Below are 87907 nucleotides of genomic sequence, written 5' to 3' on the forward strand. Positions count from 1 at the left end.
ATTGCCGGAGATGCCGGCATCCTCAGTGACCGCGGCAACCGCCGCAGCGGCAACCGGGGTGTCGTTGGTGCCGGTGACGGTCAACGACACCGTCGCAAGACTGCTCGCCGCAATGCCGTCGGTCGTCACATATTGGAAGCTGTCTGAGCCAGTTTGGCCATTGGCGAGACTGTTGAACACCCCGTTCTGCATATAGCTGAAAGTGCCGGTCTCAGTATCGAGCGTCGCCGTTCCACCCGCCGTGGTGGTGAACTTGATCGAGCCATTCATGACTCCATCCAGATCACCTACTCCGCCGTCGGTGATCGTGTTCGCACCTACTTTGACGGCCGCAACGTCCAGATCCCCGCCATCGAAATCCGTGTCGTTGCCAAGCACGCTAGCTAGAGAGGCTGTAACGTCCTCAGTCGCAGCACGGCTATCTGCGTTTGCGATCGACACATGGTTGGTTGTCAGGTCAACGCTAACCGGAGCGATCTTCTCGATCGCACTAACCTTCAGGTTGATGCTCTTGAACGCATAGATGGTCTGATCCGCCTGCCCCGTCTGATTGTTTTTGTGAGCCGGATACCACACGGTATTGAAGTAATTGATTTCGTCGTTAAGCGCCTGCATGAACGCGGCGTCGTTCTGTTGTTGAACGCTGACAGAAATCTTGAGAGTGTCGATCTCTGCGGTTCCGCCCGCCACCGTACCGTTGCCACCGTCGTAATTGTCGAATCCCTGAAATGTGATTCCGCTCTGCAACACCCCATTGTCATAAAGCGCGCCGCCTGTGAGAGTACCGGGCAGCGCACCTGACCCTGCAACGTATGTGCCGCCGAGCCTGTACTCATTCTGGTATGCTTTGAAGATAAGCGTATCCGCGCCCGATCCACCGAGGACGTTGTCAAAACCACTGCCTCCATCGAGCGTATCGCTCCCGGAACCGCCGTTGAGCCGATCATCTCCAGCGCCTCCGGAGAGATTGTCGTTGCCTGACCCGCCGACGTAATTGTCGTTGCCGCTGGTGCCTGTGAGGGTGGTGGTGCCGCTGGCGCTTGCCATCAAAAATACTCCAATACTTTGTTGGTACAATTCGCGCGCAACTACCGTGTCGCCTGCCTGTTCGATGAATCGGACATCGCGATCGCCGCCTGGAATCTTGCAATGATTTCCGGGGGAGGTGGGAGCGAGACGACGCCCCTGCCCGGTGCGATCAATGGCGGATCATTCGCGACAGTCGCAGACGACACGATTGGGAGGACTGAAGAAGACGATGAAGCTGAAATGTCCTTGAGGGGCGCCACAATACGGAGCCAGTCGACCCGCTCGGCACTCTTCGTAAATAAAAAGCGTTTCAATGCTCACTCCCCAACTCTGCTGACGCAGAGCAGGCGTGACTGCACCCGAAAATCAGTTCACATGAATTCAACGCTCGTCTAAACGATCGCGCTGGCGTTCGACCGAGAACGACACCGTCGCTGACGTGTTCTTCGGCTGAAGTGAAACGATTCCGACCACTGCAATGCTAACCCTGCCCGTTTTCTGCCGTTCCGCCCAAATTTCTTTGAGAATCTTGACCGCGCGCCCCCCGGGGTGATGACCAGTTCAAACGCAGCATCGATCCTGATTACGCACATTACGCACAACCTGACGAAAATTCCCGCGAACGTCCACGCGGCGGAGGAGGTACCCCGAAATAGAGAGGGAGAACTCAGCTGGCAATCGCCCCGAACGAAGTGTCCGTAATGCGTACCGGAGCCGACAGCAGACTCGAGGAGAGCCGTTTGATCCACCCACATATCTTCTTTACGTTCCCATCTTGAAGGCGTGAGAGCTCTTTTCCCATAAGGATCTGCTTAGCGAATACAGACACGCCGCGTAAAGCAAAGCGCCTCCTCCATAGACACACACATAGGCGACGATGAACGTGTCGATGCTCCAATGAAACAGAAACATAAGAGCGCTGATCAGCACCATCCCCGCAAGGGTAATGCTGGCGCGACGGGCGAGTGCCTCAAATTTTCCCGCGCCGACCAGCACAAATGCGCACGTTGTTTGTATCAGCATGAACACGAGCATTGCACAAAGTGCCGTGCGCATAGTCGGCGAGACTATTCCGCTATGGTTCAAAATAGTACCAAATATCCTTTCTCCGAACATGGAGACCGCGACAATGCCCAGGGTCATCGGCAACAAACCCAACAGGAATCCGGCCGCAGTTGCTCTACCCAATCCGAACGCATTTGCGTTATGTAGCGCGCGCGTTTGATGAGGGAGGGCCGTCTCTGCGCCAATCAGGTAGGTCACCATCGCGAAGCGCGTCACCTTATAGAACATATCGAACGCGACAATTGCCGATCCATCCCCTGTCGCGGACAGCAAGTAATACGGAAAAATGCTGATCACAAACTCGGCCGATGACAACACGACCGTCGCGCGCGCTTTCCGGAACTTGCGTCTCAGAAAAAGCAGACCCTTGAGAAACACTCCACTCCGCAATGCAAAGCCGTGTGGGCGGGCGAGCCAGACCAGAGCTGCAATCGACGTCCCCCATATGAACAAGCTCAGCGCGCCATATGCGACAAACGAAAGGCCAAAAAGCATCGCGATCGTCACCGCCAGGATCGCAACACGTCTCACCAGATCAACGCCCTCCGTCCAAACAAAGCCATCCCTGGCGTTGATGGCCGCGCGAAGCGGCATACGCGGCAAAGGACAGACAGCTCCGGCGAAAATCAGGAAGTATGCGATGCCATGATGTGCGACAGGAACAATGCCGGCAATCAACGCCACACCCAGAATTGCGACGGCGATGGCGGCAATCGCGGTGTAGATCGTCACGGTTGCTCGCACCAGGTCGTGGTCGCCCTGGTTCGCCTTACGTCTGTAAGCCTCACTCAGGTAGTGAGACCGCAGTTCAGAAAATGTCAGAACGGTAATTCCGAGATCGCATTGCACCACAAGAGCAGCGACCGCCAACAAGCCCGCAATAAATGCATACGACTCGAGGCCAACTGTTCGAATCAGCACATACGCCAGGACAAAATTCGATACCGCCGTAAGTGCGGCATTGAGCCCCTTCAGCACAAGAAGAGTTGGCCAGCTATGCATGCCGCGGCCCAGGCCCGCTAGTATTGCGCTTCTCAGGCCTCGCTTGCGAATTGCCAGTGGCGGGTGAAACCGGAATAGAGACATAGCTATCATCCGCGCCCATCGGAGCCTGGCCGGCCGCACGTTAGCGAACAAGGCGGGCGACGCCTGTTACATGACGAGCAACGCCTGCCTGTGACCATTTTCGTAGGTAAGGCCATGCGCCTTCCAGAGCTCTATCGCCTGCCCGATACGCTGCCAACGGATACAGAACTCCATAGGTAGAATTCACCTACCCATCCGAGGTACTCATCATTGCCAATTGTCCAATCAGTGGGGACGGGGGTGTAATCTTTGCCACTGGGGATTGCAGTGGCTTGGTGTAGCGGCGGCACACAGCGGTCCATTTTTGTGGTCACGGAGGCTTGTGTGACGAATTTGCTCCTGGAGAACGCGAACTCGGCTCGCGTGATCTGGTCCGAGGGAGCCTCGTCCGTCCGCGACGGCGCAGAGCCCGACGTCCAATGCACGCTGGGCCAGGTCATCGGTCGGACTGCCAGCCGGTTCCCAGACCAGCCTGCGATCGTCTCCACCAGGTTTGCGCCGCTGACGTACCGCGATCTTCAGGGCCAGTTGGACGGCATCCGCCGGCAGCTTCGTTTGGCTGGGTTCGATTGCAAGGCCCGGATCGGGGTACTCATGCCGAACGGCGCGGAGGCGGTTCTCGCCATCGTGGCAGTGGCCTGCTGCAGCATCGCGGTTCCTCTCGATCCGCGACTGTCCGAGGCGGAATTCGATCAACGTCTCGACATGCTGCGCCTGGACGCGCTTCTCGTGCCGCAAGGCCGAGGCTTTGAAGCGCGTCAGGCCGCTGAGCAGAGAAGGATTGCCGTGATCGAAGCCGCTCCGATCGGACACGGTCAGCTTGGACTGAATATCGCCGTGCAGGTCTCCAACTCCCCTGCGATCGACGCCGAGCCTGATCCGGGCTCGCCTGCCTTCATCCTGCAGACGTCGGGCACGACCGCGCAGCCAAAGCTCATTCCGTTCAGTCATAGCAATATGCTGGCGGCGGCCGCACGGCTTCAGGCCTGGTTCGGCCTCACGCCTGAGGACCGCTGCCTGAGCGTGTCGTCCCCTCACTACTCCCATGGGCTCAAAGTAACGGTCTTCACACCACTGCTGACGGGCGGCAGCATTGCTGTCCCGGCGAACTTTGCCATCGTGGCGCTCGATGAATGGCTCGATGTCCTGCGGCCGACCTGGTACTCGGCGGGTCCCACGCTCCACACTGCCGTGCTGGACAAGGCGAAAAGCCTTGAGGATGCGCAGGCGGTGCACACTCTGCGGTTCGTTGTATCGGGCGGCGCGCCACTGCCGAAGGAGGTGCAGCACGACCTGCAGCGCATCTTGGGCGTGCCGGTGCTGGAACATTATGGCTCCAGCGAAGCCGCGCAAATCGCCACCAACCAGCCGCCGCCTGGTCCAAACAGGCCGGGGACTTGCGGGCATCCTTGGCCCGATACCGTGGCCATTGTTGGTGAGGATGGACATCCCTTACCGGCTGGCGAGCGGGGTGAGGTCTGGGTTCGCGGCCCCACCGTGATATCTGGCTATCTCGATGCGCCGGAACTCAATCAAGCTGCTTTCAAAGAGGGGTGGTTTCGCACTGGCGATATCGGCAGCCTCGACAAAGACGGCTTCCTGTCGCTGCACGGGCGCCTGAGCGAACTGATCAACCGCGGCGGTGAGAAAGTCGCCCCTGCTGAGGTCGAATCCGCGCTACTGCGCCATCCCGCCATAGCCGAGGCCGCTGCTTTCGCAATCCCCCATCCACGCCTTGGCGAGGACGTCGCAGCCGCCATCGTTCCCCATCCTGGTGCGCAGGCGACACCTGCGGAGCTTCGCCAGTTCCTGCAACACGCGTTGGCCTCGTTCAAGATTCCGCGGCGCATTCTGATCCTCGACCAACTGCCAAAGGGGGCGACGGGAAAGGTTCAGCGGCGACGGCTGCGCGAGTCGCTCGACGGGCTGTCGGGTGATCAGGGCGCGATGCCCGTGCCTTTTGTGAACAAAGGGCCATTGGATCTGGAAGCTGAATTGCTGGCCCTGTGGCGGAGGCTGCTCAAGTCCGAGGCTGTGACGGTCGACGATGATTTTTTCGCCAGCGGTGGTGACTCCCTTCTAGCGATGGAAATGCTCATCGAAGTCGAGCGGCTCATCGGCCACCGCTTACCGGAAACGATTCTGTACGGGGCAGAAACCATCCGCCAACTTGCCCCAAAAATCGCCATGCAGACAGGCACCCCGGCGACGCCGTTCTTCCAGTTCGGTGCCAGTGGCGATCGGGCTCCCCTGTTCTTCTTCAATGGGAACCTCGTCAGCGGCCACTCGGGTATGCGGCGGATGGTCGAGCTTTTCGGGCCCGATTACCCGATCATTTCCATCGATCCCCATGGTCTTCGTGGGGAGCGAATTCCGCCGTCGATCGAGCAGATGGCCGCCGACCGCCTGCCGCTTGTTCTGGAGAGACAGAGCAGCGGTCCTTTCCTCCTGGGCGGCAAATGCAACGGCGCCATGGTGGCGTTTGAAACAGCCCGCCTGCTGATGGCAGCCGGCCACAAGGTTGATATGGTTGCGATGGTCGACCCGCCGACCATCAGTGCCCGTCCGGTGCCGCGGGCGATCATCGGGCTGATGAAGCCCCTGCTTCCGCTTTACCTTCTGCGCCGGGCATATGAAAAAATGGCGGAGCTGGAGCGTTACTCCAAGGCGTCGACGAGCGCGCCGATTACGACCGCCGAGCTCGAGATTCCGCCGGCGTTGTGGCACGCTTATTCAGCCGCGATGGCGCAATATCTTCCGGCACCGCTTGAGGTCCCTGTGACTTTTTACGCGGCCGAACACGACGGCCGGGCGTGGCGGCATCTCTGTTCTCAACTCGACGTGGTCGAGGTGCCATGGGGACATCATGGCTGCCTGACTGTCGGCGCTCAACAGCTGGTTGATCATCTGCGGCAAAGAATTGACGTTCTGGTTGACGGCGCGCCCTCTGCCATTGAACCGCACACGTCACCGATCGGCACTCACGGGGCGCAAATCGGTGGCCGCTTACTGGGCATCGAAACCTGAGGATCGGCAGTCGCGATCGCACCCCAAGCCGCGGTGGCATCGCCTCAAAGATCAGCGGCAGGGAGGCCATCGCGGCGCTCCCCTGTCCAGGAGGGCCGTGCTCTACTATCGCGTGCGATGTTCAGCCAACCGGTCCGGGGATCCAATAGTCGCCGGAAAGCGGCCTGACGCTTACACCATGAATTACCCCGAGCTGCAGGCTTGGATCGAAATGGCGCATCGTCCGCTCATTGAGGTCAATGATGCGGCCAGGCGTCAGTGGCCCCACGTCATTTATCTTGACGATCACCTTCTTGCCTACAGCCTCAACGAGGGCAAATTTCGGCCTCGCGCCATATCGGACCCCACCAAATTTCTGGCGCAAACTCGTTTTGATGGCAGCCGCCCAGACAGAAGGCTCATAGCGCTCGCCGGAGGCTGTGTTCGGGCCGCCCTCCCGCCATCCGGGCCGGAACGGATTGTACGTGGATGCTGCGCCAACGATCGCATCCCCAGAAGCTGCAATGACGACGGCGCTTGAATGAACTGCAGCCATTTCACTTCGAGCAACGGTAATAGAAATGGCAAGCACCACTACGACGCCGCAAATTGCGGCGCTCGAGCGAAACAACATCGTAACTCCTCGATTGATTTTCTGGATCGTTCGGTTCCCGATCCCGCAAAAAATGGTCAAGTGAACGCGGATGCGTTGACGAGCTTGCGCCGATTTCTTGCGGATTCGTGCCGACACTGGCGACGGAACCGTTGTGGGACCAGGGTGGTCCTCACAGGTGTCTTTCCCACCGACTAAGAAAGAAATTGCGTCAGCAGCATGACTGAATAGAGGCGCTTGGTGAGGGCGTGAGCAGGAGCGCGCGCCTGGCCGATGTGGCTCGGATCACAAGCAGACGTTCAAGCTGATCTATGAGCAATTCTGCTTCGGCCTCACCAGCGGACATGAGAGGCGACGGCGACACGTGATCAGGTAAGCGTCTAATCCGGATGTGAGTCAGAGAAGTTTGCCTCGGTCCATTGAGAAACGGTGAGGATGGATTGAGAGGCATCAAATAATCGGGGAATACTTCGGCCAGATTCCACTGCCGGCCCACCGCTCAGTGCGATCGAAATTTGTCTCCGTTGAAAGTCTCCTCACAACGGGCGTTTCCGCGGTTAGCTGAGTGGAGCATTCCTGTGGTCCTTGGCTGCCCTCGTATGCCAACGTCTGCCTTGCATCGTGGGCGGGCAAGCCAATTATCAGTCGCATGGGTGTCACTTCCAGAAGCGTACAGGTTGCTGCAAACTGCATATGTAATCCGCGATTCGTAGATGTCTTGAGGACCCATGAACGAGACTTTGATATCCGCCTGCATGATGTTTCTCGTTCCAGCAACGCTCTTGTTTGGCGCTTTAGGCGTCGCCAACTCGTCCTTTCTCAAGATGCTGGTCTGCTTGCTTGGCGTCGCCACGACAGGATTATGGCTTTACCGGATATGGTGGTGGACAAACCTGTCTTTGATTGATCGCAGAACGGCACTCGGTCTCGCGGGCATGTTTGCGTGCGCATGGCTAGTGACATTCCTGGTGCAGTTGAAGAATGTGTTCTCGTCGCGCTGACTGGCTTCGTTCGGTGGGGTGCATCGGCTGACAGCACCTTGGCTCACGACGTCGTCGGCGAAGACGTAACCGTCTCGGTCGACAACATCCGTTATCGCGCATCGATCCGAGCCACCGCTGCCTTGCCGAATTGCGGCTCGCTATTGGTGCCCGGCAAGGATTTGCGCGGCAGCACCGATGCCTTGCCGGAAGGCCTCGTCGAACGTGACAGCTGCAAGCTGCCATTGCTGCGACCTGCCCTGCCAATCGAGCTGCCAGTCCGAGTTCCACCGCAGCTCCTGATCGTCCCAGACGAGGCGCACGATCAGCACAACCTCTCCGCCCCGCCCGGCCACGGCTTCAGCGATCTTCGCGGGCGCGATGCCCGCAAGCGCAAGCTCATTGGCGCCGACGCCGGCCAGCGCTGCGGCATCGGGCAGCACGATGGGCATTCCCCGCTTGGCCGCGGCCGCCAGGAGGGCAGCCCGCTGCAGATCCGTCTCTTTCGAGTCGCCTGCAACCACGTATCGTCGCGCGCCCGGCTGCATCTCCACGAAGACGCCAAGCACTGGGCGGCGGGTAAGCCATGGCTTGACGCCCAGCTCGGCAAGCATGCCGTTGATGACGGCCTCGTCGAACTCGGCCGTCAGAATGAAGGAGCGGTCGCGGGTGCCCTGCTCGTCGTTCTTCGGCTTGCCGCCCTTTTCATCGCGGTAGGAAAAGTCCCAAACCAGTTTCGCAGCATCGGCCTTGTATGGGTCGAGACGCGGGTCGCCCGCGAGCCGCAGCATGCCGCTTACCTTGATGAGAACGTCTTCCAGGCACGATGCGAAGCCGAGGATACGGTTTGCCTCGCCCTGCCCCGTCACGATGGTCTGCGCGCGATAGAGTTCTGCCGGTGGAATAGCGTTTGCCGCGTTGGCGAGCCCCGGTTGCTGTGGCGTGTCGGCGGCGACGGCGGGGAGCGCAAGCAGCACTACCGCCGCGATTGCCGCCAGAAAGCAGGGAATGGAGCGTGTCGTCGCTGGATGCGTCCTCAAGGCCGAAAGCCCTCACTTGATGCTGGCAGGCGACGCAGTGCCGATCGCAGCCGTCTCCAGGCAAATTCTCCTGACAGGGTATTTTACAGGAAAACGGAAGATATTGGAGGCCGGCGACAGCTGCCTTGCAATTTCCGATTAGAGCACGAACGTGACCAGTTGATACAGCGCATAGGCCAGCTGCACGCCCAACACGGCCAAGGCTACGATCATCAAAAAGGAGCTGAAATGCATGAGGGTTGAACCAAAATGCCCTCTTGAACTGATTGTTCTCGCAAGAAGACTTCGAACAAGGATCAGTACGTCCATGCTGCCCTACAAACGTTTGGCAGTTCGAGAAGGAGGCTTCCGCCGCCGCGGAAGTAATGTCATTGCCGCGAACCTCTTCTTGGCCGGAGGTCGCTTGTTGGACGGAAGTTCACGCCTACGTGCCGTAGAAAATCTTCATCCCCCACACCACGACGACAACGGCCGACACCAGCGTGGCCGCCGTCAAGATACTTTCTAAGGAAGCGACTCTCATACTACTACTCCGCTTCCCAGCCCCGTTTGCGGTCTAGTTGATTCGTTCGGTCCGCCGCAATCGCGGGGGCGACTGTGTTGAGCGCTCGCACGGCAATTGTGGTTTGCGGGCCACATCATTCCCGTAGAATTGCGGGCGTAGCGCGTGGGATTCGAACGCCTGCTACGGTCGGGCGGCAGTCGTCATCAAGCCAGTCTCCGCCGATCGTCTCCGCAAAACGGGAACATCCGGCGACAACGCCAGAGACGATCGGCGATTTCCACCCCGGGAACGGCGAACTGGGAGTCTGGAGACGAAATCGAATGCGCGAAAAGCCGCGATGCCCGGCTCTATCTCGCGTTTCTTGGGAAGCCTCGCCGAACGCCAGAATCGCTGGCTGGGGCGGGAGGGCAGCTAGGTCGCCCGGGTCACCAAGCCGTTGAAAATACTGGATTAAATCGTTGCGACGAGCTCTCGCGTAGCAGATGTGTGTCGCATGGCGCAAGGTCGGAATAAGCTCAGCCGTGAGCGGGATATCAATCGCCTGTCGATTGGAATTCGGCTGCCCTATCGCACGCCAAATTACACCTTGCGCATCCTGTGACGCCGGTAGCCCGTACCGCGGCTGTCAAAGGCATGCGCAGTGTGGGCGCTCGTCGTGCTTACGGAATAGCTGAACGTCTCGCCGTGTGACGCAGGATATCATTTCCAGCGGTACCTCGGGCCGCATCTCGTACTATTTCATTGTCGGCATGACAAATTCCGGGCCTTGCGCGATGCTTGTCGGCCAACGGCTGGTGATCGTCTTGAGCCGCGTGTAGAAGCGAATTCCTTCCGGACCGTGCATGGAGTGATCGCCAAATAGCGAAGCCTTCCAGCCGCCGAACGAATGGAACGCCACCGGCACTGGAATCGGCACGTTGATTCCGACCATGCCGACGCGGATGCGATGCGCGAACTCCCGGGCAACGTCGCCATTCTGAGTGAAGATCGCCGTGCCGTTGCCGTACTCATTATCGTTGATCATGCGGGCTGCGGTGGCATAGTCGGGTGCCCGTACCACGGCGAGCACAGGCCCGAAGATCTCTTCCTTGTAGATCTTCATTCCTGTCGTGACGTAATCAAACAAGCTACCGCCTATGAAGTAGCCACCCTCGTTCGAACGAAAATCGCGGCCATCGACGACGAGTTTCGCCCCTTCCTCAACACCTGAATCCACGTAACCTCGGACCTTTTCGAGATGCTGTCGGGTAACCAGTGGGCCCATTTCGGATTCAACATTGAAGCCAGAGCCGACCTTGAGAGCGCGTATCTTCGGCTCCAGTTTCGAAACCAGCGCCTCGGCTGTCTTTTCGCCAATCGGAACCGCCACGGATATGGCCATGCAACGTTCGCCGGCCGAGCCGTAAGCAGCGCCCATCAGGGCATCGACCGCCTGGTCGATGTCGGCGTCCGGCATCACGACCATATGGTTCTTGGCGCCGCCAAGCGCCTGACAGCGCTTCCCGGTGCTGGTCGCCGTCGAATAGATGTAGCGGGCAATCGGTGTCGAACCGACGAAGCTGACCGCCTCCACGTCCGGGTGCAACAGCAACGCATCGACGGCTTCCTTGTCGCCGTGGACGACGTTGAACACCCCCGCCGGCAAGCCGGCCTCGGCAAGCCATTGCGCGATCAGCAGGGATGCTGAGGGATCCCGCTCCGAGGGTTTCAGCACGAAGGTATTGCCGCAGGCCAGCGCCACCGGAAACATCCACATCGGGACCATGACCGGGAAATTGAACGGCGTGATGCCGACCACGACGCCGAGCGGCTGGCGCACACCGTAGCTGTCAACCCGTGTCCCGACATTCTCGCTGACTTCGCCCTTCAGGAGCTGCGGTGCCCCGACAGCGAATTCGACAACCTCCAGTCCGCGCTGGATCTCGCCCTTGGCATCCGACAGCGTCTTTCCGTGCTCGGACGTGATCACCGCCGCCAGTTCATCGATGCGATCTTCGACGATCCGCAGGAACCGGTTGAGGATGCGGGCCCGCCGCAACGACGGTGTATCGCTCCAGTTTTCAGCCGCCGTACGCGCCGCCGCGACCGCCGCATTCACCTCCGCCGCGGTGGCGAGAGCAACTTCGCCGGTTTGCTCGCCGGTCGCCGGATTGAAAACAGGCGCGGTCCGCTCGCTACGGCCCGCAACCAGCTTGCCGTCGATATAGTGCTTGATCTGCGAAGCCATCGAATTCTCCTCACGTGCTCCGACGCTCTTTGCGCGCCTGCTGCAGACCGGGCAACGCCAAGTATTGCGGCTTCGATGTGCAGCAAATAGAGTCGCCCGATGGATTGGGACAAAGTTCGGATTTTCCTCGAAGTCGCCCGCACCGGCCAGATTCTTGGGGCCGCCAAACGCCTGAATCTCAACCACGCGACGGTTGCCCGCCAGCTCACGGCGCTTGAAAAAGACCTGAAGACGAAGTTGCTGAACCGCCAGACGACGGGCTCTTCCCTGACCCCTTCCGGGGTCGCACTTCTCGCTGCGGCGGAACGAGCGGAATCCGAGCTCCTGCGCGTGAGTGCGCAGCTCACATCCGCGGCGGACAAGCTGGCCGGCACCGTCAGAATCGGTGCGCCCGAGGGGCTCGGAAATTACTTTCTGGCGGACCGGCTTGGCGCCTTCGCTACGGCCAACCCCGATCTCGTGGTTCAGCTCGTGGCGTTGCCACGCACGTTCTCACTTGCCAAGCGCGAGGCCGATATCGTCGTCACCCTGGAGCGCCCCGAGGAAGGCCGGCTGATCTCCACCAAGCTCATCGACTATACGTTGAGCGTCTATGGGTCCGCGGACTATCTGGCGCGCAGCAAGCCGATCCGCGAGCCCGGCGATCTCGCCGATCACCTGCTGATCACCTATATCTACGATATCATCTACAGCCGCGCGCTGGATTACGCCTCGACCTTCAGCGGCTTGATCACGCGCCGCTTCGAATGCGGCAGCGTTGTCGGACAGCTCGAGGCTGTCCGCGCCGGGCATGGCGTCGGCATCCTTCACGACTACGCCGCGCAAAAATACCCCGAGCTGACGCGCATTCTGCCCGCCAGCCGCTTCACGAGAACCTACTGGCTCGTCTCTCATCCCGACACCCACGACACTAGGCCGGTTCGGGAAGTCCGCCGTTATATCGTCGGCAAGGTACGTGAAGCACGTCAGCAATTCATCGTGAAGTAATCAGCCTGCTTTTTGTGCGGGCAGGCATTGGCGCCAAGGCATGCTACGTGTCACGAAGCGGAGACGACCGCCCCAAATTTCGTGAAGAATTCTCCGGCCAGCTTCTTTGCCGTCGAATCGATCAACCGCCCGCCAAGTTGCGCCAATTTACCGCCGATCTGCGAATCGACCTCATAGTGCAGGATCGTTTCGTTAACGCCGACGGCCTCCAGCCTGATCGCAGCTCCTCCCTTGGCAAAACCCGCAACACCTCCCGAACCTTCGCCGGTGATCCGGTAACTGTTCGGGGGGTCGAGATCGCTCAGCGTGACCTTTCCCCCGAACGTAGCCTTCACGGGTCCGACCTTGATGACAACCGTCGCCGTCATAGCGGTCGGCGACGTCATCTCGAGGCTCTGACAACCAGGAATGCACTGCCTTAGAACATCCGGATCATTGAGCGCTGACCAGACCTTATCGCGCGAGGCCGGCACGCTCCGGCTGTCGTTCATCTGCATGGGATCACCTGTTTACAAGGATGCGCATCAAACCGCGCAATAACGTTCCTGGATCGCCTTGTCGGCGAGCAGCGCAGCGGAGCTGCTTTCATAGACGACCTCGCCCTGATCCATGATGATCGCGCGATCGGCGAGACGAAGCGCCCATTCCACATTCTGCTCGACCAGCAGCAGCGTGACACCCTGGTCGCGCAACCGGCGGAACAGTACGCCCATCTCCTCGACCAGCACCGGCATGATGCCTTCCGACGGCTCATCGAGCAGGATCATCTTGGGCTTGGCGATCGTGGCGCGGGCGATCGCGAGCATCTGCTGCTCACCGCCCGACATGGTTACACCCTCCTGGTCGAGGCGCTCCTTGAGGCGCGGGAAGCTTTCCGCAATTTCCTCGATCGCCTCGCGCTCGTCGATATGGTCGCGTGCGGCCACGAGGCCCAGTTGAAGATTCTCGCGCACCGTAAGCCCCGGAATGATCCGGCGTTCTTCCGGGACATAGGCAAGGCCCAATCGGAAGCGATCATGCGCGCGCAGCGACACAAGGTCCGCACCGGCGAAGCCGATGCTGCCCGTGGTCTTCGGCATCAACCCCATGATGGAGCGGATCGTGGTGGTCTTCCCGGCGCCGTTGCGACCGACCAGAGCCACGACCTCGCCCTGTTCCACCGCGAGTGAGACGCCGTGAAGCGTATGGCTCGCGCCATACCAAGCGTGCAGGTCCTTGGTTTCAAGCATAGCCATCGTTCTGTCCCAGATATACGCGACGGACTTCCGGATCCGTCTGGATGTCACGCGGCGAGCCGTCGGCGATCAGCCGCCCATGGTGCAGCACCAGGATTCGGTCGCTGAGGCCAAGGATCATCTTCATCTTGTGCTCGACCAGCAGGACCGTTCGCGCCGCAGCGAGCCTTTCCAGCAGCGCGACCATCTCCTTGGTTTCTTCCGGTCCCATGCCCGCCGTCGGCTCGTCCAGCAACAGCACCTCGGGGTCGGAGATCAGCGCGATTGCGATTTCGAGGGCGCGTTGCTGACCATGTGCCAGAAACTTGGCAATCTCGTCGCGCTTGGCGACCAGACCAACGGATTCGAGCGCCGCATCGGCTCGGACGTCCAGCTCGGAGAATCGTTTCCGATTGGTCCAGATGTTGTAGCGGGAACGGCTTGCCTGGGCCGCAACCCGTACATTTTCGTGCACGGAGAGGTCGGGAAAGATGTTGGTAATCTGATACGAGCGCGCGATACCCCGGTGCACGAATTCGTGCTGCCGCGTTCCCTTCAGGTCCTGGCCCTTGAAGCGGATCGTTCCGCTCGACGGCGTCAGCACGCCGGACAACACATTGAATAACGTGCTCTTGCCGGCACCGTTCGGGCCGATGATCGACGTCACCCGTCCCGGATGAAATGCAGTCGTGACGCCCTGAAGCGCCACGAAGCCGCCAAACCTCACTCCGATATCGTCGACGGCGAGAAGCGGCGCGTTCATCGCATCACCCTTGCCAGAAAAGTGCCCCAGATGCCCTTGGGCAGGAACAGGACGAACAGCACGAAGATCGACCCTACGATGATCTGCCAGTGCGACGTCCACAACGAGAACACGTCCTCCATCACCAGGAAGACCAGGGCGCCGACAAAGGGCCCGAAGAAGCTGCTGGCGCCGCCCAGCAGCGTCATCATCACGATCATGCCGGAAGCATGGTAGTGCAGTGAATCCAGCGGCACGAAGGCCAGATGGAGCGCCGACATCGTGCCGCCGAGCGCGCATATCGTCCCCGACAGGGTGAAGGACAGCAGCTTGGTCCGTTCGACATTGTAGCCGCAGGTCCTGGCACGTCGCTCGTTTTCGCGGATTGCCTCGATCGCCGCGCCGAATGGCGAGTTGAGAATGCGTGAGACGATCCAGAGCGCCAACGCGGCAAACGCCATCAGCACGTAGTACTTGTTCACCGGATCCAGGAAGTTGACGTCGTAGCCGAGCAGATTGATCTTGTTCACGGTAAAGCCACGCAGCCCGTTTTCGCCACCTGTCCAGGACGACGCCTGTAGCGCGACGTAATAGACGAGCTGCGCCAAAGCGAGCGTGACCATGGAAAAGTAGATCCCGCGCGTTCGCGTCGACAGGGCACCAATCGCGAACGCCAGCAGCCCGCCACCCATGACGCCGAGCAGGACCGCCGCGTACCAGGGCACGCCGAACTGACCGATGGCGATACCGGTGATGTAGGCACCAGCGCCGACGAACGCCGCATGCCCGAACGACAGCAGGCCTGTATAGCCAAACAGAAGGTTATAACCGACGGCGACGACGCCATAGACCAGGACGTTGACGGCCAGCGCCTTCGACGGCAGCAGCCATGGCAAAAGGCAAAGCGCGATGATCGACAATGGAACGCGATAGGTCGTCACCAGCGATTTCAAGCGGGCGGGCTTTCGTACGCTTGACGACATAGGTGCGGCGAACGCCGGGGATGTCATGGTCGGTTCCCTCACGCGAGTTTTCCGAACAGGCCTTGTGGCCGGATCAAAAGGACCAACGCCATCAGCGCGAACATCACGATGGTGGCCATTTCCGGCGCGAACAGCGCGGTCATGCTGATCACGATTCCGACCACCAGACCGGCGATGATCGACCCCAGCAGCGAGCCAAGCCCGCCGATCACGGTCACGACGAAGGCTTCCGCGAGCACCAGCGCCCCCATTTCCGGATTGACGCTGCGCATCGGCCCCGACAGGACCCCGCCCAGCGAAGCCAACCCGACGCCGAGACCGAACACCAGCAACCACACCTTGCTGATATCGACGCCCAGCACCCGCATCATCGTCGGGTCGCGGGCGCCGGCACGCACGATCAGCCCGAACCTGGTCTTCTCGAGGCCCAGCCACAGCAGCAGCACCACGACAAGGACGACGCCGACGACGAAGATCCGATAGATCGGGAAGAAGCCGACGCCAAGATCGAGCACGCCGGTGAGCGACGGCGGCGTCGGGAATGGGATGCCGTCGCTGCCGAACACGATCCGCACGCCCTCCACGAGCACGTAACTGAGCCCGAAGGTGAGCAGAAGCGGGTCGTCGATCGAGCGGCCATACAGCGGGCGCACCAGGAAATACTCGATCAACATCCCGAACAGGCCGATCATGACCGGGGCGACCAGCAGCCCCCACCAGAAGCTGCCGGTCAGTGACGCAACCCACAGTCCCGCATAGGCGCCGACCATGAACAGCGCGCCGTGCGCGAAGTTCACCACGCCCAGCATGCCGAAGATGATCGACAGGCCGAGCGCGGTGAGCACGAGGATCGCGCCGAGGGCAACTCCCGAGAAGAGCTGCATCAGGATGAGTTCGGTATCCATTGGAGAGTGAGTGCTTTCGTTAGGCGGGGAAGCCAAGTTCGGTACAGCCGCGCAGCGCTTTCTCGGAGGCAGGCTCGTTGGCGACGACCTTGAACAGGTCGGCGTCGCTCTTCATGTCGGCCTTCTTCTGCGACTCGAGCACGAGGACCGACTGCACCGACTGGTGATCGCATTTCCGGTAGCTTTGCGGCCCCTTGGCCACGTCGTACTTCAGAGCCTCGAGCGCAGCGATCACCTTGTCGGTGTCGGTGCCGCCGACCACCTGCATGGCCATCAGCAACGACGACAGGCCTGTATAGCCATAGGCGCCATAGTCGGTCGGAATCGCGCCACCATTGGCGGCCCGATAGGCATCGTTGAATGCCTTTGCGCTCGGGAGCTGGCTCTCGAGGCCCCAGTAATAGTTCGCGCCACCGACGACACCCTCGAAAACCTCGGGGCCGACCGCCAGCCGCTGGTTGTGCAGGATGACCGGCACGACAATCCTCGCCTGCTGCTTCAAGCCGAAATCGACGGCCTGCTTGATCGAATTCGCCTGGTCACGACCGAAATTGCTGATGCACAGGAAGTCGGGACGCATCGAACGTAAACGCGGCATGAACGTGGAATAATCGGCCGCGCCGAACGGATGCAGGATCTCGCCAACCGTTTCGGCCCCCATCTCCGCCTGCGCCCGCTTGAAGCCACGCAGCATTTCATGGCCGTAAGCATAATCGGCGACGAGATGCGCGACCTTGGTGCCCTTCTTGAAGCTGTGCCGCGCTACTGCGCCCGCCGTCATATGCGGGTTGAGCGCCTCATGAAACGTATACTTGCTGAAATCCTTGACCTCATTGATGGTGTCGGACTGGCTGATCGAGACGTAGATGACGCCACGTGCCCGCGTCACTTCGTTGACGGCAAGTTGCACCGCGCTCGACAATGATCCAACGACCGCATGCACCTTGTCCTTCTCGATCAGCTCCAGCGTGCGGGTCGCCGCCTCGCCGCCATTGAGCTTGTCGTCACGAACCAGCAGTTCGATCTTGCGGCCGTTGATGCCGCCTTTGTCGTTGAACTGCTTGACGGCCAGTTCGGCACTCTTGACCTGATCCTTGGCCTCGGCCGCGAACGGTCCGGTAAGCGGCGTTGGAAATCCGATGCGGATGGCGTCGTCCGCCGCACGTGCGATCCACGGCATGGCGACGAGGCTGGCGCCCGCGCCCAGTCCAGCCAAGGCACGGCGCCGCGAGATACTCGTCCGCGTGATATTTCGAATGCTATCGGTCATGGTGTCCTCCAATCGAATATTTTCTTTGTTGCGTTGAGTTCGTTCTGTTTTTCCAGCTAGATGTGTCCAAGCGCCTTCAGAATTCGTGCAGGGGTCATTGGCAACTGCGCGATCGAACCGCCGAATGGTGCCATCGCGTCATTCACCGCGTTGAGTGCTGCCGCCGACGCGGCGGCGGTACCGGCCTCACCGACGCCTTTCGCGCCGAGCTGGGTGTCGAGTGTCGGTGTCTCCACATGCCCGATCTCGATGTCAGGCATCTCGACGGCCATCGGAACGAGGTAATCGGCGAGCGAGCCATTGGTGAGCTGGCCATTGTCGCCGTACGCGCATTCCTCAAAGAACGCGGCGCCGAGCCCCTGAACGACGCCTCCGCGAATCTGCTCGTCAACCAGCAGCGGATTAATGATGCGCCCGCAATCTTCCACGACCCACACTTTCAGGATGTTGACGAGGCCGGTTTCGACGTCGACCTCGAGATGGCACCCCTGCACGCCATTGGTGAAGGCAAAGGGATAGCCCTGCGGCGCGTAGTGATGGGCTACTGAAAGCTGGGCCTGGGTACCGGGCGGCAACGTGTCTGACCGGAAGTAGACGATGCGCGCGATTTCGGACAGTTCGACGCGCTGGCGCAGCGTTGCCGTTTCGACGATCCAGCCGTTCTGGAGGTCGAGATTTCCCGGCGCCTCCTGCAGAATGGCGCCCGCGACCGAAAGCACATTCGCTTTCAGCTTCCTGGCCGCCTGCAATGCGGTTTCCCCGCCTATGCCGGCTCCGCGGCATGCGTAGGTGGCACCCCCATGCGGCGTCGTTTCGGTGTCGCCGGTGATGACCTTGATGCGATTGCGGTCGACACCGAGATGTTCGGCCACGATCTGCCCGATAATCGTTTCGGTGCCCTGCCCGAGTTCCGTCACCGAAATCAAGCAGCGAACATCGCCGGACGGCGTGATCTTGATGATGGCACCGTCCTGCGAGGAAATCCGCGCACCGCCGACGCCGTAGAATGCCGGGCCGGGATTGGTGATTTCGACGAAGGTTGCGATACCGATGCCGCGATGAATGCCCTTGGTCCGAAGCTTCGCCTGCTCGGCGCGCAACCGGTCGTAATCCATCAGCTGCCGCAGCTTGGCGAGGCATGCATGGTGCGAAAGCGCTTCGAACTGGTAGCCCGTCGGCGACGTACAGGGATAGGCATCGTCGGGTATCAGGTTGCCGCTGCGAATCTCGAAAACGTCGCGCGCCGTTTTCGCGGCGATCATGTCGACGAGCCGTTCTGTGACCGTGCAGGCGATCGGATGCCCGACGGCGCGGTACTGACTCATCTGCACCTTGTTCTGGAATACCACCTGCAGATCGGCGCGGTAATTCCTGAACGTGTAAGGCGCGCCCATCAACCGGTAAACCTGATTGCCCTCGACGACGCTGGTGCGCGGATAGGCGGAGAAGGCGCCGATGGCCGTCACATCTTCCACATCCATTGCGAGAATTTTGCCGTCGGCATCAGCCGCCATGCGAGCCAGGACACGATGGTCCCTCGCATGGATGTCCGAGACAAAAGATTCGATGCGGTCCGCTACGTACTTCACCGGACGCCCCAGCATGATGCTGAGGCCGACCACGGCCATGTCCTCGTGGTACATGTGAAGCTTCATGCCGAACGAACCGCCGATATCGGGCGCAATCACCCGCACACGGGATTCTGGAATGCCGTAATGGCGCGAATAGATGTCCTGGAACTGATAGGGCGTCTGGGTGGCATGATGCACCGTCAGCTGCGGCTCGCTGGCGTCATAATCCGCGATGATCGCGCGCGGCTCCATGGTCACGGCGGTATGACGCCCGAAGTGAAATTCCTCCTCGACGATATGCGCCGCGTTGGCGAAGACGTCGTCCACCCCTCCGGTGTCGATCTTGCCGTGGAAGCAAAGATTGCTGCCCAGTTCAGGAGAGATGACAGGCGAACCAGGCGCGCGGGCGGCGTCGATATCGACGACAGCTGGAAGTTCCTCGAATTCGACATGGACCGCCTCGGCGGCATCCTCGGCCAACGCCCTTGTATCCGCTACGACGGCGACCACCGCCTGCCCCGACCACACCACCTTGTCGACCGGCAACGGCAGCTGCGGCGGCGATTTCATGCCCTTGAAATGCTCCATGGTCCCGACCCACGGCGTGCAGAGGCGTGCGAGATCTTTCCCCGTCGCGACCAACTTTACCCCGGGCATCTCGCGCGCGGCTTGCGCGTCGATCGAGACGATCCGCGCATGGGCGTAAGGGCTGCGCACATAGGCAACATGCAGCATGCGCGGCAGCACGATGTCGGTGACGTAACGGCCGCGGCCCGCCAGCAGCCGCTTGGCGTTGGGCCGCGGGACCGAGCGGCCGATGTAGGAGTTCGGACGATCGAGTGAGGTAAGTGCGTTCATGCGCTGGCTCCCTCACGCGTCTGCGCAATGGAGGCCGCGTCGCGGTCACGGGCGACGTTCTCGATCGCATCCACGATCGCTTCGTACCCGGTACAACGGCAATAATTGCCCGACAGCGCATCTCGGATCTCGTCGCGCGTGGGAATGCCGGGCTGCGACAGCAGGCTGTAAGCCGTCATCAGCATCCCCGGCGTGCAGAAACCGCATTGCAAGGCATTGCGCAGATGAAACGCATCCTGAAGATCGGCAATCGCGGCGCGTTCGGTCAGGCCTTCCACGGTCTCGATCACCGAGCCACCCGCCTGCACCGCGAACATCAAGCATGAATGCACGACCCGTCCATCGACGACGACCAGGCAAGCCCCACAAACGCCCATTTCACAGCCCGTATGGGTCCCGGTAAGCTCAAGCGTCTGGCGCAGGAAATCTGCCAGAGTGTTGCGCGGCTCAACACCGCAAGACACTCTGTTTCCATTGACCGTCATGCTGACATTGATCGGTTCGCTCACGAGTCGTGCCTCATGATCTGGCCGAGCAATCGCCCCAAAAGAACGCGTGCGAGGTGACGCTTCATCGCGGGTGGCACATGCTCATCTTCGGACGGGTCGAGGTCGCCGCCGACCAACGCCTGTGCTGCGGCCACCGCGGCCTCGTCCAATCGCTTGCCGATCAAACATTGCTCGGCCTGTCGTGCACGCAGCGGCGTGTTTCCAACGGAGAAGAACACGATGCGGGCCTGCTCGACTAGATCGCCCGCGACCTCGACCAGAATTCCGCAGCCGACAAGCGCATAGTCCCCGCGCCGACGGGCGAATTCACGAAAGGCCCATCGATGTCCCGGCCGGATCACTGGCACGTGGATGGCGACGAGCAGCTCACCGGGTTCGATGGCGGTCTGAAACAGATCGATGAAGAAGTCATCAGCGGCGACGCGGCGCGTTCCCGTGCGGCTGACGAGTTCCAGTTCGGCGCCCATCGCCAGTGTCATCGCCGGAAACTCCGACGCAGGATCGGAATGAGAGATGCTGCCGCCGATCGTGCCTCTGTTCCGGATCGCCGGATGCGCGACGTGCGGCGCCGCCGCGTGATAAAGCGGCGCGTGACGAGCGATCAACGGATCAGTCAGCACTTCGCAATGCCGGGTGAGCGCGCCGATGCGCAGCCAGTCCCCCTGCAGCTCAACGCCGCGAAGCGCCTCGATATGGGCAATGTCGATCAGCAGTTGCGGTGCTTGCAAACGCAAGGCGAGCGCCGGAACCAGACTCTGGCCACCAGCAATGTAGCTCGCATCTTCGCCCGAATCCGCGAACGCCTCGAGCGCCTCCATCACGGTGGAGGGCCGTGCGTAGCTGAATGCCCGCGCCTTCAAAGGGGAAACTCCCGGCTGTTTCATCCATCCCAAATTTGTGACCATTTGGTCTGAAATCTACATCACGCCGGTTTTTCGAAGTCAACTAAAAACGACCATTTGGTCACTATTGAGAAATAGAGTATCGATAGCGACCTCAAGGCGAACTGGAAATGGCAAAAAAAGAAGTTAAATCAACGAAGAAGCGACCACGCCGAAATATGCGGGCCGCGGATCGAGAGCGTTTCATCGTCGATGAGGCCGTGCGATTTTTTGCCGAGCAGGGATTTGGCGGACAAACGCGCGAGTTTGCCAAGCGCATGGGCATCACCCACTCCGCGATCTACCGCCACTTCCCGAGCAAAGAGGCTCTGATCGAACGGGTCTATGAAGAGATTTATCTCAGCCGATGGTCGCCATCATGGAGCGACCTCATCCGCGACCGGAGTCTGCCACTGCAGACGAGGCTGACGAGGTTCTATCTGGAGTATGTCGAGCGCGTGTTCGAATACAACTGGGTCAGGATATTCGTCTTCTCTGGAATGAAGTCTTTTGACATCACCAAACGCTATCTCGAGATCATTCGAAAAGAAATTATCGAGCCCGCCTGCTGCGAGATGCGGCACGACCTCAAACTTCCCCCGATCGATGAAGTAAAACTCTCGGAACGCGAGGTGGAAATGTTCTGGGGCTTGCATGGCCGCATCTTCTACATAGCCATCCGGCGTTTCGTCTATCAGACTCCGACACCGACGCAGCTGGATGACGTCGTCGTTGACGCCGTCAGGCTATTTCTCGAAGGCTCAAAGGCCCTGATGCCTGAGCTTGTCGCATCCAAAAGCAAACCCTGATCACGATGCGCGATTCGTTGGCGCAAGATTCCGGAAGTTGGATTCCATCGACCGGCGGAACACCGCGGATGGCCGCCGGCACCGCAGCGCGAACAGTTCAGTCTGCTGACGTTGGTCGCCGCTAGATTTTCTTGATCGCTCGGTGCACACATCGTGTACACGCCGCCTTCTATCATGGGCTAGTTTGAGCTATGTCCAGCATCCCTGGTCCAATGAAATCATGTTCACTCGGCGCTGAGAATGTCGCGGTACCTGAACGGCAAACCGCGACATGATCTCTCGCCCCTTATGATTGGAGATGAAGCCGCCCCGACGGCCGCGTCATTGCTCTTCCACTTCCTTGAAGGCCTCCCGCGCGTTTCGGAAGGCATCGATTCCCGAAGGGATGCCGCAATAGACGGCGACCTGAAGCAGGATCTCCTTGATCTCGTCTTTTGTGAGCCCATTCACGAGGGCCCCTTTTACGTGCAGCTTCAGTTCGTGGGGACGGCCCAGCGCACCGAGCATGGCCAGATTGACGATGCTGCGGGTGCGGCGGTCCAGACCCGGCCGCGTCCACAATGCACCCCAGCAGAACTCGGTCGACCATTCCGCCATCGTCCGGGTGAATTCGTCGGCGCCTGCGATGGATTTGTTGACGTAGTCCTCGCCCAGCACTTCCTTGCGAACCTTCAGGCCCTTGTCGAACAACTCAGTCATCGTTGGTTCCTTCCATTGTTTGAGAACTGTTTTTCGAGGCGGCGCGGCTCAGCCGTGCGCCCTCATCAGGCTTGAGGCGTCCGCAAGCTCGTCGAGACGCCAGACACCATCGATGATGCGATCTATGTCCCAATCAGTCCTGCCCAGCCGCGCACAATCGCGCAGTTTCGCTTCGATATCCCGATCCGATAACGGGGCGGCAAGACTGCCCTTCGCTGCCATCACGATCTCGCTGAGCGTCTCTCCCGACGTCAGGCGGATAATGACACGCGCGGCACCATCCGGAAGCGAAGCGTCAAGCTCCGCTCCCACCTTCTGGCGCAGCGACACGATTTCAGGCCGAAATACGGTCGCGTCCGCGAACTCGGTGACGCCGGCCGCCCCCAGCAGCAGCGCGCAGGCGGCGCAGTGATGAATGCTGACCCGTGCGTCGCGTTCGTTGCGAACCTGCCGGTCACCGCGCGCGAGCAGGAGCGCCGAGCCTTGCACCGTAATGGAGGCGATATCATCGATGCGCCCGTCCAGCTTCGCCCGCAAATTGAAGCAGGCGTCGATCACGGCATGAAACACGATGCCCGCAGGATAAGGCTTGTAGGTATTCTTCGCGATCTCCCAGGTCGTTCCGAGGCTGCCCGTCAATCGCCCAAGATCAGGTTCGTCTCCCATGGCGCGGGCCCACCCGAGTGGTCCTTCAATGGCCCGAGGCGATGCGGAATAGCCTTCGGCCGCAAGCAATGCTGCGAACAGACCGTTACGCGCCGCGCTGCCGACGCTGACATTCTTGGCGGCGCTCGGGAGATTCTCGATGATCCCGGCCGACTGGCTGGCGGCAATTCCGATCGCATTTGAAATCTGGTCCGCCGGAAGCCCAAGCAGCTTCGCGCAGGCTGCGGCCGCACCGAATACCCCACAGGTCGAGGTGATGTGCCAGCCGCGCGCGTAATGCCCGGGAGACACCGCGTTGCCGATGCGGCATTCGACCTCCACGCCAAGAATGAATGCCGTGAGAACGGCCCGCCCCGAAAATCCCCGCGCCTGCGCCAATGCCAGGACCGGAGCTGCGACGGGCGCCGCCGGATGAATGATGGTGTCCAGATGGGTATCATCAAAGTCGAGCAGATTGGCCGAAACCGCGTTGACGAACGACGCAGCCAGCGCATCGAGCCGCTCCGGACGGCCGATGACCGCGGATGTCGCGGCGCCGCTGAACGGCAACAACGTGCGCAACGCGGCAGTGACGGCAGGGTCATTTGCCGACCCGAGCGCGGTCGCGAAGAAGTTCAGGATCGAGCGTTTAGCCTCGTGATTTTGCGCGGCGACATCCGCCCACACCGTGTCGGCAACGAAATCGGCGAATGTCGTGCCGGCGCCTTGCGCTTCATCTTGCCGCACTGAGCAAATTCCTCGGTCCTTGTTTTTCCGACCCTATTCCGACGCAACATCGCCTGTCGACAAAAATCTTATGCTTGACAGATTGACTGACAATCTGGAAATTTGGCGAAACGCGACCGGGGAACCCTGGCGCGGCAAGAACAAGAATGCGCCCGTGCTTGCGGCGCGACAGGGAGCGAACCATGGCAGCGGAAACAATCGGCTTTGTCGGAACGGGCCGCATGGGCGGACCGATGGCCGGGCGCCTGCGCGACGCCGGCTATTCGCTGTGCGTCTACGATTCGCAGAGCGAGGCGACCACGGCGCTGCTTGCGCGCGGCGCACGGCTTGCGAAATCGCCTGCCGAAGTCGCATCGAGCGCCGATATCGTGCTGTGCAGTCTGCCTACCCCCGACATCGTCAAGGCGGTTGCGCTGGGGCCCGATGGAATCGTTGCCGGAAACCGCGCCACGGTGCTGATCGACCTGTCCACCACCGGACCCGGCGCCGCCAAATTGATTGCGAAGGGATTCGAGCCGAGGAACCTGACATTGGTCGATGCGCCGGTCAGCGGCGGCATCAAGGGCGCGGTGAACGGCACGCTCGCGGTGATGGTATCCTGCCCGAAGGCGACCTATGACCGGGTTGAGCCGATCCTGAAGCATTTCGGAAAGCTGTTTTACACCGGCGACAAGCCGGGCACGGCGCAGACGGCAAAACTCGCCAACAATCTGATGGCCGCGGCAGCATTGGTGATCACCTCCGAAGCGGTGGCGATGGGCGTCAAGGGCGGCGTCAACGCCAAGGTGCTGATCGACATCATCAACGCCAGCAGCGGCCGCAACAGCGCCTCCGAGGACAAATTCCCCCGCGCCGTGCTTCCCGGCACCTTCGATTTCGGATTTACCACCGGCCTCTCCTACAAGGACGTGCGGCTCTGCGTCGATGAAGCCGAAGCCATGGGCGTCCCGATGGTCTGCGGCTCGGTGGTCCGGCAGATGCTCGCGATTACCAACGCCAAGTATGGCGCGTCATCCGACTTCACCTCGATCGCCAAAGTGCTTGAGGAATGGGCCGGGGTCGAAATGCGCGGCTAGACCGAAGCCACCGGCGCGAGAGGCGATTGCCATGACGATCGGATCGACCGGCCCAAGCGAGGTTTCGTTGGCGCGAGCGCTGACGCGCACCGCGCTTGCCGTCGACCCCGGCCGTTTCGACACTGAAGTCATCGCCAAGGCAAAAATCTGCCTGCTGGATTTTCTCTCCTGCGCCTTCGAGGCGCGCAATCACCCGTGGAGCCGCCAGGCGATCGCCATAGCGCGCGAGGTCGGAGACGGCGCAACCGTCATCGGCACCCGAACCCTCGCCTCGCCGGGCGACGCGGCCTTCGCCAACGCCACCATGGGCCACGGGCTGGTGCGCGAAGACATGCACGCCGCCAGCATCTGCCATCATGGCGTGGTGATCTGGCCGATCCTGCTCGCATTGTCGGAACGAACGCCGCTATCAGGCGCGACATTCCTTACCGCAGCAATCATCGGCTATGAGACAGGCGCGCAGATCGGCCGCGCGCTCTTTACCGCCGACCTCGCCCGCCTCTTCCGGCCGACCGGCCTTGTTGCGCCGCTCGGCGCAGCGTTAGCTGGAAGCTATGCTCTTGGCCTTACCGAAGATGCCGCAACCAGCGCGATTGCCATTGCCGCCAACACATCGTCCGGCCTGAACGAATGGCCGCGCGCGGGCGGCTCGGAGATGTACTTCCATCCCGGTTTTGCGGCACGCAACGCGATTGCGGCGATCGAATTGGCGGAGGCCGGCGCCGTCGCTTCGGAAACGATCCTTGAGGGCGAAGCCGGATTGTTCGCCGCCTTCCGCCGCCAGCCTGCTCCGTCCGAGATACGGCTGTTCGCCGGCGCAGAGCCGGAAATCATGGCCGTCTACAACAAGCCGGCTCCCGCCTGCAATTTTGCGCAAGCCGCAGCCCAGGTTGCCCTGCGCGCGGCGCGCGAACTCGGATCGTCGGACGACATCGCGACCGTTGCCATTCGCGTCCCGGAAGCCGCGGTCCGTTACCCCGGCTGCGATTCGAAGGGGCCCTTTCACAACGCGCTGCAGGCCAAGATGAGTATTCCCTTCAGCGTCGCCGCCGTGCTGGCGCGCGGCGCGCTCGAAGAGGAAAATTACGCTGACATCGACGATCCCAGGATACTCCGCCTCGTCGAGCGGACCGAGCTGCAAATCGCGCCTGATCTCACCGCCGCATTCCCGGCCAACCAGGGCGCCGAGGTCCTTGTTGGCCTTCGCAAGGCAAAGACTATCCACCACCGCCTCGACAACGTGATCGCGGCCACACTGGACGAAATCCGCAGCCGCTTTCGGCGTGCTGCTTCCGACGTCATCGGCGACAAGCCCGCGCTGCATCTGGAAGAACTAGTGAACAATTGCACATCGCTTCCGGACAGCCGCGTCATCGCCGCCCGGTGTCGGCTTGAACCGTCCGAGCAGCAACTGCGACCGGCATCATGATCGATAACGACAAACTGAAACTGGGGAGCAAAATGTTCAAACCGGAAATGGCCGAAACAGCCACACCGACAGCTGGAGAGAAACACCGGTCCTCCCTTCCCGCGCGAGGTTCCCAGTGACCCAGGCACTGGAAGGCTTCCTGCAAGCGTTGTCCGCCGGACTCTTGATCGGCGCGGTCTACGGCTTGATGTGCGTCGGGCTCGGGCTGATCTTCGGCGTCATGCGAGTGATCAATTTCGCCCAGGGCGATTTCATGATGCTCGGCATGTATGCCGCGTTCTATTTCTTTACCGCGCTCGGCGTGCAGGCCACGTTCGGCAACACCTTCGGACCGTTTGTCGCGATCCTGCTGGCCGGCCCGGTGCTGGCCGTCTTCGGTTACTTCGTCCATCTTACCCTGATCTCGCGCGTATCAGGCATGCGCACCTCCTCGCTCGAGGGCGAAGGTCACTATGCCCAGCTCATCCTGACGCTCGGAATCGCACTGATCCTGCAGAATGGCGGCCTGCTCGTGTTCGGCTCGGTACTGGCCTCGATCCGGACACCGCTGTCGAGCTCGGCGTGGGAGCTTGGACCGATGCTTTATGACGTCAGCGTCTTCATCAACAAGGCGCGCGGGATAGACGCCGTCGTTTCGCTGGTGACGATGCTGCTGCTGACGCTAATGATCACGCGGTCGCGGATCGGAAAATCGCTGCGCGCCGCGGCCGATAACCCTACGGCGGCAACCTATATGGGGATCGACGTCGACCGCGCGCACCGCATTGCCTTTGCGCTCGGCACCGGCATCACCGCGATTGCCGGCGGTCTGCTCGCCACCAACTATCCCTTCCATCCCTTTGTCGGTGTCGAATACGTCATCGTCATGTATGCCGGCGTCGTGCTCGGCGGGATGGGCAGCCTCATCGGCGCCTTCTGGGGCGGCATGACGATCGGCCTGGTCCAGCAGATGTCGACGCTGATCCTGCCGACCCAATTGCAGAACGCCGCGATCTTCGTCGTGTTTCTCCTGATCATTTTCTTCCGTCCGCAAGGCTTCTTCGGACGCATGGTCGAGAGGACATGACCATGCGCGGATGGCGTTCGCTGCTGCCTATCCTTGTCTTCACCGCGCTCTATGCCGCGGTGTCGCTGAGCGTGACCAATTCCTATTACCAGCTGGTGATGACGCTGGTTCCGGTCTGGGCGATCTTCGGCCTGTCGTGGAACCTGCTGAGCGGATACACCGGGCTGATCTCGTTCGGTCATGCCGCCTTCTTCGGCGTCGGCGCCTATACCGTCGTGCTCTGCCAGATCCATTTCGATCTGTCGCCGTGGGTGACGATCCCCATCGCGGCTGTTCTCGGCGGTATCGCCGGATTGCTGATCGGCTTTCCAACCTTTCGCCTGCAGGGGCACTATTTTGCTCTGGCGATGCTGGCCTACCCGCTCGCCATTCTCTACGTGTTCGAATGGCTCGGCCTGCAGGAAGTCACGCTGCCTATCAAGCGCGATAATCCGATCGCCTATATGCAATTCGCCGATCACCGTCTCTACACGCTGCTGGCGCTGGCGATGATGCTCGGCACCATCCTGCTGACACGGGCGATCGAACGGTCGCGCTTCGGTATGGCCTTGCTGGCGATCAAGCAAAATGAGGCGGCCGCGGAAGCCGCGGGGATCAACACGCTGGCCTGGAAACTCCGTGCCGTCACGCTCAGCGGCGCCATCGCCGGAGCGGTTGGCGGGTTCTACGCCGTCGTGTTGCTGGTGGTGACCCCGCAATCCGTGTTCGGTATGCTTGTATCGGCACAGGCACTGACGGTCGCCATGTTCGGCGGTGTTGGAACGGTCTGGGGTCCGGTGATCGGATCGGTGATCCTGATCCCGTTGGCTGAAACCCTCAATGCCGAAGCGGGCTCACGCTTTCCCGGCATTCAGGGGGTCATATACGGCCTCGCGATCATATGCGTCATCCTGCTCGCGCCTGAGGGCCTGTTCTGGAAGGTGCGTGACTTCCTGCGAAAGCGCTCGGCGCTACCGGCTGCGCCGAAACCGAGCGCGCCGGATGCCCCGGTTGCGGCTGCCGTCCCCGCCGCACCGCTGCCGGTGCGTGCCAAACGATCCACTGGGACAGGCGACGTCGTCCTCGAAGTCCGTAACCTGTCGCGTTCCTTCGGCGGGCTAAAGGCCGTGCAGGATGTCAGCTTCAAGCTACGACAAAACGAGATCCTCGGAATCATCGGTCCCAACGGCGCCGGCAAGACTACGCTGTTCAACCTGCTGAACGGATTCCTGCGGCCGGGTACGGGCGAGATTCTGCTCGACGGACGCGAGATGTCCGGCCGCAAGCCGCACGAACTCTGCGAGGCCGGCATCGGCCGCACCTTCCAGATCATGCGTCCGTTCCTGCGGATGTCGATCTCGGACAATGTCGTGGTTGGAGCCTATGTGCGCGCCAGGACCGATGCCGAGGCACGAAAACTGGCGGCCGATGCGATTGCCCGCGTCGGACTGTCCGGGATCGCCGAACGCATCGCGGGCGAACTCACGACCAAGGAATTGCGGTTGATGGAACTCGCCCGCGCGCTCGCCGGACAGCCGCGCATCCTGCTGCTCGACGAGACGCTCGCAGGCCTCGGACATGACGAAGCCAACGAGGTCGTGGCTGTCATCCAGCGGCTTGCCCGCGACGGCATGACGATCGCGATCATCGAGCACACGATGCAAGCGATGGTTCGCCTGGTCGACAGTTTCCTGGTGCTCGACCACGGCGCCGTGATCGTCGAGGGCGAACCCGAAGCGGTCACCCGCGACAGCCGCGTCATCGAGGCTTATCTCGGCAAAAAATGGGTGGCCCATGCTCCGCATTGAAGGGCTGACCGCCGGCTATTCCGCGATTCCCGTGTTGAACGGCGTCTCGATCAAGGTTGACGAAGGCCAGTTCGTCGCGATCGTCGGACCGAACGGCGCCGGCAAGACCACGCTGTTCAAGACGATTTCCGGCATCGTGCAACCGAGCGCGGGAACGATCACATTCGAGGGTCATGACCTGCTCGCGATCCGGCCCGCGCAACGCGCGCATCTCGGCATCGCTCACGTCCCGGAAGGCCGTCAGGTGTTTCCTTCGCTCACGGTGATGGAAAACCTCGAAATGGGCGCGATGACCGAGGCCGGGCAGCGCGACTGGAAACACAACATCGGGCGCATCTTCGAATGGCTGCCCATCCTGGCCGAGCGCCGCGGCCAGTTCGCGGGCACGCTCTCGGGCGGGCAGCAGCAGATGCTGGCGATCGGCCGCGGGCTCGCAGGCTCGCCCAAACTCCTGATGCTGGATGAACCTTCGATGGGCCTTGCGCCCACCATCGCGGATTTCATCTTCGAACGGCTGATCGAAATCCGCCGGCAATCGAACCTGACAATCCTGCTGGTCGAACAGCGTGTGGCGGAGGCTCTCGAATCCGCCGACCACGGCTACGTGCTCGAGGCCGGCCGCGTCGCGCTCGAAGGCAACAACCAAACCTTGCGAGCGGACGACCGCATCCGCAAGGCCTATCTCGGCATGTAACCAACAACAACAACACCATTGGGAGGACGAAAATGGGCCAGGACAAGATTGCGGACAACGTTGCCGACAATATCTCGAAGACATCGCTGACACGGCGAACCGTGCTGTCAGGCGCAGCCGCGATCGGCCTGTCGACGATGGCGCGCGCGCAGCAGCCGGCCGAGGTCAAGGTCGGCCTGATCGTGCCGTTGTCTGGCATCTATACCCGTCCGGGCCAGGTGATGCGCATGGGCGCCGAGATGGGCATCGAGCATATCAACGCGCAAGGCGGCATCAAATCGCTCGGCGGTGCAAAGATGAAGCTCGTCGTGATCGATTGCGGCGATACTACCGAAAAGGCCAAGAACGCGGCGCAGCGCATGGTGGCGCAGGAGCCCGATCTGGTTGCTGCGACCGGCTCCTATCTGAGCTCCTTCACGCTGGCGGTAACCGAGGTCACCGAGCGCGCCGAACTGCCGGTCCTGACGCTGTCCTATTCGGACCTACTGACCGATCGCGGTTTCAAGTTCATTTTCCAGACCGCAGCGCCCGCCAGTGTGCAGTCGCAACTCGGCCTGCCCGAGCTGATGAAGCTTGCAGAAAAAGCCGCCGGAAAGCGGCCGAAGACGGTAGCGATGCTGATGGACAATACGGCGACCTCGGTCGCGACCGCCAAGGCGCTGAAAGAGAAACTTGTCGCGCAGGAAGGCCTTCAGCTGGTGGTCGAGGAAGTATGGACACCACCGCTTTCCGACGCCACGCCGCTGATCCAGAAGGTCAGGTCAGCCAGGCCGGACCTGCTGCTATTCATGCCCAATGCCGTGTCCGACGCCAAACTTGGCCTCGAGAAGATCAACGAGTTCGGCCTAGGTCAGGGCAAGATTCCGACGGTGTCCTTCAGTATCACCATTGCCGAGCCGGACATGCTGCAAAGCGTCACCCCGGAAGTCGTCCAGGGCATTATGACGATCGTCGCTAACTGGGGCTGTAAAGGACACGAGGACATCATCGCCGAGCTCAAGGCCAAGTACAAAGAACCCTGGGCGACGCAAAACGTCATCTCGACCTACGGCGACATGTGGCTGATGAAGGCCGCGCTTGAAAAAGCCGGGAAAGCCAACCGCCTCGCCGTCGCCGATGCTTTCCGCACCATGGATGGCGGGCCCGCGAAATACTATCCCGGCGGCCAGTTGAAGTTCGACGAAAAGGGCCGCCGTGTCGGTGCCGGCGTCGTCATCGTGCAGTGGCAGAACGGCGTACCCGTCACCGTGTTCCCTTCCGACCTCGCTCAAGCATCCCCGTTCTGGCCGAAGAAAACTTGACTAAGACGCATCTCAAATATTTCAGGGAGGAATAGTCATGACAAAAATTACCCGGGCCGCTTTGACGCGGCGCAGCCTGCTCGCCGGCGCATCCGCCGGTCTGATCTCGTCTCGCGTGTGGGCGCAACAACCGTCCGAAGTGAAGGTCGGATTGCTGGTGCCGATCTCGGGCCTCTATGCGCGCCCAGGAGCCGTGATGCGCCACGGCGCCGAGATGGGGGTGGAGCACATCAATGCGCAGGGTGGCATCAAATCGCTCGGCGGCGCCAAGCTCAAGCTGGTGGTGCTCGATTCCGGCGATACCACGGAGAAAGCCAAGAACGCGGCGCAGCGCATGGTCGCGCAGGAGCCCGACCTGGTAGCAGCGAGCGGTTCCTACTTGAGTTCGTTCACGCTTGCGGTCACGGAGGTCACCGAGCGGGCCAATCTTCCGGTCCTCACCCTCTCCTACTCCGACCTGATTACCGATCGCGGCTTCAAATATGTGTTCCAGACTTCGGCAACGGCGGGATCGCAGGCAAGACAGGCTTTGCCGCAGATCGTGAAGCTGGCGGAAACCGCTTCCGGCAAAAAGCCCAAGACGGTCGCGATCATCACCGACAACACCGCGGCATCGGTTTCCTCGGCAAAGGCGATGCGCGACGGCCTGCTCGCCGAAAACGGGCTGCAGCTGATCGTCGATGAAACCTTTACGCCGCCGCTCGCCGACGCCACCCCGCTGGTTCAGAAAATCCGGTCGGCAAAGCCTGATCTTTTGTTCTTCCTGCCGACGGTGATTTCCGACGCCAAGCTGCTGCTCGAGAAGATGAACGAGTTCGGCCTCGGGCAAGGCAAGATTCCGACCATCTCCTTCGGCATCGCCATTGCCGAACCCGACATGCTGCAGACCGTAAGCCCGGAATTGCTGCAGGGCCTGCTCACCTGTGTCGCCAGCTGGGGCGCCAAGGGTCACGAGGCGCTGATCGCCGAACTCAAGACCCGCTACAAGGAGCCCTGGATGACGCAGAACGCGATCTCCACCTATGGCGACATGTGGGTGATCAAGGACGCGCTCGAGAAAGCCGGCAAGGCAGACCGCGTTGCAGTCGCCGACGCGCTGCGCACCATGGATGCCGGTCCTTCGAAATATTACCCGCTCGGTGAAATCAAGTTCGACGAGAAGGGTCGCCGCGTCGGCGCCGGCATGACCATCGTGCAGTGGCAAACCGGCGTACCGGTCACAGTATTCCCGCCGCAACTGGCGCTGTCTCAGCCATTCTGGCCGAAAAACTAGCTGAAGATTGGATACCGACATGGACAAGGCAACATACGATCGAGGCCTCCAGATCCGAAAGAGCGTTCTAGGCAACGAGTTCGTCGACAAGGCGATCGCATCGGCCGACGACTTCAACCGGCCGATGCAGGACCTCACGACGGAATATTGCTGGGGCTATGTCTGGGGCCGCGACGGTCTTTCGCACAAGACCCGCAGCTTCCTCAACCTTGCGATGCTGTGCGCGCTCAATCGCCCGCAGGAACTCAAGACCCATGTGCGGGGCGCCTTGACCAACGGCGCCACACGCGAGGAAATACGCGAGGTATTCATGCAGGTTGCTATCTATTGCGGCGTGCCGGCCGGCGTGGACGCTTTCCGTAACGCCAAGGAAGTGTTTGCCGAACTGGACAAGAAGTAACCGGAGCCTGAGACGATGTTGGTGGGCAAATGGGCTCTCGTAACCGGGGCAACGGCGGGCTTGGGCCTGGCCGTGGCCGAAAGCCTTGCCGGCGCGGGAGCCAACATTGTCCTGCACGATCTGAACGAACCGGCGCAGACGCGAGATCGTCTGCGCGCGCAATTCGGCGTCGAGGTAGTTAGCATCGCAGCCGACCTCTCACAGCGCTCCGCCATAGAAACGATGATGGCCAGCCTGCTCGGACGTGTCGGCGCTGTCGATATCCTGGTGAACAATGCGGTGGTGCGGCATTTTTCACCGGTCGAAAACTTCCCGCCGGAACAATGGGACGAAGCTCTCGCCGTCAATCTTTCGGCTCCCTTTCACCTGATCCGCCTCGCATTGCCCGGCATGAAGCAACGGAAATGGGGCCGCATCATCAACATGGCGTCGATCTATTCGACCCGCGCGGTCGCGGACCGCATCGATTATGTGACCACCAAAACAGCCATTGTCGGCCTGACCCGCGCCGTCGCGATCGAGACGACCAGGAGCGGGATTACCTGCAACGCACTGTGCCCGGGGACGCTGCCGACGCCCGCCATTCAGGGAAAAATCGCCGGGATCGCGGCCAGCGAAGGCCGCAACATCGACGAGACCACCAGTGACTACCTTGCGAGCCGGCAGCCGAGCGGACGGTTTGTCGCCCTGGAAGGCGTCGGCGCGATGGCGGCTTTCCTGTGCAGTCCGGCCGCGCAGGATATCACGGGGGCCACCCTTCCGATCGATGGAGGCTGGTCCATCGCGTGAACATCATCGGCTGTCCCACCAAGGAGATCTGCAATGGCTGAAGCATCGAGCCGAAATGCCGTCGTGACCGGCGCCGCCGGTGGCATGGGTCGTGCGATCACGAAGGCGCTGGTCGAAAGCGGCCGGCGGGTCGTGCTCGCCGACCGCGATCCGGCCTCGCTTCGTGAGTTCGCCGCCGAGATGGGCGCCAGCACATTCCCGATCGAACTCGATATTACCGACACCAAGGCCGTGGACCGCCTGCCCGACCTCATCCCGGATGCCTTCAAACCGATCGACATCCTCGTCAACAACGCCGGTCACGACATCGGCGGACGGACCCGCTTCGACGCCGGCGCGGCGGACGATTGGTCCGGGATCATTCAGACCAATTTGATCGGCCTGATGCGGGTGACCCGCAGCCTGCTGCCGGAGATGGTCAGGCGTAACGCCGGCCACATCGTCAATATCAGCTCGATCAACGCCGTACGCATCATCCCCGACATGGCGGCCTACAGCGCCAGCAAGGCGGGCGTGCACATGTTTACCGAAACGCTCCGGGGCGAGCTTGCCGAAACGGCGATCCGGGTCACCGAAATGCAGCCCGGTCTGACCCGGACCAACATCATCCTCACCCGCTATCGCGGCGACCGGGAGAAGGAAAAGGACTACTTTGAGCAGTTCAAGATGGCGCTCGACCCGGCCGATATTGCCCGGTCGATCGTGTTTGCGCTGGACCAGCCGCCGCATGTTCAGATTGCGGAGATGATGATTCTGCCCGTAAATCGCTATTGAACCAATGCCGGTGCGAAGGCGGTAGACAATGGACAAACGCGGCGAATTGCAATCCACGCTCCGGATCGAGGACGTTCCGACCGTCCGGTCGATGGTCGCCCAGAAGCTGCGCGAGGCGATCATGTCCGGAAAGCTGAAGCCAGGCCAGCGCCTGGTCGAACGGGAGCTTTGCGAGATGACGGGCGTGAGCCGGCCATCCATTCGCGAAGCGCTCCGGTTGCTGGAAGCCGATGGTCTCGTCAATACGGTCCCTCACCGTGGCCCTGTCGTCAGCACCATCAGTCTTGAAGAGGCAAAGCAGCTCTACGCGGCCCGTGCCGTCCTCGAAGGATTTGCCGGACGAGAATGCGCGCGCCTGCACGATCCCGCCGTCGTCCGCAGGATCGGGGACGCTCTCACCAAGCTGAAGGCGGCGTTCGCCGATTCCGACTTGATAACGGCCCTCGAAGCCAAGACGGAGTTTTATGCGGCGCTGATCGGCGGCTGTCAGAACGCCTTCATCGAACGAATGCTCAGGCCGCTGCACGACCGGATCACGCTGTTGCGGATTACGTCGATGTCGCAGCCGAAGCGCATCAACAAGAGCCTGCGCGAGGTCACCGCGATCTGGCGCGCCATCCAGAGCGGCGATCCCGATCTCGCCGAGAAATGCTGCGTCGATCACATCAACGCGGCGGCCGTGGCCGCGCTCAGCATGATCGAGCAATCATCCGCGTCGAACGAGAAGGCGACCGCGGATGAATGACCCAACGTTATTTCGAGCAAGCCGTTTCAAAGGGCCACCAGGCCGATAGGAAGCTGCCATGAAGTTTGTAAAATGCGTTGCGCTGATGCTGTTGTCGCTGTCGCCGGTACTGCCGGCATTCGCCCAGGAATTTCCGAGCCGGCCGATCACGCTGGTCGTTCCCTTCTCGGCCGGCGGGCCCGGCGACGTCATCGCACGCCTGCTCGGGACATCGATGAGCGCGACGCTGAAGCAGTCGCTCGTCATCGAAAACGTCGTCGGCGCCGGCGGTACCCTTGGCACGAATCGCGTCGCCAAAGCCTCGCCTGACGGTTACACCCTGCTACTGATGCATGTCGGTCAGGCCACCGCGCCGGCGCTCTACGCCAAGCTGCCGTTCGACCCCGTTGGTGACTTTGCGCCGATCGGTCTCGTCACCGACGTACCGATGATCCTGGTGGCGCGTGCGAATTTTCCCGCCAAGGACCTGAAGGAACTCGTCGCCCATGTGCGCGCGCAGGGCGACAAAGTCACCTATGGCAATGTCGGCCTCGGCTCCGCGTCACATCTGTGCGGGCTGATGTTCATGAACGCCATCGAGGCCAAGCTCACACCGATCTACTACAAGGGTGGCGGCCCCGCGCTGAACGATATCATCGCGGGGCACATCGACGTCTATTGCGATCCGGCAACCGGACCTACGCCCTATATTCAGGCCGGCACCATCCCGGGTTACGCCATCACCAGCAAAAAACGCGTCCCGACCCTGCCGAATGTGCCGACGTCGGCGGAAGCCGGGGTACCGAAGTTCGACGTCACGACCTGGTACGGGCTGTATGCACCACGCAATACGCCGAAACCGATCGTTGACGCGCTCGTCGACGCCCTGCAAAAGGCGCTCAAGGACCCGCCCCTGGTCAACCGCTTCGCCGAACTCAGCATGGCACCGGTCGAGCAGGAACGCGCGACGCCCGCAGCGCTCGAAGCTCTTCTCAAGAGCGAAATCGAAAGATGGGGCCGCATCATCAAGGATGCCGGCATCACGCCGCAGTAAAGCGGACTCGGCTCGCGGCGCAGCGTTTCCGGATCGTCCGCGCGGCTCTTGCTTCACTTTATTTCAAGCAGATCATCCCGCGAAATGGAGTTTGGCGCAAAAGATCCGCTTTCCCTGGGTGTTCAAAGTAGTGTCCCTCCTTTGAAGCATCGGCCTGTTGCTGACACTGCAGAGGATTCAGTTCAGCCTGCTCATCTTGAGCGTAGCTGGATTTTCATTGATCTCCCGGTGCACACATCGTGCACACGCCGCCTTCTAACTATCTGAAAAAACCAGACTCTCGCTCCAATCCATCATGGGCAAGTTTGAGCTAACTCCAGAAAGTGTCATCGTAGGTTGTACAAATAACTGCGATCGATTCCTTGGCAGCTCCGAGAAGCACGGATACGTCGATCAGACCGATCCAGCGCGGCCGCCAAGATATGCGCTGACGACCGCCGGGTTGTGCCGGAGATTTTGGGCGGTGTCTTCGCCCGCTATGGCTCCATTCTCGATCAGATAGCCGCGATCCGCTATTTTCAGGCTCAATCGGGCGTTCTGCTCGACCAGCAGGATACCGAAGCCGCTGGCGGCGATCTTCTTCAGCGGTTTCGGTTCCAGCGTCTCGTGAGAGCAGGAACAGAGCTGCCATAGCGATCCCCGCCGTGAGCACGATGTGGGAGTGTGCAGTTCCGCCGGAACGATTTGCCGTCCTTCCGCTTGGTGTTCCTGGTTGGAAATTACGTGGAGAAAGTGCAGTGCCCGGCAAACAACCCAAGTTCCAATCTGACGTGATGGGTGGCCTATATCTAGGCATCGCCATCACTGGTGTAGAAGCTCTGGTCGCGATGGGGTTAGTTATCGCGTTCATGTAAAAGGCCGCCTCAGTTGGCGGCCTCTTTCATTTGATGCCTCACTGAAACACTTCATCGAACACGCCGCGAGCGGCCTGCCCGATTGCAGCACGGGGGATCAGCGCGGCCTTGAGCCGCGCCATCGCCAGGCCGTAGCCCATAGCCCATGAAGCCTTAGCCCCGTGCCACCGGTCGCGTTCGGCGAGTGTTCTGCATTTCCGTTCTGTTCCCAATTGCCTCCCGGGTACTGGCCTGTTTCGACCCTCAGTGGCCTAAATTCGACCGCACGGGCAGGCCCTCGATCACGAAAACAGAAAGACCCCGATCAGCAAACCTGCTGCGAATGCCCAGAGGCCTAATGTGCAAGCTGAGACAACGCGGACGAGATTACGGAGGTCGTCGTCCGACGCGATCATGTGGGATCGATCCGGCATTGCAGCCGATCCCCCCTTCGCGGCAATTTGCTGGGGCCGTCCTTTATAGACGGACGGCATCCCGGCGACCCGGCGACCCGGCCACGTATTCAGGCTAAACTCCAATTCCGGCCCCGTCTGTCCGGCTTCCGACATTGGGGTTGCTGTTCGGTGGCCTGTTTTGCATTTGCGAGTGGCCTGTTTCGGCCAGCACCGTACTGGCCTGTTTCGACCCCTAGTGGCCTAGTTTGAAGTACGCAGTGGCCTGCTTTTAAATCTGCCTTCTATCCGGAACCCGACAGAAGCCGGGGCCGTTGAGTCAGCATCACCGCACGGTCAATGGCTTCCATCGGTGATGAGAACGTCGGTTGCGCTCCCGCCCCATCTAACAGGGAAGGTAGAGCATCATGCAGCTATCCCGACCCACATTACATCTGTTCGAAAATCGAACCGCCAAAGAAAAGAGAAGACTTGAGGTTTTGGTCTTGGAACTGAGTCCCGGCCCGAAACGTGATGAGATTCGGCAGCAGATTAGGCAGCTTGAGACGGCAGCCATTGTTGATAAATGCGTGTCATCGCCCGGTCTGAAATCGCCCCGGTAGCGCCATGGTGGATCGTGGTACTGTCCGTATTTGACCCCTCGTGTCCTAATTTGGATCTGCTAGTATCCTAGTTTGTTCTGCCATCGCGGAGGTGCCCATGCGGGCGCTTGAAGTATTCGCGATCTACGTCGCGCCCTTCTTAAAGCTTTGGCGCAGCGGTCAAGTTCTGGATGAAGCGATACGCCGTTGATCTGACCGATGCCCAAAGGCAGGCTGGCGGTCCACCTCGGCGCAGGTTTCTCCTTGGAGCTTGGCGCACGGATGAGTAAGGCCGCCCCAGTTGGCCGCCCGGCCGCACTGACCCGGGAGATCGCCGTCGTGTCATCTGTCAGGGTCGCCAGTAGCGTGGCCGCTGATCGCGCCACAGCGGCGGTGGCCGTGGGATTAGGTTCCGGAGCCGGGCCAGCCTCCTGACGGGCCGCGCTGGCGTCCGGGGCGAGATCATCACTCGTGATTTCACGACTGACCGGCCGGTGTTGGTGATTTCACCAGTCGAGGGATCATCCCGTGATTTCACGGGATCATAGCTGGTGATTTCACCAGCTCGCATGTCTCCGGATTTCAGGAAACATTGCCCGGTGCTGGTGTCGCGTGATTTCACGGGAGACCGGGCGGCCGTGATGCTGCATTCGCCATCGCGCTCGATGATCGTGATGGGCACCGCGCCGCTTGCCGCGAGATGCACAATTCTTCCGGGAAAAATGATATCCCGCGCCATTATTTCGGCCTTTGGATACCTTTCAGCGTGCCAGTCGCGTTTTTCATTAACGCATCCACAAAACGCACTTCGTCGATCAACTTTCCTACAATGTAGCCCACCACAGCTCCCCTGACGTCACTACCGCCCGAAACGCTGTCGAGTTCATCTGCGGACAACTCGTGGATGCCATTCAATTCAGTGCTGAGATTCGTGTTCATGATTCTGTTCCTTGTTGGCGGCGGGGCCATCCCCCCGACCGGTGAAAGAGCATCTCAAATTGCCGGGTTGGGCGCTGTGATGCAGGTCACGCTGCGATTTACTTCAATTAGATCGTCCGTCGGGCATCCGGTTTTTTCCACTGCCAAGCCGTGCATAGCAGCACCGACGATATGCGACGGCGGCCTTCCTGTTCGGAGATCGTGCGAGCATCGGGCAGCGATAGGCGCATCAGGGGCCACCGTCAAAACGGTCGGCGGCTATTGTCTCACAGGTTGAATTCCGTACGATATGCCCGCTGGGGATAAGGGGGCGTTCATATGAGCGACGACAATCCGTTTTACGGCCTGATGTTGTTCACAGGGCCTGGAGTATTGGCCTACCAAGGCTATCCATGGCTCCAGAGCGGCATCTGGACTCCTCTGCCAATCTCACTCGTCTTTGACTACTTTTCGTGGCCGCACCGCCTTAAGGGATGGATTGGTCTACAAAGCATGATTGACTGGCTATTGGATTGTCCGTTGAGCCTGCTCGTTTTCCTCTTATCACTTGTTGCCATCGTTATTGGCGCCGTCGCGGGGGCGATGATCGACCGAGGAAGACAATCTATCTAACGGCTTGCGCCGAGTTGAACCGCGATTGCACCCGGCCAAGTCACCAGACTTACGAACAGCGGACTTGCACCGCACCGGGAAGTCGAACCTCCGCTGGCCGGTTGCCGCAAGTGGCTTTCTCAGCGGCAACTGCTCTGGATGCAGCGGTGCAAATGGTTGAAGCGACGCGCACGGTCTACGTTGGTGAAGATATCTTTCTAAAGTTGTTCAACAATGAAATTGGTCGCATCGAGCGCGAGTGGAAGTTAGTTTTGAAGGACTAAATGAACCGCTCACTCGTGTTTTCAGGGTAAATCAGGCCCCGACCTCACGGCAGAATGCTGACCGGCTTCAACGCCACCGCCCGTTTCATCGCACGATCCGATAAGCCTTGGCGGCCTTGCGGCGCGGTGCAGCTTCCGGACCGGGCTTGCCGGGGCTCAAGGCCCTCAGCATTCCAATATGGGCATGGATCAGCGGCCCGCGATCTTCCGCCGCCATCAACCGCATTTCGGTCGCCGAGAGGCAGGTCGAGAGTTAACCACAAGGGTCATTCTTTAAACTGACCCACTGCCGATCGGTTGAGTGCGCGAATCGACGGCCCAACGTGGCAGTGCGGGGAACAGATTGGACTGGTCGCCTATTATCTAGCATGAAGCGGCTACGCTACCAGCGACCAACGCTTGGCCTCGGGCTGATTATGGCGCTCGCCATCGGTGGCGTCGCGGCCGTGTTCGGCTATTACGGTGTTTTGGTCTGGCGGTTCTTTTTCGACTGATGCGCAGCTAAGAAGAATTGTCCGCGCAACACACTTATCCGGTGGCCCGACGCGCGACGCTGCGTCCCCACCACACGCCGGGCCAGCCAAACCGCAGCGGGGTTGAGGGGCGCCGGTTTGACCGAATCGTTCATAGCCGAACTTCGTGGCAGAAACCCGCCTGGCGTGAAACGGCGAGTGCTTGCGGCGGGCAGTCCCGTCAGTCCCACCCCAGTGCCGCGATCAGCCCCCTATTCGGGAAGAGTAGGAACTTTTTGGATGCCGCGGAGTCGGACTCTTCGCCTCCGGCCTTCACCCCCGTCGGCCGGTTGGCAAACTCCAAGTGACGGTTCCAGTGCTGCACCGCCGCGTGCTGGGGCCGTTTTTGCAGGCGTCGGATGAGCTAATGGGTGAACACCCAACGGGTGGCATATCGGGGGTCGATCCTCTTCGAGCGATAGACCTCATTTGGACGCTGCGGGACATCAAGGCGAAGCGGACTTTGCTGCCTCCCGACCCCGATCATTTGCGAGACCTGATCGAACTTGGCTTGGTCGAGATGCGAGACGACGCTCCGGCACTCACGAACAAAGGCCACGAAGTCCTCGATTAACGACGCGGCGGACGCCCTTTTCAATGCGCCATGGTGGCCGTCAAACGACGTGGCGCATCTCCCCTGCCCCACGCGCTCTCAATTCCGTGAAGCTGCTTCGTGGCCGGGTCCACGACGACACAATTGGCCGCTCCCAACGAAGCCGTTTTCCTCTCCCGGCGAAGACATCCTGAAACGAACCGATGGTTTGATGGCTGCACCAAACAACGGGGTTCAGCCATGTGGGACATCATTATCAACCTGATTTACGAGCAATCATGTGAGAGCTATTTGGCTGAGGCGCAAAGCGTACAGGATTAGGACCGAGGCGCATCATGCGTGAAGAGTTTGCTTCTTACGGTTTCCTTGCAGTGACGGTCGCGGGCATTGTGCTGCTCAGTTGCGGATTATTTGCCCTCGCGATTAGCTGACCGGCAGGGCATCCACGCCGAGCTACGGCACCTCAATCCGACAAATACGGCGCGAACTTGTGCCGCAGCGTTCTTAACAGCGACCCTGTTTCCAAAGTCCCGGAGGGCAGCCTCTTCCACGCCAGCCGACCTTTCGGCCTCGGCTCCATCCGTAGGCCCGGTGTCCACCACCGCGCCCCCAGCCATGGCCGCCCCCGCGACCATGCCCGCCCTTAATCTCGATCACATCAGACGCGAACACCGAATTTAGCATTCCCTTATCCTGAACGCCCCCGGGAAGGGCTGAGACTTGAGTAGTCGCAAATGCGATTGGCATGGTGACTAACAGTCCGAACAATAGTTTTCTCATGGGATTTCCCTCTCCCTGATCGCGCGCTGCCAGCATCGCACTACCCGGGTGGCCGTAGCTCCTTCGAAGCTACCCAATTGTCCATTTTGGCGTAGGACCGGTATTGCCGGGCTTTGTCGAGCAGAGCATCGCGCTCCGGGCTTGGTGGCATCACGTCGGCTTGCCGTGAGCACTCTTCCGCCATGCGCGCATAATCAGCTGCTTTCATTTTGTCCCCCCTGATATTGTTAGTACGAAAGTCTAGGCCAGAAATCGGGGCGGAACTTTGCTGAAAATAAAGCCGCTGGTTGACGCACTTTCTGCATCTCAAAGGCAACCGGGGCACCAACTCAAAGCCAATCCCCGGCCCTCTCATCTCTATGGATTCCTGACGACGGCGCCGAACGTGGTCGTCGAGCCGATCCTTCCGAAGGCAATGCCGGTGATCCTGACCTTCGACGAAGAACGCGAAGTGTGGCTGCGGGCACTGTGGAACCAGCCGAAGGCGCTGCAGCGGCCGTTGCCGGATGACGTATTGAAGATCGTCGCGCGCGGCGTCGACAAGGAAGACAACGCCGTTTCGCGCCCGTAAAAGCACGGGAGCATTAACCTGCATGGCGCGCATCAAGCCTAATGAACGACTTTGGTTGCGGATGCGCAAAGACCGGGTAGCTTGAAAGCACCGGACATTTCCCGGGCCCAATTCGAAAAACCGTCGGCCGAACATACTCCGGCCGACGCTTTGCTTTGAAAGGTTGCGATGAAAAAACCGTCCGTGAAAGACCTACCCAAGAAGCGGACTGAGATTAGATGTCCGGCATGCGGTGGCACTGGATTTGCGCCGGTCACGCAGCCAGTCCAGCCCGGCCGAAAAATCTATGCCGCACCATGTGAGAAATGCAATCGAAAGGGACGGATAGCAGCGAACTGAGACGCCGAATGGGCGCTTAGCCAAGGAACGCAAGCAGCTAGATAGTTAGCATCAATTGCGATGGCCGATTGCCGGGGCCGCGACCCGTCGCGCGTGCGGCAGCGTCTTGCTCGGAGCCTTGGCTAGCGGGCGGATCGAACGGCTCTCAGCGGGCCCCGATGTCCGCTCTGCAGCGCCGGAAGCGGCCATAGAACGACTGATAAGCATTTCTGCGAAATCCTATCAGTCAGTAACTTGGCCGCTTTCGTATGAAACCTTATCAATCCAACTCGACTGACTGACCTTCACCGATCACGGCCTGAGAGGTGTCGAAACCACTTGACGCCTACTGTCTTGACCGCGATCTCGAGCTCACCGCGGCAGCAGTAATGATACTCGACGCGAGAACATAATTGCAAAATGGCGATAGGTTCGATGCACCTTTCAGGATCAAGATCTCCTAGGTGCACACTAGCGATGGTTAGAGCGTTTCTCCGGTGCGATTGACGCGCAGCCAACACGTCATCGGATGGGGGGCCGTTGTGTATGCCAGTCTGTCGTTCCCATTAAATACGAATTCATTCTTGGCTTCGTCGATTACCATCATCGACAGCAAGGTCATCCGCAAGGCGTCGCGTACTGCAATGACGCCGTCCGTGTCGAAGCCTTGCCGTTCGTTGTGGGGAAACGTCCACTTCGCGCAGCTAATATGCGCTAAAGAACAATATTGTCGCCGCTTGGAAGCGCGGCACCCTACGATCGAATCTGGGCGCCAGGGCGGCCCGAAGATCTGCCCTGGCGCCCGCCGCATTTCAACTCAGTACGGCCCGGGTTCGCAGGGGATGTTGTCACCGGTCCAGGGCGCCGTAGCGAACGCGCCGACGCGCGGCGCCGGAATGCAGGCCTGGCCATCAACATACGGAGCGGCGGCAGGATCGCTCACATTGACGCTCTCGGTGACATGCCGTCTGGACGTATGGTTGTCGCGAGCCATGGCAGGTGTTGCGAGCATTGCGGCAGCAATCATTCCAGCAGACAAGAGCTTGATCGTGGTCATTCGACTTCTCCATTGCGTGTAAGGAAGCCAAGGATGTTTGGCTTCCACACTCGCGATGTGGGTAACCACGAGCAATCTTTAAACGGCATACTCGCTCACGATCATTCAACGCGTCGTGAGATCACCACGACGACAGCAAAATCGTTCCAAGAAATTGCACGGCTATCGCAACGAGGAGAATGAATTTTTTTATAGTCGATTTCGTCGTTGCCGCGCTCCACAATGAAGATTGGGGCAAGACAAAATGGACTAGACTCATGAAGACTATTCGGAACATCGCGATTGCCTCGACAATCGCATTTTCAACACTGGTATTTGCCGCGGTCACGGCATCGGTGGCGGAGGCCGGGCCGATCGTTTCACCAGGTCACTATTGCCTGTCATATGATGAGGGCGGAACGGATTGCAGTTTTACAAGCTATTCGCAATGCCTCGCAACCGCTTCCGGCATTGACGCGAAATGCTATGGCAAGACCTTTCGCGACGACGATGCCGACAGCTTCCCGGCTGCTCAGCACCTTAACTCTCATGGCTATTGACTGAGGCGCGCGCGGGGATTCAAGCTTGTCTTGCAGACCGCGCCGATGTCGCAACCCGGATCAATCCGGTTGATCGGGGCAGGCAATCTCCACCTTGCAACCCGGCCCGGAATGGATCGTCAGCCGAAAGCCATGTAGCCTTACGATCGCGGCGACCAGGTTAAGACCAAGGCCGACGCCCGGCGTATTTCGTATCTTGTCGGAACGATAAAATCGCCTCAACACGGCCTCCCGTTCCTGTTCACCGATACCGCAGCCAGTATCGGTCACGCGAATAACAGGCTCGCTGCCGTCGCGGAGCAGCTGGATGCTCACCTTGCCGCCTTCCGGCGTGAATTTGATGGCGTTGTCGACCAGGTTGGCAACAGCCTCAATCAGCAAGTCACGATCGCCGCACACGGTGAGAGGTCGCTCGACTTCAACCTGCAACGCGATGTCCTTGTTTTCGGCGATCGGCTCATAGATGTCATGCACCTCGCGCAGCATGTCGTGCAGGTTGACGTCGCCAAACCCCGCGGAGCGTCGGCTGTTTTCGATCTCCGCCAGGCGCAACAGCGCGGTTATGATCGTCAGCGACTGATCGATGCCGGCGATGGCCCTGTCTGTAACCGCCTGAAGCTGCTCCAGCGATGTTGCGTTGGTACGCCCGCGTTCAAGTGTAAGACGGGCACGCGTCAACGGCGTCCGCAAGTCATGGGCAATATCGTTACCGACGCCGGCCAGTGCATGGATCATCGTTTCCATTTCATCGAGCATGCCATTGACGATGATCGCAAGCCTCGAAAACGGCTCGTCGACGCTACGGTGCGGCAGCCGCTCGCGCAGGTCTCCGGCGATGATACGCTGAACCCGCTGATTCACCTCCTCGACCCGTCTTTGCGCTCGCACGCTGAGCCATGCGCCGGCGAGCAGGCAGAGGCAAAATCCGGGCAGCAGGCCGAGCGCGAGCGCCTGGCCGACGACACGGGAAATTTCCCTGGCCTCATCGACATTTCGTCCGATCACCAGTACATCGCCGTTGCGCATCCGTCGCGCAATCGCACGCACAGTCTGATGTTCCCGGCCGCCTCGATCTATCCTGATAATGTCAACGCCTTGTGGCGCCGCATCGATCTTGAGTCCGGCGGGCAGACTCTCCAGATTGCCCGTGATCCGGCTGCCATCGGCGGCAAAGATCGCCGCGAGTTGCACGCCACGGGGATCCTGCTTCAGGCGCTCGTCGATCGCTTCGAGTCTCCGCTCAGGCGTCAGCCCGGCAATCCCGTCTATTTGCGCTGATATCACGCGGTCGGACCGCGTGATCAGATAGTCATCAATTGTCCAGTAGATGAATCCAAACAATGCCAGGATGAAGGCGGCAAGCACGCCTGTCACCATCAGCGTCCAGCGGAACGTATTCGAGCGTACGAATTGCAGGTGACGCATCGGATTTCCGTCGCGGTGTCCTCGGCCAATATCAGTATAGGCAACCGCGATCGACAACGCATCACCCCGAGCGAACGGCCGATCGCCTCAGGGCACAGCCTTAAGAATGAAGCCCGCGCCACGGACGTTGTGGATCATCGGCGCGTCGCCGGGCCCATCTACCTTGTGACGGAGGCGTCCCATATGCACGTCCACCAGGTTGGTCGCGGGAACGAACTTGTAGTTCCAGACCTCCTCCAGCAGCATGGCTCGCGTGAGCAATTGATCGGCGCGCCGCATCATGTACTCCAGCAGGCGAAACTCACGCGGCAGCAGTTCGATCGCACGATCGCCGCGCTTCACCGTACGTTCGATCAGGTCGATCTCCAGCGCCCCAACCTTAAGCGTAGTCTCGCGCGATTCTGCGGGTCGGCGCAGCAACGCCTCCATCCTGGCGACTAATTCGACGATGGCGAACGGCTTCGTGAGGTAGTCGTCGCCTCCCATTCGCAGTCCCCGCACACGGTCGTCGACCGCCCCCAGCGCACTCAACACCAGCACGGGGGTGCGCACCTGTTCTGTTCTCAGTGTCTCGATGACGGTGAGACCGTCCATTCCGGGCAACAGCCGGTCGACGATCATGGCGTCGGGCTGCGACGAGCGCGCCTTGTCGAGGCCCTCGATGCCGTTGCCTGCCCATTCAACATCAAAACCACGATCGGCCAGTTCGGCTTTGATTTCCTCAGCCGTTTCAGCGTCGTCTTCGATTAGAAGCACTTTTGCCATATGCCGCTTCTCGATTGCCGCAAAGCCATACGCGTCCGGCAAGCCGGGAGTCGGACTTCTGCGGATCGCTATCAATGCCATAAGGTCAACCACCTGCAATGCCAAGACTCTTGTCTGGAATTGAGTTTCCCGCCGGAGAGCTACCTAGGAGCCGGACGGCACCGCCAGCCTCACCGGGGGAATGAGGCGTGGCGTGCGCCGTCCGCTCTGCGGCCGAGACACCCCCTCCATGTGACAAGCGGGGTGTGCCGCACGCAGGTGGATATAGTCGCGAAAAACCGGCCGCACCATTAAATAGGATTTTATGATCGGCCCGCCGGGATGCGGCCGTTGCCTGCCTCATCCTGTCTGGGGGTCAGGAGACCTGTGTCACCTGGAGCTTGGCGCGCACCTTGCCGCCTTCAGCCAAATCGACCGCGGGATTGAGGATGACCTGATCGCCCGGCTTGACACCGCTATTGACCTCGACCTGCTGCCCGAGGTCGCGCACCACCGTCACCTTGCGCAGATGCACCACGCCATTCTCGACCACTGCAACCTGCAGCCCGCCTTTGTTGAAGATGACGGCGTCGGCGGAGACCGTGAAGCTTGGCGTCTTGCGCGGAATATGCAGTTCGATGGTGCAGTAGATCCCGGGGGCAAGGGCCCCATCGGGATTGGGGATATCGATTTCGGTCAGCAGGGTGCGAGAGCCAGGTTGCAGCGCATCGGCGATCCGCGTCACCTTTCCAGGAAAAGTGCGATCCGGGATCTCGGGCACATGCACGACGGCGTCGATTCCTGGTCGCAGCCCGAACGCTTCGTCCTGCGGGACGAAAACCTGGGTCCGGATGACACTGCCTTGCATGATGGTGAACATGAAGGTGCCGCTGGTCGCGTCCGCCTGTACCAGGCTTCCGATGTCGATATTGCGCTGGGTGATCACCCCATCGAATGGGGCGACGACGCGCTGATAGAGCTTCTGCTGGTGCAATACCTGTAACTGGGCATCCTCTGCCACCACATTGGCCTGTGCGACAGAGACGCCAGCCTCCTGCGCCTTCAGGGTCTGAATGTCGGTAGTGCCCTGCTGCGCGGTCAGCCAGCCCTGCTTCACCAGCGGACCGTCACGATCCCAAGTCACCTTGGCGAGTTCGCGGTTTGCCTCCGCCTGCTGCAAGGCTGCCTTGAGCTGGCCGAGCGTCGCCTCGGCTTGGGCGATCTGATGATCGAGTTCGGGCGCCACGATTTCGGCCAGCAATTGGCCCGCCTTCACCCGGTCGCCAATATCGACTTCGCGTTTGCCGATATAACCGCTGGCGCGGGCAAAGATATTGGCAACCGAGAACGCCGATGTGGTCGCCGGCAGACTGACAATTTCCGTGCCGACGCTGGGTCGCACCGCCGCAACACGAACCTGCGGGACAAAATCCAGGCTCTGCTTCGCCGTCGTAACCACCTGGCGATGCTGCTCGTAATGGTTCCATGCTCCGGAAGCGAGCGCTATTGTCAGAACGAAGGCAAGCCCGACTCCCGAAAGCCGACCAACCCATCGTCTGTTGCCGGGGGGTAGACGTGCGGGTCTAGTCTCATGACCGGTCTCCGGCTCAATATCCAAAGGACGATTGAAGTTCATTCCAGCACCTCGTCAAATACCCCGTGATGTATCTTGCCATCGTTGCCTTTGCGCAGCATGGCGAAGAGATACGGCACGACCAGCAGCGTCGTCGGTGTTGCGAACAGCAACCCGCCGATCACCGCGCGCGCCAAAGCCGCGTTCTGCTCTTCTCCCGGCGCACCGATAGCCATCGGAATCATACCGACTATCATGGCGGCCGCGGTCATCAGCACCGGCCGAATCCGCGTATGTCCGGCCTCGATGGCCGCCTCGAATGCCGTCTTGCCTGCAAGCTGTTGCTCGCGGGCAAACGTCACCAGCAGAATGGAATTTGCCGACGCGACGCCGACCGCCATGATCGCGCCCATCAGGGACGGCACGTTGAGCGTGGTCCCGGTGATGAACAGCATTGTGAGGATTCCGCACAACGTCGCCGGCAACGCCAGGATAACGACGAAGGGGTCGCCGAAATTCTGATAGTTCACGACCATCAACAGATAGACAAACACCGCCGCGAACAACAGCCCGATGCCGAGATCAAGAAACGCCCCGTTCATGCTCTGGATCTGGCCAATCACCTGGATGGTGTTTCCAGGCTTGAGCTGCTTCTGCAGATCCGTCACGATGTTGCTGATCTGGCTGGCTACACCGCCGAGATCACGACCCTGGACGCTCGCGTAGACTTCATAGACCGGCTGGACGTTGGCCTGATTGCTGTTGGTGGGGACGCTGCCGCGCCTGAACGTCGTCACGTTGCTGAGCAGGCCGGGCACGGGGACGTCGGTCAAGGATGACGAAATCCCGGTGGAAACCGGCGTATTGCGCAGATCGTTCAGCGAAGTGATCCTGCTCTCGGGTGTCTGCACCGCGAGATAATACGGAATACCCGATTTGGGATCGGTCCAGAAATTCGGTGTCACCTGTTCCGAGGAACTCAGGCTGACATTGAGGTTGGTTGCGATGGTATTCGCATTGAGCCCAAGCTGGGCTGCGCGCGTGCGATCGATATCGGCATAAAATGCGGGCGCATCGACTTCCTGCTGCAGGTGCGCATCGGCGATCCCCGGTATGGCCGCGATTCGCCGACGCAGCTCGTTCGCAACGCGCAGATTGTTGTCCTTGTCGTAGCCCACGGTGCGAACGTCGATTTGCGCCGGCAGACCAAAATTGAGGATCTGGGTGACAATGTCTGCCGCCTGGAAATAGAACGTGTCTTCGGGGAACGCAGCAGGCAGCGCCGCCCTCAGCTTGCGCACATATTCGCTGGTCGGCCTGTGACCCTCCTTCAGCGATACCAGAATGACGCCGTCGTTGACGCCGATAGTCGAACCATCGGTGAACGCCAGATTGTAGGCCCGCGCCGGCAGTCCGATATTGTCCACAATCAGATCGCGCTGGTCTTCAGGTATGATTTCACGAATCTTTTCCTCGACCTCCTGAAAGGTCCTTTCCGTGGCCTCGATCCGCGTTCCGGCGGGCGCACGCACATGAAGCTGTATCTGTCCGCCGTCAATGGCCGGAAAGAAATCGCGGCCGACGAGCGGAAATGTGACGACGCCAAGCCCAAGCAGCAGCAACATGAACATCGGAATGACGTAACGATGCTTGATGAGTACAGCGAGCGAACTTGAATAGCGGTGGCGCATGGCCTCGAAGTTGCGCTCAAACGCGGCATGGAAACGGGCAAACAAGCCCGCTTTTGTCGCATCCACCGGGCCGTGCTTTTCGCCCTTGAGCAACAGGCCGATGACGATAGGCGTCAGCGTTCGGGACAGGCCGTAGGATGCCAGCATTGCGAATACCACCGCCAGGCCCAGCGGCGTAAACAGATATTTCGCCGGCCCTTCGAGGAACACCACCGAGGTAAAGACGCAGCTGATGGCCAGCGTCGACACCAGCGTTGGAATGGCGATACCGGCGGCGCCGTGCAGCGTGGCCTGCGGCAGGGGCATTCCCTCTTCGATAAGCAGCCGATGGGTATTCTCGATCGTGACCGTGGAATCGTCCACCAGAATGCCGACCGCCAGCGCAAGTCCGCCGAGGGTCATCGTATTCAGCGTCTCACCGAGAAAGTACAGCACGACCAACGAAGTGAGGATCGATAGCGGAATCGAGATCATGACCACCAGCGTCGAACGCCACGATCCCAGGAATACAAGGATCATCAGCGCGGTAAGGCCCGCCGCGATCGCGCCCTCACGCAAGACACCGGCAACCGATTGTTTCACGAACACCGACTGGTCAAACAGCTCGTTGATCTGCATCCCGGGGGGCGCAGCGGCGCGCGCTGTTTTCAAGGCATTGTGCACGGCATTGACGACGCTCAGCGTCGAGGCATTGCCGTTCTTGATGATACTGAGCAGGACGGAGTGGCGGCCGTTCTGCCGCACCACGTTTTGCTGCACCAACCAGCCATCATGGACCTGGCCGACGTCCTTTACGAAGATCGTGGCCCCATTGACGACCTTGACCGGAATATTGTTGAGATCATCGATGGTCGCGGGCGTCGCGTTGGTGCGGACGGCATACTGCGTGCTACCGAATTTTGCCGTTCCTGCCGGCAACGTCAGGTTCTGCGTGTTGACTGCATTGACGACATCAAGCGGCGTAAGCCCCTTGGCGAGCAGCTTCGAGGGGTCCAGATCGACCATGATCTGGCGATATTTTCCGCCGGTGGGCGTCGGGAGCGTGATGCCCGGTATCGGCGCCAGCTGCTGGCGGATGCGATAGATCCCGTAGTCGTAGAGCTGCTGCTCATTGAGGGTGTCGGAACTCAAGCTGATCTGCAACACCGGTACGCTTGAGGCGTTGAATTGCACCACCAGAGGGGCCTGGATGCCCGGTGGCAATAGCGCACGGATGGCGTTGGTTGCCGAGACAATCTGGGCAATCGCGAGGTCGAGATTGACGTCCGGCTGAAAGTAGATCTTCTGCACCGAAAGCCCGGCCAGCGTCTGCGCCTCAATGTTCTTGATGCCATTGACGTTCGAGCTGATGGCGTACTGGCTGTAAGTGGTGACGCGCTGCTCCATCTCCGGCGTGCTGAGTCCGGTATAGCTCCAGATCACCGTCACCACGGGGATATTGATTTCCGGAAAGACGTCGGTCGGCATCTCCCGGCATGCGACGACACCCAGAAACAGGATCAGCGCGGCGACCACATAAAACGTGTGCGGAAATCTCAGGGCGAAGCGAACAATACCCATCCATTCATCCTCGGCTACGTGCCGGCTGGGCCTGGGTCGCTCGGCCGGCTCCGTTTGTTTATTTCAACAACGCAGTTGCGAACAACGTCTTGGTTGCCATGGGCAGATCACACGTTTGCGAACAAAAGAACACGAGAGTACACTCATCTCATCTCCGCGCAGATAAGCTCACGCGGCCGTGAATTGCCGCAAGCCTGCTCGTGCGTTTCCAGAATGTTTTTTCTCGGAAGATTTGCCCAAAAGACATTCCTGACACGCAGCTAGCCATCAGGAACATTTCGAACATGGCGGCTCGGCGCCCTGTTCTCAATTAAAAACGCGTTTAGTGTCGCGCGATCATTCTTGGCTTGCCGACACGTCATCAGGGAATAAGGCGCCCTACCCCCAAATCGCACGACTATTACATCGCGGCAGGATCAATCCATGAGACGACCTCGGCATGCTCGCATACCGAGGTCATCTCGTGGCCGCCGAGCCTGTCGGATTACCGCTGCAGATCGTGGTCGGCATCCACGCTGCCCATCAACCGCACACCTGAACAGGTTGCCGGTGCCAACCATGCGCGGTGTGCACGCGGCGTTGAACGACGTAGCAACCATCGCCTTCAGCGTAAGAATCGCTTGATGCGTACGGATAACCGTAGCCGTAGTCGTCATAGTAGTACGGATCGTAGAATCCGCAGCCTAGGCCCGTGCCGAACGCGAAGCGGCTTCCAAAGTCGCGACCATGAAATCCCTCGCCGTGAAATCCACCGCCTCGAAATCCGCCGAAGCTGCTCCCGCCGTGGAAGCCCCCGGCCAGATTGCCTCCATGGAAGCCGCCGCCTCCGAAGCCTCCACCGCCGTGGAAACCGCCACCGCCTCCGAAGCCGCCCCCGTGGCCACCACCGCCTCCACCACGCGCCAGGGCCATGGTTGGAGAAGCCAGGCCAATGGACATGACTGCCAATAACGCGATCGCTGTTTTATGCAACATGAACATTCTCCGTCAGAGATACAGCTCCCGCCCGGGACTTGTGACCTGGAAATGGGAAACGCATCGAGCAAACGCCACCAGCTGCGACGCGTCCGCCGCTCAACTCTGCGCGAGCCTTGTCGGCCAAGAAGGCCGTGGTTGCTTCGATTAGTTCATTCACCGGGGGATTGCCGAGCCAGCGCTGGGCTTTTCTAAAATTGAATTTAGTGGCATCGGCGGACTGCGAACCTAAATCAGCTTCACGCACATCAATCAACGAGTTGCGCAGAACCGGCCGACGCCAACGAGGAGTTTCGATATGAAAAAGCTTTCCGTTCTTTGTATCGCCCTTTGCTTTGGCCTTCCAACCACCGCGGCGTTTGCCCGCGGCGGCATGGGACGAGCGCATGGCATGGGAGCGTCTCATATGTCCATGATAGGCGGCGGCGCCCTCGGCACCACCGCTGCCGCGCCCGGCACCAACTCGTCTGGCACGGCACTTTCCTCAGATGGAGTGGGCCGCCCTATGCTTGACACCATGCCCTCTATCGACTCCGAAAACGCGAAGATCGACAAAGAGATAAATTCGATCTGCCGGGGATGTTGATCCGCTGCTCCAACGGTTACGAACTCTGACTATCCATGAACGGCCGGCTCGCACCAGAAGCGGACCGTCCGCTTTTGACCCACGGCCAGCCCTCGACGATTGAAGTGCCGGTTCATCTCAGATCGCCGGGCGTGACGGACCGTGTGCAAGGGTCTGCAGAACCGCTGCCAGCGCCGCGGCAGCCTTGTCAGGCCGGGCCTTCTCGTAGATCGCGAACTCAAGGTCAGGAAGCCGCGGCAGCCCCTCTTCCACACCGAGAATACGCAATCCCGCGATCAGCGCGCTTGCGGGAAGCGGGGTGACGGCGAGGCCCGCGAGCGCCGCCGCGCGCACGCCGGTCAAACTGGGGCTGGTATAGACGATTTCCCAGGTCAGTTCGTTGTTGCTGAGTGCAATGAGCGCGGCCTCGCGAGAAACGGATCGCTCGCGATACAGGGCCAGCGGCAGCGCCGCCCCCGGAACAAGATCGAAGGTGTCGGCCGCGACCCATACCAGCGGCTCACGCCACACCAGACGCCCTTTCGAGGTTCCGAGCGGGCGCTTTGCGAACACGACGTCAAGCCGTCCCGCATTGAGTTGCTCGATCAACTCCGCGCTGACACCGATCTGTACCTCGAGCTTGACGCCCGGATTGAGCGTGGCGAAGCGGCCGAGCGCCGAAGGCAGCGAACCGCCGGCGACCTCCTCGACCACGCCGAGACGCACCATGCCAGACAGCCGCGGCGCCGCCAGGCGATGGCGAGCCGCTTCCTCAAGTTGCAACAGGCGACGCGCGTCGCCGAGCAGCATCTCGCCATCGTCGGTCAGTGCGACACTGCGCGTTGTCCGCCGGAACAGGGGCCGTTTGGTCTCGAGCTCAAGCCGCTTGATCTGTTGGCTCACCGTCGATTGGGTCAGGTTGAGTCGCTCCGCGGCGCGGTGAAAACCGCCGCAATCGGCTACCGCAACAAAGGCGCGCAGCAACTCGAAATCCAGCATGCGATTGATCCTGTTTCGCGATCAATCATATTACAAATTATCGTTTCTATAATCAATGGTGGCCTCTTAACTTCGCTTCAAGAACAGCGAAGGAGATCCATCATGTTAGACACATCACGGCGCGGGACAGATCGCGCCTCTCGCCTCGCGCGGGCTGCCGCGTTCAGCGGCACGAGCGGAAAACTCTTCCCCGCCGACCAAGCGACGCGGTTGCTCGAAGCAATCATCGAGCCGGGAGACCGCGTGACGATCGAAGGCGACAATCAGAAGCAGGCGGATTTTCTCGCCTCAGCCCTGGCGAAGGTGGATCCTGCGCGGGTGCACGACCTGCACATGGTGCAGTCCGTGTTGGCGCTGCCCGACCATCTCGCCGTGTTCGAGCGCGGCATCGCGAACCGGCTGGATTTTTCCTATGCGGGGCCGCAAAGCCGCAAGCTTGCCGAACTCGTCGCGAACGGGACGGTGAAGATCGGGGCGATCCATACCTATCTCGAACTCTATGCGCGCATGCTGGTCGACCTGACGCCGCGCGTGGCGCTGATCGTCGCCGACAAGGCGGATCGCGATGGCAACCTCTACACTGGCCCCAATACCGAAGACACGCCGACCATCACCGAGGCGACGGCGTTCCGCGGCGGCATCGTGGTCGCGCAGGTCAACGAGATCGTCGACCGCCTGCCGCGGGTCGACATACCCGGCGACTGGGTCGATGTCGTGGTGCCGAGCCCGAAGCCCTATCTGATCGATCCGCTGTTCACGCGCGATCCCGCCAAGATCAGGAACGAGAACGTACTGATGGCGATGATGGCGATATCAGCGGTCTACGAGCCCTACCAGGTGCAGCGGCTCAATCACGGCATCGGCTATGCGACCGCGGCGATCGAACTGATCCTGCCAACCTATGCCGCGCAGCGCAGGCTGAAGGGCAAGGTCGCCAGCCATTTCGTGCTCAACCCGCATCCGACCCTGATCCCCGCGATCGAAGCCGGCTTCGTCGACAGCGTCTATTGCTTCGGCTCCGAGCTGGGCATGGAACGCTACGTCTCGAACCGCGCCGATATATTCCCGGTTGGCGCCGACCGTAACCTGCGGTCCAACCGCGCGCTCGCACAGATCGCGGGACAATATGCCTGCGACCTCTTCATCGGCGGAACGTTGCAGATCGACCCGCAAGGCAACAGCTCGACGGCCACCAAGGGCCGCATCACTGGCTTCGGCGGCGCGCCGAACATGGGCGCGGACACGCGTGGCCGCCGCCACGACAGTCCCACCTGGCTGCGCGCCGGTCAGGAAGCCGGCGAGAGCCTGCGCGGACGCAAGCTTGTGGTGCAGATGGTGCAGACCCAGCAGCCGAACGGCGCATCGAGCTTTGTCGAACGGCTGGACGCGTTCGATCTCGCCGCCTCGGCCGGCTTTGCGCTGCCGCCGGTGATGATCTATGGCGACGACGTCACCCATGTCGTCACCGAGCGTGGGGTGGCCAACCTTTTGCGCTGCCGGTCGCCACAGGAACGCGAAGCGGCATTGCGCGCCGTCGCCGGCGATACCGAGTTCGGCAGGCGGCAATCGCCCGAAACAAGCGACAGCCTGCGCCGCAGCGGCATCGTGATGCTCCCCTCCGATCTCGGCATCGATGTCAACACCGCAACCCGGGAATGGCTCGCTGCCCAAACCATCGGCGACCTCGTGACGGCGTCAGGCGGACTCTACGTGCCGCCGGCGAAATTCCGCCCGGCCACGGTCCCTCACGTTGAACACAGGAGCCAACGATGACCCCGAACACGCAAACCTCAAATGGCCTGTCCGGCTCGAAACCCGCGCCCGTCGATCACGCAAAGCAGCTGGCGGCGACACTGCTGTCGCAACGCGGCGAGGCATCCGGCGCGCAGGTCGCGCGCGAGCTGCACCACGTGCTGCGCGCCCTCGATGCGGACGACCGGCACAGCTTCCAGCGCTATCTTGCGACGGAATTTCAACCTGACAAGGCGGCGCTGCGCGCAGCGGCGGAGCGTTATCTCGCCGACACCACGGCGGAAGCCGCGGCAGCGCTGGCACGGGCCGGTGATCCGCCCCGGCAGGAGCTGCTCCGGCGCATGAACATGGCGCCCGGCGGCACCGGCGCGCTGATCGCGATGCGCAGTGAAATAGCCTCATCCCTGCGCGGCGAACCGGAACTGAGGCCGCTCGACGCCGACCTTAAGCATCTGTTCGCCTCGTGGTTCAACCGCGGCTTTCTCGAGCTGCGGCGGATCGACTGGCAGTCCCCGGCGGCGGTGCTGGAGAAGCTGATCGCCTATGAGGCGGTGCATGAAATCAAGGGCTGGGACGATTTGCGGCGGCGTCTCGCACCCGACCGCCGCTGCTTCGCATTCTTCCATCCCGCGCTTCCCGGCGAGCCGCTGATCTTCGTCGAAGTCGCGCTGGTGCAGGGGTTGGCCACCGCGATGCCGCCGCTGCTCGCACGGGAGACGGATGAAGCGGCCGCACGGGCGCAAGCCATGCGCGCCGACACCGCGATTTTCTATTCGATCTCCAGCTGCCAGGACGGCCTGCGCGGCATATCGTTCGGCAATTTCCTGATCAAGCAGGTGGTCGAGGAGCTCAAGGCGGAGTTTCCGCAGCTGAAGCGCTTTTCCACCCTTTCGCCGGTACCGGGGTTTCGGCGCTGGCTCGGTCAACGGCTTGCGAATGGAAGCGATCCCGATGCTGCGCTGTGGCCACAACTCGAGAGCGGCGAATGGTGGAATGACCCGACGCAGAGCGAGAAGCTGCGCGCGCCCCTGCTGCGGCTTTGCGCCCGCTATCTGACGCGGCCACCCTCGATACGCATCGACCCGGTAGCGCGCTTTCACCTCGGCAACGGCGCGCGGCTCGAACGGATCAATTGGCTCGGCAACAGCGCGCCACGCGGCATCCAGGAATCCTTCGGCATCATGGTCAACTATCTCTACGACCATGACAGCATCGAGAACAACCACGAGGCCTTTGTGCGTGACGGGACCATCGTGCGTTCGCCGGAGATCGACACACTGCTCAAGGCGTATTCCACCCAACCTTGAAGGAAGAGATATCATGATGAACAGACGCGTTTTTTCCGCCGCCCTCGTGACCGGTGTCGCGGCTTCGCTGATCTCCACACGCGGCAGGGCCGCAAATTCGAGTCCCGTGAAGGCGAGGAACGCAGGTTACATCTTCGTGCCTGCTGCATAGTCAGGAACGACGTACACGGAAGCGGCCATCGTCATCGGTTGGTCGCTTTCGATGCGCCATTTCGGTCAATGGATTGTGCCCTTCGACCGCCATCAGCACAGACTGTCGACTGGTTGCCAAAATCACACATTTTGCGGACGCCCGCTTTGTGCCAACATCGAACGTCCCGACAACGACGCGATTGACCCGACTCGGACATCAATGAAGAGGGAACACATCATGACCATCCGTAAGACCGTCACTCTCGTCGAAGAAATCAATAGCGAGTACGGCGCGCCCGCCAGCCCCCCGCTGCGGCGCGTCGCGGTTGGAGCGGTGTTCGAAAACCCGCTGGCGGGCAAGCCGGCCGGCGCCGACCTTAACCCCTTGATCGAATATTCGCTGGAACTCGGGGCTTCGCTCACCAAGACGGCGTTGGCGACACTTGGCACGAACCCAGCGCAGTTGCGCGCCTACACCAAGGCGGCGCTGGTCGGCATCGGAGGCGACCTCGAGCATGGCGCTGCGATGATACATCCGAGACTCGGCATGGCGATGCGCCGCGCGATCAAGCGCGGCCGCGTTATCATTCCCGGCCACGCCAAGGTTGGCCCGCCGGGCACGACAGTCGATCTGATCTATGGGCCTCTCGACGAGGGCTGGGATCTCGATGCCTTTGATTCGACCCCCGTGCTGATCCACGACGCGCCGCGGCCGCACGAGATCGTACTGTGGATCGGTTACGCCACCGGTCCGCGCATCAACGCCCGATGCAAGGGTCCCGATCAAAAGGAAGTCGATGCACTCGTCGCATCCTTCACCAGCGGCTAGTAAAGGGACTCTTAGCATTGGTTCCCCGTGTTTTGACGGCGCAAGCGAGCGGGGCGTCCGTCGACGCCAATAGTAGGTCGCCTCGCGGCGAAAGATGTGGACAGCCATCGGAACGCAACTTCCTGTGCAGCAGGAGTGTGTCGCAGAGCTGTGCATCAGCTCCCCAGCCATGCCGATTTTTCAGTATTTTCAAGGGTGGTCGGCGCGCTGGCTGGGGCGGGAGGGATCGAACCTCCGAATGGCGGAATCAAAATCCGCTTGATTATTCAACGATTTCAGGGTGCATTTGGAAAAAAGCTAAAAGACGCCCTCTAGCAATTTCACACAGCTTGGCAGTCGCTTCCAAATAAGGAAGCAATCGTCAGAGACCGGAGAACGAAATGACGTCCCGTATTCTCACAAGACTCGCCTTGGTGGCCGTGACGCTCGGCTTGCTTAGTGGCGCTGCGACAGCGCAAGAAAAGTGGCCATCGAGGCCCGTGACGGTCATCGTGCCGTTCGCCGCGGGCGGCAACACGGACGTCATGGCGCGCATTTTTGCAGAGCAACTGACGAAGCGGCTCGGCCAGCAGTTCATCGTCGAGAACAGGCCCGGTGCGGGCGGGGTCAACGGCCTGCACGCAATGACGCGCGCCGCGCCGGACGGCTACACCGTTGCGGTAGCAACCTCCGGCGGCATCGCCATCAATCCGATACTGATCAAAGACAAGATCCCCTACAACGTCGAGAAAGACTTCACCTATCTCTATGGCATGGCAGCGCAGCCGAACATCTGGCTCGTCAATCCGTCCGTCCCGGCCAACACTATGGCGGAGCTGATCGCCTGGCTGAAGGCGAACCCGGAGACGCCGTATGCGACATCCGGCCCCGGCACGACGCAGCATCTCTGCGGCGCGATGCTGGAGGACGCCGCGGGGCTCAAGATGACGGCCGTCACCTACCGCGCATCAAACCTCAGCATCCAGGATCTGATTGGTGGTACGATCCGGCTCGCCTGCGACAACTTCGCCGTGGCATACGAGCAGGTGAAAGGAGGCAAGCTGCGTGCCGTCTCGATCACGTCGCCTGGGCCCTATCCGCTCGCCAAGGAGATCGAGCCGACAGCCGCGACCGTACCGGGCTTCGAACTGATGCCGGCATTCGGCTGGGTCGGCCCCGCCAACATGCCGCCCGACATCGTGAAGAAGCTCATTGAAGAGCTTGTCGCGGTCGGCAAGATCCCTGAAGTCCGCACCGCACTCGAAAAGTTTGGTGTACTCCAGACCGAACTGCCCGGTCCGGCCTACGCCGAGGCGCTCGCCAAGGAGCGTGCAGGGTACGCACGTGTGATCGAGCGTGCCGGGATCAAGGTGCCCTGAGCCGCCGGACAACCGCAGATTTGGTGACGGGGAGAGCGACCGAACCCCCGAGGCTATCCGCTGGGCGAACTGCAGGACGGCGCCAATTGCGCACAAGTGCATCATTTCGACTGGTTGTCCGATTTGTTCGCCGTAATACCCTATTCTACGATGAGGGCGTAACAGACCTGTCCGACTAGCTTCCGCGGTATATGTTGGGAGGAAACCACAGAGAGAAGCCAAGATGGTCGATGTAATGCACGACGACGTTTAGTTCGATTCTGGACCGAGTATTAGAAGCTCCATTTCCAAACGCGCCCAAAAAATTGGGCGGGAATAGAGCTGCTTATATAACGAACTCAGCGCTTTGAGCTGTGGCTGGGGCGGGAGGGATCGAACCTCCGAATGGCGGAATCAAAATCAGTTTGATTATTCAGCAGTTTCAAGGCGCATTTGGAAAAACTTGCCAAAATGGTCTCTAACAAACTCAATAGCTTAGCAGTCGTTTCCAAATGGAGAAGCAGTCCTTCGTCGGGCAACTCAGCTCCAAGAATGATCATCAAGATCTCCGGTCGCTCAGGCCAAGCTCCATTCCGGGCACGCGTCCAGACATCAAGACGCTGGTCCCTAATGCTTCCTGCGGAACACGCTGCTTCGAAGTAAACAAGGTGGTGACGAGCCCTCGCATGTTAGTGGGCTTCCAGAACCGCTGGCGCGCCACCCAGAATAAAACTACGAACTCTTATGTGATTGAAATTGCAATATAATCTAGACTGCAGCCGGAGGCCATAAGCGCGTACCGCGTAGCGGTAGGTTCAAATCGGTGGCCTGGTCGTGCAGGGGCATGTGGGTCCGCGGAGCAAACCACCATTGAGTACGCAAACCGAGATTTTCCGGCGCCTCGTACGCGACCATATGCGACCGCCGCCTGTGCGTGTTGCACCGAGCACGACGGTGGGCGAGGTCGTAAGCCTGATGACGGCGACGCCCGCGTCCTGTGCCGTCGTCATCGATGGTACGGGCCGGCCCAGGGGCATTGTGACGGAACAGGACGTCGTGCGTCGGATCGCGTGGCGCACGGAGGCCGATCAAGGCGTCGAGTCGGTGATGACGTCGCCCGTCGTCGTGACGGGGGCCGACGACTACCTTTTCCAGGCGGTCGCCTTGATGCGCCGTAGCAAGCTTCGGCATGTCCCCGTCGTGGACTGGAGCGGAGCGATGATCGGCATGCTCGCCCTGGACGAAGCGCTCGCTTCCCTGTCGAGCGAGAGTATGTCGCTCATCGAGCAGCTCACGCACGAGGAGAGCGTCGAGGGCCTGCGCCTCATAAAGCAGGCGCAGGCCCAGCTTGCCAGCGCACTATTGGAGAACAACGTTCCGGCGCCGGAGGTGCAGTCGCTGCTCACGGAGATCAACAACGATATCCACCGGCGTGTCTTGAGGCTGGCCGAAGCGGCGATGCGCGACGACGGCTGGGGGGAGCCTTCTGCGCGGTTCGCTCTCATTATCATGGGGTCGGGTGGGCGCGGCGAAAACTTTCTGGCGCCCGACCAGGACAACGGCTTCATCCTCGCTGACGACGTTGGCGGCCAGGGCAAGCGTGCGGACGCATATTTTCTGGAGCTTGCCGAGCGCATGACGCGGATGCTCGACGCGGTCGGCTTTCGCCTCTGCGTCGGCGATGTCATGGCCACCAATCCCGTCTGGCGCAAGAGCCTGTCGGATTGGCGCCGGCAGATCGACAGCTGGATCAGGCGGCGCGAGTCCGAGATGCTGTTGAACTGCGATATCTTCTTTGATTTCCGTCATGCGTTCGGCGATCCCGCACTCTCAAGCGAGCTCCGCACTCATGTCACCGCAGTAGCGTCGGAGTACCCTCAGTTCCTCAGACACCTGTTCGCCATCGAAGCCGAGCACAAGGTGGCACTCGGCTGGTTCGGACGCTTGCGCAAGGAGTACCATGGGGAGGATCGGCAGGGTGTGGTGAACCTGAAGCTTCGTGGAACGCTACCGCTTGTGGAAGGTGCGCGGCTGCTTGCGCTTAAAGCCGGCATTCCGGCCACGTCGACTCTCACCCGGCTTGCCTGCCTCAAGGAGAAGGGGGCCATCAGCGCTGGAGATCATGAGGATCTTGCCGACGCGTTCAGGCATATGACCCGTCTCCTGCTGCGCCAGCAGCTGGAGGACTTCAAGGCCGGGCGCAAGATCACCAACTATGTCCCCGTGGCTGATCTCTCTCAACGCGATAACAAGCATCTCGTGGCGTCTTTCCGCGCCATCGAAAACCTGCGTGCAACACTGAATATGGAATTCGCGGAACGCTCGCTCTAGACTGGCGCGCAACTCGCCGCGTTGTGGTCAGGTGATTTCGCGAGCGGCCGTGGCCGGGTGGGGGAGCTCGGCCGAAGAGGCGGCCGAAGGGATGCGGACGAAAAAAGTCGCACCCTTGCCGAGTTCGCTCTCGACCCAGATGGTGCCCCCGAAGCGCTCAAGGATATGCAAGCTGATCGGCAGCCCGAGACCGGTGCCCTGCGGCTTGCCGATCAATGTGTCGCCCGCCTGGCGGAAGCGCTCGAAAATCTTCTTGTGATCCTCCTTGGCGATGCCGACACCATTGTCACGCACGCTGACCAGGACGGACCCCGCTTCTGCTCGCCCCACAATGGTTATCAAACCATTGTCCTTGTCGCAGAACTTGACCGCGTTGGAAATCAAATTGACCAGCACTTGCGTGATCCGGTCGGCGTCAACGAGAATCCTCGGCAGATCCTCGGCCACGCGACACTCAAGCTTGATGCGGGGGTTCTTGGCGAAGAGGCCGGCCGTTGCGGCAAGCGCGTTGTCGATCACCTTCCTTGGCTCGATCCTGGCCAGTTGCCAATCCGTCTGGCCGGCCTCCATCTTGGCGAGGTCGAGGATGTCGTTGACAAGTCTGGTCAGACGCTCGGTTTCCTGAACGATAATACCAAGGAACATCTTGCGCTGCTCGACGGGAATGTCCGGATTGTCGTGCACGATCTCACTGAAGGAGCGGATCGAGGTGAGCGGTGTCCTGAACTCATGGCTGATCGTCGAGACAAAGTCGTCCTTCATCTTGTCGAGCTCCTTGAGCCGCTCGTTGGCCGCCCTGAGCTCTGCCGTCGCAGCCTCGAGCTGCTGCGACTTCTCCTCCAGTTGACGGCTGTAGACAACGAGTTGAGAAGCCTCATCGAGGATCTGCATGACCTCGTCGATGTCGTGCATCTCCTCCCTCAACACTGAGGCGATCATGATCCGCGCGGAGGCCGCGCCAATGGCGCCGGCGAGTTGCCGCTCCGCGTAATGCACGATGTCCGCGTCCGCCGCATGCGCATCGTCGAGCCGGCGCCCTCGGTCGCGCTCGAAGCGCTGGAGGGCTTGGTCCGTCAGGGTCTCACCTATGAAGCGATTCGAGAGGCGACGGAGGTCGCCAATGGTGGCCGTGCCACGCCAAATGCGCGCGCCCTCGGATGGCTGCTTGAAGATGTCCACAAACTGTACGGCCTGGCTGCGCTCGATCATGGTCTGCGTCGTCATAAGCGACACAACAACGTATAGCCCGACATTGATCACCATGGTCCAGAACACGGCGTGCGCGACGGGGTCGAGGCCGGAAAGCCCGAGCAACGCATGGGGACTGAACAGCGCAAGCTCCCACGGGCCGTCCTGCACGAAGCTCTCTGAGATCCACCCCGATCGTGCGAACGAAGGCAGCAGCAACGTGTAGATCCACACCAGGAACCCGGCGCTCAATCCAGCTAGAGCGCCGAGCCGGGTCGCTCCCTTCCACAGGATGCCGCCGAGGATGGCGGGTGCGAACTGTGCGGCGGCGACGAACGACATGAGCCCGATGGAGACCAGCGCGTAGGATTCGCCGATCAGCCGGACATACACGTAGCCGAGCAGGATCACGAAGATGATGGCGCTGCGGCGGATGGCGAGCATGAGGCCAGTCAGATCCTTGCGCTCCGAGAGATGCAGGCGGCCGAAGCGCAAGAGGAGGGGCATGACGAGATCGTTCGACACCATGGTGGCCAGGGCAATGGTTTCGACAATGATCATGCCCGTTGCCGCGGAGAGGCCGCCGATGAATGCGAACAACGCGATGGCCGGAAAATGCTCGGCCATCGGCACGGTCAACACGAAGGTGTCGGCATCGACGGTATTTCCGGAGAAGTGGAGGAGCCCACCAAAAGCGATCGGCAGGACGAAGATGTTGATGAGCAGCATGTAGAGCGGGAACAGCCAGATGGCCTTCTTGATGTGGCGCTCATCCACATTCTCGACCACCAGCACCTGAAACTGGCGCGGCAGCAAGACAATGGCTGCCATCGAGACGAGCATCAGCGAAATCCAGCTCGTGTACCCACCAGCGGCCTCGAGCGTAAAAAGACGCGCGATGGCTGGATCGGTGGCAGCGCGCGAGAACACTTCGCCGAAGCCGCCATAGATGCCGTAGGTGACGAATAGCCCAACCGCCAGGAAAGCGAACAGCTTGACCACTGACTCGAAGGCAATCGCCGCCACCATGCCCTCATGACGCTCGCTGGCGTCGATGTGCCGCGTGCCAAACAAGATAGCAAATGCGGCCATGATCACCGCGACGTAGAGCGCCGTGTCCTGCAGGACTGGTGTCGAGCCAAGCTTGGCCGGCATCACGATGTCCGGGTAGTGCTGGAGCACGGCGAAGCTCGTCGAGATCGCCTTCAGCTGTAGCGAGATGTACGGCATGATGCCGACGACGGCGATGATGGTCACCAACCCGCCCAGGAAGGAACTCTTGCCGTAGCGCGAGGCAACGAAGTCGGCAATTGAGGTAATGCGATTGACCTTGCTGATTCGGATGATCTTGCGGATCAGAAACCAGCCAAGGATGAAGGTCAGCGTCGGGCCAAGATAGATGGGCAAGAAACTGATGCCCGAGGACGCGGCCCGTCCGACGCTGCCGTAGAAGGTCCAGGCTGTGGCGTAAACGGCGATGGATAGCGCAAAGATGTAGGGGCTCGCGATAATGCTCCTGCCCTGATCCGCGCGGCGGTCGCCATAGTAGGCGATGGCGAACAGGATCGAGAGATAGAGGAAGGAGACCGTGACTATGACGTACCCGCCCAGCATGGCTCAGGCTCGCGGTCTGCGGTTGGGACCCTGGTCGGGATTCGGGCCAGGCTCGCTTTCGGCAATCTCCTCGTCGGGGTCCGGCCGCTCGACGATCAACACCGTGAGGGCGATCAGCAACGCCCAGGAGAGAAACAAATAGAGGTAGAGCGGTGGTATCCTAGCCACGAAGGTGGCCTTATCGAAGGCGCCGATCAGCGGCGGTGTGAATAGCAGCAAACCGAACAGGAATAAGCCGATCAAGCGCTCGGCAATCAATCCTCGCCTTGGCATGTGTGTCACCTCTATGCGCTCTTCGTTGCGTTGCTGCCTCGGCGGCGCGAGATCATGTAAGTTGTGCCTGCTGACGACGCTGCTCCATCATCCGACTTGAGATCCTGGCGGCTTGACCGAGCGTCTCGATCCCGCGGGCTCTCAACAGATCCAGGAGCTTCACGAAGATCGCGGCCGTGGTCATGGCGTCGCCGATTGCAGTGTGCCTGCGAATGACCTCGACACCCAGTCGTCCGGCAGTGGCGGTCAGCGAAAAATCGGACACATCCGGCTGCAGATACACGGACAGAAGCAGGGCATCGAGCACCGGGTTGTCGAATTTGACGCCTGCCTGCTCGGCTCCGTTCTCAAGGAATTTCATGTCGAACGCGGCGTTATAGGCGACGAGCACGGAGTCGCCGATGAAAGACTTGAACTGTGGCAAGATGACATGGGCAGGCGGCTTGTCGCGCACCATTTCGTTGGTGATGCCGTGAATTCGCGTGGTGCTGGCCGGGATAACGCGGCTCGGATTGATCAGCCGCTCGAACGTCTCGCCCGTCAGGATGCGACCATTGACCACACGAACCGCTCCGATTGAGATGAGCTCATCGCCCTCGTTGGGCCTGAGGCCGGTGGTCTCGGTGTCGAAGACGACCAGATTGAGCTTGCGCAACGGCGTGTCCCTGATTGCCTCAGTCGAAGGAGCAAACAGGTCGAAATCATATAGTTCCGGCATCGGCGCAACGCGGTCCGACCGTTCCGGGGCGCGTGGCTGCTCGGTCTTCCTTAGCGGCAATCTGAGGCACGAGCGCCCCTCTGGCAGCGCCTGGCTCCATAGCTCGCTGGCATGTCGCTCCACGATCTGGCGGACTGTGCGGTTGCCGATCGTGCCCTTCAGCGGCTCCGCCAGCCAGGCTTCGATAATCGCCGAGGCGAGCGGTGCGCCGTCCCAAACCAGCTCGACGTAGACGTACTCGTCTCGCACCACGGCGCCGATATCGAAGGCGGCTTTCGCCGTGTGCCTGGCAACGGCGCGGATGAGATGCTCGAGCGCAAGCACCAGCGAGTGGCTGTCGGCATGAATCCAGACCGGCACGCCCACGGGCGTGACCTGGATGCCGTCGGCGTCTGCCAAATGCCTGCGGATGGCGCGGAACAGATCCAGCGAGTAAATATCGGCCAACGGCCACTGACCCGTCGCAAGGCGTTCGTAACGCTGCGCAACGTCGGCAAAGCTCCGATCGAGCGTTCCGACCTCCTTGCCAACGACGTCTTGAAAGACGCGGCGCTCGCCCGCTTCGAGCTCTCCCGCCAGCATTTCGGCAGCGGCACGCAAGCTTGCAAGTGGCCGTCGCCATTCCATGGCGACCTCACGCAAGAGCGCATCGCGCTGGGCCACGTTTTCGAGCTCGGCGCCGACATCGGCAAAGGTCAACACGTAGCCTGAGGCGCGGCCCGAAGGTTCGCGCACCAAGCTGAGCCTCACCTGCAGCAAAGTAGCAAGGTCGACCGACGCACAGACGAAGCGGCGCGTCGTGGAATCGAGCGTCGAGTCTCCGGTGGACTGGGCTTCATCGCCGGCTGCGTCCCGTTGCAGGAGCAGCTCGAGTGTCAATAGCACGGGCTCTCGCGTCAGCACGCCAAACAATGAGCGGGCAAGCCCAAGCGTATCGCGCGCGTTGAGTATCCTGGCGGCGGCTTGGTTGTAGAGCAGTATGCGGTGCTCGAGATTGCAGACGATCACACCTTCGGAGAGATCGAGCAGGATGGCCTCGAGCCGGCACTTCTGTTCCTCCGCACGCCGCGTGGCAGCATCCACGGCCTCCTGTGTCTCGCCACGCGCGGCTCGGAGCGCGCCGAGTATTTTTTCGACCGCCGTTGGGAGCCCATTGAGCAAGTGGCCGCGATCGACCGCGAGCGGTCGATCGACGCGTATCTGCGACTGCATCAGCAGCTCCCGCTTCAGAGCGGCCAGGGGCTTGAGGAGCTTGACATGCAACAGAGCCCAAGCCAGCCCAACCAAAGCTGCGACGACGGCAAATGCGATGGACATGTAAACGCCGACCGCTCCGCCGCCTTGCACCGCCTGCCACAGCGCAACGCCGGACGCAGCGAAGGCGGCAAACGCCAATGCTGCGAGGAGGATTGGTATCGCAACGGCAGCCTGCATCGCACGCCCTTGTTGCCCGGTTAGTTGGCCGGCCCGATCCAAGCGGTGACCCGTTCAACGACCTCGCGCGTCGAGAACGGTTTGGTGATGTAGTCGTCGGCGCCCAGCGCCAAGCCCTTTTCGCGTTCGATGTCGCGGCCCTTGGCTGTCAGCAGGATGACACGCACCGCCCGCCATTCAGGATTGGCCCGGATGGCCTCGCACACGTCGAAACCGTTGCGCTTCGGCATCATGACATCGAGGAGCACGAGATCCGGCGGCGCCTTGCCTATCTCCGCGAGCGCCTCCTCTCCGTCGCAGGCGAGGCGAACTTCGTAGCCGGCCTTCTTCATCAGGAATTCGAGGGACAGCAGGATGTTGGCCTCGTCATCGACCACGAGCACGCTTTGCGGCATTGCATCCTCCAGGGGTCGCCTTGCTCGACCGCGCGAGAGCGCGGCAAGCGAAAAGTGCGCTCCGCCCAACTCCGCGCCACTTAGCTAGAGCATGATCCGGAAGAGCTTGCCCTCGACGTGGTCGGAGGTGGGTACCAGTTTTCCGAAAAGATCATGCTCAATCAAAAACCTGGAGCGCGATCGCTAGTCCATCTAATCCCGTCGCGCTCTAGCGCAGCAGGTACATGGCGACGACAGCCGCGGCTGCCCCGATCGCAGCCCAAGTGAACTTGGCACCGAGACTTTCGATGGGGTTCCACTCGAAGTAGCGCTCTTTGTTTTCTTCCCAGATATCCTTTTTCATCGGTTCCTCCGTTTTCGCTCTCGCCCTCCCAAACCTCAGCCGAGTCCGCCCGATGACACAGCAACCCGCCGATTCGCGCAGCAAGTCAGACTGCTGGCCTCCAAGGTCGCGCGGACTGATCTTACATCCTTCGCCCCTGTTTGTCCCTTGCCCACCTTTTCCGTACCCTGGGCATCCGGCAGGAATGCTGCGGTGCCGTGCGAGCGAGGCAGCCGCATGGGTTCGACCTTCGTTGGATCGGGCAAGTCGCACGTTGCAGGAAGGCTCGTTTCCGCCGGTTGCTGCACCGCGAGAACACCTGCGCCTTCGAAAACGCGGGCCAGCTGCGATTCATCTTTGGCAGCGAGCGGCTTCGACACCAGTCGTCCGATGGTCAGGGCCGGCGGCCTACGAACACCGTCATGGAGCGAGGAGAAAAATGGCGCGCCCGGAGAACTCTCGTTTCGCAGTCTAATGGTGAAAGGGGCGTTGCGCTGCTGCCGGTTTGATGGACGGCTGGTTAAGCTAATCCCACCTTGCGCTCGAACTCAACAGGGCTGAGATATCCGATCGTGGAATGCCGCCGGATCGCGTTGTAGAACCGCTCGATATAGTCGAACACATCGGCCCTGGCCTCGTTCCTGGTTTGATAGGTTTTGCGCGCGGTGCGCTCGGTCTTCAGCGACGAGAAGAAGCTCTCCATCGCCGCGTTGTCCCAGACGTTGCCGGATCGACTCATGCTGCAGACGATGCCGCTGTCGACCATCAGCCGCTGGAACTGCTCGCTGGTGTACTGGCTGCCTTGATCGGAGTGGTGCAATAACTCGTTCGGCCTGCCGCGGCGCCAGACTGCCATCAGCAGCGCGTCAGCAACCAACTGGGCCGTCATGCCGGCGCTCATCGACCAGCCGACTACCCGACGCGAGAACAGATCGATGACGGCCGACACGTAGAGCCAGCCCTCCGCGGTCCAGATGTAGGTGAAGTCGGCGATCCACTTCTGGTTCGGTCGCTCGGCCACGAACTGCCGGTCCAGAAGGTTCGACGCTACGGTTGCGACCTGGCGATCGCCTTCGTCCTTCGGCAGACGCCGGCGCCGTGGCACGTACTTGGCCTAGGGGGTCGGCGAGCTAAATTTGGCTGGCGGAGCATTGGGATTCGAACTCCTGGTACGGTCGGGCGGCAGTGGTGATCAACCGGTCTCCGCGGATAGTCTCCGCAAAACGGGAATATTTGCGGATACGGCCGGAGACTTTCGGCGATTTCTCCCTCAACTTCGGCAAACCTGGAGCCTGGACACGAAAGCGAATGTGCGAAAAGCCCAAATTTCCGGCCCATTCTGGCGTCTCTTGGGAAGCCTGGCCGAACGCAGGAATGGCTGGCTGGGGCGGGAGGGATCGAACCTCCGAATGGCGGAATCAAAATCCGCTGCCTTACCGCTTGGCTACGCCCCAACAGGCCGGGAACACGGCAGGAAACCTGCGGCGGATTCCCTCCGGCAAGGTGGGTCTATAGAGAGAGGTGAGCTATTTCAACCGGCTAGAGCATGATCCGAAAGGGCATGCCCCGCACGGGATGCGGGGTGGGCAGCCGTTTTCCGGAAAGATCACGCTCAAACAAAAGGATAGGCTTCGGATTCGGGCCTAAATCGGCTCCGGAAACACGACCCTTTATAATAGGCCTGGCGGTTCGTCCGATGTGGACGCCCCGGGCTCGCGATGGCCTCAAGCCGCCCGGCCTCGCCATGCCGGCCCTCCCGCCCATCGGAGAGTTGAGAGAAGGCCGGTTTCGTGGGAAGACGGCCCCCCGCTTTCCCGACTGAGGCGAGTAACCGACATGACCTACCGCGCGCCGATCAACGACATCCTGCTTGCCCTCAACCATGGCGCCGGCCTCAAGGCCGCCGTGCAGGCCGGTCATTACGGCGATTTCGACGGCGATATTACCGCGGCCGTGCTGGAGGAAGCCGGCAAATTCGCTTCCGACGTGCTGGCGCCTTTGAACACGGTGGGCGACGAACACGGCATCAAGCTCGCCGACAACAAGGTGACAACCGCGCCTGGCTGGCCCGACGCCTATCAGCGCTGGACGGCGGCGGGCTGGAACGCGGTGTCGGGCCCGGAAGCGTTCGGTGGCCAGGGCCTGCCGCTGGCGATCAACGCCGCCTGCACCGAAATCTGGAGCGCGTCGAACATCGCGTTCGGCCTCTGCCCGCTCTTGACGCTGTCGGCGATCGAGGCGCTCGACGCCCATGGCAGCGAGGAGCTGAAAAAGATCTATCTGGAAAAACTGGTGTCGGGTGAATGGACCGGCACCATGCAGCTGACCGAACCCCAAGCCGGCTCCGACGTCGGCGCGCTGCGCACCCGCGCCGAGCGCGCCCCGGACGGGTCCTACCGCATCAAAGGTACAAAGATCTTCATCACCTATGGCGACCACGACATGACCGATAACATCGTGCATTTCGTGCTGGCACGTTTGCCCGATGCGCCCGCGGGCACCAAGGGTATCTCGCTCTTTCTTATTCCAAAATTCCTCGTCAATGCCGACGGCTCGCTCGGCGCGCAGAACGACATCTATCCGAGCGGCGTCGAGCACAAGCTCGGCATGCATGCTTCGCCAACCTGCACCATGACGATGGGCGACAAGGGCGGCGCGATCGGTTATTTGATCGGCGAAGAAAACCGCGGCATGCTCTGCATGTTCACGATGATGAACCAGGCCCGCCTCGGCGTCGGCCTCGAGGGCGTCGGCATCGCTGACCGCGCCTATCAGCAGGCGCTGGCCTATGCGCAGGAGCGCCGCCAGGGCCGCGCCGTCGGCTCCAAGGGCGACGGGATGGACGCGATTATCGTGCATCCCGACGTCAAGCGCATGTTGCTGCAGATGCGCGCGATGACCGCCGCTGCCCGCACCATCTGCTACGCCACCGCGGTGGCGCTCGATGTCTCAGTGCGCGCCAAGGACGCCAAGGTGCGCAGCGACGCCGCCGCCCGCGGCGCGCTGCTGACGCCGATTGCAAAAGCCTTCTCCACCGATATCGGCAATGAGGTGGCCTATCTCGGCGTGCAGGTTCACGGCGGCATGGGCTTCATCGAGGAAACCGGCGCCGCCCAGCATTATCGCGACGCCCGCATCACCTCGATCTATGAGGGCACCAACGGCATCCAGTCGATCGACCTCGTCACGCGAAAACTCGCGGCCAATGGCGGAGCGTCGGTCTGGGCCCTGATCGACGAGCTCTCCGGCATCGTCAAGCAGGTCGAAGCTTCCAACGATCCGGCCTTCGGCACCACGGGGGCAAAACTGCGCGATGCGCTCGGCTCGCTCGAGCGCTCCAGCAAATGGTTGCTGGAGAAGGTCGCTTCCGCGCCGAACGACGCGCTCGCCGGTGCGACGCCCTACTTGCGGCTGTTCAGCTCGACGCTCGGCGGCTGCATGCTGGCCGGTGAGGCGCTCGCCGCCAAGAGCAATGGCGAGGCCGGCGATCCGCAGCGCTACGTCACGCTGGCGAGGTTCTTTGCCGAAAACATTTCGGTGCAGGCCACCTCGCTGGAAAAGACCGTCATCGACAGCGCCGACGCCGTCAACGGCGCGGATGCGGTGTTGCTGGCATAGGGATAACCCAACACCAAACCCGACTAGAGCAGCACGTTTTTCAATCCAGGCGCATCCAGCGCCGCAAAGCTGCCAACGCAGGAGCCACTGTCCCGATGTTTGATTTCGATCGCGTTATTAATCGCCGCGGCACGCACGCGTCGAAATGGGACATGATGGCCAAGAATTCGGGGATCACGGCAGCGGACGGAATTCCGATGTGGGTCGCCGACATGGATTTTGCGGCGCCTCCCGGCGTCACGGAAGCACTGTCCACGCTCGTTACCCGCGGCGTCCACGGTTACTATGCCGACACCGGCAGCTGGGCGGCAGCGCTCGCCGAATGGATGGCGCGCCGGCATGATCTCGCGATCGACCCGGCCTGGGTCAGCCCGACGCCCGGTGTCGTCTCGGGCCTCGGTCTGATCCTGCAGGCCGTCACCGAAGTGGGCGATGAGGTCGTGGTGTTTCCACCGGCCTATCATGCCTTCCGCAAGATCATTCTCGCCAATGAGCGACGCATCCTCGATGCGCAGCTGGTCCAGCGTCAGGGCCGCTACGAGATGGACCTCGATGCGCTGGGAAAACAACTCACGCCGCGAACCAAAATCGTCTTCTTCTGCAGCCCGCACAATCCGGGCGGCACCGTGTGGTCGGTCGAGGAGATCCGTGAGCTCGCCGCCTTCTGTGCCGAACGTAATCTGATTCTGGTTTCCGACGAGATCCATTGCGACCTGCTGCTGGGCGGCGTCAAACACACGCCGACGCTGTCAGCCGCACCCGAGATCGCCGATCGCCTGATCACCTGCCTCGCCGCGACCAAGACCTTCAATCTCGCCGGCGCCCATGTCGGCGCCTGCGTCACGTCGAACCCGGTGTTGAAGGCGCGGATCGACGCGCGGATTGCGGCCAGCGGGCTCGCCTCCTACAACGCCTTCGGCATGATTGCGACCGAGGCGGCCTGGCGAACCGGCGACGCCTGGCTCGATGCGCTGCTGCCCTATCTCGCCCACAATCGCGATACGCTCGCCACACGAATAGAAAAAGCCGCGCCCGGCGCACGCTCGATGCGGCTCGATGCAACCTATCTCGCCTGGGTCGATTTCTCCGGAACCGGATTGGCGGCTGCGGACGTTGCCGCACGGGTGAAGGACCGGGCACGCATTTTTGCCAGCCCCGGTGAGCAGTTTGGGCCCGGCGGTGAAACCTGGCTGCGCTTCAACTTTGCCACGCCACGTCCGATTCTCACCGAGGCGCTGGATCGGCTGGACGACGCCTTTCGAGACCTCCGCGCTTAAGCTGCGGATGCGGTCCTACCGCAGCGGCATCGGCGGCCTCGGCACCGACGCCAGTTCCGGATCGCTCAGCGTTTCAGCGGTGGTTGGCGATTGCGCCTCAAGCTGTCGCGGCACGTAGGGTGCCGACGTCGCTGACAACGGCGCGGCGGCGGCCGACGGCATGGCTTGCTGCCGGACCGGCCGCGGCTGCACGGGCGGCGGAGCCGGCGTCCGCGCCGGCGCTATCGCGGCGACTGGCCGCGGCGGCGGCGCCGGTTTTTTAGCTTGCGCGTTTTGCGCGGCAGATTTCTCCGAAACCATCGCCACGAGCTGCTGCTGGCTGGCCTTGAGCTGCTCGACGCTGGCCTTGAGCTGTTCGATCTCGCGGCTTGCGCTGGCCAGATCGCGCGCCATCGTCTCGAGCGATTGCGGCTGATCAGGCGCGGCGGTGGCCGGCGGGGCGGCAGCGGCCGGCGCTGCAGTCGCAGCCTCCACTGCAGCCGGCGCAGCAGCCGGCGCCTGGGGCGCCGGTGAAGTATTCGACGCGTCGACATCAGCGGCAGCCAGAACCGGCTGCGCGGTGAGGCCGGTCTTTTCCGGCGCCTGCGATGATTTCTGCGCGAACAGCGGCGCCCATTCCGCGATTATCCGTTGAGCCGCCTCGGCATGGTAATGCCAGGCCATGGCGGCACCGCCGATACAGCCCGCCAGCAGCAACGCCGTGACGGCACGCATCGCGCGCCTCGCCATCGACGACCTCGGCCGGCGGCGGCTATTGATCAGGGCATCTTCGACGGCGGCTGCGCGGAACGTGATTTCATCGACTTCGATTGCGCGAAACGTGGCGTCGACCGGCGGCACCGCTGCTCCGGCCCGGAAGACCGGCTCGATGTGAGGCTGCGGACCCGAAGGTGCGCGCACGGGGTCCGGCGCCGGGCCGAAAAATTCTTCTTCCGCGGGCGCTACCTTGACGGGATCGGGTGCGACCCTGACGGCATCGGGTGCGACCACGAGGATATCGTGCGGATCATCGGTTGGCTTCGGTTTCTGCATCGATTGCATCGGCGCTCCGTACTCCATCCAATGTCGCCTGCGCCCCAAGAGCTTGCCTTAAGACTTTGCTTAAGACCCTGCCCAAGATTTCCCCAGGAGCGACCGGCGGATTTGCGTGAGATCGACGACTTCTAGCCCCAGAATTCCCCCACACGTTCGTTCCCCTTACCTCATTTCGGTTTGACGAAAGCAAGGCAGCACGGTGGAGAGGTTGCGGCCGGGGAACTCGGCCCGCGGCGCCACGCCCGTTTCAATCTGCGGGAACTGCTCCCGCTCAGCGGCCTACCAGCTGCTGCAGATGTTCCGGGTACCGCGCGCCCTGCACCGCGACGGCAGAGATCGCACGCTCGATCTCGCCGAGATCGCCTGATGTGAGCGTCACCGCCGCCGCGCCGGTGTTCTCGTCCAGCCGATGCAGCTTGGTGGTGCCGGGGATCGGAACGACCCACGGCTTCTGCGCCAGCAGCCAGGCGAGCGCGATCTGCGCCGACGTCGCCTTTTTGCCTGCGGCGATTTTGCCAAGCAGGTCGACCAAGGCCTGGTTTGCTTTCCGCGCTTCCGGCGAGAACCGCGGCACCACGTTACGGAAGTCTGATTTGTCGAACGTCGTCGTCTCGCTGATCGCGCCGGTGAGGAACCCCTTGCCGAGCGGGCTGAAGGGAACGAAGCCGATGCCGAGTTCTTCGAGCGTCGGCACGATCACCTCTTCGGGTTCGCGCCACCACAGCGAATATTCGCTCTGAAGTGCGGCGACCGGCTGCACGGCATGGGCACGCCGGATCGTCGGCGCGGCGGCCTCGGAGAGTCCAAAGTGCCTGACCTTGCCTTCGCGAATGAGATCCTTGACCGCACCCGCCACATCCTCGATCGGCACGTTGGGATCGACGCGGTGCTGATAGAACAGATCGATGACGTTGGTCCTGAGCCGCTTCAGCGAAGCCTCCGCCACTTGCTTGATGTGCTCCGGCCGGCTGCTCAGACCGCTCTGCGCGCCTGTCTTCGGATCGATGTCGAAACCGAATTTGGTGGCGATCACGACCTGGTCGCGGACCGGCGCCAGCGCCTCGCCGACCAGTTCCTCCGACGTGAACGGTCCATACACTTCGGCGGTGTCGAAAAACGTCACACCGCGCTCGACGGCGGCGCGGATCAGCGCGATTCCCGCCTGCTTTTCGACCGCCGGGCCATAGCCGAAGCTGAGTCCCATGCAGCCGAGCCCGATCGCCGAGACTTCGAGGCCGCTCTTGCCAAGTTTACGCTTCTGCACTCTCTTCTTCTCCAATTGTTCGACAAATCATCGCGCGTACTGTTCGTCGCTGACCTTTTCCATCCAGTCGACGGTCTTGCCGTCGAGCGCTTCCTGAATTGCCAGATGCGTCATCGCCGTCGTGGGTCCCGCGCCGTGCCAGTGCTTCTCGCCGGGCGGAAACCAGACCACGTCGCCGGGCCGGATCTCCTCGATCCGCCCGCCCCAATGCTGCACCAGGCCAAAGCCTGACGTGACGATCAGGGTTTGTCCGAGCGGATGGGTGTGCCACGCGGTGCGCGCGCCGGGCTCGAAGGTGACGCTGGCGCCAACCACCCGCGCCGGCTCGGTCGCCTTGAACAGCGGATCGACGCGGACGGTACCGGTGAAATAATCTGAAGGTCCCTTGCCGGACGGCTGCGAGCCGCTTCGTTTGATGTCCATGGTACTGATCCTTCGTGGTGGTGTTACCGGCGCGTTTGCGCCAGCAGCTCCCGCTGCCAGCGCGGCAAGGCCGCCACCGGCTGCAATCATGCGTCTGCGCGTGATCATCGCGGTCGGTGCGCGGGCTCGGCGCTCATGCCACTTCCGGCAGCCGGGCAAGCAGCTTGTCGAGCGTGATCGGATAATCGCGCACCCGCACACCGGTCGCGTTGTAGATCGCATTGGCGATGGCGGCACCGACGCCGCAGATGCCAAGTTCGCCGACGCCCTTCGCCTTCATCGGCGACGACATCGGATCGGTCTCGTCGAGGAAGATCACGTCCTGATGCGGAATGTCGGCATGCACGGGCACTTCGTAGCCGGCGAGGTCATGATTGACGAAGAAACCGGCGCGCTTGTCGACCGCCAGTTCTTCCATCAGCGCGGCGCCGGCGCCCATCGTCATCGCGCCGATCACCTGGCTGCGCGCCGATTTGGGGTTGAGGATCCGGCCCGCGGCACACACCGCCAGCATTCGGCGCACCCGAATTTCGGCGGTCGCGGCATCGACGCCAACCTCGACGAAATGCGCGCCGAAGGTCGATTGCTGGTACTTCTTGCCGAGATCGCCGAACTCCATCACATCCTCGGCAACGATGCCGCTCTCGCCCGCCGCCTGCGCCAGCGGCACGCTGCGATTGCCCGAACGGACCTGCCCGTCGGCGAAATCAGCCTCGGTGGAATTGAAGCCCAGCTTCTGCGCCACGGCCTCGCGCAGCTTGACGCACGCCGCATAGACGCCGGACGTCGAGCTGTTGGCGCCCCATTGCCCGCCCGATCCGGCCGAAACCGGAAAGGCCGAATCGCCGAGGCGCACGATGATCTTGTCGAGCGGCAGGCCCATCATCTCGGCAGCGGTCTGCGCGATGATGGTGTAGGTGCCGGTGCCGATATCGGTCATGTCGGTCTCGACAACAACGACGCCGCGGTTGTCGAGCCGCACGCGCGCCGCCGATTTCATCACCGGATTGTTGCGGAAGGCAGCGGCCATGCCGATGCCGACCAACCATCGCCCGTCGCGCACCTGCCCAGGCCGGGGATTGCGCTTGCTCCAGTCGAAGCGGTTGGCGCCAAGCCCCATGCACGCGATCAGCGGCCGGTGCGAATACGCCCGCTCCGGCTTTTCGGGATCGACCTGGGTGTCATTGAGGATGCGGAACTCGATCGGATCGAGGCCGAGCTTTTCCGCCATCTCGTCGATCGCGATCTCCAGCGCCATCATGCCGGGCGCCTCGCCGGGCGCGCGCATCGCATTGCCTTCCGGCAGGTCGAGCACCGCAAGCCGCGTCGCCGTCATCCGGTTGGCGCCGGCATATAGCAGCCGTGTCGCCTGCACCGCAGCCTCCGGCTTGCCGCCGGGCAGGTTGCCGGACCAGCCCTCATGGCCGATGGCCGTGATCTTGCCATCCCTGGTCGCGCCGATACGGATGCGCTGGATCGTGGCCGGCCGATGCACGGTGTTGTTGAACATCATCGGACGCGTCAGCGCTACCTTGACCGGCCGCCCGGCCGCGCGGGCGCCCAATGCCGCGAGCAACGCATCGGCCCGCACGAACAGTTTGCCGCCGAACCCGCCGCCGATGAACGGCGATATCAGGCGGACCTTGTCCTTGGGCATGCCGAGCGTCTTGGCCAATTCGCCAACGCTCCAGTCGATCATCTGGTTTGAGGTCCACACGATCAGCTTGTCGCCGTCCCAGGCGGCCATCGAGGCGTGCGGCTCCATCATCGCATGGGCGTGATCGGGCGTGGTGTAGGTCGCGTCGAGCTGAACCGGTGCCGCGGCGAATGCGCCGGCGAAATCGCCGACCGCGGTATCGGCCGGACCGCCGGTGATGCGCGCGGGCTTGCCGGAATCCTTGACCGCTGCGAGATCGAACGCCCCCTCTGCCTTCACGTAATCGACGCGGACCAGTTGCGCGGCGGCGCGGGCCTGCTCGAAGGTCTCCGCCACCACGAGCGCGATCGCCTGGTGATAATGCTCGATCTCGGGACCGCCGAGCAGCGTGGCGAAGTTCAGGTTGCCCTTGGCGAGCTTGCCGGCATTGTCAGCCGTGACGATGGCGAGCACGCCGGATGCTGTTTTGGCGGCCGTCAGATCCATCGAGGCGATCCGGCCCTTGGCAATCGCTGAACCGACCACATAGCCGCAGGCCGGGTTCGCGATGTTGTCGTGCCGCTCATAGGCATAGGGCGCAGTGCCCGTGGTCTTGAACGGACCATCGATGCGGTCCGCGGGCTTGCCGATGATCTTCAACTGGTCGATCGGGTTGGTGGTCGCCGGGGTTTCGAATTTCATTGGTCTATCCCCTCGCCTCTGACAGCACCGCGCCGAGCGTCCGCTCGGCCAGCAGCAGCTTGAAGGCGTTCTCATGGGTAGGTTTGGCGTCGGCGAGTAGTTTTGCCGTCACGGCTTTCGCGCCGCGCGGCAGTTCGGCCTCGGCCGCTTCGACGCGCCAGGGCTTGTGGGCGACGCCGCCGAGCGCGACGCGCCCGGAGCCGTCGCGCTGCACGATGGCGGCGACCGACACCAGAGCGAACGCATAGGAAGCGCGGTCGCGCACCTTGCGATAGATTTGTTTGCCGCCAACGGGTTTCGGCAACGTCACCGCCGTGATCAGTTCGCCCGGCGTCAGGGTGGTCTCGATGTCAGGCGTATCGCCAGGCAACCGGTGGAAGTCAGCGATCGGAATGCTGCGCGCGGCGCCGTCAGGTCGAATTGTTTCCACGGTGGCGTCGAGCGCGCGCATGGCGACCGCCATGTCGCTCGGATGGGTCGCGATGCACGCTTCGCTGGCACCGATCACGGCGTGCTGACGGCTGAAGCCGCCGATCGCCGAACAGCCGCTGCCGGGCTGGCGTTTGTTGCAGGGCTGGTTGGTGTCGTAGAAATAGGGGCAGCGGGTCCGCTGCAGCAGATTGCCCGCGGTCGTCGCCTTGTTGCGCAACTGGCCCGAAGCGCCGGCGAGCAGCGCGCGCGACAGCACGCCGTAATCGCGCCGCACCCGTTCGTCCGCAGCAAGATCGGTGTTGCGCACCAGCGCACCCAACCGCAGTCCGCCATCGGCGGTCGGCTCGATCTTGTCGAGCCCGAGACGGTTGACGTCGATCAGATGCGCCGGCGTCTCGATTTCGAGCTTCATCAGGTCGAGCAGGTTGGTACCACCAGCGATGAATTTGGCGCCCTGCTGGCGTGCGGCCGCGGCGGCGGCCTCGGCCGGCGAATTGGCGCGCTCATAGGTAAAGGATCTCATGCCTGCCTCCCGGCGACTTCGCTGATGGCTTCGGCGATGTTGGAATAGGCGCCGCAGCGGCAGATGTTGCCGCTCATGCGCTCGCGCAATTCGGCATTGGTGAGCTGCGGAACTGCGTTCAGATCGGCGCTGACATGGCTCGGTATGCCGGCCTTGATCTCGTCGAGCACGGCGACCGCCGAGCAGATCTGCCCGGGTGTGCAATAGCCGCATTGATAGCCGTCATGCTTGACGAACGCCGCCTGCATCGGGTGCATATTCTCCGGCGTGCCCAATCCCTCGATGGTGGTGACGCTCTCGCCCTCATGCATCACAGCCAGCGTCAGGCATGAATTGATCCTGCGACCGCCGACGATCACCGTGCATGCGCCGCACTGGCCGTGATCGCAGCCCTTCTTGGTGCCGGTGAAACGCAAATTCTCGCGCAACGCATCGAGCAGCGTGGTCCTCGTATCGACCTCGAGCTCGCGCACCTTGCCGTTCACGCTGAGGGCCACTTTCGACATCACCGGGGCTCCGGAAACCGCAGGCTTCAGGGCGATCTCGGCCCTGGCCACAAAGGTCGACGTCGTCACCCCGAGGGCCGGCGCCGTGAGAGAAGCGGCGCCGACGACCAACAGGTCGCGCCGAGAGAATCTGAAATCACCGGGGCTTCGCATGCCATCAATCCTTTTTGCGCTTCGCTCGTTTTGCGCCCGCCTCGTCCACTAACGCCGATCATGATCCGGGGTTGCGCGCAGCCGACATCGCGCAGGTCACGACCGCGTGCCTTCAGGCATTTAACGGGTGCAACGCCGCCGGATTAGGCCTAATAATCGGCATAGACTTATGAGTTTGGCTCACCAATGCTCGGGAAAAACACGCACGATCTCATGGCGTTCCTCGCCGTCGCGCGCGAACGCAGTTTTACGCGGGCGGCAGCACAGCTCGGGGTTTCGCAATCGGCGCTCAGTCACACCATTCGAGGACTGGAAGAACGGCTCGGCTTGCGGTTGTTGACCCGCACCACGCGCAGCGTGGCGCCGACCGAAGCCGGCGAGCGGCTGATTCGAACCGTCGGACCAAAATTTGAACAGATCGACTCGGAACTATCGGCGCTGACCGAATTGCGGGAAAAGCCCGCCGGCACCATCCGGATCACGGCCGGCGAACATGCCGCGCAGGCCGTTCTTTGGCCTGCGCTGACGACGCTGCTGCCGAATTATCCCGACATCAAGGTCGAACTGATGATCGACTACGGCCTCACCGATATCGTCGCGGAGCGATACGATGCCGGCGTCCGTCTCGGCGAGCAGGTGGCCAAGGACATGATCGCGGTGCGGATCGGGCCGGACTTCTGCATGGCGGTGGTCGGCGCACCCGCCTATTTCGAAACAAAGCCCGTGCCGAAGAAGCCGCAGGATCTCACCGCGCACGACTGCATCAACATCCGCCTGCCGACCTATGGCGGGATCTACGCCTGGGAATTCGAGAAACGCGGCCGTGAACTGAAGGTGCGGGTCGATGGTCCCTTGGTGTTCAACAACATCGCGCTGCGCATGAACGCGGTCATGGCGGGGCACGGCCTCGCCTATCTGCCGGAAGACCAGGTCAAGCCGTATCTCGCCGACGGCCGTCTGATCCGCGTGCTCGACGACTGGTGCGCGCCGTTTTCTGGGTATCACCTCTATTACCCGAGCCGCCGGCAACCCACGCCGGCGTTTGCAGTGCTGGTGGAAGCGCTGAGGTATCGGGGGTGATGGGCAGCCCCCGATCGAGCGGCAGGGTTTTGGGCGGCCGGGCCGGAACCCATCCGTCATCCAGATGTCATCGAATGCGCCAACAGCTTGTTGGACACACATTCGAGGGCACCGATGGACTATTTCCGACGCTTCACCTTTCTGTTCGCCGCACCGGTCTTTGATACCGACGATCTAGAAGGCCTCCGTTTCAACCAGATCATCACCGAGATCGAGCGGTCCGGCTTTGAAGTGGTCCGGGCGCGCAAGCTCGAGGATGCGGAAATCCAGGTGCAGACCGACGCCGCGATCGGCTGCATGGTGGTCGACTGGGGCAAAAAGGGCCTCGAGGGCAAGACCATGGCCCTGATCAACCTGATGCGGCGGCGCGGCCTCGATTTTCCGATCATCCTGCTGATCCGCCGCAAGCGGTTCGAGGACCTGCCGGTCGAGGTGCTGGATTTCATCGACGGCTATGTCTTCCTGTCCGAGGAAACGCCGCCCTTCATCGCCAAAAACCTCATCAGCCGCCTGAAGCAATATGCCGAAACCCTGAAGACGCCGTTCTTCGGCGCGCTGGTCGACTATGCCGAAGAGGGCAACCAGCTATGGACCTGCCCGGGCCACAATGGCGGCGTGTTTTACAGCCGCAGCCCGATCGGCCGGGTGTTCGTCGAACATCTCGGCGAAGCCGTGTTCCGCGACGACCTCGACAATTCGGTGCTCGACCTCGGCGATCTCCTGACCCATGAGGGCCCGGCGCTGAAGGCGCAAAAGGAAGCCGCGCAAATCTTCGGCGCGGAAAAGACCTATTTCGTGCTCAACGGCACCTCGACCTCCAACAAGGTGGTGCTGGGCGCGCTCGTCACCGACGGCGATCTCGTGCTGTTCGACCGCAACAACCACAAGGCGGCGCATCATGGCGCGCTGATGATGGCCGGCGGCATTCCGGTTTATATCCCCACGGTCCGCAACGCCTGGGGCTTGATCGGTCCGATGCGCTGGGACGCGATCGACGAGACGAGTTTGCGCGAACGCATCCGCAGCCATCCGCTGGTCAAGGATCCGGAAGCCTGGCGCAAGCCGCGCCCGTTCCGCGTCGCCGTCGTCGAGCAGTGCACCTATGACGGCACGATCCACAGCGCCGAGATGATCCTGAAAGCGATCGGCCATCTCTGCGATTACATCCTGTTCGACGAGGCCTGGGCCGGCTTCATGAAGTTTCATCCGCTCTATGCCGGACGTTTCGCGATGGGGCTGTCAGGTCTCGGCGCCGACGCGCCCGGCATCATCGCGACCCAGTCGACCCACAAGCAGCTGGCGAGCTTCTCGCAGGCCTCGCAGATCCACATCAAGGACCGCCACATCACCGGCCAGAAGCGCCGCATCGAACACCGGCGCTTCAACGAGAGCTTTATGCAGCACGCATCGACCTCGCCGTTCTATCCGATATTTGCCTCGCTCGATGTCGGCGCGCAGATGATGAAAGGCCGCTCCGGCGAGGTGCTGTGGGACGACACGATCCGGCTCGGCATCGAACTGCGCAAGAAGATGCGCGCGGTCCGCCGCGAATTCGAGGAGAAGGAAGCGCGGCCCGAACGCCGCTGGTTCTTCGAGCCGTTCGTGCCCGACCGCGTCGCGATTCCAGACGTCTCCCGCGCGGGCGCCGTGCACAATGTGGCCTGGGAGACCATCTCCACCGACATGCTGGTCACCGACCCCGTTTATTGGCAGCTTTCACCGGACGCTCGCTGGCACGGTTTTCCTGATCTGACCGCGGGCTTCGCCATGACCGACCCGAACAAGCTGACGGTGCTGACCCCCGGCTTCGACCATGCCACCGGCCGCTATGCCGAGCACGGCATCCCCGCCCCCATCGTCGCGCAATATCTGCGCGAGAACCGCATCGTGGCGGAAAAGAACGACCTCAACTCGCTGCTGTTCCTGCTTACCCCCGGCGTCGAGGCCAGCAAGGCCGGCACGCTGATCTCGGGCCTCGTCGCCTTCAAGAAACTGCACGACGACAACGCGCTGCTGGAAGAGGTGATCCCCGAATTCCATCAGCGCCGGCCGAAGCGTTATGCCGGCGTGCGCTTACGCGATCTCTGCGGCGAGATGCACGGCTTCTTCCGCAACGCCGGCGTCAGCGCGCTGCAGGCCAAGCAATTCCAGGCCGAGCATCTGCCTGACATCGCGATGTCGCCGCGCGACGCCGCGCGCTATCTGGTTCGCAACGACGTCGACTATCTGCCGATCGACGCCATCCCCGGCCGCATTGCCACGACGCCGTTCGTAGTCTATCCCCCCGGCATCGCCACCATCGTGCCGGGCGAACGATTGACCGAGCGGGCGCAACCGATGATCGACTACCTCAAAATGTTCGAAACCTGCTTCAATGCATTCCCCGGCTTCGACGTCGAGATTCAGGGCGTCTACAAGGAGGTCGATCCGTCCGGCCGCATCCGGCTGCATACTTATGTGGTCTGCGAATGAACCGGCCCGTCGAAACAACAGACCCGGCCATGACCAACCAGCAGCCGGTGCTGGTCCGGCCCTCGCGCGACGGCGATGTCGAGGCGATGCTGGCGATCTACCGGCATCATATCCGCCGCGGCATCGAGGAAGGCGTCGACGACAGCGGCACGCCGGAGCCGGAGGACCTGCGCGACCGGCGCAAGAATTTGCGCAGCCAGCGTCTGCCGCATCTGGTGGCGACCTGCGGCGGCGAGGTGGTGGGCTACGCTTACGTCGTGCTGTTTCGCAAGCGGCCGGCCTATCGCTACGCGGTCAAGCATTCGATCTATGTGCATCGCGAGCATCAGGGACGCGGCGTCGGACGGCTGTTGCTGCAGGAGCTGATCGACGTCTGCGCCGCGGCCGGGTTCCGGCAGATGATCGGCTATATCGATTCCGACAACACGGCCTCGCTCGCGCTGCACGAAAGGTTCGGTTTTGCCCGCGCCGGCCTGCTGCCGGGCGTCGCCTATCGCTACGGCCGCTGGGCCGACACCGTCATGGTGCAACGTTCGCTTGCCGCCGGTTCAACCGCGCCGCCGCTGATTTCCAGCCCGGGCCGGTGAGAATTCCACGTCGTCCCGGCGAACGCAGATGCGCAATTGCGCATCGGGGGACCCATACCGCGTGATCTCTCGATAGAGGCTTGGTGGCAGAGACCTTTCGTAAAACTACTCCCTGGGGTTATGGGTCCCGGCGTTCGCCGGGACGACGACGGTTCGGTTTGCTTGGCACTGTATGCCCCCGCTTCGCCGCAACCCGGTGCGCCGCCGCCAAATGCGGCGAGCGCCCAAATGATCAGCTCATCGGGTTCATCGAACAGCCGCTCCGGCACGCGCCAGAAGGAGAGGTCGATCACGGCGCCCTTCTTCGCATAGTTGAGCGGCGGAAACGTCTCGGCTTCCTTGAAGATCTCACGGTTCTGGTCATCGACCCGGAAATACAGCGTATTCTCCGTCACCATGGCGAACATCACGCCGTCGCAGAACACGCCGGTCTTGCCGAACATCCGCCGCATGGTGACGCGGCCGAGCGGCGCCAGCTGCTCGCGCAGGAATTCGGCATAGGTGGCGCTGGCGACCATGCTCGCCGATCACCGCGGTTCGCCGGAGAACGCCAGCCGCAATGTCGACAGCCGTTCGAGCGCCGCCTGCGGCAATGGACCTTTTTCGACCGCGGCGAAAGCGCCCTCGAACTCCTGCGGCGTCGCCATGCCGACCAGGATCGTGCCCATCGCCGGATGCGACAGCGCAAACCGCGTCGCAGCTTCGGTCAGGCTGGAAGCAAAACCCTCCTCCACCAGCGGCATCAGGCGGCGGGCGCGCTCGATATCGGCATCGTAGCTCATGGCAGAGCCGATCGGCTCGGGCGCCGGGCTTGCAATCGGGTGCCGCGCGGCCGAGCCCGACAAGGCGCCGCCCGCCAGCACGCGGATGCCGACGACGCCGACGCCGGCGGCCCGTGTGTGATCGAACAGCCGCGCATAATCCTGCGCCGGATAATTTTTCGGCAGTTCTTCGGCGGCGGATGGATTGAGCATGTTGTAGACGATTTGTGCACTGTCGAAGACGCCGGCATCGATCACCTGATGCAGCGCCGCGGTGTCGCCGACCGCCGAAATCCCGAGGAAACGAATCTTGCCCTGCTGACGCAGCCGCTCGAACGCCGGTACCACCTCGTCCAGCACCTGCCGCGCGCTCAGCGCCGATCCGCCGCCGGAAACGGTAATCGGATTGTGCAGGTGAAAGATGTCGACGTGATCAAGACCAATCCGCGCCAGGCTGCCTTCGAGCGACGCCGTGACGGCATCGGCAATGCGGCCAAACGCATCGGGCGGTATTCGAACCTTGGTGCCGACGATCGCGTTGGCCGGCTTCAGCTTTTGCAAGACACGGCCAAGGTTCTTTTCCGATTCACCGTCGCCGTACAGCACCGCGGTGTCGAAATAATTCACGCCGACATCGATGGCCCGCGCGACGGCGCGCTCCTGATCGGCCGGATCGCCGCGCACCATCACGCCGCCGACGGCGCCGCAACCAAAGCCCAGCACCGAAAGCTGCATTCCCGTGCGCCCAAAAACCCGCAATTGCATCGCTGTTCCTCCGGCTGCTCGCACAATACTCGAAATTTGCGCCCCGGGGTAATTTGCGGTCGACACAATTGTAAGTTTGCGTTTCGGAGTTGCGGGATCGGCAAAACTGACGCACAGTTTGGGCCTGTGCCGGAAATCAACCGGCGAGTATCAAACGAGGAGCACGCCATGATCAAGGTAAGCGTTATGTATCCAAACACGCCGGGGGCGCGCTTCGACCACGATTATTACCGCGACAAACACATGCCGCTCGTGAAGGCGCGCATGGGCGATGCCTGCAAGTCCTACACGGTGGACAAGGGCCTTGCGGGTGGCGCGCCCGGTGCGCCCGCGACCTATGTCGGGATGTGTCACATCTTCGCCGACTCGGTCGAGGCCTTCCAGGCCGGCTTTGGGCCTCACGCCAAGGAGATCATGGGCGACATCAAGAACTATACCGACATCGCCCCGGTCATGCAGATCAGCGAAGTCGTCGTCGGCTGACGGCGGCTGCGTAGCTGCGTAGGGTGGGTCAGGTGACTTGTCCGCCGTCGCTCGCAAGAGAAGGCGGAAGCCTAACCCACCGCCGACGCGAATACGAACAGCGGTGGGTTACGCGGAGTTTATCACCGGGCCGCGCTTTGCACGCACCCGGTGACAACCCACCCTGAGCATTAACCTGATTTTCGCCTGGTCAAGCCTTGAAGCGTGTCATGGGAAAGCCAATTCGGACTACCCCCAAAGAAGCGGGTTCGTTCCACCATGTTAATTGCGGAAACTCCGATATCTCGGCATCATTTTCAAACGCTGCCGGGCATCGCCCCCCTGTAAAACACCTGGCCGCGAACCCCAAGAAGCCGCGTCGGGCCTCAGCTCTTTCCCCAAGGAGCTGAGGTCCATTTATGTTGTGGTGCCCTGGAAAACGTTCATGCCGAAAATCACGATCATTGAAACCGGCGTCATTTCGCCTGCGAATCGCGCGCGGCATGGTTCCTTTCCGCAGATGTTCGAACGGCTGATCGGTTCGGCCGATGCCTCGGCGAGCTTTGCAACGGTCCGGCTTGCAGACGGCGAAGCGCTGCCCGATCCCGCCAGCCTCGAAGCCATTCTGCTCACGGGATCGCCAGCCGGCGTCTACGACGGTCTCGACTGGATCGCACCGCTCGAGCGCTTTGTACGCGCGGCGTATGAGGCGAGAATTCCAATGGCCGGAATCTGCTTCGGCCACCAATTGATCGCCCAGGCGCTCGGCGGAACCGTGCGCAAATCGGAAAAGGGCTGGGGCATCGGGCGCCACGTCTATGATGTCGTGCCCGGTAACGGCGTGATCGACGGCGATAGAATCGCGATTCCCGCCTCGCATCAGGACCAGGTCATCGCGCCACCCACGGGGGCAACAACCATATTCCATTCGCCGTTTACGCCGCACGCGGGCCTTCTCTATGCGAACGGCGTAACGCTATCCGTGCAGCCGCATCCCGAATTCACGGTGGCCTTTGCCGATGTTTGTTGCGAGAAAGCCGGCCAGAACAGCGCTCCCGCGGCATTGGTTGCGGCGGCCAGGGCTTCGCTCGAGCAGCCCCTCGACAGCGCCAACCTCGGCCGCGCCATCGCGCGTTCTCTGGCGAGGCCGCGCGGGGCGTGACGCATTCCCACGCGGCTGTAGCCCGGATGAGCGCAGCGACATCCGGAGCCACAATTGCCACCCGGACATCGCGGAGCTCATCCGGGCTGCTCGCTACGCTTGCTGAGGAGTGATCGTCTGAGCCGCGGCGCTACGTATCCCCGCCAGGACCGCCCACCGAATTGTCGGGATTACCGTCTGCATTCGGCTTCACCTTCGTCCCCTGACGAACGGCGAAGGCGATAAATCCCAGCAGCGCGCACAACGCCAGCAGGGGTCCCAACCAGTTCGGCATTATCGTCCTCCGCCTCGTTTTGCACCAAGCATCTTGCTCAGCTCATGCGGGCTACACTGTGCATAATTCATTCCCGTAGAGCGCAGCGAAACCCACCAGACCCAAGGCCTATGGGCTTCGCTTGGTGAGAATTCCCGCACCGTTGGACGCGCTATTGGGTATATGGGTTCAACCTGGGAAGCCCTGTTTCCAATTGACCCACAGCGTCCCGCAGCGACACAAAATCCGCGATCGGAGTGTCCGCAATGTCCGTTGAGAACCAAAGCGCCAGCCTGTCGATGGCGGCAGGCTTTCTGGCTGGCAATCCCGCCGCTTCTTCCGTTGCTCCAAGCGCCAACCCTTTTTTGTGGCTCTATCGCGTTTGCCGATTCATAGGCGAAGCTCTCTTTCCGGTTAATTAGAGGCTTGATTCAAATCGTCTCGATTATCGGGTTCCTGTCGGTAGATTTTCGACTACCCATTTTGCCCGTCGGGCAAATCACTTCTGATTTTCGGAATCGATGTCAAGCCCTGAAATAAAAAATATTTCGCTTTTCCAGAAGGCAAATCAGGGGCATATCTTTGGCCATCCCGTCCCACTCAGAGGGCGTCGGCCGTCGTCACGGACGTTGGACGGGTTGCGGTGGACGCTGAAGTGCTGGCGACGAACGGCACTGATGCGTACGGTGAAGTCGTGTGGTCCTGACACCCCGTTGCTGGCGTCAAGTTCGTGAGTGGCAAAAAACTTCTCACGGGCGATGGTGGCAAGAAAGCCCGTTCACCAGGGAGAGCTCGATATAAGCCGTAAAGCCATTGCGCAGGGAAGGCCGGATGCTCTCCGCTGGACCTGTATGCTCGTGTGCACTTTGTTTTGTGCAAACCGCACGCGAGACCGCGGGTGCAGCGCGCACCCGGTCTTCCCT

General features: G+C 61.6%; 73 protein-coding genes, 2 tRNA genes and 4 pseudogenes. 36 read left to right on the plus strand and 43 right to left on the minus strand.

Annotation, left to right across the window (positions count from 1 at the left end; all coding sequences use genetic code 11):
• Together JQ567_RS38700 and JQ567_RS27520 are read right to left on the minus strand one after the other, a co-directional pair.
• Positions 1 to 1047: pseudogene (locus JQ567_RS38700) on the minus strand (Ig-like domain-containing protein); the annotation flags it as partial.
• Positions 1048 to 1791: 744 nt separating this feature from the next.
• Positions 1792 to 3180, minus strand: a complete 1389-nt coding sequence (locus JQ567_RS27520; RefSeq protein WP_212441721.1) for a hypothetical protein — start codon at positions 3178 to 3180, stop codon at positions 1792 to 1794.
• Positions 3181 to 3504: 324 nt separating this feature from the next.
• Between JQ567_RS27520 and JQ567_RS27525 the strand changes: the two genes are divergently transcribed.
• Positions 3505 to 6207, plus strand: a complete 2703-nt coding sequence (locus tag JQ567_RS27525) for an AMP-binding protein (protein WP_312017472.1) — start codon at positions 3505 to 3507, stop codon at positions 6205 to 6207.
• A 121-nt stretch (positions 6208 to 6328) separates the two neighbouring features.
• Here JQ567_RS27525 and JQ567_RS27530 read toward each other — a convergent pair whose 3' ends face one another.
• Complete coding sequence (locus tag JQ567_RS27530; protein WP_212441722.1) at positions 6329 to 6820, minus strand: septal ring lytic transglycosylase RlpA family protein; 492 nt, start codon at positions 6818 to 6820, stop codon at positions 6329 to 6331.
• 707 nt (positions 6821 to 7527) lie between these two features.
• On the opposite strand from JQ567_RS27530, the gene JQ567_RS27535 reads away from it, so the two are divergent.
• A complete protein-coding gene (locus tag JQ567_RS27535) occupies positions 7528 to 7800 on the plus strand; it encodes a hypothetical protein (protein WP_212441723.1) in 273 nt (90 codons plus the stop codon).
• Positions 7801 to 7940: 140 nt separating this feature from the next.
• Here JQ567_RS27535 and JQ567_RS27540 read toward each other — a convergent pair whose 3' ends face one another.
• Positions 7941 to 8756 carry a DUF2066 domain-containing protein gene (locus tag JQ567_RS27540; RefSeq protein ID WP_212441724.1) on the minus strand — a complete coding sequence of 272 codons (816 nt, stop codon included), beginning with the start codon at positions 8754 to 8756 and terminating at the stop codon, positions 7941 to 7943.
• Positions 8757 to 10057: 1301 nt separating this feature from the next.
• Positions 10058 to 11551 (minus strand): CoA-acylating methylmalonate-semialdehyde dehydrogenase, encoded by a 1494-nt coding sequence (locus JQ567_RS27545; protein ID WP_212441725.1) that lies wholly within the window; start codon positions 11549 to 11551, stop codon positions 10058 to 10060.
• Positions 11552 to 11650: 99 nt separating this feature from the next.
• Between JQ567_RS27545 and JQ567_RS27550 the strand changes: the two genes are divergently transcribed.
• Positions 11651 to 12538 carry a LysR family transcriptional regulator gene (locus tag JQ567_RS27550; RefSeq protein WP_212441726.1) on the plus strand — a complete coding sequence of 296 codons (888 nt, stop codon included), beginning with the start codon at positions 11651 to 11653 and terminating at the stop codon, positions 12536 to 12538.
• Positions 12539 to 12588: 50 nt separating this feature from the next.
• Here the strand turns inward: JQ567_RS27550 and JQ567_RS27555 are convergent, their stop codons facing one another.
• The 9 genes from JQ567_RS27555 to JQ567_RS27595 are packed head-to-tail and all read right to left on the minus strand — an operon-like array spanning position 12589 to position 21450.
• Positions 12589 to 13035, minus strand: a complete 447-nt coding sequence (locus JQ567_RS27555) for a CoxG family protein (RefSeq protein ID WP_212441727.1) — start codon at positions 13033 to 13035, stop codon at positions 12589 to 12591.
• Positions 13036 to 13062: 27 nt separating this feature from the next.
• Positions 13063 to 13767, minus strand: coding sequence for an ABC transporter ATP-binding protein (locus tag JQ567_RS27560; protein WP_212441778.1), 705 nt, complete (start codon positions 13765 to 13767; stop codon positions 13063 to 13065).
• Positions 13760 to 14515, minus strand: coding sequence for an ABC transporter ATP-binding protein (locus JQ567_RS27565; protein ID WP_212441777.1), 756 nt, complete (start codon positions 14513 to 14515; stop codon positions 13760 to 13762). Before JQ567_RS27565 ends, JQ567_RS27560 begins: the two co-directional genes overlap by 8 nt.
• Positions 14512 to 15477, minus strand: a complete 966-nt coding sequence (locus JQ567_RS27570; RefSeq protein WP_249165765.1) for a branched-chain amino acid ABC transporter permease — start codon at positions 15475 to 15477, stop codon at positions 14512 to 14514. Before JQ567_RS27570 ends, JQ567_RS27565 begins: the two co-directional genes overlap by 4 nt.
• 38 nt (positions 15478 to 15515) lie before the next feature.
• Positions 15516 to 16382: a branched-chain amino acid ABC transporter permease gene (locus JQ567_RS27575; RefSeq protein ID WP_212441729.1), complete on the minus strand. Its 867-nt coding sequence runs from the start codon at positions 16380 to 16382 to the stop codon at positions 15516 to 15518.
• Positions 16383 to 16401: 19 nt separating this feature from the next.
• On the minus strand, positions 16402 to 17652 hold the full coding sequence (locus tag JQ567_RS27580) for an ABC transporter substrate-binding protein (RefSeq protein WP_212441730.1): 1251 nt from the start codon (positions 17650 to 17652) through the stop codon (positions 16402 to 16404).
• A gap of 56 nt (positions 17653 to 17708) precedes the next feature.
• Entirely contained in the window at positions 17709 to 20081 is a 2373-nt protein-coding gene (locus JQ567_RS27585) for a xanthine dehydrogenase family protein molybdopterin-binding subunit (protein WP_212441731.1), read from the minus strand.
• Positions 20078 to 20566 carry a (2Fe-2S)-binding protein gene (locus JQ567_RS27590; RefSeq protein WP_212441779.1) on the minus strand — a complete coding sequence of 163 codons (489 nt, stop codon included), beginning with the start codon at positions 20564 to 20566 and terminating at the stop codon, positions 20078 to 20080. Before JQ567_RS27590 ends, JQ567_RS27585 begins: the two co-directional genes overlap by 4 nt.
• A gap of 20 nt (positions 20567 to 20586) precedes the next feature.
• On the minus strand, positions 20587 to 21450 hold the full coding sequence (locus tag JQ567_RS27595; protein ID WP_212441732.1) for a xanthine dehydrogenase family protein subunit M: 864 nt from the start codon (positions 21448 to 21450) through the stop codon (positions 20587 to 20589).
• Between the two features lie 200 nt (positions 21451 to 21650).
• Between JQ567_RS27595 and JQ567_RS27600 the strand changes: the two genes are divergently transcribed.
• Positions 21651 to 22280, plus strand: coding sequence for a TetR/AcrR family transcriptional regulator (locus tag JQ567_RS27600; RefSeq protein ID WP_212441780.1), 630 nt, complete (start codon positions 21651 to 21653; stop codon positions 22278 to 22280).
• 321 nt (positions 22281 to 22601) lie between these two features.
• Here JQ567_RS27600 and JQ567_RS27605 read toward each other — a convergent pair whose 3' ends face one another.
• Positions 22602 to 22979 (minus strand): carboxymuconolactone decarboxylase family protein, encoded by a 378-nt coding sequence (locus tag JQ567_RS27605; RefSeq protein ID WP_192734580.1) that lies wholly within the window; start codon positions 22977 to 22979, stop codon positions 22602 to 22604.
• Positions 22980 to 23027: 48 nt separating this feature from the next.
• Complete coding sequence (locus tag JQ567_RS38930; protein ID WP_212441733.1) at positions 23028 to 24371, minus strand: MmgE/PrpD family protein; 1344 nt, start codon at positions 24369 to 24371, stop codon at positions 23028 to 23030.
• A 182-nt stretch (positions 24372 to 24553) separates the two neighbouring features.
• Between JQ567_RS38930 and JQ567_RS27615 the strand changes: the two genes are divergently transcribed.
• The 13 genes from JQ567_RS27615 to JQ567_RS27675 all read left to right on the plus strand — a co-directional run bounded on the left by JQ567_RS27615 (position 24554) and on the right by JQ567_RS27675 (position 37371).
• A complete protein-coding gene (locus JQ567_RS27615; RefSeq protein ID WP_212441734.1) occupies positions 24554 to 25447 on the plus strand; it encodes an NAD(P)-dependent oxidoreductase in 894 nt (297 codons plus the stop codon).
• Positions 25448 to 25478: 31 nt separating this feature from the next.
• Positions 25479 to 26876 carry an MmgE/PrpD family protein gene (locus JQ567_RS27620; protein ID WP_212441735.1) on the plus strand — a complete coding sequence of 466 codons (1398 nt, stop codon included), beginning with the start codon at positions 25479 to 25481 and terminating at the stop codon, positions 26874 to 26876.
• A 115-nt stretch (positions 26877 to 26991) separates the two neighbouring features.
• Complete coding sequence (locus tag JQ567_RS27625) at positions 26992 to 27942, plus strand: branched-chain amino acid ABC transporter permease (protein WP_312017473.1); 951 nt, start codon at positions 26992 to 26994, stop codon at positions 27940 to 27942.
• On the plus strand, positions 27939 to 29729 hold the full coding sequence (locus tag JQ567_RS27630) for an ABC transporter permease subunit (RefSeq protein WP_212441736.1): 1791 nt from the start codon (positions 27939 to 27941) through the stop codon (positions 29727 to 29729). The genes JQ567_RS27625 and JQ567_RS27630 overlap by 4 nt, the downstream gene beginning before the upstream one ends.
• Positions 29716 to 30423 (plus strand): ABC transporter ATP-binding protein, encoded by a 708-nt coding sequence (locus JQ567_RS27635; RefSeq protein ID WP_212441737.1) that lies wholly within the window; start codon positions 29716 to 29718, stop codon positions 30421 to 30423. Before JQ567_RS27630 ends, JQ567_RS27635 begins: the two co-directional genes overlap by 14 nt.
• Positions 30424 to 30455: 32 nt before the next feature.
• On the plus strand, positions 30456 to 31724 hold the full coding sequence (locus tag JQ567_RS27640; RefSeq protein ID WP_212441738.1) for an ABC transporter substrate-binding protein: 1269 nt from the start codon (positions 30456 to 30458) through the stop codon (positions 31722 to 31724).
• Between the two features lie 37 nt (positions 31725 to 31761).
• Positions 31762 to 32997: an ABC transporter substrate-binding protein gene (locus tag JQ567_RS27645; RefSeq protein WP_212441739.1), complete on the plus strand. Its 1236-nt coding sequence runs from the start codon at positions 31762 to 31764 to the stop codon at positions 32995 to 32997.
• A gap of 19 nt (positions 32998 to 33016) precedes the next feature.
• The gene (locus JQ567_RS27650; protein WP_212441740.1) at positions 33017 to 33397 is read left to right on the plus strand and encodes a carboxymuconolactone decarboxylase family protein; all 381 of its coding nucleotides are present in this window, start codon (positions 33017 to 33019) and stop codon (positions 33395 to 33397) included.
• A 15-nt stretch (positions 33398 to 33412) separates the two neighbouring features.
• Positions 33413 to 34186, plus strand: coding sequence for a 3-hydroxybutyrate dehydrogenase (locus JQ567_RS27655; RefSeq protein WP_249165759.1), 774 nt, complete (start codon positions 33413 to 33415; stop codon positions 34184 to 34186).
• Between the two features lie 33 nt (positions 34187 to 34219).
• A complete protein-coding gene (locus JQ567_RS27660; RefSeq protein ID WP_212441741.1) occupies positions 34220 to 34960 on the plus strand; it encodes an SDR family oxidoreductase in 741 nt (246 codons plus the stop codon).
• 28 nt (positions 34961 to 34988) lie between these two features.
• Positions 34989 to 35705, plus strand: a complete 717-nt coding sequence (locus JQ567_RS27665; RefSeq protein ID WP_192734570.1) for a GntR family transcriptional regulator — start codon at positions 34989 to 34991, stop codon at positions 35703 to 35705.
• A 58-nt stretch (positions 35706 to 35763) separates the two neighbouring features.
• A complete protein-coding gene (locus JQ567_RS27670) occupies positions 35764 to 36738 on the plus strand; it encodes a tripartite tricarboxylate transporter substrate-binding protein (RefSeq protein ID WP_212441742.1) in 975 nt (324 codons plus the stop codon).
• Positions 36739 to 37182: 444 nt separating this feature from the next.
• A complete protein-coding gene (locus JQ567_RS27675) occupies positions 37183 to 37371 on the plus strand; it encodes a hypothetical protein (RefSeq protein WP_212441743.1) in 189 nt (62 codons plus the stop codon).
• Positions 37372 to 39303: 1932 nt separating this feature from the next.
• Here the strand turns inward: JQ567_RS27675 and JQ567_RS27680 are convergent.
• Positions 39304 to 39504 (minus strand): hypothetical protein, encoded by a 201-nt coding sequence (locus JQ567_RS27680; RefSeq protein ID WP_212441744.1) that lies wholly within the window; start codon positions 39502 to 39504, stop codon positions 39304 to 39306.
• A 318-nt stretch (positions 39505 to 39822) separates the two neighbouring features.
• Between JQ567_RS27680 and JQ567_RS27685 the strand changes: the two genes are divergently transcribed.
• The 4 genes and pseudogenes from JQ567_RS27685 to JQ567_RS27695 all read left to right on the plus strand — a co-directional run.
• Entirely contained in the window at positions 39823 to 40116 is a 294-nt protein-coding gene (locus JQ567_RS27685) for a hypothetical protein (RefSeq protein ID WP_212441745.1), read from the plus strand.
• A gap of 631 nt (positions 40117 to 40747) precedes the next feature.
• The gene (locus JQ567_RS38705; RefSeq protein WP_283816578.1) at positions 40748 to 40873 is read left to right on the plus strand and encodes a hypothetical protein; all 126 of its coding nucleotides are present in this window, start codon (positions 40748 to 40750) and stop codon (positions 40871 to 40873) included.
• A 322-nt stretch (positions 40874 to 41195) separates the two neighbouring features.
• Positions 41196 to 41465: a hypothetical protein gene (locus JQ567_RS27690; protein WP_312017474.1), complete on the plus strand. Its 270-nt coding sequence runs from the start codon at positions 41196 to 41198 to the stop codon at positions 41463 to 41465.
• A gap of 1070 nt (positions 41466 to 42535) precedes the next feature.
• Positions 42536 to 42795, plus strand: a pseudogene (locus JQ567_RS27695) (SOS response-associated peptidase); the annotation flags it as partial.
• A gap of 1135 nt (positions 42796 to 43930) precedes the next feature.
• Here JQ567_RS27695 and JQ567_RS27700 read toward each other — a convergent pair.
• Positions 43931 to 44170 (minus strand): hypothetical protein, encoded by a 240-nt coding sequence (locus JQ567_RS27700; protein ID WP_212441746.1) that lies wholly within the window; start codon positions 44168 to 44170, stop codon positions 43931 to 43933.
• A 179-nt stretch (positions 44171 to 44349) separates the two neighbouring features.
• Here JQ567_RS27700 and JQ567_RS27705 point away from each other — a divergent pair, with 179 nt between their 5' ends.
• Positions 44350 to 44709 (plus strand): DUF3551 domain-containing protein, encoded by a 360-nt coding sequence (locus tag JQ567_RS27705; protein WP_212441747.1) that lies wholly within the window; start codon positions 44350 to 44352, stop codon positions 44707 to 44709.
• Positions 44710 to 44769: 60 nt separating this feature from the next.
• Here the strand turns inward: JQ567_RS27705 and JQ567_RS27710 are convergent, their stop codons facing one another.
• The 7 genes from JQ567_RS27710 to JQ567_RS27740 form a co-directional block, all read right to left on the minus strand.
• On the minus strand, positions 44770 to 46191 hold the full coding sequence (locus JQ567_RS27710; protein ID WP_312017475.1) for an ATP-binding protein: 1422 nt from the start codon (positions 46189 to 46191) through the stop codon (positions 44770 to 44772).
• A 30-nt stretch (positions 46192 to 46221) separates the two neighbouring features.
• Positions 46222 to 46899 carry a response regulator transcription factor gene (locus tag JQ567_RS27715; RefSeq protein ID WP_212441786.1) on the minus strand — a complete coding sequence of 226 codons (678 nt, stop codon included), beginning with the start codon at positions 46897 to 46899 and terminating at the stop codon, positions 46222 to 46224.
• 355 nt (positions 46900 to 47254) lie between these two features.
• Entirely contained in the window at positions 47255 to 48514 is a 1260-nt protein-coding gene (locus tag JQ567_RS27720; RefSeq protein WP_212441748.1) for an efflux RND transporter periplasmic adaptor subunit, read from the minus strand.
• Positions 48511 to 51702, minus strand: a complete 3192-nt coding sequence (locus JQ567_RS27725) for an efflux RND transporter permease subunit (protein ID WP_212441749.1) — start codon at positions 51700 to 51702, stop codon at positions 48511 to 48513. Before JQ567_RS27725 ends, JQ567_RS27720 begins: the two co-directional genes overlap by 4 nt.
• A gap of 522 nt (positions 51703 to 52224) precedes the next feature.
• Positions 52225 to 52677, minus strand: a complete 453-nt coding sequence (locus tag JQ567_RS27730; RefSeq protein ID WP_212441750.1) for a hypothetical protein — start codon at positions 52675 to 52677, stop codon at positions 52225 to 52227.
• Positions 52667 to 53065 (minus strand): hypothetical protein, encoded by a 399-nt coding sequence (locus JQ567_RS27735; protein ID WP_212441751.1) that lies wholly within the window; start codon positions 53063 to 53065, stop codon positions 52667 to 52669. The genes JQ567_RS27730 and JQ567_RS27735 overlap by 11 nt, the downstream gene beginning before the upstream one ends.
• 315 nt (positions 53066 to 53380) lie before the next feature.
• Positions 53381 to 54241 carry a LysR substrate-binding domain-containing protein gene (locus tag JQ567_RS27740; RefSeq protein WP_212441752.1) on the minus strand — a complete coding sequence of 287 codons (861 nt, stop codon included), beginning with the start codon at positions 54239 to 54241 and terminating at the stop codon, positions 53381 to 53383.
• A 102-nt stretch (positions 54242 to 54343) separates the two neighbouring features.
• Here JQ567_RS27740 and mdcA point away from each other — a divergent pair, with 102 nt between their 5' ends.
• The 4 genes and pseudogenes from mdcA to JQ567_RS27755 all read left to right on the plus strand — a co-directional run bounded on the left by mdcA (position 54344) and on the right by JQ567_RS27755 (position 58261).
• Positions 54344 to 56014, plus strand: a complete 1671-nt coding sequence (mdcA, locus tag JQ567_RS27745; RefSeq protein ID WP_212441753.1) for a malonate decarboxylase subunit alpha — start codon at positions 54344 to 54346, stop codon at positions 56012 to 56014.
• Entirely contained in the window at positions 56011 to 57300 is a 1290-nt protein-coding gene (locus JQ567_RS27750) for a malonyl-CoA decarboxylase (protein ID WP_212441754.1), read from the plus strand. Before mdcA ends, JQ567_RS27750 begins: the two co-directional genes overlap by 4 nt.
• A gap of 10 nt (positions 57301 to 57310) precedes the next feature.
• Positions 57311 to 57421: pseudogene (locus tag JQ567_RS38355) on the plus strand (alpha/beta hydrolase); the annotation flags it as partial.
• Positions 57422 to 57670: 249 nt separating this feature from the next.
• The gene (locus JQ567_RS27755) at positions 57671 to 58261 is read left to right on the plus strand and encodes an amino acid synthesis family protein (RefSeq protein ID WP_249165760.1); all 591 of its coding nucleotides are present in this window, start codon (positions 57671 to 57673) and stop codon (positions 58259 to 58261) included.
• A gap of 212 nt (positions 58262 to 58473) precedes the next feature.
• Here the strand turns inward: JQ567_RS27755 and JQ567_RS27760 are convergent.
• Positions 58474 to 58573, minus strand: a tRNA-Gln gene (locus JQ567_RS27760).
• Between the two features lie 167 nt (positions 58574 to 58740).
• Between JQ567_RS27760 and JQ567_RS27765 the strand changes: the two genes are divergently transcribed.
• The gene (locus tag JQ567_RS27765; RefSeq protein WP_212441756.1) at positions 58741 to 59619 is read left to right on the plus strand and encodes a tripartite tricarboxylate transporter substrate binding protein; all 879 of its coding nucleotides are present in this window, start codon (positions 58741 to 58743) and stop codon (positions 59617 to 59619) included.
• A gap of 338 nt (positions 59620 to 59957) precedes the next feature.
• Here JQ567_RS27765 and JQ567_RS27770 read toward each other — a convergent pair whose 3' ends face one another.
• Positions 59958 to 60158 (minus strand): hypothetical protein, encoded by a 201-nt coding sequence (locus JQ567_RS27770; RefSeq protein ID WP_212441757.1) that lies wholly within the window; start codon positions 60156 to 60158, stop codon positions 59958 to 59960.
• A 310-nt stretch (positions 60159 to 60468) separates the two neighbouring features.
• Here JQ567_RS27770 and JQ567_RS27775 point away from each other — a divergent pair, with 310 nt between their 5' ends.
• Positions 60469 to 61929: a DUF294 nucleotidyltransferase-like domain-containing protein gene (locus JQ567_RS27775; protein ID WP_212441758.1), complete on the plus strand. Its 1461-nt coding sequence runs from the start codon at positions 60469 to 60471 to the stop codon at positions 61927 to 61929.
• A gap of 27 nt (positions 61930 to 61956) precedes the next feature.
• Here the strand turns inward: JQ567_RS27775 and JQ567_RS27780 are convergent, their stop codons facing one another.
• The 7 genes and pseudogenes from JQ567_RS27780 to JQ567_RS27805 form a co-directional block, all read right to left on the minus strand.
• The gene (locus JQ567_RS27780; protein ID WP_212441759.1) at positions 61957 to 64731 is read right to left on the minus strand and encodes a sensor histidine kinase; all 2775 of its coding nucleotides are present in this window, start codon (positions 64729 to 64731) and stop codon (positions 61957 to 61959) included.
• A gap of 3 nt (positions 64732 to 64734) precedes the next feature.
• On the minus strand, positions 64735 to 64989 hold the full coding sequence (locus JQ567_RS27785) for a hypothetical protein (protein ID WP_212441760.1): 255 nt from the start codon (positions 64987 to 64989) through the stop codon (positions 64735 to 64737).
• A 67-nt stretch (positions 64990 to 65056) separates the two neighbouring features.
• A complete protein-coding gene (locus tag JQ567_RS27790) occupies positions 65057 to 67156 on the minus strand; it encodes an exonuclease domain-containing protein (RefSeq protein ID WP_212441761.1) in 2100 nt (699 codons plus the stop codon).
• A 20-nt stretch (positions 67157 to 67176) separates the two neighbouring features.
• Complete coding sequence (locus JQ567_RS27795; protein ID WP_212441762.1) at positions 67177 to 67551, minus strand: response regulator transcription factor; 375 nt, start codon at positions 67549 to 67551, stop codon at positions 67177 to 67179.
• A gap of 208 nt (positions 67552 to 67759) precedes the next feature.
• Positions 67760 to 67894 carry a hypothetical protein gene (locus JQ567_RS38710; protein WP_283816579.1) on the minus strand — a complete coding sequence of 45 codons (135 nt, stop codon included), beginning with the start codon at positions 67892 to 67894 and terminating at the stop codon, positions 67760 to 67762.
• A 499-nt stretch (positions 67895 to 68393) separates the two neighbouring features.
• Positions 68394 to 68975 (minus strand): annotated as a pseudogene (locus JQ567_RS27800) (IS3 family transposase); the annotation flags it as partial.
• 277 nt (positions 68976 to 69252) lie between these two features.
• Positions 69253 to 69327 (minus strand) — tRNA-Gln (locus tag JQ567_RS27805).
• 382 nt (positions 69328 to 69709) lie between these two features.
• On the opposite strand from JQ567_RS27805, the gene JQ567_RS27810 reads away from it, so the two are divergent.
• Entirely contained in the window at positions 69710 to 71491 is a 1782-nt protein-coding gene (locus JQ567_RS27810; protein ID WP_212441763.1) for an acyl-CoA dehydrogenase, read from the plus strand.
• Between the two features lie 95 nt (positions 71492 to 71586).
• Positions 71587 to 72768 carry a MalY/PatB family protein gene (locus JQ567_RS27815; protein WP_212441764.1) on the plus strand — a complete coding sequence of 394 codons (1182 nt, stop codon included), beginning with the start codon at positions 71587 to 71589 and terminating at the stop codon, positions 72766 to 72768.
• 15 nt (positions 72769 to 72783) lie between these two features.
• Here the strand turns inward: JQ567_RS27815 and JQ567_RS27820 are convergent, their stop codons facing one another.
• The 6 genes from JQ567_RS27820 to paoA all read right to left on the minus strand — a co-directional run bounded on the left by JQ567_RS27820 (position 72784) and on the right by paoA (position 79442).
• Positions 72784 to 73809 (minus strand): hypothetical protein, encoded by a 1026-nt coding sequence (locus JQ567_RS27820; protein WP_212441765.1) that lies wholly within the window; start codon positions 73807 to 73809, stop codon positions 72784 to 72786.
• A gap of 265 nt (positions 73810 to 74074) precedes the next feature.
• Positions 74075 to 75067, minus strand: a complete 993-nt coding sequence (locus tag JQ567_RS27825) for an aldo/keto reductase (RefSeq protein ID WP_212441766.1) — start codon at positions 75065 to 75067, stop codon at positions 74075 to 74077.
• 27 nt (positions 75068 to 75094) lie between these two features.
• On the minus strand, positions 75095 to 75490 hold the full coding sequence (locus JQ567_RS27830; protein ID WP_212038670.1) for a cupin domain-containing protein: 396 nt from the start codon (positions 75488 to 75490) through the stop codon (positions 75095 to 75097).
• A 133-nt stretch (positions 75491 to 75623) separates the two neighbouring features.
• Positions 75624 to 77828, minus strand: coding sequence for an aldehyde oxidoreductase molybdenum-binding subunit PaoC (gene paoC, locus JQ567_RS27835; protein ID WP_212441767.1), 2205 nt, complete (start codon positions 77826 to 77828; stop codon positions 75624 to 75626).
• A 4-nt stretch (positions 77829 to 77832) separates the two neighbouring features.
• The gene (locus JQ567_RS27840) at positions 77833 to 78783 is read right to left on the minus strand and encodes a xanthine dehydrogenase family protein subunit M (RefSeq protein ID WP_212441768.1); all 951 of its coding nucleotides are present in this window, start codon (positions 78781 to 78783) and stop codon (positions 77833 to 77835) included.
• Positions 78780 to 79442 (minus strand): aldehyde dehydrogenase iron-sulfur subunit PaoA, encoded by a 663-nt coding sequence (gene paoA / locus JQ567_RS27845; RefSeq protein ID WP_212441769.1) that lies wholly within the window; start codon positions 79440 to 79442, stop codon positions 78780 to 78782. The genes JQ567_RS27840 and paoA overlap by 4 nt, the downstream gene beginning before the upstream one ends.
• A gap of 186 nt (positions 79443 to 79628) precedes the next feature.
• Between paoA and JQ567_RS27850 the strand changes: the two genes are divergently transcribed.
• The 3 genes from JQ567_RS27850 (at position 79629) to JQ567_RS27860 (ending at position 83581) form a co-directional block, all read left to right on the plus strand.
• Entirely contained in the window at positions 79629 to 80522 is an 894-nt protein-coding gene (locus JQ567_RS27850; RefSeq protein ID WP_212441770.1) for a LysR family transcriptional regulator, read from the plus strand.
• Between the two features lie 114 nt (positions 80523 to 80636).
• The gene (locus tag JQ567_RS27855) at positions 80637 to 82994 is read left to right on the plus strand and encodes an Orn/Lys/Arg decarboxylase N-terminal domain-containing protein (protein WP_212441771.1); all 2358 of its coding nucleotides are present in this window, start codon (positions 80637 to 80639) and stop codon (positions 82992 to 82994) included.
• A gap of 29 nt (positions 82995 to 83023) precedes the next feature.
• Complete coding sequence (locus JQ567_RS27860; protein WP_212414577.1) at positions 83024 to 83581, plus strand: GNAT family N-acetyltransferase; 558 nt, start codon at positions 83024 to 83026, stop codon at positions 83579 to 83581.
• On the opposite strand, the gene JQ567_RS27865 is transcribed toward JQ567_RS27860, so the two are convergent.
• Both JQ567_RS27865 and JQ567_RS27870 read right to left on the minus strand, forming a co-directional pair.
• A complete protein-coding gene (locus JQ567_RS27865) occupies positions 83491 to 84099 on the minus strand; it encodes a TfoX/Sxy family protein (protein ID WP_249165761.1) in 609 nt (202 codons plus the stop codon). The genes JQ567_RS27860 and JQ567_RS27865 overlap by 91 nt on opposite strands.
• A gap of 9 nt (positions 84100 to 84108) precedes the next feature.
• Positions 84109 to 85107: an aldo/keto reductase gene (locus JQ567_RS27870; RefSeq protein ID WP_212441772.1), complete on the minus strand. Its 999-nt coding sequence runs from the start codon at positions 85105 to 85107 to the stop codon at positions 84109 to 84111.
• 168 nt (positions 85108 to 85275) lie between these two features.
• Here JQ567_RS27870 and JQ567_RS27875 point away from each other — a divergent pair, with 168 nt between their 5' ends.
• Both JQ567_RS27875 and JQ567_RS27880 read left to right on the plus strand, forming a co-directional pair.
• On the plus strand, positions 85276 to 85590 hold the full coding sequence (locus tag JQ567_RS27875; protein WP_212441773.1) for an EthD family reductase: 315 nt from the start codon (positions 85276 to 85278) through the stop codon (positions 85588 to 85590).
• 424 nt (positions 85591 to 86014) lie between these two features.
• Positions 86015 to 86731, plus strand: coding sequence for a type 1 glutamine amidotransferase (locus JQ567_RS27880; RefSeq protein ID WP_212441774.1), 717 nt, complete (start codon positions 86015 to 86017; stop codon positions 86729 to 86731).
• A gap of 130 nt (positions 86732 to 86861) precedes the next feature.
• Here the strand turns inward: JQ567_RS27880 and JQ567_RS27885 are convergent, their stop codons facing one another.
• On the minus strand, positions 86862 to 87005 hold the full coding sequence (locus JQ567_RS27885; RefSeq protein ID WP_212441787.1) for a hypothetical protein: 144 nt from the start codon (positions 87003 to 87005) through the stop codon (positions 86862 to 86864).
• A 245-nt stretch (positions 87006 to 87250) separates the two neighbouring features.
• Here JQ567_RS27885 and JQ567_RS27890 point away from each other — a divergent pair, with 245 nt between their 5' ends.
• Entirely contained in the window at positions 87251 to 87406 is a 156-nt protein-coding gene (locus JQ567_RS27890) for a hypothetical protein (RefSeq protein WP_212441775.1), read from the plus strand.
• Positions 87407 to 87907 lie beyond the last annotated feature (501 nt).

Source organism: Bradyrhizobium sp. AUGA SZCCT0431 (assembly GCF_018131065.1).
Classification (GTDB): domain Bacteria; phylum Pseudomonadota; class Alphaproteobacteria; order Rhizobiales; family Xanthobacteraceae; genus Bradyrhizobium.

Excerpts from the sequence above, each read along its gene's own strand:
- JQ567_RS27520 (WP_212441721.1), bottom strand. The coding sequence starts at position 3,180 with ATGTCTCTATTCCGGTTTCACCCGCCACTGGCAATTCGCAAGCGAGGC.
- JQ567_RS27530 (WP_212441722.1), bottom strand. The coding sequence starts at position 6,820 with ATGTTGTTTCGCTCGAGCGCCGCAATTTGCGGCGTCGTAGTGGTGCTT.
- JQ567_RS27535 (WP_212441723.1), top strand. The coding sequence starts at position 7,528 with ATGAACGAGACTTTGATATCCGCCTGCATGATGTTTCTCGTTCCAGCA.
- JQ567_RS27545 (WP_212441725.1), bottom strand. The coding sequence starts at position 11,551 with ATGGCTTCGCAGATCAAGCACTATATCGACGGCAAGCTGGTTGCGGGC.
- JQ567_RS27550 (WP_212441726.1), top strand. The coding sequence starts at position 11,651 with ATGGATTGGGACAAAGTTCGGATTTTCCTCGAAGTCGCCCGCACCGGC.
- JQ567_RS27555 (WP_212441727.1), bottom strand. The coding sequence starts at position 13,035 with ATGCAGATGAACGACAGCCGGAGCGTGCCGGCCTCGCGCGATAAGGTC.
- JQ567_RS27560 (WP_212441778.1), bottom strand. The coding sequence starts at position 13,767 with ATGCTTGAAACCAAGGACCTGCACGCTTGGTATGGCGCGAGCCATACG.
- JQ567_RS27565 (WP_212441777.1), bottom strand. The coding sequence starts at position 14,515 with ATGAACGCGCCGCTTCTCGCCGTCGACGATATCGGAGTGAGGTTTGGC.
- JQ567_RS27570 (WP_249165765.1), bottom strand. The coding sequence starts at position 15,477 with ATGTCGTCAAGCGTACGAAAGCCCGCCCGCTTGAAATCGCTGGTGACG.
- JQ567_RS27575 (WP_212441729.1), bottom strand. The coding sequence starts at position 16,382 with ATGGATACCGAACTCATCCTGATGCAGCTCTTCTCGGGAGTTGCCCTC.
- JQ567_RS27580 (WP_212441730.1), bottom strand. The coding sequence starts at position 17,652 with ATGACCGATAGCATTCGAAATATCACGCGGACGAGTATCTCGCGGCGC.
- JQ567_RS27585 (WP_212441731.1), bottom strand. The coding sequence starts at position 20,081 with ATGAACGCACTTACCTCACTCGATCGTCCGAACTCCTACATCGGCCGC.
- JQ567_RS27590 (WP_212441779.1), bottom strand. The coding sequence starts at position 20,566 with ATGACGGTCAATGGAAACAGAGTGTCTTGCGGTGTTGAGCCGCGCAAC.
- JQ567_RS27600 (WP_212441780.1), top strand. The coding sequence starts at position 21,651 with ATGCGGGCCGCGGATCGAGAGCGTTTCATCGTCGATGAGGCCGTGCGA.
- JQ567_RS27605 (WP_192734580.1), bottom strand. The coding sequence starts at position 22,979 with ATGACTGAGTTGTTCGACAAGGGCCTGAAGGTTCGCAAGGAAGTGCTG.
- JQ567_RS27615 (WP_212441734.1), top strand. The coding sequence starts at position 24,554 with ATGGCAGCGGAAACAATCGGCTTTGTCGGAACGGGCCGCATGGGCGGA.
- JQ567_RS27620 (WP_212441735.1), top strand. The coding sequence starts at position 25,479 with ATGACGATCGGATCGACCGGCCCAAGCGAGGTTTCGTTGGCGCGAGCG.
- JQ567_RS27630 (WP_212441736.1), top strand. The coding sequence starts at position 27,939 with ATGACCATGCGCGGATGGCGTTCGCTGCTGCCTATCCTTGTCTTCACC.
- JQ567_RS27635 (WP_212441737.1), top strand. The coding sequence starts at position 29,716 with ATGCTCCGCATTGAAGGGCTGACCGCCGGCTATTCCGCGATTCCCGTG.
- JQ567_RS27640 (WP_212441738.1), top strand. The coding sequence starts at position 30,456 with ATGGGCCAGGACAAGATTGCGGACAACGTTGCCGACAATATCTCGAAG.
- JQ567_RS27645 (WP_212441739.1), top strand. The coding sequence starts at position 31,762 with ATGACAAAAATTACCCGGGCCGCTTTGACGCGGCGCAGCCTGCTCGCC.
- JQ567_RS27650 (WP_212441740.1), top strand. The coding sequence starts at position 33,017 with ATGGACAAGGCAACATACGATCGAGGCCTCCAGATCCGAAAGAGCGTT.
- JQ567_RS27655 (WP_249165759.1), top strand. The coding sequence starts at position 33,413 with ATGTTGGTGGGCAAATGGGCTCTCGTAACCGGGGCAACGGCGGGCTTG.
- JQ567_RS27660 (WP_212441741.1), top strand. The coding sequence starts at position 34,220 with ATGGCTGAAGCATCGAGCCGAAATGCCGTCGTGACCGGCGCCGCCGGT.
- JQ567_RS27665 (WP_192734570.1), top strand. The coding sequence starts at position 34,989 with ATGGACAAACGCGGCGAATTGCAATCCACGCTCCGGATCGAGGACGTT.
- JQ567_RS27670 (WP_212441742.1), top strand. The coding sequence starts at position 35,764 with ATGAAGTTTGTAAAATGCGTTGCGCTGATGCTGTTGTCGCTGTCGCCG.
- JQ567_RS27680 (WP_212441744.1), bottom strand. The coding sequence starts at position 39,504 with ATGAACACGAATCTCAGCACTGAATTGAATGGCATCCACGAGTTGTCC.
- JQ567_RS27685 (WP_212441745.1), top strand. The coding sequence starts at position 39,823 with ATGAGCGACGACAATCCGTTTTACGGCCTGATGTTGTTCACAGGGCCT.
- JQ567_RS38705 (WP_283816578.1), top strand. The coding sequence starts at position 40,748 with ATGAAGCGGCTACGCTACCAGCGACCAACGCTTGGCCTCGGGCTGATT.
- JQ567_RS27700 (WP_212441746.1), bottom strand. The coding sequence starts at position 44,170 with ATGACCACGATCAAGCTCTTGTCTGCTGGAATGATTGCTGCCGCAATG.
- JQ567_RS27705 (WP_212441747.1), top strand. The coding sequence starts at position 44,350 with ATGAATTTTTTTATAGTCGATTTCGTCGTTGCCGCGCTCCACAATGAA.
- JQ567_RS27715 (WP_212441786.1), bottom strand. The coding sequence starts at position 46,899 with ATGGCAAAAGTGCTTCTAATCGAAGACGACGCTGAAACGGCTGAGGAA.
- JQ567_RS27720 (WP_212441748.1), bottom strand. The coding sequence starts at position 48,514 with ATGAACTTCAATCGTCCTTTGGATATTGAGCCGGAGACCGGTCATGAG.
- JQ567_RS27725 (WP_212441749.1), bottom strand. The coding sequence starts at position 51,702 with ATGGGTATTGTTCGCTTCGCCCTGAGATTTCCGCACACGTTTTATGTG.
- JQ567_RS27730 (WP_212441750.1), bottom strand. The coding sequence starts at position 52,677 with ATGTTGCATAAAACAGCGATCGCGTTATTGGCAGTCATGTCCATTGGC.
- JQ567_RS27735 (WP_212441751.1), bottom strand. The coding sequence starts at position 53,065 with ATGCGCTCGTCCCATGCCGCCGCGGGCAAACGCCGCGGTGGTTGGAAG.
- JQ567_RS27740 (WP_212441752.1), bottom strand. The coding sequence starts at position 54,241 with ATGCTGGATTTCGAGTTGCTGCGCGCCTTTGTTGCGGTAGCCGATTGC.
- mdcA (WP_212441753.1), top strand. The coding sequence starts at position 54,344 with ATGTTAGACACATCACGGCGCGGGACAGATCGCGCCTCTCGCCTCGCG.
- JQ567_RS27750 (WP_212441754.1), top strand. The coding sequence starts at position 56,011 with ATGACCCCGAACACGCAAACCTCAAATGGCCTGTCCGGCTCGAAACCC.
- JQ567_RS27755 (WP_249165760.1), top strand. The coding sequence starts at position 57,671 with ATGACCATCCGTAAGACCGTCACTCTCGTCGAAGAAATCAATAGCGAG.
- JQ567_RS27770 (WP_212441757.1), bottom strand. The coding sequence starts at position 60,158 with ATGATCATTCTTGGAGCTGAGTTGCCCGACGAAGGACTGCTTCTCCAT.
- JQ567_RS27780 (WP_212441759.1), bottom strand. The coding sequence starts at position 64,731 with ATGCTGGGCGGGTACGTCATAGTCACGGTCTCCTTCCTCTATCTCTCG.
- JQ567_RS27790 (WP_212441761.1), bottom strand. The coding sequence starts at position 67,156 with ATGCAGGCTGCCGTTGCGATACCAATCCTCCTCGCAGCATTGGCGTTT.
- JQ567_RS27795 (WP_212441762.1), bottom strand. The coding sequence starts at position 67,551 with ATGCCGCAAAGCGTGCTCGTGGTCGATGACGAGGCCAACATCCTGCTG.
- JQ567_RS38710 (WP_283816579.1), bottom strand. The coding sequence starts at position 67,894 with ATGAAAAAGGATATCTGGGAAGAAAACAAAGAGCGCTACTTCGAGTGG.
- JQ567_RS27810 (WP_212441763.1), top strand. The coding sequence starts at position 69,710 with ATGACCTACCGCGCGCCGATCAACGACATCCTGCTTGCCCTCAACCAT.
- JQ567_RS27815 (WP_212441764.1), top strand. The coding sequence starts at position 71,587 with ATGTTTGATTTCGATCGCGTTATTAATCGCCGCGGCACGCACGCGTCG.
- JQ567_RS27820 (WP_212441765.1), bottom strand. The coding sequence starts at position 73,809 with ATGCAATCGATGCAGAAACCGAAGCCAACCGATGATCCGCACGATATC.
- JQ567_RS27830 (WP_212038670.1), bottom strand. The coding sequence starts at position 75,490 with ATGGACATCAAACGAAGCGGCTCGCAGCCGTCCGGCAAGGGACCTTCA.
- paoC (WP_212441767.1), bottom strand. The coding sequence starts at position 77,828 with ATGAAATTCGAAACCCCGGCGACCACCAACCCGATCGACCAGTTGAAG.
- JQ567_RS27840 (WP_212441768.1), bottom strand. The coding sequence starts at position 78,783 with ATGAGATCCTTTACCTATGAGCGCGCCAATTCGCCGGCCGAGGCCGCC.
- paoA (WP_212441769.1), bottom strand. The coding sequence starts at position 79,442 with ATGCGAAGCCCCGGTGATTTCAGATTCTCTCGGCGCGACCTGTTGGTC.
- JQ567_RS27850 (WP_212441770.1), top strand. The coding sequence starts at position 79,629 with ATGCTCGGGAAAAACACGCACGATCTCATGGCGTTCCTCGCCGTCGCG.
- JQ567_RS27855 (WP_212441771.1), top strand. The coding sequence starts at position 80,637 with ATGGACTATTTCCGACGCTTCACCTTTCTGTTCGCCGCACCGGTCTTT.
- JQ567_RS27860 (WP_212414577.1), top strand. The coding sequence starts at position 83,024 with ATGACCAACCAGCAGCCGGTGCTGGTCCGGCCCTCGCGCGACGGCGAT.
- JQ567_RS27865 (WP_249165761.1), bottom strand. The coding sequence starts at position 84,099 with ATGGTCGCCAGCGCCACCTATGCCGAATTCCTGCGCGAGCAGCTGGCG.
- JQ567_RS27870 (WP_212441772.1), bottom strand. The coding sequence starts at position 85,107 with ATGCAATTGCGGGTTTTTGGGCGCACGGGAATGCAGCTTTCGGTGCTG.
- JQ567_RS27875 (WP_212441773.1), top strand. The coding sequence starts at position 85,276 with ATGATCAAGGTAAGCGTTATGTATCCAAACACGCCGGGGGCGCGCTTC.
- JQ567_RS27880 (WP_212441774.1), top strand. The coding sequence starts at position 86,015 with ATGCCGAAAATCACGATCATTGAAACCGGCGTCATTTCGCCTGCGAAT.
- JQ567_RS27885 (WP_212441787.1), bottom strand. The coding sequence starts at position 87,005 with ATGCCGAACTGGTTGGGACCCCTGCTGGCGTTGTGCGCGCTGCTGGGA.
- JQ567_RS27890 (WP_212441775.1), top strand. The coding sequence starts at position 87,251 with ATGTCCGTTGAGAACCAAAGCGCCAGCCTGTCGATGGCGGCAGGCTTT.